97 protein-coding genes and 9 pseudogenes (1 of these 106 running past the window's edge) are annotated in these 115343 nt (G+C 69.5%); 62 read left to right on the top strand and 44 right to left on the bottom strand.

Annotation, left to right across the window (positions count from 1 at the left end):
• Positions 1 to 10037: the 3' portion of a type I polyketide synthase gene (locus tag JNO44_RS00515; protein ID WP_205360347.1), read on the top strand. 10378 nt of this gene lie to the left of the window's left edge; only the last 10037 of its 20415 coding nucleotides appear in the window; its start codon lies off the left edge, out of view; its stop codon occupies positions 10035 to 10037.
• Positions 10038 to 10152: 115 nt separating this feature from the next.
• Here JNO44_RS00515 and JNO44_RS00510 read toward each other — a convergent pair whose 3' ends face one another.
• The 7 genes from JNO44_RS00510 to JNO44_RS00480 all read right to left on the bottom strand — a co-directional run bounded on the left by JNO44_RS00510 (position 10153) and on the right by JNO44_RS00480 (position 22737).
• Positions 10153 to 11277, bottom strand: a complete 1125-nt coding sequence (locus JNO44_RS00510; protein WP_205360339.1) for a tyrosine-protein phosphatase — start codon at positions 11275 to 11277, stop codon at positions 10153 to 10155.
• A 160-nt stretch (positions 11278 to 11437) separates the two neighbouring features.
• Complete coding sequence (locus JNO44_RS00505; protein ID WP_205360337.1) at positions 11438 to 16663, bottom strand: type I polyketide synthase; 5226 nt, start codon at positions 16661 to 16663, stop codon at positions 11438 to 11440.
• An 80-nt stretch (positions 16664 to 16743) separates the two neighbouring features.
• Positions 16744 to 16935, bottom strand: a complete 192-nt coding sequence (locus JNO44_RS00500) for a ferredoxin (RefSeq protein ID WP_073447146.1) — start codon at positions 16933 to 16935, stop codon at positions 16744 to 16746.
• An 88-nt stretch (positions 16936 to 17023) separates the two neighbouring features.
• Positions 17024 to 18181: a cytochrome P450 gene (locus tag JNO44_RS00495; RefSeq protein ID WP_235095863.1), complete on the bottom strand. Its 1158-nt coding sequence runs from the start codon at positions 18179 to 18181 to the stop codon at positions 17024 to 17026.
• A 112-nt stretch (positions 18182 to 18293) separates the two neighbouring features.
• Complete coding sequence (locus tag JNO44_RS00490; RefSeq protein WP_205360333.1) at positions 18294 to 19352, bottom strand: DegT/DnrJ/EryC1/StrS family aminotransferase; 1059 nt, start codon at positions 19350 to 19352, stop codon at positions 18294 to 18296.
• A 56-nt stretch (positions 19353 to 19408) separates the two neighbouring features.
• Positions 19409 to 20797: a glycosyltransferase gene (locus tag JNO44_RS00485; RefSeq protein ID WP_205360332.1), complete on the bottom strand. Its 1389-nt coding sequence runs from the start codon at positions 20795 to 20797 to the stop codon at positions 19409 to 19411.
• Between the two features lie 278 nt (positions 20798 to 21075).
• Positions 21076 to 22737, bottom strand: a complete 1662-nt coding sequence (locus JNO44_RS00480; RefSeq protein ID WP_205360331.1) for a GMC oxidoreductase — start codon at positions 22735 to 22737, stop codon at positions 21076 to 21078.
• A gap of 580 nt (positions 22738 to 23317) precedes the next feature.
• On the opposite strand from JNO44_RS00480, the gene JNO44_RS00475 reads away from it, so the two are divergent.
• The 7 genes from JNO44_RS00475 to JNO44_RS00445 all read left to right on the top strand — a co-directional run bounded on the left by JNO44_RS00475 (position 23318) and on the right by JNO44_RS00445 (position 31147).
• Positions 23318 to 24736: a family 2B encapsulin nanocompartment shell protein gene (locus JNO44_RS00475; RefSeq protein WP_205360329.1), complete on the top strand. Its 1419-nt coding sequence runs from the start codon at positions 23318 to 23320 to the stop codon at positions 24734 to 24736.
• Between the two features lie 30 nt (positions 24737 to 24766).
• Positions 24767 to 25969: a family 2 encapsulin nanocompartment cargo protein terpene cyclase gene (locus JNO44_RS00470; protein WP_240167344.1), complete on the top strand. Its 1203-nt coding sequence runs from the start codon at positions 24767 to 24769 to the stop codon at positions 25967 to 25969.
• Between the two features lie 64 nt (positions 25970 to 26033).
• Positions 26034 to 26897, top strand: a complete 864-nt coding sequence (locus tag JNO44_RS00465) for a geranyl diphosphate 2-C-methyltransferase (protein ID WP_102922683.1) — start codon at positions 26034 to 26036, stop codon at positions 26895 to 26897.
• Positions 26898 to 27065: 168 nt separating this feature from the next.
• Entirely contained in the window at positions 27066 to 27746 is a 681-nt protein-coding gene (locus JNO44_RS00460) for an adenosylcobinamide amidohydrolase (protein ID WP_205360327.1), read from the top strand.
• A gap of 346 nt (positions 27747 to 28092) precedes the next feature.
• On the top strand, positions 28093 to 29112 hold the full coding sequence (locus tag JNO44_RS00455) for a bacteriocin fulvocin C-related protein (protein WP_205360325.1): 1020 nt from the start codon (positions 28093 to 28095) through the stop codon (positions 29110 to 29112).
• 291 nt (positions 29113 to 29403) lie between these two features.
• Positions 29404 to 29949, top strand: coding sequence for a DinB family protein (locus tag JNO44_RS00450; protein ID WP_205360323.1), 546 nt, complete (start codon positions 29404 to 29406; stop codon positions 29947 to 29949).
• Positions 29950 to 30241: 292 nt separating this feature from the next.
• Entirely contained in the window at positions 30242 to 31147 is a 906-nt protein-coding gene (locus JNO44_RS00445) for an NADP-dependent oxidoreductase (protein ID WP_205360321.1), read from the top strand.
• A gap of 178 nt (positions 31148 to 31325) precedes the next feature.
• On the opposite strand, the gene aac(6') is transcribed toward JNO44_RS00445, so the two are convergent.
• The gene (gene aac(6'), locus JNO44_RS00440; RefSeq protein ID WP_205360319.1) at positions 31326 to 31799 is read right to left on the bottom strand and encodes an aminoglycoside 6'-N-acetyltransferase; all 474 of its coding nucleotides are present in this window, start codon (positions 31797 to 31799) and stop codon (positions 31326 to 31328) included.
• A 52-nt stretch (positions 31800 to 31851) separates the two neighbouring features.
• Between aac(6') and JNO44_RS00435 the strand changes: the two are divergent.
• A pseudogene (locus JNO44_RS00435) lies at positions 31852 to 32208 on the top strand (response regulator transcription factor); the annotation flags it as partial.
• Between the two features lie 36 nt (positions 32209 to 32244).
• Here JNO44_RS00435 and JNO44_RS00430 read toward each other — a convergent pair.
• Positions 32245 to 32934: a nitroreductase gene (locus JNO44_RS00430; protein ID WP_205360318.1), complete on the bottom strand. Its 690-nt coding sequence runs from the start codon at positions 32932 to 32934 to the stop codon at positions 32245 to 32247.
• A 102-nt stretch (positions 32935 to 33036) separates the two neighbouring features.
• On the opposite strand from JNO44_RS00430, the gene JNO44_RS00425 reads away from it, so the two are divergent.
• Positions 33037 to 33630 (top strand): TetR/AcrR family transcriptional regulator, encoded by a 594-nt coding sequence (locus JNO44_RS00425; RefSeq protein WP_205360316.1) that lies wholly within the window; start codon positions 33037 to 33039, stop codon positions 33628 to 33630.
• Positions 33631 to 33822: 192 nt separating this feature from the next.
• A pseudogene (locus JNO44_RS00420) lies at positions 33823 to 33960 on the top strand (IS5 family transposase); the annotation flags it as partial.
• Here JNO44_RS00420 and JNO44_RS00415 read toward each other — a convergent pair.
• Positions 33944 to 34486: a GNAT family N-acetyltransferase gene (locus JNO44_RS00415; protein ID WP_205360314.1), complete on the bottom strand. Its 543-nt coding sequence runs from the start codon at positions 34484 to 34486 to the stop codon at positions 33944 to 33946. The pseudogene JNO44_RS00420 and the gene JNO44_RS00415 sit on opposite strands and share 17 nt — an antisense overlap.
• Before the next feature lie 379 nt (positions 34487 to 34865).
• On the opposite strand from JNO44_RS00415, the gene JNO44_RS00410 reads away from it, so the two are divergent.
• The 5 genes and pseudogenes from JNO44_RS00410 (at position 34866) to JNO44_RS00395 (ending at position 38648) form a co-directional block, all read left to right on the top strand.
• Positions 34866 to 35249: an AQJ64_40280 family protein gene (locus JNO44_RS00410; RefSeq protein ID WP_205360312.1), complete on the top strand. Its 384-nt coding sequence runs from the start codon at positions 34866 to 34868 to the stop codon at positions 35247 to 35249.
• A gap of 487 nt (positions 35250 to 35736) precedes the next feature.
• Positions 35737 to 36618, top strand: coding sequence for a trypsin-like peptidase domain-containing protein (locus JNO44_RS00405; RefSeq protein ID WP_205360310.1), 882 nt, complete (start codon positions 35737 to 35739; stop codon positions 36616 to 36618).
• A 73-nt stretch (positions 36619 to 36691) separates the two neighbouring features.
• A complete protein-coding gene (locus JNO44_RS44970; protein WP_420882601.1) occupies positions 36692 to 36919 on the top strand; it encodes a hypothetical protein in 228 nt (75 codons plus the stop codon).
• Positions 36919 to 37322: pseudogene (locus JNO44_RS00400) on the top strand (MmyB family transcriptional regulator); the annotation flags it as partial. The gene JNO44_RS44970 and the pseudogene JNO44_RS00400, both read left to right, overlap by 1 nt.
• Before the next feature lie 303 nt (positions 37323 to 37625).
• Positions 37626 to 38648 (top strand): PLP-dependent cysteine synthase family protein, encoded by a 1023-nt coding sequence (locus tag JNO44_RS00395; protein ID WP_205369304.1) that lies wholly within the window; start codon positions 37626 to 37628, stop codon positions 38646 to 38648.
• Positions 38649 to 38859: 211 nt separating this feature from the next.
• Here JNO44_RS00395 and JNO44_RS00390 read toward each other — a convergent pair whose 3' ends face one another.
• Positions 38860 to 39441, bottom strand: coding sequence for a TetR/AcrR family transcriptional regulator (locus JNO44_RS00390; RefSeq protein ID WP_205360308.1), 582 nt, complete (start codon positions 39439 to 39441; stop codon positions 38860 to 38862).
• Between the two features lie 85 nt (positions 39442 to 39526).
• Between JNO44_RS00390 and JNO44_RS00385 the strand changes: the two genes are divergently transcribed.
• The 4 genes from JNO44_RS00385 to JNO44_RS00370 all read left to right on the top strand — a co-directional run bounded on the left by JNO44_RS00385 (position 39527) and on the right by JNO44_RS00370 (position 42872).
• Complete coding sequence (locus JNO44_RS00385) at positions 39527 to 40285, top strand: class I SAM-dependent methyltransferase (RefSeq protein WP_205360306.1); 759 nt, start codon at positions 39527 to 39529, stop codon at positions 40283 to 40285.
• A 420-nt stretch (positions 40286 to 40705) separates the two neighbouring features.
• Positions 40706 to 41377, top strand: a complete 672-nt coding sequence (locus tag JNO44_RS00380) for an ArsR/SmtB family transcription factor (protein ID WP_205360304.1) — start codon at positions 40706 to 40708, stop codon at positions 41375 to 41377.
• Positions 41374 to 42114, top strand: coding sequence for an SRPBCC family protein (locus JNO44_RS00375; RefSeq protein WP_205360302.1), 741 nt, complete (start codon positions 41374 to 41376; stop codon positions 42112 to 42114). The genes JNO44_RS00380 and JNO44_RS00375 overlap by 4 nt, the downstream gene beginning before the upstream one ends.
• 185 nt (positions 42115 to 42299) lie before the next feature.
• Positions 42300 to 42872, top strand: a complete 573-nt coding sequence (locus JNO44_RS00370) for a dihydrofolate reductase family protein (protein ID WP_205360301.1) — start codon at positions 42300 to 42302, stop codon at positions 42870 to 42872.
• 101 nt (positions 42873 to 42973) lie between these two features.
• Here the strand turns inward: JNO44_RS00370 and JNO44_RS00365 are convergent, their stop codons facing one another.
• The 3 genes from JNO44_RS00365 to JNO44_RS00355 form a co-directional block, all read right to left on the bottom strand.
• The gene (locus JNO44_RS00365) at positions 42974 to 43933 is read right to left on the bottom strand and encodes an alcohol dehydrogenase catalytic domain-containing protein (RefSeq protein ID WP_205360297.1); all 960 of its coding nucleotides are present in this window, start codon (positions 43931 to 43933) and stop codon (positions 42974 to 42976) included.
• A 214-nt stretch (positions 43934 to 44147) separates the two neighbouring features.
• Complete coding sequence (locus tag JNO44_RS00360) at positions 44148 to 44918, bottom strand: META domain-containing protein (RefSeq protein WP_205360296.1); 771 nt, start codon at positions 44916 to 44918, stop codon at positions 44148 to 44150.
• 352 nt (positions 44919 to 45270) lie between these two features.
• A complete protein-coding gene (locus tag JNO44_RS00355; protein ID WP_205360295.1) occupies positions 45271 to 46134 on the bottom strand; it encodes an SDR family NAD(P)-dependent oxidoreductase in 864 nt (287 codons plus the stop codon).
• 58 nt (positions 46135 to 46192) lie between these two features.
• On the opposite strand from JNO44_RS00355, the gene JNO44_RS00350 reads away from it, so the two are divergent.
• Positions 46193 to 46942, top strand: coding sequence for a TetR/AcrR family transcriptional regulator (locus tag JNO44_RS00350; protein ID WP_205360294.1), 750 nt, complete (start codon positions 46193 to 46195; stop codon positions 46940 to 46942).
• 174 nt (positions 46943 to 47116) lie between these two features.
• The gene (locus tag JNO44_RS00345) at positions 47117 to 48070 is read left to right on the top strand and encodes a hypothetical protein (protein ID WP_240167343.1); all 954 of its coding nucleotides are present in this window, start codon (positions 47117 to 47119) and stop codon (positions 48068 to 48070) included.
• Between the two features lie 131 nt (positions 48071 to 48201).
• On the opposite strand, the gene JNO44_RS00340 is transcribed toward JNO44_RS00345, so the two are convergent.
• The 5 genes from JNO44_RS00340 to JNO44_RS00320 form a co-directional block, all read right to left on the bottom strand.
• Positions 48202 to 49587 carry a M14 family zinc carboxypeptidase gene (locus JNO44_RS00340; protein ID WP_240167342.1) on the bottom strand — a complete coding sequence of 462 codons (1386 nt, stop codon included), beginning with the start codon at positions 49585 to 49587 and terminating at the stop codon, positions 48202 to 48204.
• Positions 49588 to 50064: 477 nt separating this feature from the next.
• Entirely contained in the window at positions 50065 to 50826 is a 762-nt protein-coding gene (locus tag JNO44_RS00335; RefSeq protein WP_205360291.1) for a pirin family protein, read from the bottom strand.
• Between the two features lie 193 nt (positions 50827 to 51019).
• Positions 51020 to 51871, bottom strand: coding sequence for a maleylpyruvate isomerase family mycothiol-dependent enzyme (locus JNO44_RS00330; protein ID WP_205360290.1), 852 nt, complete (start codon positions 51869 to 51871; stop codon positions 51020 to 51022).
• A gap of 84 nt (positions 51872 to 51955) precedes the next feature.
• Positions 51956 to 53185: a sensor histidine kinase gene (locus JNO44_RS00325; RefSeq protein ID WP_240167341.1), complete on the bottom strand. Its 1230-nt coding sequence runs from the start codon at positions 53183 to 53185 to the stop codon at positions 51956 to 51958.
• Entirely contained in the window at positions 53182 to 53847 is a 666-nt protein-coding gene (locus tag JNO44_RS00320; protein ID WP_205360287.1) for a response regulator transcription factor, read from the bottom strand. The genes JNO44_RS00325 and JNO44_RS00320 overlap by 4 nt, the downstream gene beginning before the upstream one ends.
• Positions 53848 to 53972: 125 nt before the next feature.
• Here JNO44_RS00320 and JNO44_RS00315 point away from each other — a divergent pair, with 125 nt between their 5' ends.
• The 6 genes and pseudogenes from JNO44_RS00315 to JNO44_RS00295 all read left to right on the top strand — a co-directional run bounded on the left by JNO44_RS00315 (position 53973) and on the right by JNO44_RS00295 (position 58299).
• Positions 53973 to 54461, top strand: a complete 489-nt coding sequence (locus tag JNO44_RS00315; protein ID WP_205360286.1) for a hypothetical protein — start codon at positions 53973 to 53975, stop codon at positions 54459 to 54461.
• Positions 54462 to 54486: 25 nt separating this feature from the next.
• A complete protein-coding gene (locus JNO44_RS00310) occupies positions 54487 to 55548 on the top strand; it encodes a peptidoglycan-binding protein (RefSeq protein WP_205360284.1) in 1062 nt (353 codons plus the stop codon).
• Positions 55545 to 56267: an ABC transporter ATP-binding protein gene (locus JNO44_RS00305; protein WP_205360282.1), complete on the top strand. Its 723-nt coding sequence runs from the start codon at positions 55545 to 55547 to the stop codon at positions 56265 to 56267. The genes JNO44_RS00310 and JNO44_RS00305 overlap by 4 nt, the downstream gene beginning before the upstream one ends.
• Complete coding sequence (locus JNO44_RS00300) at positions 56249 to 57448, top strand: ABC transporter permease (RefSeq protein WP_205360280.1); 1200 nt, start codon at positions 56249 to 56251, stop codon at positions 57446 to 57448. The genes JNO44_RS00305 and JNO44_RS00300 overlap by 19 nt, the downstream gene beginning before the upstream one ends.
• A 76-nt stretch (positions 57449 to 57524) precedes the next feature.
• Positions 57525 to 57724, top strand: a pseudogene (locus JNO44_RS42865) (helix-turn-helix domain-containing protein); the annotation flags it as partial.
• A complete protein-coding gene (locus tag JNO44_RS00295; RefSeq protein WP_205360277.1) occupies positions 57721 to 58299 on the top strand; it encodes a flavoprotein in 579 nt (192 codons plus the stop codon). The pseudogene JNO44_RS42865 and the gene JNO44_RS00295, both read left to right, overlap by 4 nt.
• A 464-nt stretch (positions 58300 to 58763) precedes the next feature.
• Here JNO44_RS00295 and JNO44_RS00290 read toward each other — a convergent pair whose 3' ends face one another.
• Entirely contained in the window at positions 58764 to 59369 is a 606-nt protein-coding gene (locus JNO44_RS00290) for a polysaccharide deacetylase family protein (protein WP_205360276.1), read from the bottom strand.
• On the opposite strand from JNO44_RS00290, the gene JNO44_RS00285 reads away from it, so the two are divergent.
• From JNO44_RS00285 to JNO44_RS00275, 3 genes are all read left to right on the top strand, one after another.
• Positions 59362 to 59742, top strand: a complete 381-nt coding sequence (locus JNO44_RS00285) for a hypothetical protein (RefSeq protein ID WP_205360274.1) — start codon at positions 59362 to 59364, stop codon at positions 59740 to 59742. The genes JNO44_RS00290 and JNO44_RS00285 overlap by 8 nt on opposite strands.
• A 703-nt stretch (positions 59743 to 60445) precedes the next feature.
• On the top strand, positions 60446 to 60991 hold the full coding sequence (locus JNO44_RS00280) for a DUF6882 domain-containing protein (protein ID WP_205360272.1): 546 nt from the start codon (positions 60446 to 60448) through the stop codon (positions 60989 to 60991).
• A 369-nt stretch (positions 60992 to 61360) separates the two neighbouring features.
• Positions 61361 to 62547 (top strand): IS3 family transposase gene (locus JNO44_RS00275; RefSeq protein WP_420882600.1). Its coding sequence is split into 2 segments (ribosomal slippage): positions 61361 to 61634 and positions 61634 to 62547, totalling 1188 coding nucleotides; the frame shifts between segments, so codons are not numbered across the junction.
• A 120-nt stretch (positions 62548 to 62667) separates the two neighbouring features.
• Here JNO44_RS00275 and JNO44_RS00270 read toward each other — a convergent pair.
• Positions 62668 to 63852: an IS701 family transposase gene (locus tag JNO44_RS00270; RefSeq protein WP_205360270.1), complete on the bottom strand. Its 1185-nt coding sequence runs from the start codon at positions 63850 to 63852 to the stop codon at positions 62668 to 62670.
• 363 nt (positions 63853 to 64215) lie between these two features.
• On the opposite strand from JNO44_RS00270, the gene JNO44_RS00265 reads away from it, so the two are divergent.
• From JNO44_RS00265 to JNO44_RS00255, 3 genes are all read left to right on the top strand, one after another.
• The gene (locus JNO44_RS00265) at positions 64216 to 65157 is read left to right on the top strand and encodes a ricin-type beta-trefoil lectin domain protein (RefSeq protein WP_205360268.1); all 942 of its coding nucleotides are present in this window, start codon (positions 64216 to 64218) and stop codon (positions 65155 to 65157) included.
• A gap of 19 nt (positions 65158 to 65176) precedes the next feature.
• Complete coding sequence (locus JNO44_RS00260) at positions 65177 to 66055, top strand: ricin-type beta-trefoil lectin domain protein (RefSeq protein WP_205360267.1); 879 nt, start codon at positions 65177 to 65179, stop codon at positions 66053 to 66055.
• A gap of 373 nt (positions 66056 to 66428) precedes the next feature.
• The gene (locus tag JNO44_RS00255; RefSeq protein ID WP_205360265.1) at positions 66429 to 68393 is read left to right on the top strand and encodes a S9 family peptidase; all 1965 of its coding nucleotides are present in this window, start codon (positions 66429 to 66431) and stop codon (positions 68391 to 68393) included.
• A gap of 346 nt (positions 68394 to 68739) precedes the next feature.
• On the opposite strand, the gene JNO44_RS00250 is transcribed toward JNO44_RS00255, so the two are convergent.
• From JNO44_RS00250 to JNO44_RS00235, 4 genes are all read right to left on the bottom strand, one after another.
• Entirely contained in the window at positions 68740 to 69990 is a 1251-nt protein-coding gene (locus JNO44_RS00250; RefSeq protein WP_338058547.1) for an MFS transporter, read from the bottom strand.
• Between the two features lie 823 nt (positions 69991 to 70813).
• Complete coding sequence (locus JNO44_RS44315) at positions 70814 to 71596, bottom strand: transposase (RefSeq protein ID WP_420882732.1); 783 nt, start codon at positions 71594 to 71596, stop codon at positions 70814 to 70816.
• A 121-nt stretch (positions 71597 to 71717) separates the two neighbouring features.
• The gene (locus JNO44_RS00240; protein WP_205360259.1) at positions 71718 to 72410 is read right to left on the bottom strand and encodes a transposase family protein; all 693 of its coding nucleotides are present in this window, start codon (positions 72408 to 72410) and stop codon (positions 71718 to 71720) included.
• Between the two features lie 349 nt (positions 72411 to 72759).
• On the bottom strand, positions 72760 to 73137 hold the full coding sequence (locus tag JNO44_RS00235; protein ID WP_205360256.1) for a hypothetical protein: 378 nt from the start codon (positions 73135 to 73137) through the stop codon (positions 72760 to 72762).
• Between the two features lie 155 nt (positions 73138 to 73292).
• On the opposite strand from JNO44_RS00235, the gene JNO44_RS42855 reads away from it, so the two are divergent.
• From JNO44_RS42855 to JNO44_RS00225, 3 genes are all read left to right on the top strand, one after another.
• On the top strand, positions 73293 to 74225 hold the full coding sequence (locus JNO44_RS42855) for a WD40 repeat domain-containing protein (protein ID WP_240167339.1): 933 nt from the start codon (positions 73293 to 73295) through the stop codon (positions 74223 to 74225).
• Positions 74134 to 75393, top strand: coding sequence for a WD40 repeat domain-containing protein (locus tag JNO44_RS42850; RefSeq protein WP_338058606.1), 1260 nt, complete (start codon positions 74134 to 74136; stop codon positions 75391 to 75393). Before JNO44_RS42855 ends, JNO44_RS42850 begins: the two co-directional genes overlap by 92 nt.
• An 87-nt stretch (positions 75394 to 75480) precedes the next feature.
• Positions 75481 to 76110, top strand: coding sequence for a hypothetical protein (locus JNO44_RS00225; protein WP_205360254.1), 630 nt, complete (start codon positions 75481 to 75483; stop codon positions 76108 to 76110).
• A gap of 230 nt (positions 76111 to 76340) precedes the next feature.
• Here JNO44_RS00225 and JNO44_RS42845 read toward each other — a convergent pair whose 3' ends face one another.
• Positions 76341 to 76871, bottom strand: coding sequence for a DUF4232 domain-containing protein (locus JNO44_RS42845; protein WP_205360252.1), 531 nt, complete (start codon positions 76869 to 76871; stop codon positions 76341 to 76343).
• Between JNO44_RS42845 and JNO44_RS00215 the strand changes: the two are divergent.
• Positions 76827 to 77432 (top strand): annotated as a pseudogene (locus JNO44_RS00215) (hypothetical protein). The gene JNO44_RS42845 and the pseudogene JNO44_RS00215 sit on opposite strands and share 45 nt — an antisense overlap.
• On the opposite strand, the gene JNO44_RS00210 reads toward JNO44_RS00215, so the two are convergent.
• Together JNO44_RS00210 and JNO44_RS00205 are read right to left on the bottom strand one after the other, a co-directional pair.
• Positions 77367 to 77738 (bottom strand): hypothetical protein, encoded by a 372-nt coding sequence (locus tag JNO44_RS00210; RefSeq protein ID WP_205360250.1) that lies wholly within the window; start codon positions 77736 to 77738, stop codon positions 77367 to 77369. The pseudogene JNO44_RS00215 and the gene JNO44_RS00210 overlap by 66 nt on opposite strands.
• A gap of 192 nt (positions 77739 to 77930) precedes the next feature.
• On the bottom strand, positions 77931 to 78536 hold the full coding sequence (locus JNO44_RS00205) for a TetR/AcrR family transcriptional regulator (RefSeq protein ID WP_205360248.1): 606 nt from the start codon (positions 78534 to 78536) through the stop codon (positions 77931 to 77933).
• A gap of 110 nt (positions 78537 to 78646) precedes the next feature.
• On the opposite strand from JNO44_RS00205, the gene JNO44_RS00200 reads away from it, so the two are divergent.
• Positions 78647 to 79069: a DoxX family protein gene (locus JNO44_RS00200; RefSeq protein WP_205360246.1), complete on the top strand. Its 423-nt coding sequence runs from the start codon at positions 78647 to 78649 to the stop codon at positions 79067 to 79069.
• A 40-nt stretch (positions 79070 to 79109) separates the two neighbouring features.
• On the opposite strand, the gene JNO44_RS00195 is transcribed toward JNO44_RS00200, so the two are convergent.
• From JNO44_RS00195 to JNO44_RS00185, 3 genes are read right to left on the bottom strand one after another with little or no spacing between them, the layout of a single operon-like run.
• Positions 79110 to 79532, bottom strand: a complete 423-nt coding sequence (locus tag JNO44_RS00195; protein ID WP_240167336.1) for a hypothetical protein — start codon at positions 79530 to 79532, stop codon at positions 79110 to 79112.
• Positions 79462 to 80388 (bottom strand): IS3 family transposase, encoded by a 927-nt coding sequence (locus tag JNO44_RS00190; protein WP_205360244.1) that lies wholly within the window; start codon positions 80386 to 80388, stop codon positions 79462 to 79464. The genes JNO44_RS00195 and JNO44_RS00190 overlap by 71 nt, the downstream gene beginning before the upstream one ends.
• Positions 80385 to 80714, bottom strand: a complete 330-nt coding sequence (locus tag JNO44_RS00185) for a transposase (RefSeq protein ID WP_205360243.1) — start codon at positions 80712 to 80714, stop codon at positions 80385 to 80387. Before JNO44_RS00185 ends, JNO44_RS00190 begins: the two co-directional genes overlap by 4 nt.
• Positions 80715 to 81073: 359 nt before the next feature.
• Between JNO44_RS00185 and JNO44_RS00180 the strand changes: the two genes are divergently transcribed.
• Positions 81074 to 81721, top strand: coding sequence for a GNAT family N-acetyltransferase (locus JNO44_RS00180; protein ID WP_205360241.1), 648 nt, complete (start codon positions 81074 to 81076; stop codon positions 81719 to 81721).
• Positions 81722 to 81821: 100 nt separating this feature from the next.
• Positions 81822 to 82660: pseudogene (locus tag JNO44_RS44965) on the top strand (IS630 family transposase); the annotation flags it as partial.
• A 246-nt stretch (positions 82661 to 82906) separates the two neighbouring features.
• Here the strand turns inward: JNO44_RS44965 and JNO44_RS00170 are convergent.
• Positions 82907 to 83197: a hypothetical protein gene (locus JNO44_RS00170; RefSeq protein WP_205360237.1), complete on the bottom strand. Its 291-nt coding sequence runs from the start codon at positions 83195 to 83197 to the stop codon at positions 82907 to 82909.
• A 41-nt stretch (positions 83198 to 83238) separates the two neighbouring features.
• Here JNO44_RS00170 and ltrA point away from each other — a divergent pair, with 41 nt between their 5' ends.
• The 6 genes from ltrA to JNO44_RS00140 all read left to right on the top strand — a co-directional run bounded on the left by ltrA (position 83239) and on the right by JNO44_RS00140 (position 87970).
• Positions 83239 to 84669, top strand: a complete 1431-nt coding sequence (gene ltrA, locus JNO44_RS00165; protein WP_205360235.1) for a group II intron reverse transcriptase/maturase — start codon at positions 83239 to 83241, stop codon at positions 84667 to 84669.
• 258 nt (positions 84670 to 84927) lie between these two features.
• Positions 84928 to 85389, top strand: a complete 462-nt coding sequence (locus JNO44_RS00160; protein WP_240167333.1) for a TetR/AcrR family transcriptional regulator — start codon at positions 84928 to 84930, stop codon at positions 85387 to 85389.
• A 53-nt stretch (positions 85390 to 85442) separates the two neighbouring features.
• On the top strand, positions 85443 to 86132 hold the full coding sequence (locus JNO44_RS00155) for a VC0807 family protein (RefSeq protein WP_338058546.1): 690 nt from the start codon (positions 85443 to 85445) through the stop codon (positions 86130 to 86132).
• Positions 86132 to 86353, top strand: coding sequence for a hypothetical protein (locus tag JNO44_RS00150; RefSeq protein WP_205360231.1), 222 nt, complete (start codon positions 86132 to 86134; stop codon positions 86351 to 86353). Before JNO44_RS00155 ends, JNO44_RS00150 begins: the two co-directional genes overlap by 1 nt.
• 256 nt (positions 86354 to 86609) lie before the next feature.
• Positions 86610 to 87251 carry a carbonic anhydrase gene (locus JNO44_RS00145; protein WP_205360230.1) on the top strand — a complete coding sequence of 214 codons (642 nt, stop codon included), beginning with the start codon at positions 86610 to 86612 and terminating at the stop codon, positions 87249 to 87251.
• 326 nt (positions 87252 to 87577) lie between these two features.
• Entirely contained in the window at positions 87578 to 87970 is a 393-nt protein-coding gene (locus JNO44_RS00140) for a hypothetical protein (protein ID WP_205360229.1), read from the top strand.
• Between the two features lie 98 nt (positions 87971 to 88068).
• Here JNO44_RS00140 and JNO44_RS00135 read toward each other — a convergent pair whose 3' ends face one another.
• Positions 88069 to 89046 (bottom strand): L-threonylcarbamoyladenylate synthase, encoded by a 978-nt coding sequence (locus JNO44_RS00135; protein ID WP_205360228.1) that lies wholly within the window; start codon positions 89044 to 89046, stop codon positions 88069 to 88071.
• 199 nt (positions 89047 to 89245) lie between these two features.
• Here JNO44_RS00135 and JNO44_RS00130 point away from each other — a divergent pair, with 199 nt between their 5' ends.
• Together JNO44_RS00130 and JNO44_RS44310 are read left to right on the top strand one after the other, a co-directional pair.
• Positions 89246 to 90310: a tyrosine-type recombinase/integrase gene (locus JNO44_RS00130; protein ID WP_205360227.1), complete on the top strand. Its 1065-nt coding sequence runs from the start codon at positions 89246 to 89248 to the stop codon at positions 90308 to 90310.
• Between the two features lie 444 nt (positions 90311 to 90754).
• Positions 90755 to 90883 (top strand): hypothetical protein, encoded by a 129-nt coding sequence (locus tag JNO44_RS44310; protein ID WP_275695726.1) that lies wholly within the window; start codon positions 90755 to 90757, stop codon positions 90881 to 90883.
• A gap of 397 nt (positions 90884 to 91280) precedes the next feature.
• Here JNO44_RS44310 and JNO44_RS00125 read toward each other — a convergent pair whose 3' ends face one another.
• Positions 91281 to 92240: an alpha/beta hydrolase family protein gene (locus JNO44_RS00125; RefSeq protein WP_205360226.1), complete on the bottom strand. Its 960-nt coding sequence runs from the start codon at positions 92238 to 92240 to the stop codon at positions 91281 to 91283.
• Positions 92241 to 92392: 152 nt separating this feature from the next.
• Entirely contained in the window at positions 92393 to 93430 is a 1038-nt protein-coding gene (locus tag JNO44_RS00120; RefSeq protein ID WP_205360225.1) for an aldo/keto reductase, read from the bottom strand.
• A gap of 115 nt (positions 93431 to 93545) precedes the next feature.
• Between JNO44_RS00120 and JNO44_RS00115 the strand changes: the two genes are divergently transcribed.
• Positions 93546 to 94115 (top strand): TetR/AcrR family transcriptional regulator, encoded by a 570-nt coding sequence (locus tag JNO44_RS00115; RefSeq protein WP_205360223.1) that lies wholly within the window; start codon positions 93546 to 93548, stop codon positions 94113 to 94115.
• Between the two features lie 527 nt (positions 94116 to 94642).
• On the opposite strand, the gene JNO44_RS00110 is transcribed toward JNO44_RS00115, so the two are convergent.
• Complete coding sequence (locus tag JNO44_RS00110; protein ID WP_205360221.1) at positions 94643 to 95650, bottom strand: glycosyl hydrolase family 18 protein; 1008 nt, start codon at positions 95648 to 95650, stop codon at positions 94643 to 94645.
• Between the two features lie 876 nt (positions 95651 to 96526).
• On the opposite strand from JNO44_RS00110, the gene JNO44_RS00105 reads away from it, so the two are divergent.
• A complete protein-coding gene (locus tag JNO44_RS00105) occupies positions 96527 to 96997 on the top strand; it encodes an RICIN domain-containing protein (protein WP_205360219.1) in 471 nt (156 codons plus the stop codon).
• Between the two features lie 1016 nt (positions 96998 to 98013).
• Entirely contained in the window at positions 98014 to 98922 is a 909-nt protein-coding gene (locus JNO44_RS00100) for a trypsin-like serine peptidase (RefSeq protein ID WP_240167332.1), read from the top strand.
• 540 nt (positions 98923 to 99462) lie between these two features.
• On the opposite strand, the gene JNO44_RS00095 is transcribed toward JNO44_RS00100, so the two are convergent.
• The gene (locus JNO44_RS00095; protein ID WP_205360216.1) at positions 99463 to 100200 is read right to left on the bottom strand and encodes a hypothetical protein; all 738 of its coding nucleotides are present in this window, start codon (positions 100198 to 100200) and stop codon (positions 99463 to 99465) included.
• Between the two features lie 652 nt (positions 100201 to 100852).
• Here JNO44_RS00095 and JNO44_RS00090 point away from each other — a divergent pair.
• Positions 100853 to 101686 carry a hypothetical protein gene (locus tag JNO44_RS00090; RefSeq protein ID WP_205360214.1) on the top strand — a complete coding sequence of 278 codons (834 nt, stop codon included), beginning with the start codon at positions 100853 to 100855 and terminating at the stop codon, positions 101684 to 101686.
• Between the two features lie 653 nt (positions 101687 to 102339).
• Positions 102340 to 102873: a GNAT family N-acetyltransferase gene (locus JNO44_RS00085; RefSeq protein WP_338058545.1), complete on the top strand. Its 534-nt coding sequence runs from the start codon at positions 102340 to 102342 to the stop codon at positions 102871 to 102873.
• Between the two features lie 1088 nt (positions 102874 to 103961).
• On the opposite strand, the gene JNO44_RS00080 is transcribed toward JNO44_RS00085, so the two are convergent.
• Together JNO44_RS00080 and JNO44_RS00075 are read right to left on the bottom strand one after the other, a co-directional pair.
• Positions 103962 to 104447: a GNAT family N-acetyltransferase gene (locus JNO44_RS00080; protein ID WP_205369300.1), complete on the bottom strand. Its 486-nt coding sequence runs from the start codon at positions 104445 to 104447 to the stop codon at positions 103962 to 103964.
• 394 nt (positions 104448 to 104841) lie between these two features.
• Entirely contained in the window at positions 104842 to 105678 is an 837-nt protein-coding gene (locus tag JNO44_RS00075) for a helix-turn-helix domain-containing protein (RefSeq protein WP_205360210.1), read from the bottom strand.
• A 102-nt stretch (positions 105679 to 105780) separates the two neighbouring features.
• Here JNO44_RS00075 and JNO44_RS00070 point away from each other — a divergent pair, with 102 nt between their 5' ends.
• The 6 genes from JNO44_RS00070 (at position 105781) to JNO44_RS00045 (ending at position 109868) form a co-directional block, all read left to right on the top strand.
• Positions 105781 to 106377, top strand: a complete 597-nt coding sequence (locus JNO44_RS00070; RefSeq protein WP_205360208.1) for an NADPH-dependent FMN reductase — start codon at positions 105781 to 105783, stop codon at positions 106375 to 106377.
• An 11-nt stretch (positions 106378 to 106388) separates the two neighbouring features.
• Complete coding sequence (locus JNO44_RS00065; RefSeq protein ID WP_205369299.1) at positions 106389 to 107357, top strand: aldo/keto reductase; 969 nt, start codon at positions 106389 to 106391, stop codon at positions 107355 to 107357.
• 514 nt (positions 107358 to 107871) lie between these two features.
• The gene (locus JNO44_RS00060) at positions 107872 to 108309 is read left to right on the top strand and encodes a recombinase family protein (protein WP_240167331.1); all 438 of its coding nucleotides are present in this window, start codon (positions 107872 to 107874) and stop codon (positions 108307 to 108309) included.
• Between the two features lie 60 nt (positions 108310 to 108369).
• On the top strand, positions 108370 to 108888 hold the full coding sequence (locus JNO44_RS00055; protein ID WP_205360206.1) for a helix-turn-helix domain-containing protein: 519 nt from the start codon (positions 108370 to 108372) through the stop codon (positions 108886 to 108888).
• Positions 108852 to 109481: a transposase gene (locus JNO44_RS00050; RefSeq protein ID WP_205360203.1), complete on the top strand. Its 630-nt coding sequence runs from the start codon at positions 108852 to 108854 to the stop codon at positions 109479 to 109481. The genes JNO44_RS00055 and JNO44_RS00050 overlap by 37 nt, the downstream gene beginning before the upstream one ends.
• A 132-nt stretch (positions 109482 to 109613) precedes the next feature.
• Positions 109614 to 109868, top strand: a complete 255-nt coding sequence (locus JNO44_RS00045) for a hypothetical protein (RefSeq protein WP_240168045.1) — start codon at positions 109614 to 109616, stop codon at positions 109866 to 109868.
• Positions 109869 to 109876: 8 nt separating this feature from the next.
• Here the strand turns inward: JNO44_RS00045 and JNO44_RS00040 are convergent.
• Positions 109877 to 110022 (bottom strand): annotated as a pseudogene (locus JNO44_RS00040) (AraC family transcriptional regulator); the annotation flags it as partial.
• 74 nt (positions 110023 to 110096) lie between these two features.
• Between JNO44_RS00040 and JNO44_RS00035 the strand changes: the two are divergent.
• Both JNO44_RS00035 and JNO44_RS00030 read left to right on the top strand, forming a co-directional pair.
• Positions 110097 to 110684, top strand: coding sequence for a cysteine hydrolase family protein (locus tag JNO44_RS00035; RefSeq protein ID WP_205360200.1), 588 nt, complete (start codon positions 110097 to 110099; stop codon positions 110682 to 110684).
• A gap of 230 nt (positions 110685 to 110914) precedes the next feature.
• Positions 110915 to 111475: an isochorismatase family protein gene (locus JNO44_RS00030; RefSeq protein ID WP_205360198.1), complete on the top strand. Its 561-nt coding sequence runs from the start codon at positions 110915 to 110917 to the stop codon at positions 111473 to 111475.
• A 611-nt stretch (positions 111476 to 112086) separates the two neighbouring features.
• On the opposite strand, the gene JNO44_RS00025 is transcribed toward JNO44_RS00030, so the two are convergent.
• The 4 genes and pseudogenes from JNO44_RS00025 to JNO44_RS00005 all read right to left on the bottom strand — a co-directional run.
• Positions 112087 to 112881: an ATP-binding protein gene (locus tag JNO44_RS00025; protein ID WP_275695725.1), complete on the bottom strand. Its 795-nt coding sequence runs from the start codon at positions 112879 to 112881 to the stop codon at positions 112087 to 112089.
• 36 nt (positions 112882 to 112917) lie between these two features.
• Positions 112918 to 113205, bottom strand: a complete 288-nt coding sequence (locus tag JNO44_RS00020; protein WP_205369297.1) for a hypothetical protein — start codon at positions 113203 to 113205, stop codon at positions 112918 to 112920.
• A 1007-nt stretch (positions 113206 to 114212) separates the two neighbouring features.
• Positions 114213 to 114730, bottom strand: a pseudogene (locus JNO44_RS42830) (phosphotransferase); the annotation flags it as partial.
• A gap of 339 nt (positions 114731 to 115069) precedes the next feature.
• Positions 115070 to 115198, bottom strand: a pseudogene (locus JNO44_RS00005) (transposase); the annotation flags it as partial.
• Positions 115199 to 115343 lie beyond the last annotated feature (145 nt).

Genomic DNA, 115343 nt, shown 5'->3' with positions numbered 1-115343 from the left:
CGAGCATCGCCTCCGGCCGGGTGTCCTACACCTTCGGTTTCGAGGGTCCGGCGGTGACGGTGGACACCGCGTGCTCGTCGTCGCTGGTGGCGTTGCACCTGGCGGCCCAGGCGCTGCGGGCGGGGGAGTGCTCGCTGGCGCTCGCCGGTGGCGTGACGGTGATGTCCACCCCGACGACGTTCGTGGAGTTCTCGCGTCAGCGCGGACTGGCGGCGGACGGGCGCTGCAAGGCGTTCTCCGACGCGGCCGACGGTGTCGGCTGGGGCGAGGGCGTCGGCATGCTCGTGCTGGAGCGCCTGTCGGACGCGCGCCGTCTCGGGCACCGGGTGCTGGCGGTGGTGCGTGGTTCCGCGGTGAACCAGGACGGTGCGTCGAACGGGTTGACCGCGCCGAACGGCCCGTCCCAGCAGCGGGTGATCCGGCAGGCGTTGGCCAGCGCGGGTCTGTCGGCGGCGGACGTGGACGCGGTCGAGGCGCACGGTACGGGTACGACGTTGGGTGACCCGATCGAGGCGCAGGCGCTGTTGGCCACCTACGGTCGCGAGCGGCCGGAGGACCGGCCGTTGCTGGTGGGTACGGTCAAGTCCAACGTCGGTCATGCGCAGGCGGCTTCCGGCGTCGCCGGTGTCATCAAGATGGTGTTGGCGATGCGGCACGGTGTGCTGCCCCGGACGCTGCACGTCGACCAGCCGTCGACGCACGTGGACTGGAGCGCCGGCGCCGTGGAGTTGCTGACGTCCGAGACGCAGTGGCCACAGGGCGACGGGCCGCGTCGTGCGGGCGTCTCCTCCTTCGGCGTCAGCGGGACGAACGCGCACGTCATCCTGGAGCAGCCCGAGCCGATTGCGGACGACGCCGTACCGGATGCGGTCGGAGACGAGCCCGGCGCCCTGGCGTGGGTGCTCTCCGCCAGGAACGAGGTCGCGCTGCGCGGCCAGGCGGCACGCCTGCTGCCGCTCGTCGCCGGCCGTGATACGCGGTCCGCACGGGACATCGGCCACTCGCTGGTGACCGGACGGACGAGCTTCCCCCATCGCGCCGTGGTGTGGGGACAGGACTGCGAGGCGCTGGTGCTCGCCCTGTCCGCACTCGCGGTGGGCGAGGCCGACGCAGGTCTGGCGGAGGGCACCTCCGGCGGGGGGAAGACGGCCTTCTTGTTCTCGGGCCAGGGTTCGCAACGCCTGGGAATGGGCCGTGAGCTGCATGCTCGTCATCCGGTCTTCGCGGAGGCGTTCGATGCGGTGTGTGCCGCGTTGGACGAGCATCTGGAGCGCCCCCTGCGGGACGTGGTGTGGGGCGAGGATGCGGAGCTGCTGAACCAGACGGCCTACGCCCAGGCCGGGTTGTTCGCGATCGAGGTGGCGCTGTACCGGTTGGCGGAGTCGTGGGGCGCTCGCGCCGACTTCGTGACGGGGCATTCGATCGGTGAAGTCGCCGCGGCGCACGTGGCGGGGGTCTTCTCCCTGCCGGATGCGTGTGCGCTGGTGGCGGCCCGGGGCCGGCTGATGCAGGCGCTGCCGGCCGGTGGCGCGATGGTGGCCGTCCGGGCGACGGAGCAGGAGGTTCTGCCGCACCTGACGGAGACGGTGTCGATCGCGGCGATCAACGGCCCGACGTCGGTGGTGGTCTCCGGCGCCGAGGAGACGGTCCTGTCGATCGCGGCGCACTTCGAGGGGGAGGGCCGCAAGACCACCAGGCTGCGGGTCTCGCACGCCTTCCACTCACCGCTCATGGAACCGATGCTGGCCGACTTCCGCGCGGTGGTGGCACGGCTGTCCTTCGGCACGCCGACGATCCCCGTCGTCTCGAACCTGACGGGCCGGATCGCCCAGCCCGAACAGCTCGGCCAGGCCGACTACTGGGTCCGGCACGTCCGCGAAGCGGTGCGCTTCGCGGACGGGGTGGCGGCTCTGCACGCAGAGGGGGTGACGCGCTTCCTCGAACTCGGCCCGGACGGCGTGCTGTCGGCGATGGCGCAGGAGTCGCTACCGGACGACGCCGAGCTCGCTCCCGCACTGCGCAAGGGCCGGCCGGAGCAGACGGAACTGCTGGGTGCCCTGGCGCAGCTGTACGTCCGGGGCGCGAGCATGGACTGGGCGGCGCTGTACGCCGGTACGGGTGCGCGGTGGATGGATCTGCCGACGTATGCGTTCCAGCACGAACGGTTCTGGCCGTCGGGCCGGGTGGCGCGCTCGGGTGATGTGCGGTTCGCGGGCCTGGATTCCGCGGAGCATCCGCTGCTCGGTGCGGCGGTGCAACTGGCGGGCTCGGGTGGGCTGTTGTTCACCGGTCGGCTGTCGGTCTCCGCGCATCCGTGGCTGGCGGATCACGTGGTGCTGGGGTCCGTGCTGGTGCCCGGCACGGCACTGGTGGAACTGGTGCTGCGGGCAGCCGACGAGGTCGGCTGTGACCTGCTGGAGGAACTGACGTTGGCCGCGCCGCTGGTGCTGCCCGCATCGGGCAGCGGCGTACAGGTACAGGTGTGGCTGGGCGAACCGGATGGTTCGGGCCGCCGGTCGGCGTCGGTACATGCGCGTGAGGGCGAGGGCCCCTGGACACTGCACGCCAGCGGCGTGGTGACCTCGGGGGCCGAAGCGGTCGCCTTCGACCTCGCGGAATGGCCCCCCAAGGGCGCGGAGCCGGTGGACGTGGCGGACTGCTACGACACACTCGCCGATGCAGGGCTCACGTACGGCCCGGTGTTCCGGGGCCTGCGTGCGGCGTGGAAGCGCGGCGAGGAGGTCTACGCCGACGTGAGCCTTCCGGAAGGCACGGAGGGCCGTGCCTACGGCCTGCACCCCGCGCTCTTCGACGCCGCTCTGCACGCGGCGGCGTCGGGCGGCGTGGAAGCGGGCGGAGTCCCCTTCGCGTGGAGCGGAGTCTCCCTGCACGCCTCCGGGGCCTCCCACCTCCGTGTCCGGATCCGTGGCACGGCCAATGGGATGTCGGTCGCGATGGCGGACACCTCCGGCGCGCCGGTGGCCTCCGTGGAGTCGCTGGTGGTGCGTCCGCTCTCGGCCGGGCAGGTGCAGGCCGCCGGCCGTGACGCCCTCTTCAAGGTCGACTGGGCGCCCGTCCCGCTCAACGACGAACGCGTCGAGCTCGGCACCGCTCCGGACGGCGAGCCACTGTCGGACCTCGGGGAGCTGGAGACCCTGGCGGGAGCGACCGTGCCCGGGACGGTCCTGGTCGCACCGCCCGCCGGTGGCGGCGACGTGGTGGAGTCCGTGCATCGCACGGCCGCCTGGGCCTTGGACCTGGTCCAGTCCTGGCTGGCCGAGGAGCGGTTCGCCTCCTCGCGCCTGGTGTTCGTGACGCGTGGCGCGGTGTCCGGTGCGGATCTCGCGGCCGGCGCCGTCCAGGGCCTGGTGCGGTCGGCGCAGTCGGAGAACCCCGGCCGCTTCGGCCTGGTGGACCTGGACGACGCCGCCGATGTGACCGTGCTGGCGCAAGGGCTCGCGACCGACGAGCCCGAACTGCTGGTGCGTGGCGGCGAAGTGCTGGCACCGCGACTGGCCCGGACCCAGTCCGAGCACACGATGACCTGGGCCACCTCCGGCACGGTTCTGATCACTGGTGGCACCGGTGGCCTGGGGCGCGCTGTCGCACGGCATTTGGTGGCCGCGCATGGGGTGCGGAGTCTGCTGCTGGTCAGTCGGAGAGGCCAGGCTGCCGAGGGGGTTCCGGAGCTCGTGGCCGAGCTCCGCGGCGGCGACGCCGAAGTAGCCGTCGAGGCGTGCGATGTGTCGGACCCGGCGGCGGTGGCTGATCTGGTGGCGCGGTATCGGATCGGTGCGGTGGTGCATACCGCCGGTGTGTTGGATGACGGTGTGGTGGAGTCGTTGACCGCGGAGCGGTTGGCTGCGGTGCTGCGTCCGAAGGTGGACGCGGCGTGGCATCTGCACGAGGCGACCAGGCATCTGGACCTGGACGCGTTCGTGGTGTTCTCGTCCGTGGCGGGGGCGTTCGGCAGTTCCGGTCAGGGGAACTACGCGGCGGGCAACGCGTTCTTGGACGCGTTGGCGCGGCATCGTCGTGCGGCGGGTCTGCCCGCGGTGTCGTTGGCGTGGGGGCCGTGGTCCCAGGACAGCGGGATGACCGGTGCGCTGACCGATGCGGACGTGCAGCGGATCGCCCGTCAGGGCATGCCGCCGCTGTCCGTCGAGGAGGGACTGGCGCTCTTCGACGCCGCGCTCGGCACCACCGAGCCCGCGCCGTTGCCCGTCCGCCTGGACCTCGCGGCGCTCCGCGCGCAGGGCGAGCCCCAGGCACTGCTGCGTGGCCTGGTCCGTACGCGGACCCGCCGATCCGGTGCCGTCGAGGCATCCGGCATCGCGCAGCGCCTGACCGGGCTGTCCATGGCGGAGCGGCGCGCGGCGCTGCTGGATGTCGTACGTGTCCAGATCGCGACGGTCCTGGGCCACGCGAGCCCTGAGACGGTCGACCCGGACCGGGCCTTCCAGGACCTCGGCTTCGACTCCCTGACCGCCATCGAACTCCGCAACCTGCTGGGCAAGACCACCGGACTGCGGCTCCCGGCGACGGCCGTGTTCGACTATCCGACGGCCGACGCCCTGGCGGGTCACCTCCTGGACGAGTTGTTCGGCGCGGAGACCGAGACGCCGCTCCCGGTGTCCGCCCTCCCGTCCCTGGCGGACGACCCCGTGGTGATCGTCGGCATGAGCTGCCGCTTCCCGGGCGGCGTCGCCTCGCCCGAGGACCTGTGGCGGCTGGTGTCCGAGGGCGTGGACGCGGTGTCCGACTTCCCCACCGACCGCGGCTGGGAAATCGACGACACCTACGACCCCGACCGCGAAGGCGCCATCGCCACCCGCTCCGGTGGCTTCCTCCACCAGGCCGCGGAGTTCGACCCCGAGTTCTTCGGGATGAGCCCCCGAGAGGCACTGACCACCGACGCCCAGCAGCGGCTGCTGCTGGAGACGACCTGGGAGGCGCTGGAGCGCGCCGGTATGGACCCGGCCACGCTGCGCGGCAGCCGTACCGGCGTCTTCGCCGGCGTGATGTACCACGACTACTCGACGCTGCTGTCCGGCCGCGAGTTCGAGGGGTACCAGGGCAGCGGCAGCGCGGGCAGTGTCGCCTCCGGACGGGTGTCGTACACGTTCGGTTTCGAAGGTCCCGCCATCACGGTGGACACGGCGTGCTCGTCGTCTCTGGTGGCGCTGCACCTGGCCGCGCAGTCGCTGCGCCAGGGCGAGTGCTCGCTGGCGCTCGCGGGTGGCGTGACGGTGATGTCGACCCCGGCGACGTTCGTGGAGTTCTCCCGCCAGGGCGGGCTCTCCCAGGATGGTCGCTGCAAGGCGTTCGCCGATGGGGCCGACGGGGTCGGCTGGGGTGAGGGCGTCGGAATCCTGGTGCTGGAGCGCCTGTCCGACGCGCGCCGCAACGGACACCGGATTCTGGCGACGGTGCGGGGCAGCGCGGTGAATCAGGACGGCGCGTCGAACGGGTTGACGGCGCCGAATGGTCCGTCGCAGCAGCGCGTCATTCGACAGGCGTTGGCGAGTGCGGGTCTGTCTGCCGCGGATGTGGATGCGGTGGAGGCGCACGGTACGGGTACGACGTTGGGCGACCCGATCGAGGCGCAGGCGCTGTTGGCCACCTACGGTCAGGGGCGGTCGGCGGATCGGCCGCTGTTGTTGGGCTCGGTCAAGTCGAACATCGGTCATGCACAGGCGGCTTCGGGTGTCGCGGGTGTGATCAAGATGGTGTTGGCGATGCGTCATGGTGTGCTTCCGCGGACGCTGCATGTGGATGAACCGTCGTCGCATGTGGATTGGGACGCCGGTGCCGTTGAGCTGCTGACGTCCGCGGTGGAGTGGCGGCAGGGGGACGGGCCACGTCGTGCGGGCGTCTCCTCCTTCGGCATCAGTGGCACGAACGCGCATGTGATCCTGGAACAGCCCGAACCGGTCGCCGCCGTCCCCGAGCCGGAGGAGGCCGCCGACGCATCGACCGGCACGCCGGTGCCGGTGCTGCTGTCGGGTCGGAGCGAGCCGGCGTTGCGGGCCCAGGCGGCACGACTGCTGTCCCGGCTGGCCGACGGCGAACCGGAGCTGCGGGCCACGGATGTCGCCTACGCGCTGGCGACGGGCCGCTCGGCCTTCCAGGACCGCGCGGTGATACTGGCCGAGGACCGGAAGGGCCTGCTGCGCTCGTTGTCCGCCCTGGCCGAGGGCCGCAGCGAGGCGGCCGTGGTGGCGCAGGGCCGGGCCGGCACGGGCAAGCTGGCCTTCTTGTTCTCGGGTCAGGGGTCCCAACGCCTCGGCATGGGACGTGAGTTGTACGGCCGCTATCCGGTCTTCGCGGAGGCGTTCGACGCCGTCTGCGCCGCGCTGGACGAGCATCTGGAGCGCCCCCTGCGGGACGTGGTGTGGGGCGAGGACGCGGAAGCGCTGAACCAGACTGCTTACGCCCAGGCGGGCTTGTTCGCGATCGAGGTGGCGCTGTACCGCCTGCTGGAGTCGTGGGGCGTGCGCCCGGCCCAGTTGCTGGGACACTCCGTCGGGGAAATCGCCGTGGCGCACGTCGCGGGGGTCTTCTCCCTGCCGGATGCGTGTGCGCTGGTGGCGGCCCGGGGCCGGCTGATGCAGGCGCTGCCGGCCGGTGGCGCGATGGTGGCCGTCCGGGCGACGGAGCAGGAGGTCCTGCCGCACCTGACGGAGACGGTGTCGATCGCGGCGATCAACGGCCCGACGTCGGTGGTGGTCTCCGGCGCCGAGGACGCGGTGCTCGCCATCGCGACGCACTTCGAAGCCGACGGCCGCAAGACCACCAGGCTGCGGGTCTCGCACGCCTTCCACTCACCGCTCATGGAACCGATGCTGGCCGACTTCCGCGCCGTCGCCGACCGCATGACGTACCACGCGCCGCGCATCCCCGTGATCTCGAACGTCACCGGCGAGCCCGCCACGGAGGAACAGCTGTGTTCCGCCGGGTACTGGGTGGGTCATGTCCGTGAGGCAGTGCGGTTCGCCGACGGGGTCGGCGCGCTGGAAGCCCAGGGCGTCTCGGCGTACCTGGAGCTCGGCCCGGACGGCGCCCTCGCCGCCCTCGCAGCGGAGTCCGCCGCGGACGATTCGGTACTGACCCCGGTACTGCGCAAGGACCGGCAGGAGGCACCGGCACTCCTCACGGCTGTGGCGCGACTGCATGCCTGCGGCGTGCCTGTCGACTGGTCCGCGGTCTTCGCCGGTACGGGTGCGCGGTGGGTGGATCTGCCGACGTACGCGTTCCAGCACGAGCGGTACTGGCCGTCGGGCCGGGTGGCGCGCTCGGGTGATGTGCGGTTCGCGGGCCTGGATTCCGCGGAGCATCCACTGCTCGGTGCAGCTGTCGAACTGGCCGGCTCGGACGGGGTGTTGTTCACCGGTCGGCTGTCGGTCTCCGCGCATCCGTGGCTGGCGGATCACGTGGTGATGGGGTCCGTGCTGGTGCCCGGCACGGCGCTGGTGGAACTGGTGCTGCGGGCGGCCCACGAGGTGGACTGCGGTGCGGTGGAGGAGCTGACGCTCGCTGCCCCGCTGGTGCTGCCTGCGGCGGACGGCGCGGTCCAGGTGCAGGTGCGGGTGGGCGAGCCCGATGACAGGGGTCGCCGGCCGGTGTCGGTGCACGGACGTGCGGGAGCGGAGCCATGGACCCTGCATGCCGACGGTGTCCTGGCCCCGGCCACCGAGGCGCCGGCGTTCGATGCCCGGATGTGGCCCCCGCAGGGCTCCGAGCCGCTTGACCTGACGGGCTGCTACGAGCAGTTCGCCGACGCCGGGTTCGCCTACGGCCCGGTGTTCCAGGGGCTGCGGGCAGCCTGGAAGGCCGGCGACGACGTCTATGCGGAGGTCGGACTTCCGGAGGGCGCCGACGGTGGCTCCTACGGCCTGCACCCGGCGCTCTTCGACGCGGCGCTGCACGCGGCGCTGCTGGACGGCGCAGGAGCGGAGGAGCGGGGTGTCCCCTTCTCGTGGAGCGGGGTGTCCCTGCACGCGTCCGGTGCCTCCCGGGTGAGGGTCCGCATCCGCGCCACCGCGAACGGCACGTCGATCGCGATCGCGGACACGACGGGCGCTCCGGTGGCTTCGGTAGGAGCCCTGACCGCGCGTCCGATCACCGCCGGGCAGTTGCAGAGCGGCGGCGATTCCCTCTTCAAGGTCGACTGGACCGGGGTCCACCTCACGGCCGAGCCGACGGGTTCCCTCGCCATGCTCGGCAAGGACGCCGAAGGCATCCTCGACGCGCTCTCGCTCCAGACCCACACGGATCTCGACGAGATCGCCCAGGCCGGCGCCCCCGACCTGCTGCTCGTTCCGCCGATGACCGGGACCTGCTCCGACAGCACCGTGGAGTCCGTCCATGCCGCGGCGGCTGGGGCGCTGGAGGTGATCCAGTCGTGGCTGGCGGAGGAGCGGTTCGCCTCCTCGCGCCTGGTGTTCGTGACGCGTGGCGCGGTGTCCGGCGCGGATCTCGCGGGCGCGGCGGTGTGGGGTCTGGTGCGGTCGGCGCAGTCGGAGAACCCCGGGCGCTTCGGCCTCGTGGACGTGGCGGACAACGCCGAAGTGCCCCTCATTCCCATGGCGTTGGCCTCGGACGAGCCGCAGCTGCTGGTGCGCGGCGAACAGGTCCTCACCGCACGGCTGGCCCGGGTGGAACGGCCGGCCGAACCCACAGCCGGGGTCCAATGGGATCCGTCCGGGACGGTTCTGATCACGGGTGGTACCGGTGGCCTGGGGCGTATCGTTGCGCGGCATTTGGTGGCTGTGCACGGGGTGCGGAGTCTGTTGTTGGTCAGTCGCCGTGGGCCGGCCGCGGAAGGTGTCGGTGACTTCGTCGCCGAACTTGCGCAGCATGGCGCGGAGGCGGTTGTCGAGGCGTGCGATGTGTCGGACGCCGCGGCAGTGACTGACCTGGTGGCCCGTCATGCACCGTCAGCGGTGGTGCATACGGCCGGTGTCCTGGATGACGGTGTGGTGGAGTCGTTGACCCCGGAGCGGTTGGCTGCGGTGTTGCGTCCGAAGGTGGATGCGGCGTGGCATCTGCACGAGGCGACCAAGGACCGGGACCTGACCGCGTTCGTGGTGTTCTCGTCCGTGGCGGGCACTGTCGGTAGCCCCGGTCAGGGGAACTATGCGGCGGGCAACGCGTTCTTGGACGCGTTGGCGGTTCATCGTCGTGCGGTGGGGTTGCCTGCGGTGTCGTTGGCGTGGGGTCCTTGGTCCCAGGACAGCGGGATGACCGGTGCCCTCACCGACGTCGACGTGCAGCGTATGGCTCGTCAGGGGATGCCCCCGCTGTCGACGGAGGAGGGTCTGGCCCTCTTCGACACCGCGCTCGGGACGGCCGAGCCCACAACGCTCCCCGTCCGCCTGGACCGCGCCGCGCTCCGCGCACAGGGCGAGCCCCAGGCACTGCTGCGCGGCCTGATCCGTACCCCGGGCCGGCGCGCGGCCGTGACCACGGCCGCGACGGACGGCGACGCGGCAGCTGCCTTCGCGCGGCGGCTGACCGGCCTGTCCGCGGCAGAGGGGCGCGAGGTCGTACTGGACGCCGTGGGCGGCCAGGTCGCGACGGTCCTCGGGCACGCCAGGGGCACGGAGATCGACCCGGACCGCGCCTTCCTGGACATCGGCTTCGACTCCCTGACCGCGGTCGAACTCCGCAACGGCCTGAGCGCCCTCACCGGAATCCGCCTGCCGGCGACCCTGCTCTTCGACTACCCGACGCCGGCGGAGCTGGTCGACCACCTCCACGCCCGGATCGCCCCCGAGCCGGCCTCCGGCCCGGAGGAGCTCCTGGGTGAGCTCGAACGGCTGGAGAAGACCTTCGGCGGGCTCGACGTCACGGAGGAGGTCCACGAGCAGATAGCGGGTCGCCTGGAGGTTCTCCGGGCGAAGTGGGACGCCCTGCGGGAGACCCCCGCGGCAGCCGGGCAGGACGACTCCCGGTCCGATCAGGACTTCGACTTCGAGTCGGCCTCCGACGAGGAGGTCTTCGACCTCCTGGACAACGAGATCGGCCTGTCCTGAACCGCGGGAACCACACACGACGCCCCTCCCGGCGCACTGCCGGGAGGGGCGTCGTGTGTGCGGTCCGTGCGGGCCTCTGGGCTGCGGGCCGGACGGCCGGGCAACAGTCGACCGGTCAGTCGACGAGCAGTGTCTCCCGCAGCCGCTCCAGATCCTGCTTGTTCAGGCCCAGCCCGTCGCGCAGATACGCGTCGAAGGAGCCGAAGCGGGCCGTGACCTCGTCGAAGGCCGTGTTCAGATACGTGACCCTGGCGTCCAGGACCGGCTTGAGGCGGGCAGCCATCTCCGGGGTCTGCTCGGCGAGGGTGGCGGCGTTCCGAGCCGCGAGGTAGTCGTTGGTGGCCAGGTAGTCCCGCGTGACCGTGTCGCGGTCCACACCGAGGGCCGTGAGCAGGGCGGCGTTGCCCCAGCCCGTACGGTCCTTGCCGCCCTCGCAGTGGTAGACCAGCGGGGAGAAGCCGGAGGAGCCGGCGAGAAGGAACAGCGATCGGTAGGCGTCGAGCGCGGAGGGTTTGGAGACGAGCCACCGGTAGGTGTCGACCATCATCCGCTCGGATGCCGCGGCTGTCGCGGGCAGGTCACCCTTGATGTCCTCGCCCAGGACATCGGCGGCGATGTAGCGCGCGCCCGCGGGTACGCGGTCCGGGCCCTCGGCGCGCTCGCCCGGCATGCGCAGGTCGACGTCCGTACGGATGCCCAGACGCTGGAGCTTGGCCAGGTCGGCGTCGGAGAGGGTGTGCAGGCCGTTGGAGCGGTACAGCACGCCCATCTTCACCCACCGGCCGTCGGTGGTGCGGTAGCCGCCCGCGTCGCGGAAGTTGGGCGCGCTCGGAAGGTGCAGTGAGCGGTCGGCGAGGGTGAGCGGGTCTCCCTGGTCGGGAACGAGGCGGAACCACTGCCGGTCGGCGGCGGGCAGTCCGCGTACGGTGACGTTGGCCTCGGGCCCGCCATGGGCCACGACTCTGTCGCCGACGTAGACGGTGACCGAACCGACCGCGGGCGCCTTCCAGGTCACGGTGAACGAGCCGTCCGTCTGCTGGGTGACCTTGGCGTCGGTGAACGGAATGCCGTGCGCGGCAAGCGACGCCTGCGGCGCGTGCCGGGCCGGCGCTTCGGCGGGCGCGGTGCGGGGCTGGGCCGAGGCGAGAGGGGCGGTGAGTCCCACCGCCGACACTGCGGCCACGAACGATATGGCGATGTGGCGGGCGGCTTGCACCGCCGCCGAGGAATTGGAGTCCATGACGGGAACCTACGGCCCGAAACGATGCGGAATTTTCTAGTTTCAGCACAGTGCGCCGGCCCCTGTTGGCAAGGGGCCGGCGCACGCCATGGATGCCGGATTCAGCCGACGGGTGGGTGCGGGATCTCCGGAGCGGACCCGCACCCACCCGACCCGGCCGTCAACTCTCCGCGTCCATCAGCTGGAAGAGCTCCTCGTCGCTGGCCGATGTCAGGTCCAGTGCCCCGTCGCGACCGGCGCCCGTACCATCGCCGACCCCCGCCGTCGCGTCCGCCACCGCCTTCAACCGCGCCACCGTCTCCTCCGAGACCTCCGCGCCGGTGGTGAGCAGGGCCTCCAACTCGGCCACGACCGACTCCACATCGCGCAGGGGGGAGGCGGGCCGCGCCGTGCTGCGCTCACGTACGAGTCGGACCACCGCTTTCGGGGTGGGGAAGTCGTACACGAGCGTGGCGGGCAGCCGCAGGTCCGTGGCCGCGATGAGGCGGTTGCGCAGTTCGACCGCGTTCACCGAGTTGATTCCCATCTCCTTGAACGTACGGCTGCCCTCCTCGCCGCGCGTCTCCTGGCCGCCGAGCACGGCCGAGGTCTCGTCGAGGACCAGGGCCAGTACGAGTGCGTTCTGCTCGGCCTCGTCGAGGCCGGAAAGGCGGGCGTCCAGCCCCGGCGACTCCTCACCGGCGGCCGCCCCGTCCGCGCCGACCGGGGCACCCCCGAAGCCGGTGGCATCCGCGACCCCCCAGTCGGCGGCCGGTCCCGCCGCTTTCCCTGGAGTCGGCGCCAGCCAGAACCGCCGCCGCTGGAACGCGTACGTCGGCAGCGGCGCGGGCCGGGCCCCGGGCAGCACCGCGTCCCAGTCGACGGGGACGCCATGGGCGTGCACCCGGGCGACCGCGGTGAGCAGGGCATGCCGATCCGGCACGGCGGCCTGCAGACTCGGCATCACGGCGACTCCGGGCTGCGGGGCGGCCGACTCCATGCACTCGTCGATCATCGGCGTGAGCACCGGGTCGACACCCAGTTCCAGGAACCCGGTGACACGCTCGTCCCGGAGCCGGTCGATCGCGTCCTTGAAACGTACGGACTGCCGCACGTGCCGCACCCAGTGGTCCGGGTCGTGCGCCTCCTCGTCGGTCAAGGGGCGGCCGGTGAGGGTGGAGACGAGCGGTACGGTGGGCGCGGCATAGGACAGCGCACGGGCGACCGCGCGGAACTCCTCCAGCATCGGATCCATCAGCGGTGAATGGGCCGCGACGGGCACCCCGATCCGCCGGGTCTTGTGACCTGCGGCGCGGAGCCGGTCGGTGAGCGCCATGAGTGGGGCCTCGGCGCCCGAGAGCACCACGGAGTTCGGCCCGTTGACGGCGGCGATCGATACGCAGTCCCGCGACTCCGCCAGCCACGGCAGCACTTCGTCCTCCGTGATGCGTATCGCCACCGTCGCACCACCGGGCGGCAGCGTGCCCATGAGCCTGCCGCGGGCCGCCACCAGGGTGCACGCGTCCTGCAGGGAGAGCACACCGGCGACATGGGCGGCGGAGATCTCCCCGGCCGAGTGACCCACCAGGTGAGCGGGGACCACGCCCCAGGACTCGAACAGCCGGTACAGGGCCACCTGGATGGCGAAGAGCGCGGGCGTGGTGTAGGTGGTGTCGTCGAGAAGGGCCGCCTCGTCGGATTCGGGAGCCGCCCACATCACCGAGGTCAGCGGCCGCGGCAGCAGGGGATCCATGGTGGCGCACACCTCGCGCAGCGCCTGCCCGAAGGCGGGGAACGCCGCGGCCGCCGCCCGTCCCATGCCGGGGCGCTGGTTGCCCTGTCCGGGGAAGACGAAGGCCAGCCCGCCCGGTGCGGCATCGTGCGGGACGACGCCGGCGGCGCGCTCACCACGGCCGAATTCCGCTGTCGCGGCGAGGAGTTGTGCCCGGTCGGAGCCGGTGACGACGGCCCGGTGCCGGTGCAGGCTGCGGGTGGTGGTCAGGGCGTGGGCGACATCCTGGGCACGCAGCTCCGGGTGGGCCGCCATGTGCTCGGCCAGGAGCCGCGCCTGTGTACGCAGCGCCACCCGGCTCCGGGCGGAAAGCACCCAGGGCACGGCCGGGTCGTCGGCCGGCTCCGGGACCCGCGTCGGCCCCGACGCACCCCGTGCCTCCTCCGCGATCTCCCCCGGTGCCTCCTCCAGGATCACATGCGCATTGGTCCCGGTGAGCCCGAACGAGGACACCCCCGCCCGGCGCGTGCGTCCGCTCTCCCGCGGCCAGGGCCGGGCCTCGGTCAGCAGCCGCACCGAACCGGCGGACCAGTCCACCTTGGCCGAAGGGGTGTCCACGTGCAGCGTCCGTGGCAGGACGCCGTGGTCCAGCGCGAGCACGGTCTTGATGACCCCGACGACTCCGGCGGCGGCCTGCGTGTGCCCGATGTTCGACTTCACCGACCCCAGCCACAACGGCCGGTCCTCGGGCCGCTGTTGGCCGTACGTGGCCAGCAGGGCCTGGGCCTCGATGGGGTCGCCGAGGGGAGTGCCGGTGCCGTGCCCTTCCAGGGCGTCCACGTCCTGCGGGGTCAGTCCGGCGTCGGCCAGGGCCTGACGGATGACGCGCTGCTGCGCGGGCCCGCTCGGGGCGGTGAGCCCGTTGGAGGCGCCGTCCTGATTCACGGCCGAGCCCCGTACGAGCGCCAGGACACGGTGCCCGTTGCGCCGGGCGTCGCTCAGCCGCTCCAGCAGCAGCAACCCCGCGCCCTCCGACCACGCGGACCCGTTCGCGGCGTCGGCGTACGCCTTGGAGCGGGAGTCGGGGGAGAGCGCGCGCAGCCGGGCGAAGTGCGAGAAGGGCGTCGGGGTCGCCATGACGGTGACGCCGCCGGCCAGCGCCAGGTCGGTCTCGCCCGACCGCAGGGACCGACAGGCCAGGTGCAGGGCGACGAGGGAGGACGAGGAGGCGGTGTCGACCGTGATCGCGGGGCCTTCGAGCCCGTAGGTGTAGGCGATGCGCCCCGAGATCGCGCTACCGGCGGCCCCGGTGGTGAGCATGCTCTCCCAAGGGCTGGGAGTGGCGGACGCGATGGCACCGTAGCCGCGGTCCATCGCGCCCGCGAACACGCCCGTACGGGTTCCCCGCAGTGACTCCGGGGCGATGCCGGCACGCTCGACGGTCTCCCAGGCCGTCTCCAGGAGCAGCCGCTGCTGCGGATCGATCGCCGTCGCCTCCCGGTCGGACAGGCCGAAGAAGCCGGCGTCGAAGTCGCCCGCGTCGTGCAGGAATCCGCCTTCGCGGGCGTAGCAGGTACCCGGTCGGTCGGGATCGTCGTCGAAGAGCCGGTCCAGGTCCCAGCCGCGGTCCTCGGGGAAGGGGGACATGGCGTCGGTCCCCTCGGTGAGCAGCTCCCACAGGGCCTCGGGGGAGCCGGCCCCGCCCGGCAGCCGGCAGGCCATGCCGATGATGGCCACCGGGTCGGCATCGTCCGCCGGGGTACGGAACGGCTCCTCCGGGGATGTCTCCTCCTGCTCGGCCAGGAGGCGCGCGACGGCCCGCGGGGTGGGGAAGTCGAAAGCCAACGTGGTCGGAAGCGGCAGCCCGGTCTCCTCCCGCAGCAGATTGCGCAGCCGCACCGCGAGGATGGAATCGAGGCCGAGCTGACGGAAGTCGGCCTCCGGGGAGAAGGGGACGGACCCGCCGTCGCTCCCGAGCAACCGACCGACGCAGTCGCGTACGAGTTCCAGCGCCTCCTCGACCGTGTACGGCGGGAGCGCGCCGAGCCGGGCCGGGACGGACACCGTCCCGAGGCCGGTGAGCAGCCGGTCGAGTGCCCGGCGGTCGAGCTTCCCGGCGGGGGAGAGGGGAAGCTCGGGCAAGGAGACCAGTTCGAGGGGGATCTTGTGGTCGTCGAGACCCAGCCGGTGCAGGAACGCGGTCACTTCGCTCAGGCCGATCGTGCGGTCCGCGCGGTCGGTCACGACCAGGCACGGGTACTCCCCGAGCCGGTCGTCCGGTGCGCCGGCCACGGCCAGCGGACCCAGTCCCGCGAGACCCGCGAGCAGTCCCTCGACCTCGCCGGCGCTGAACTTCCGGCCGCCGCTGTTGATCAGGTCGGCAGCCCGGCCGCGGAGTACCACCACTCCGTCCGCGCCGACGGCCGCGAGATCGCCGGTGCGCAGCCAGCCGTCCTCGGTGAGGGCCGAGCGGGTCAGTTCCGGCTCACGGAAATAGCCGCGGAACAGTCCGGGCCCCCGGTAGTGGAGTTCACCCGTCTCGCCCGCCGCGCACACCTCGCCGTGCTCGTCGACGACCCGGAGGTCCACGCCGGGGACCGGCCGACCCACGCTGCCGTCGGGGTCCTGGGCCCGGGTACGGGAGCCGGTACCGATCTCGGACATGCCCCACACCACGACCAGTTCGCAGTCGAGGACGGCGCGCACCCGGGCGGCGAGCGCGGGCGCGAGGGCGGCCCCCGCCGTACGCACCTGGTGCGGCGCGAAGCCCGTCGGCCCGTCCGTCCTGGCGAGTCGCGCGAGGACATCCTGCAGTTGCGCGGGCACGGCGAAGACGACGCGGGGCGCGTGCTCCCGTGCCAGCTCCAGGAAGCGCTCCACGTCCCACCGGGTGAGCAGCACCTGTCCGCAGGCGGCGAGCAGCGCCGCGTGCATGGCCTGGAGGCCGAACAGATGGGTCATCGGGCAGGCCGTGAGGACCGTACCGGAAAAGGCGTCGGCGTCCTCGGCGACGACGGCTGCGGTGTTCGACAGCAGACCGTCGTGGCTGTGCACACAGAGCTTGGGCCGCGCGGAGACCGTGCCGGACGAGGGGATCAGGACGAGCGGCAGGTCGGGGGTGACGTCCACCGGCCGGGGCCGGTCGCCCGCCCAGGCCGCCAGCAGCCCGTCCAGCGACCCGGCACCCGCCGCCTGGCACTCCGCCTCCGGCGCGCCGGTCAACAGCACCCCACGCAGTGACGGGACGCCCTCCCTGAGCGAACGCGTCGTCGCACCCCCGCTCCCGGCGGCCGACAGGACGAGCAGGACGGGTTCCGCCCGGGCCAACAGCGCCTGGAGCTCCGGGACCGTCGTGCCCTGGTGGACGGGCAGCAGCACCGCACCGGCGGCCGCGACGGCCAGATGCAGCGTCTGCAGCTCCCAGCAGTTCGGGAGTTGTACCGCGACGACCTCGCCGGGCGAGACCCCGGACTCCTGTAGGCCGCGGGCCAGCGCGTCGACGTCCGCCCGCCACTGCGCCCACGTCCACGAGCGGTCCCCGTCGACGACGGCCGGGGAGTCGGGAGCGGATCCCACGGCGGCCTCGAAGACCTCGGGCAGCGTGTAGCCGCCCAGTGGCTCCGCCGTGTCGGTGGGCGGCTGGATCACGTAATCATCTGCGTGGACGGGCACCATCACTCCCGGATCTCAAGCACTCTCGTCAAAGTTGGGGACAACGCCGGGGGCCGGCCCCGGGCTGCTGCCCGGGGCCGGCCTCAACCCTCGTGCACGGTGATCGCGCGGGACGGGCACAGGCCACTCGCCACTCGGGCCGCGGACTCCTGGTCGGCGCCGGGATCGGCGAGGAGGGTGACGAGTCCGTCGTCGTCCTGGTCGAAGAGCGCGGGCGCGTTGAGCACGCACTGGCCCGCCCCCACACAGCGGTCGGGGGCAACGGTGATTCGCATGTCGATATCTCTCCTGGTCTCTCCTGCGGTGAACGTCGACCGCCCGGTGATCGGGTGGCACGCGCCGGCGGGCGGCGGGGCCCGGCGGCTACCAGCGGACCGGAAGCTCGTGCAGCCCGTAGAGCACGCTGTCGTACTTGATGCCCAACCCGTCCACCGGAACGTCGAGTTGGAGGTTGGGGATGCGTTCGAAGAGCTTCCGGTAGGCGACCTCCATCTCGACCCGCACCAGGTTCTGCCCCAGGCACTGGTGCACGCCGTAGCCGAAGGCCACGTGGCTGCGTGCGGACCGGGAGGGGTCGAACTCGTGGGGGCATTCGAAGACGCTCTCGTCGTGGTTGGCCGCAGCGACCAGCGGCACGATGCCCTCGCCCGCCTTGATGAGCTGACCGGCGATCTCCACGTCCTCGACGGCCACCCGCAGGGAGACCAAGTCGGCGACGGAGTGGAAGCGCAGTGTCTCCTCCACGGCCCGGTCGTCATGGATCCACTGGGGGTGTGTCAGCAGCGTGACCACGCCGAGCGCGATGTTGTTGGCGGTGGTCTCGTGGCCGGCGATGAGCAGCAGCATCAGCACACCCGACAGCTCGTGGGGGGCGATGGCGCCGTTGGCCAGCAGCCGGCTCACCAGGTCGTCGCCGGGCCACTTCTCCTTGATGGAGATCAGCCGGTTGATGTAGCGCAGCAGTTCCTTGCCGGCCGTCATGCGCTGCTCTTCGGTGGAGCCACGGAGGGAGACCAGCACGCGGGTCCTGGACTCGAAGAAGTCGCGGTCCGTGGGCGGTACTCCGAGCAGTGCGGAGATCACCAGGGAGGGGATGGGCAGCGCGTAGTCGGCAACGAGGTCCGCGGTGTTGCCCGCGGCCAGCATCTCGTCCAGACGCGCCTCCACCGTGCGTTCGATCGCCGGCCGCATCGCGCGTACCCGCCGTACGGTGAACTCCGGGATCAGGGCCTTGCGGAACCGGTCGTGCTCGGGGGAGTCCATCCCCACGAACCAACCCGGGATCTGATCCTGCTTGGGCACTCCCACGGTCTTCCCGACGTTGGGGAATCCCTCGTGCTCGGGGTTGGAGCTGATCTTGGGGTTGGTCAGTACGGCGCGGACGTCCTCGTGGCGGGTGACCAGCCACACCCGCTTGCCGTCGGGCAGGTGTGAGAGGACCAGCCCCTGCCGGTCGCGGTAGTCGGCGTAGTCGGGCGGTGGGAACGGCACGCCGGGCTGGCGCAGCGGAAAGTCGACCATCGCCGGATCCGTCACGTCGCTGGCCGGAGCTGTCTGGGCCGCGACCGGGCAGGTTCGCGGCACGGCCGGGCCTGTGTGCTTCATGGGTGGGTATCCCCTCTCGAACGGTCCGTCAGCTGGCGCCGTAGAACGCACGGATCCGGTCGATCACGAAGTCCTGTTCTGCGGGCGTGAGTTCGGTGTGCGTGGGCAGGTACAGCCCGTCCTCGGCGAAGGCGCTCGCCTTGAGCGAGGGCCAATCGGGATGGAAGTACATGGGCTGCCGGCTCATCGGCTTGAAGAACAGCCGGGTTTCGATCGACTCGTCGGCCAGGAACTCCCGCAGCTCCTCGCGGCGTTCGGCCCGCAGGTCGTACATCCACAGCACGTCCCGCGGTGGCATCAGCGTGATCCCGGGGACATCGGCCAGCCCCTCGTCGTAGCGCCGCTCGATGCCGCGCCGGGTTTCGAGGATCTCGTCGAGCCGCTCGGTCTGCGCCAGCGCGACGGCGGCCTGCATGGCCGTCATCCGGAAGTTGTAGGCCACCTTCTTGTGCAGGAAGCTGTGGTCCTTGGTGAAGGCCATGGCCCGCAAATGCGCCATCTGGTCCGCCAGTTTGGGGTCGTCGGTGAGGCAGATGCCCCCCTCGCCCGACGTGATGATCTTGTTGGCGAACAGCGAGTAGCAGGCGATGTCCCCGGTCGGCCGGACGCCGTGCGCCTCGGCACTGTCCTCCACGACCTTCAGGTTGTACTGGAACGCGAGGTCCGTGATGGCGTCCATGTCGCAGCGCCGCCCGTAGATGTGGACGGGCATGACGACCTTCGTCCGTGACGTGATCTTCTCTTCGATGCGGGAGACATCGATGTTGAGGTCGTCCCCGCAGTCGACGAAGACCGGCGTCGCACCGGTGTACGTCACCGCCCACGCGGAGGCCACCATCGTGAACTCCGGGACGATCACCTCATCGCCCGGTCCGACACCCAGGGCACGAAGCGCCAAGGTCAGTGCGGTCGTCCCGGACGAACAGGCCACGCCGTGCGCGGACGCGTTGTAATCGGCGAAGGCCCGCTCGAAACGCCGGACCATGGGCCCCTGCGACGATATCCACCCGTCCTCGACCGTGGCGGTCAGGTACTCCAGCTCCCGCCCGGTCAACGCGGGCCGGGACACAGGGTATTTGAACGACATCCGCTACCTCATCCTCCTCGTGCTTCCACACGTCCGATACGCGCCCACAGGCGCATTCACTGCGATGCCTTGGCCAGGGCCGGCAGCCCGAGGATCAGGTCGGCGGCGGCCGTCCGACCGCCCGCCGCCCGCTGCAGCGCACCGAGCCGCTCCGCCTTCCGGCGGAAGGAGGGGGTCTCCAGTACGCGGGTCAACTTGTCGACCACGTCGTTGACGTCCATGCCCCGCGGGCGATCGAGGGTCAGGCTGATCCCGAAGTCCTGGCCACGCACCGCCTGGTCGTAGCAATCGACCCACAAGGGCCGGACCACCAGCGGCTTCCCGAAGTACATGCCCTCGTTGTAGCCATTGCCGCCGGCATGGGTGAAGAACACCTTCACGTTGGGGTGCGCGAGCACGTCCAGTTGAGACGGCACCCAGCTTTCGATACGCAGATTCCCCGGCAGGGTCTCCTTCGGCGGCAGCAGGTGTTGCTGTGCCGACGGCAGCTTCCACAACACCTGATGCCGTCCGTCGAGGCGCCTGGCCACCTCCACCATCGCACTGACCTGATCCCGTGTCAGCCGGGTGATCGTTCCGAATCCCGCATAGACCACCGAGGACTGCGCGTCCAACCAGCCCGACAGCTCCTCGTCGTCCGGGGCCTCCGGCAGCGGCGGCACCATCGTCCCGACCAGCCGCATCTGCGGCGGCAACCGAACGGGATAGTCCAGCTCGGCGATCGAATTGCACAGCACCAGCTCGGCGCTCTCGATCCGCGCCATCGGGCTCATCGACGGCAGACCGTGTTCCTTGCGCCGCTGGGTGTCCTGCGCCAGCACCTTGCCCATCTGCGGCGAGAGGAACATCGCCAGGGTCTGCCACTTGAACAACTGGTTCCTGAGCTGCTGGGTCAGCGTCATGCGACGCGGCAGCCCGGTGTGCGGAACGGGGAAGCCCCACGGCGTGTACCCCTTTCCGAACGGCGTGAACGCCGTCAGCACGTTGCTGGGTGCGAACGGCACGCTCAGCACGTACGGAATCCGCCGGGCGATGGCCAACTCGATGCCGAACCCACTGATGCAGTCGATGACCATCAACGCCGGTTTGACCTCGTCGACGATCGCCGCGAGCTTCCGGAACTTCGCGTCCTGCGCCGCCGGCACGAACGACTGCCTGATCACCGCCCGATGCGCCTTGAACCGCGACGACTGCGTGACGTCCCGGTAGACCTCGTCGCTCCACGTCACCGCCGACAGCTCGCTGACGACCTCCCCCAGCGAGGCGAACTCCACCGGGGAGCCCACCGAAATCCCCTTCACGTCCTCGCGCCGCGGCTCGTCGGTGGCGAACCACAGGTCCGGCACGTTCCGGCGGGAGAGTTCCTCGGCGAGCACGAGCAGCGGGTTGGCCAGCCCACTCTCCGGAAGACTGACGAAGAGGATCGGCCGTCGGGCGGAGTCCATGGATTCCCTTTCACGATGACTGGCGGAGGTTCTGAGAGCGCACCCGCATGCGGATCGACTGGCCGCACCCCTCTGTGATCTCACGCCACCCACCGGAAAATCCGTAGACCGTCCCGTCCTTCGGGGCACGAGCGAACCGACGCGCAGCTGAAGCACCACGGACCGACCGCCGTTCCAACGGAACGGCTGCGTCGGGTCCGCAACGTCCCGCCTGCCGGACGGTGTGCCGGCCCGCCCTCCGGGCGGACGAGGAGACGTTGCGGACCCGACGGCAGGCCCTAGCGCGCGACCTTGACGTCCTCCGCGATGATCCGCTCGATGTTCCGCTCGGCCAGCGCCGTGATGGTCACGAACGGGTTGACCCCGATCGACCCCGGGATGAGCGCGCCGTCGGTGACGTAGAGGTTGCGGTAGCCCGCGACCCGGCCGTACCCGTCGGTGGCCTTGCCCAGGACGCAGCCACCGAGCGGGTGGTAGCAGAAGTCGTCGGAGAAGTTCTTCAGCTGCGGCCCGAACAGGTCGTAGCGGTACATCGTGGTGTTGGCCTTGTTGATCCGGTCGAACAGCGACTTCGCGGCCTCGACCGCGGGCGCGTTCTGCTCCCGGGTCCAGCGCAGCACCGCCCGGTCGGTGGCCTTGTCGTAGACGAAGGTGCCGCGCTCGGGGTTCTTGGTGATCGCCAGATAGAGGCTCACCCAGGTCTCCAGACCGGCCGGCATCGGCGCGATCTCCGCGAAGACCGGGGCGGCGGGGTTGTCCCAGTCGTCGATCCCCAGGGCGGGGATCGACGACTGGTGGGAACCTGTGGGATTCCACACGTGGTTGGCCCGTCCGGTCATGATGTTGCCGTTGGGGCCCCAACCCTCCCCGACCTCGGCGTTGAGGTGGGGCAGCGCGCCGGTGTCCCGGGCCCGCACCAGCAGCTCGGTCGAACCGAGGCTGCCGGCGCCGAGGAACAGGTGACGGCAGGCGATCTCCTTGTGGGTGATCACCGTGCCGTTGGCGTCGCTCTGGTCCACGGACAGCACGTAACTGCCGTCCGCCTGCTGCCGGATCGCGGTGACCCGGTGCAGGGTCTCGATGGTGACCTTTCCGGTGCCGAGCGCGGCGGCCAGATAGGTCTTGTCCAGGCTCTGCTTGCCGTGGTTGTTGCCGTAGATGACCTCGCCCGCCAGCGCGGACTTGGGCGCCTCACCGGTGGCCTCGCGCCGCATGTGGTCGAAGTCGTAGACGTTGGGGACGAAGGTGGTGTTCAGACCCGCCTTGCCGGCCTGTTCGCGCGAGACCCGCGCGAACTTGTACCACTCCGTCTCCTCGAACCAGCCCGGATCGATGTGGTTCACCTTCAGCGCGGCGTTGGCGCGCGGGAAGTACCGCTCGTACATCTGCGCGGCGTCCACCTGCGGCAGCACTTCCTCGAAGTACGCGCGCTTCGGGACGACGGCCATGCCGCCGTTGACCAGCGAGCCGCCGCCGACGCCCCGCCCCACGTACACCGACATCTGGTCGAAGTGGACCTTGTCCAGCACACCCGCGTACGGGTCGATGTTCCGGTTGATCACGTCCAGCCACAGGAACGAGCCCAGCGGGGCCTCGGTGCGCGACTTGAACCAGCTGGAGCGGCGGTCGGGCTTGAGCATTCCGCAGAAGACGTTGCCGTCGTCCGCGGGCGTGTTCCACAGCTGGCCCATTTCGAGCATGAGCGTCGGAATCCCGGCCTCGCCGAGCCGCAGTGCGGACACCGCGGCGCCGTACCCCGTACCGATCACCACGGCCGGGACGAACGAGCCGCTGTCGGCGTGCGGACCCCGCTTGTCGGCGGCCGCGGCACGCGGGGCGGCGGAAATCGTGGTCATGCCGGCGACGGCGGCGCCACTGAGGGCCGCCAGTCCGAGCAGACGGCGCCGTGACAGATGCTGGTTCTGCTGGTTCTCGAACACGTTGAGGGTACCTGGCCTTCGCCGACAGGAATTTTCCCCGCAGGGCTGATCCGCGGGGCTGTCCCGAGGGGAATCGCGGGCCGTCCAGCAGCCCGAGCCGCCGCGCGCCACCATCCTGAGCACCAAAGACTGCGGGAAATGGCAGAGATGCGACGGCCGTTGGCCGACTAGAATGCGCCGCCCTGCCAGAGCGCCGCCAGGTCACAGGCACCCCCCCGCGCCGGCTCCGGGAGCTGAGAACCAGGCACGATCGACGAGCGCTCGACCGCGCACTATCGGCCACCTCGCCGGCGGGCTTCGTGGCGCCGGACCACTCGCCTCGCGTGTGTGTCGACTTGATCAAAGGGTGAGTTAGCGCAGCATAGCGGACACTTTGAGCTGCGGATTTCCACGTGCTGCACTGCGACGGACCGCACGGCGCGCGGCAGGCGGGTGGCGCAAAAAGATCTCTGTGCCGCCAGTGGTTTCGACCAACATCACTACCCGCTGGTTCACTTGCGGAACAGGAGCTTCTCGTCGCCCGATCAGGTGATTCCGAGGGCTCCTTCTTGATGCGTGCGCCCCCATGGAAGGGACCAGGATGTCGATCGCAGTGGACCCGCAGCAGCCCGAGCAGCCGACCGGCCGGACACAGCTCAGCCTCGGGATCGCCGCTGCGCGGAACCTGGCGACCACCACCAAGACCGTCCCGCAGATGCAGGGCACCAGCTCGCGCTGGCTGCTGCGCACGCTGCCGTGGGTGGAGGTCAAGGGCGGCGCGTACCGGGTCAACCGACGCCTGGTGTACGAGGTCGGCGACGGCCGGGTCACCTTCGTCCAGGAGGGGAGCGCGGTCCGGGTCGTCCCGGCAGAGCTCGGGGAACTTCCGCTGCTGCGCGGGTTCGAGGACGACAGGACGCTGCGGGCGCTCGCCGACCGGTGCCGCCGGCAGCAGTACGGCCCCGGCCAGGTGATCGCCGAACAGGGCGGGGCCGTCGACCACGTCTATCTGATCGTGCACGGAAAGGTGGAGAAGGTCGGCACCGGAAACTACGGCGAGCAGACCCGCCGCGGTGTGCTGTCCGACGGCGGCTTCTTCGGCGCACAGGCGGTGGCCGAGGAGCCGGGGGAGTGGGAGTTCACGGCGCGTGCGATGACGGCGTGCACGGTGCTGGCCCTGCCCCGGGCCGCGTACGAGGAAGTGGCCGACCGCGACGACCAGTTGCGGGCCCACGTCCGGCAGCGCGAGGCGGAGAAGCGGCGCCCGCAGAACAAGAAGGGCGAGGCGAACATCGCCCTGGCCGCCGGCCACACCGGTGAGCCGGTGATCCCGGGGACCTTCGTCGACTACGAACTCCAGCCCCGCGAGTACGAGCTGAGCGTGGCCCAGACGATTCTGCGGGTGCACACCCGGGTCGCCGACCTCTACAACGACCCGATGGACCAGGTCGAGCAGCAGCTGCGACTGACCATCGAGGCCCTGCGCGAACGCCAGGAGTCCGAGCTGGTCAACAACCCCGAGTTCGGACTGCTGCACAACGCCGACTACAGCCAGCGCATCTCCACCCACTCCGGCCCGCCCACGCCGGACGACATGGACGAACTGCTGAGCATGCGGCGCGGGACCAAGGCGTTCTTCGCGCACCCGCGTGCCATCGCCGCCCTCGGCCGCGAATGCAACAAGCGGGGCCTGGCGTTCGACAGCGCCGATGTCGCCGGCCACCCGGTGCCCGCCTGGCGCGGCGTGCCGATCCTTCCCTGCGGCAAGATCCCCGTCTCGGACGCGGGCACCTCCGCCATCCTCGCGATGCGCCTGGGGGAGGCGGAGGAAGGGGTGGTCGGCCTGCGCCAGACAGGCATCCCCGACGAGTACGAGCCGGGCCTCAACGTGCGGTTCATGGGCATCAACGACCAGGCCCTGATCTCCTACCTGGTCAGCACCTACTACTCGGCGGCCGTTCTCGTGCCCGACGCGCTGGGCGTCCTGGAGAACGTCGAGGTCTTCCACACCCCGTCCTGACGTGGACGGCGCGAACGGAGAGCAGAACCGGTGTCACAGCTGTCCCGGATGGCCGCGCCCCTGGCCCGCCACCATGTGGCGCGACTCGCGGCCACCCTCCTCACCCACAGTCAGGGAATCCGCCCGCCCGCTCCGAAGACGCTGCCGGGAACCGTCCGCCACCAGGCGCGCACCGCCGTACCCACCGGACCGACCGGGATCGGCACCTCCGCGGCCCGCATCACGGCCAGGAGGGCGACCAGCAAGGCACCGGACACGACGGGCGGAGCGGGCACCGGCGTCCCCGAGCTGTACTGCCCGCCCGCGATACGGGACGACCAGGCGCTCGGCCAGGAGGTCAACGACCGGCTGGTCGACTGGGCGGAGGAGGTCGGCCTCTACGCCGGGCGCCTCGCACGCGTACGCGCGGCCGACTTCGGGCGCCTGATGATGCTGGCGCACCCCGACAGCGACGACCCGGACCGCCTGCTGGCCGCGGCCAAATGTGCGCTGGCGGAGTGGGCCACGGACGACTACTACTGCGACGACGAGACCATGGGCTCGCGGACCGAACTCCTCGGCTCGCACCTCGGCCCCGCCTACACGGCCCTCGACCCCGCCCACCTCCCGGCCGGCTACGCACCCGCATGGGAACGGGACCTGGCCGACGACCCCGTCCGGGTCGCCCTGCGCTCCGGGCTGCGCGACCTGGCCAGGTACGCGGACCCCTCCCAGGTGGCCCGGCTCCGCCATGAGGTCGCGGTCCTCTTCGTGGGGTACGGACAGGAGGGTTCCTGGCGCTCCCGCGGCCATATGCCCACCGTCCAGGAATATCTGGCGCACCGTCAGATCAACAGCTTCCTGCCCTGCATCGCACTGGTCGACGTGGTCGGCGGCTACTCGGTGGCGGCCTCCGAGTATGCCGACCCGCGAGTCCGCCGCGCCGTGACGATGGCCGCCACGGCCAGCACGCTCGTCAACGACCTGTACTCGATGGCGAAGGAAGACCACTCCTCGGGCGTGGAGTTCAACCTGCCCAGCGTGATCGCCGCCGAGGAGCGGTGCTCACCGCGCGAGGCGGTCGAACGCAGCGTGGAGATCCACGACGAGCTGGTCCGCACCTTCGAGGCGGAGGCCGCGGCCCTTGTCCTCACCGGATCGCCGCAGCTGCGCCACTTCCTCGCGGGCGTATGGGCCTGGCTCGGCGGCAACCGTGAATGGCACAGCGGAAGCCTCCGCTACCACGACGCCTGAGCCCGACCTTCCCCCTTTGTTGCCACCCACGCGATCCTTCCGCATGCAGTCAAGGAGCCTCCCCATGACCACCGCCCCTCTCTCTCCCGCGGCCCCCGTGCTGCGCACGGCCTACCAGCAGTCCGTTGCGGACTACTGGAACAACGAGAAGGACCCGGTCAACCTGAGCCTGGGCGACGTCGACGGCCTGTACCACCACCACTACGGGCTCGGCGACTACGACCCCTCCGTCCTGGAAGGCCCCGAGGACACCCGCGACGCACGCATCATCGAGGAACTGCACCGACTGGAATCGGCACAGGCCGACACCCTCCTCGACCACCTCGGCCCGATCGCCCCCGAGCACCGCCTCCTCGACGCCGGATGCGGCCGGGGCGGCAGCAGCATCATGGCCAACGCGCGCTTCGGCTGCCAGGTCGACGGTGTGTCCATCTCCCAGGCCCAGGTCGACTTCGCCAACGGCCAGGCCCACAAGCGGGGCGTGGACGACAAGGTGCGCTACCACTTCCGCAACATGCTGGACACCGGCTTCCCGACCGGAGCCTTCCAGGGCATCTGGAACAACGAGTCCACCATGTACGTGGACCTGTTCCAGCTCTTCTCCGAGCACGCGCGCCAACTGGCCTTCGGCGGTCGCTACGTCGTCATCACGGGCTGCTACAACGATGTGACCGGCGGCCGCTCCAAGGCGGTCAGCCGGATCGACGAGCACTACACCTGCAACATCCATCCCCGCAGCGCCTACTTCAAGGCGATGGCCGCCAACGGCCTCGTCCCCATCAACGTCGTCGACCTCACGTCGGCCACGATCCCGTACTGGGAGCTGCGCGCCCAGTCCTCCCTCGCCACCGGCGTCGAAGACCCGTTCCTGACCGCATACCGCGAGGGCAGCTTCCACTACCTCCTCATCGCCGCCGACCGCGTCTGACGGCTTCCGACGGCGTCCGACCGGGTCTGCCTGTGTCTGGCTGTGTGTCCGGGGTCTGACCCGCGGAGACCGCCTGTCATAGGACACTCGACCAGCCATCCGGTGCCGGGGCGGGCGGTGCGGACCGCCTCGACGCCGTCCCCCGGCCACACAAGGAGTGTCTGTTCGGTGAGCGCCGTCATCCCACCACCCCGCACCACCACCGGACTGCTGCCACCGCAACAACTCACCCGCACCGAGGACGGCGAACAGCTGCACGCCCTGCTGTGGAGGGCGGGTACGGGCTGGCGGATGATCAGCAGCGCCGTACTCGGCGGCGGACTGGGGGAGCGCGCCTGGGTCCTCAACGCCCAGGTGTCCCACGGTTACCGACGCACCGACCCCGACCGGCACCTCGCCGACCTCGCTGCCGAGGCCCGCATGGAGGGGCCGGGGGTCGGGCTCATGACGGCCGCCGACGTCCGGGCCTACGGCCACGCACACGACACAGGCGTCGAGGCCACCGCCACCGCGGGGCTGGGCGTACGGGGCTGGGCCGCCTCCCCGGCCCAGGGCGCGATCACGCCCGCCCGCCCCGGCACGATCAACATCGTCGTCGCGCTCCCCGTCGCGCTGACCGACGCCGCGCTGGTCAACGCGGTCGCCACCGCCACCGAAGCCAAGGTCCAGGCCCTGCTGAACACGGGCCACGACTGCTCCGGAACGCCCACCGACGCCGTGTGCATCGCGGCCCGCACGCCGTGCCCGGGCGAAGCACCCCACGCCTTCGCAGGCCCCCGCTCACTGTGGGGCGCCCGCCTGGCCCGAGCCGTCCACCGCGCCGTACAGACCGCTGCGAACGCGCCGTGACGCCCGGCCGGCACTGAAATCGCCGGGCGCTCGCCGCCGCGCACCCGCGCAGCGAGCACGCATGACGCCCCGAAGCGATCAATCACCCCATACGTCACTCCCGCATGGATACCCGCATGGATAGGGGAGAATGTCCGAACTTCCCCTGTCCTCGGCCGCCGATACGCACCACAGTCACTGCTGTCCGAAAGCGGCTGCCGCCTTCCTCTGTCAGCGACCTCGTGCTGTTGTGGCCCTTTCCCAGGAAGGGCTGCGCCCTGTCGGCGCAGGGCGACACCCGCGAGGCGCCTTCCAGTTCGGCGAGCCCGGCAGCTGCTCCCCACACTCACCGACGAGAGGGCAGCACATGTCGACCACGACACGATGGATCCTGACGTTCGACTCCTCCTGCGGCACCTGTTCGGCGGTCTCGTCCGCCGTCGCCGGGGCCAGCAGGGGCAAGCTGGAGGTGATGCCGCTGACCGACGCAGAGGTACGACGGTGGCGCGCGCAAGCCATGGGCCCCGACCCCGTGTGGGCGCCGACCCTGCTGCGGGTGACCGGCGGCTCGGCCCGCGCCTGGACCGGCCCCCGGATGACCCCGCCACTGGTGCGTCGGCTGGGGGTGCGGGCGACCGGTCGCGTGCTGATGGCGCTGGGGGAACTGCGCCACGCGGCCCGCACCGGCCGGAACGTTCCGGCCGCGGACTCCGCCGTACCGCAGGCTCGTGCCGGCGTGAGCCGCAAGCGGTTCCTGCTGCTCGCGGGCGGCGTCAGCACAGCGGTCGGCATCACCGTCGCCGGACAGACACCGGCATTCGCGCGCTCGGCAGACACCGAAGCCCGAGCCTGGGTCGCCGCGCACCGCGACGCATTGCCGCGCACCTACGCCGACATCGCCCCACTTCCCTCGGCGGTGCGGCAGGCGGTGCTGGTGGAGTTGTCCCCGACGGAGCGCAGCCGGGTGTGGACCGAGCACCTGACGACGTTCCGGGCCGCCCATCCGTCCCTGACCACGCAGCAGAGCCGCGTCCTTCAGGACGCACTCGCCCTGGCAGGCTCCGAGGCCACGTTCGCGGTCGGTGAGCCGACGAAGGGCTCGGCACTCCAGCGCCGCATCTCGGCGGTGGAGGCAGCGGCGAAGGAGACGTTCGGCGTAGCGGACAGCGCGGCGCTGCTGGTCACGCTCGGCCCCGCCAGCGCCACCCAGGCACACAGTGGCCGGAGCCGGACGGCCGCCGGCATCCAGGACACCTGCAACTGCAGCACCACGTCGGTGTGGTGCACCGTGTGGGAAGGCCCGCACTGCAACTGCTGCTTCTGCGGCGTGACCTCGGGCTGCGGCTTCCTCGGCCTGTACCAGTGCAACGGAACCTGCACCAAGTGACCGACCCGGACCGGCACGAGCGCCCAGCACCCCTGTCCCACGGCGGAAGGGCGTCAACGCCGGTCTGCGCACCACGGACGCCGGCAGCTCCCGGACACGGCAGCCAGGCGTGTTGTCCCGGGACGTTGTCGACACATGCGCCGGGCAGTTGAAAGGGCAGCGAGGGCCCTCCGGACGCGGTGCGGATCACCACACGCGCACCACACCCGTACTCAGCAGGCCCTCCTGCCCCACCGAAACACCGCGCCCACGGGGTTCCGAGGACGGCCACTCGGAGCACACCATACGAGCATGAAGATTCCCGACCGCCGGATCGAACTGTTCACCGGCACCGGCAGCGAGCACCGATTCAGCGGCCCCGCGACCGGCGACGAGCGAAGAATGCTGGTGGCCATGCTGGACGCCCAGCGCGCCACCCTGAAGCTGAAGTGCTCCGGACTGGGACCGGAGTTGGCCGTGCGCTCCGTGCCCCCCTCCTCGCTCTCCCTCCTCGGCCTCGTCCGGCACCTCGCCGACGTGGAACGCCGCTGGTTCCGAGCCGTGCTCGCCGGCCACGACGTCGATCTGCGCTTCTCCTCCACGGACGTCCCCGAGGGCGACTTCGACGGCGCGGGCCCCGACGCCGTCGAGGAGTCCTGGGCGGCCTGGCACGCCGAGGTCGCGTTCGCGGAGGCACACGTCGCCGAGGCCCCGCATCTCGACATCGAGGGTCAGGATCCCTGGCGGGGCACGGTCTCCCTGCGCTGGGTACTCATCCACATGATCGAGGAGTACGCCCGCCACAACGGACACGCCGACCTGATCCGCGAACGGATCGACGGAGCGGTCGGGGTGTGACCCCGAGCGGCCGGCCAGCCGGCCAGCCGGCCAGCCGCTCGTCCCGGCCGTCCGTCCCGTCCGCTCCACAGCGCAATCATCTGCGGCGGCACCCTCCACCCCACTGATCGGCCAGATCGTGCTGAGCAGGACATGACGGATCCATGGCCGTGCACCCCACCGCCGGCCCGGCACGGCCCGGCACGTCGACGAGATCGAGCACGCTCGGCCGCCGGCGCGACAGAGGCGGGAATCCCCACATCATCACGAGGGTTGTACGACACATCAGCAACAGTCGTGTGAAGGGCTCTCCGTGCGCGCCATACAGATCGATCGATTCGGCACCCCCGACGTTCTCAACCTCGTCGAGGCTCCCCGACCTGAGCCGGGTCCTGGAGAGGTACTGATCCGGACCATCGCGACCAGTATCAATCCTGTCGACGACAAGACCCGGGAGGGAGCCATCGGCGAAGGGACGCCCCCGCTGCCGATGACGCTCGGCTGGGATCTGGCCGGCGTCGTGGTCGACGGGGGAGACAGCGAGCTGCGCGCAGGGGAACGCGTCATCGCCATGTCGCATCAGCTCAGCTCCGGACGGGGCACCTGGGCCGACCTGGTCGCACTCCCCACAAAGGCAGTGGCCGTCGCTCCGCAGGCGGTCAGTCTGGTCGAGGCCGCGACTCTGCCGCTCCCCGGACTGACGGCCTGGCAGACCCTGAACTGGCTTGCGGTGTCTGCCGGAGAACGGCTGCTGATTGCCGGTGCTGCTGGTGCGGTAGGCGGGTTGGCACTCCAGATGGCCCGCGCACGAGGCGTCGAGGTCGATGCTCTGGTCTCCCGTGACACGCAGGTGGCCTTCGCCCGCGACCACGGCGCGGGCGTTGTCGCCACCGACCCCGACGCGTTTCAGGACCGCAGTTACGACGCGGTCTTCGACACCTTCGGGGCTTTCCTGACCGAGGCCGTGAAGGACGGCGGCCGGTACGCCTCGATCGCCACCCAAGCCGGTCCGGTCCCTGACCTGTCCTCACGAGGAGTGCGCACCACCGTCAACCAAGTGCACGAGGACGGCGCCGGGTTGAGCGCACTGACCAAGCTCGTCGACGACGGCTCACTGCGGTTGCGTGTGCATTCCACCTACGGCCTGCAGGACATCCGAGCTGCGCACCAACGCTTCCTCCAGGGCAACTTGTCCGGCAAGATCGCCATGACCTTCTGACCACGCCCACGCCCATGGCCCTCCGGCAAGCGCCCCGGGCCTGACGCTCCCCGAACCCTCGCCGAGCCCGGATGAGGATGGCAGCGAGGGGGAGGGGGGAGAGACATACCGGCGACGGCGGGAGCGGACAACGCCTCACGCGAGGTGTTCGGAAGCCGACCGGTCAGGTCACGTCACGTCAGGTCAACTCCTCGGCAAGCAGGTCCATCAACAGTGCGTCCTGCCAGAGTCCCGTCTGGTGGTCGCGCCCATACGCTCGCATGATCCCCACCGGCTTGAACCCGACCTTGCCGTAACTGCGGATCGCTGCGGCGTTGGCCGCAGCAGGATCGATGGTCAGCCGGTGATGGCCGCACTCCCGCACCAGCCACCTGGCCAGTGTGCGCACCGCGTCGGTACCCAGCCCCTTCCCGTGATGTCGTGCGGTCAGGAAGATGTCGATGCCGGCACGGCGGAACTCGGGATCGGCCTCTTCCTCGAACTGCACCGCTCCAATGACCTCGCCCTCGAAGACAATGGCGAGCATGCCCTCGTAGTCTTCCGGGGGCGACCACCACGCCGCGACTTCCGGTTCTCGCACGATCCTGTCGAGAACCTCACCCTCGCCGTCTCCCACCGGCCGCAGTACGACGTCATCCCCGCGCAGCTCCATACCTCCATTATCCCTGAGAATTGTCGGCTCCCCTCGCTGCTCCCTCTTCCGGGAGGACGTACGGCGGGACGACCTCGTGCACGCGGTCCGCGTGGTCGCGGCGGGCGACTCGCTGCTCGCCCCCTCCGTCACCCGCTCCCTGATCGCCGCCTTCACCTGCGGCGCCGCGGTGCCGCCGCCGCGAGGCGAACGCCTGGACGTCCTCACCACCCGCGAGCGCGAGACGATGCGACTGCTCGGTGCCGGCCTGCCCAACGCGGAGATCGCCACAACGCTGGTGGTGAGCGAGCACACCGTGAAGACGCACGTCAGCAACGTGCTCACCAAGCTGGGGCTCCGCGACCGCGTCCAGGGCGTGATCGCCGCCTACGAGACCGGACTGGTCGTTCCCGGGCGCCCCGCGAACTGAACCGCGGCTCCCACACACCTCACAGGCCGAAACGGCCTAGTCATGGAATGCCGTGGTTGCCGCGAGCGCGGCCCGCCCGGTCGTGACCCGGTTCACCGGCGCGGCCTCGTCGGCATAGCCGAAGGAGATTCCCACGAGCAACTTTCCTTCGGTGACGCCGAGTTCGGCGCGCACGGTGTCGGCATAGAAGCTCAGCAGCCCCTGCGGGCAGCTGTCCACGCCATACGCGGTCATTGCCAGGAGCAGGGTCTGCATGTAGGCGCCGACATCCGCGGCCAGCCGTGCCCCGCCGTCACCGTTGACAAACAGGAATGCGGCGTGTGGCGCGCCGTAGAAACGCAGGCTCTCCGCGTCGTAGGCCGCGCGTGCCGTGTGGCCGTCACGGCCGATGCCCAGCGCTCCGTACAGCTCTGCGGCGAACGCCGCCCGGCGTGCCTGATGCACCGGCGAGTACATCTCTTCGGAATAGGGGAAGTCCACCGAGGTGCGCTTTGCTGCGTGGGCCGCCTGCAAGGCATCCGCCAGACGCTCACGTGCCGCGCCGCTCACCACCTCCACCCGCCAGGGCTGTGCGTTGGAATTGGAGGGCGCGGCGCCGGCCAGTGAGAACAGCGCACGCATCGTGTCCTCAGGCACGGCTTCCGGCCGGAACGCGCGGGTCGCGTGACGGCCGCGTATCAACTTCTCCGCACAGCCGCTCAGTTCGTTGGAGATCGACTCACTCATGGGGCCCTCCTCGACAACAGCCGATGTAAACGATGCCGTTTACCTTCCGGTAACCGTAACAGGCCGCCTCCCCGTAAGTAAACGCGAACGTATACTTCGCCCATGGATACGGTGACGACGACTCCTCGCGGGCGGGGACGTGGCGGGCGGGAGCGCATTCTGGCCGCCGCCGCCCGGCTGTTCGCGACTCAGGGCATCAATGCGACCGGCATGGAACAGGTCGCGGAGGAAGCGCCGGTCTCCAAGCGCACGCTCTACACGCACTTCCGCACCAAGAGCGACCTGGTCGTCGCCCACCTCCAGGACCTCGCGTCCTCGGGGGCCACCCTGGAGAGCGTGCTGACCCGCGAGGACATCCCCCCGCGGGAACGCATCCTCCGGTTGTTCGACCAGCCCGCGCCGGAGCAGGCTCCGGTGCGCGGATGCCCGTTCATCGACGCCGCCGCGGAGTTCCCCGACCCGGACAGCGCGGTCCACTCCTACGCCCGCGAACAGAAACTGCGGATGGTGCGGCTGGTCGCTGCCCTCGTGACGGATATGGGCTGCCGCCAACCCGTCGCACTCGCCGAACAACTGGTCACCCTCGCCGACGGGGCGGCCAGCCGAGCCATGGTGCTGGGCGATGCGGACTACGGCCGGCACGCACGGGCGGCAGCAGAGGTCCTCCTCAAACACGCTCTGCCGGAACCGAACTGACGAAGAAACCGATGAAGAAACAGCCGTCACTGAAAGTCCGCTGACACGGTTCGACTCGACGGCCTCGCACATCCCGCCGTCCCCGTCGCCCCCTCTACCGATTACCCGTCATCGCACCCGGTGGCCATGTGGTCGGCATACGACGTCCGCTCGTCGTCGTCCGCCGCCGCCCATACGAGAGCCCCACATGAGGACTACAAGGCCCGGCACGCGGTCGAGTGCGGCATCAATCGCCTCAAGAGACAACGAGCCGTCGTCACCAGCTATGACGAACTCGCGGTCCGCTACGAGGCTGCCGTCCTCGTTGCCGCCGTCAACGAGTGGTTGTGACGTACTGGTCCGACGACAACTCGAACACCCGGACCCGCCGGCCGCCGGTGGGATTGACAGTCTCGCGGACCGGATGCATCCCCAGTTTGGTCATGATCCGTTCGGAGGCGTCGTTGCCCACTTGAGTGATGCTGACGATCCGCTCCAACCCTCGTTCTGCGAACCCGAACCGTACGGCGGCCGCAGCGGCCTCGGTGGCCAAGCCCTGCCCCCAGTGGGAACGTCCCAGTCGCCAGCCGACCTCAACCGCCGGCAGAACCTCCGGCAAGAAGTCGGGCACCGAAAGGCCGGTGAACCCGGCCAGCTCGCCAGTGGACCGGATCTCCACGGCGAACAGGCCGAAGCCCTGTGACTCCCACTCGCGCTCCCATGCCTGGATCCCTTCGCGAGTCTGCTGTTCGTCACGGACGCTGCCGTCACGGATCCACCGCATGACCTCGGGGTCGGCATTGATGGCAGCCATGGGCGCAACGTCTTCCTCGCACCAACGACGCAGGATCAAACGGGGAGTCTCAAGCGTGACCATCCGATCATTCTGGATCAGAAAGCGGGCTCTCCGCCATCCTCACCAGGCACGTTCGATACACGCCCTTGCACCCCCTCACCTGCCGGGACGCATCAGCATCCGTCACGACGTCTCCCTGCCCCGGCTGATTCCGCTGGTCGAGTGCCCGTGGAACGCCCCGGCCGCCACCGGAAGCAGCAGCCGCAGCCGTGCCTCGGGCTGGGGATCAGTCGACATGGAGCGCTCCATGCACCGTGGGGTGTGCTCGTTCCGCCCCGAGCAACCTTTGTGAGTGCCGGGCGGTCTTGCCGGATGCCGAGGGCGGGGCGGCGAGTGCCCTATGCCGACGTGCGGGCATAGGGCAGAAGCAGATTTCCCGAGTGCCTGAGTGAGGGTGGAGATGACGAACCTGAACAACGTCGTCACGTGGGTGGACGCACGCGAGAGGCTGCCTCGGAGCGGAACACCGGTGGCAGCCGCGATCACGGGCCGCTATCCAGCGGACAGTACGGCTGATTCCGATGCGGCGTTGGGCGAGGAATTCTGGTTGGTGATGCCGATGTACTTCACGACTCTGCACTGGAGCGAGGACGGGGCGGAGCACAGGGACTGCTTCGTCGACTCCGACGGGGTTGTCCGTCTGCCCTACGGCCTTGCCAGCGCTGAGACCGTGACGCACTGGGCTGAGCTGCCCACCCTGCCAGGCGGGATGACACGCCTTGTGCTTGGGGAGGGCGTGCAGCCAGCTCTCCAGAACGCTTGGGGCACCCGTCCCGCAACCTGATCCAGAGTCTGATCGGAAGCGTCGCGCGAAGGCGGATAAGGGCACTTGATCTCGCGTCGGCCCAGCCTCTTGCGGCAGCACACGGCGAGGACGAACCCTCAGTGGCGGCGGTGATTGCCGGATTGGCCATCAGGGCGAGGCTCGTCGTCCACCACCGCCGCCACCTCCTCGCCGAACCCATCGGCACAACTACGGACAAGAGGGCTGTGAGACACCGCAGTTGTGGACAAGAAGCAAGCCGTCGAGCGGGCGCAGGTCAGCGGCGGTGAAGGCAGTACGCACACCGGAAGTCTCACGGGTGTTCCGTGCGCACCGCTGAACTCCGTTGGGGCAGCGTACCTTTGTGATCTCCGGTCATTTTTCCACTGTTCTCGGAAGCCCATTGCCCTGGAGCGCACTCCAGCACAGAATGCGCGTGACATATCCGGAGTGGCGGAGGGGAACCGACGCCGTGGACCTCCGGACACAGAACTGAGAGGACCCCCACATGTATCGACCTCTCGTCGGCACCCTGGCCACCGCCGTGCTGGGCGCGGCCGCGTTGGTGACCGCCGCCGCCCCGGCGGGCGCGGCCCCGGTCGGCGCCGCCGCGCACCACAAGCCCGGGCCGCCGCGGACCCAGGCCGTCGACTTCGCGGGCACGGTGGCGCTGGACGACTGTTCCGGATCGATCGTCAAGATGCCCACCTCGCAGCCGAACGACCCGGCGCTGGTGATGACCAACGGCCACTGCCTGGAGAGCGGGATGCCCTCTCCGGGCCAGGTGATAGTCGACCAGCCCTCCAGCCGCAGCTTCACCGTCCTGGACAAGTCGGCCGGCGACCTGGGCTCGATCCAGGCCACCAAGGTCTCCTACGCGACCATGACCGACACCGACGTGACGCTGTACGAGACCGGCTCGACCTACGCGCAGATCGAGCAGAAGTACGGGATCAAGCCGCTGGAGCTGTCCACCGACCACCCCGCCAAGGGGGCCGGGATCAGCGTCGTCTCCGGCTACTGGAAGAAGACGTACACCTGCAGCATCGACGGGTTCGCGCCCACGCTGAAGGAGGGCGACTGGGCCTGGAAGGATTCGGTCCGCTACACCCGGGAGTGCAACGTGATCGGTGGCACCTCCGGGTCGCCGGTGATCGACAACTCCACCGGCAAGGTCACCGCCATCAACAACACCATCAACGAGAACGGTGAGCGCTGCACCGTCAACAACCCGTGCGAGGTGGACGAGAACGGCAACGTCACCGTCCATAACGGCATCGGCTACGCCGAGGAGACCTACGGCATCCCCAAGTGCTTCGGCACCGGCAACAAGCTCGACCTGAACGCCGCGGGCTGCACCCTGCCCAAGCCGTCGGGCCTCCGTCACTGACGGACAGCCGCTGACGGACAGCCACTGACGGAACCCGCTGTCGACGGACGCGGGCAGTGAGGAACCAGGTCCCGTGCATGCATCGCGTGCACGGGACCTGGCCTTGGGGACGGGGGAGGGGCGGGCCTGGTCAGCGCTCCAGAAGCTGCATGCCGACGGTGTTGTCCCTCTCGACGCCCTCGGTCACACCCTCTGCCTCGACGGCGACGCCCGCGCCCACCTCCACCGACTGGCCGGCATCATCCCGCACGACCCGCCGCCCCGACAGCGGGCAGTGGCCAGCCCGGCCCTCGCCAGCTGATGGACGGCTACACCAACACTCCGGCTTTCGTCCTCAACCACACCCTGGATATCCTGGCCACCAACTCCCTTGCCGATGCGCGGTACGCACCCTTCACCCCCGCGGACAGCCACGCCCGCATGACGTTCCTCGATCCCGCCGGCCGGAACTTCTACGCCCGTTGGGAACGGAACGCGCAGGCCGTCGTGGCCAACCTGCGTCAGGCGACCGGCCTCGATCCCGACAACCCCCGACTGCACGCACTCATCGGCACCTGACCGGGCGCAGCGAGGACTTCTCCGCCTTGTGGCAGGCTCACACCGTGCGCGGCAAGACCAAGGACGCCAAGCAGTTCACCCCCCCCGGCGTCGGCCCGCTCACTCTCACCTACCAGGCGTTCGGCGTCCGCGACAGCCCCGGTCAGCAGCTCGTGATCTACCATGCCGAACCGGGCAGCCACAGCGCCCAAGCGCTGTCCCTGCTCGGCGTCCCTGGACGCCACCCGAGGGCGGACCGCGAAAGATCTGCACCCATAGACGACGCAACACCGCAACGGACATGCGGACAAGCCCAACGGACATGCGGACACGCCCGAAGAGCAGCCGGCACCCTGCGGCGCACCACACACCGCCGGCTACGCACGCCGCCGCCGTCCACCCGCCGCACGAACCAGGGCGACGAATGGGAGGATGCTCCCGATCTTCGGCCTTTACGGCAGACTGCTGCGATGGACGTCTACGAATCCCTTGTCGACGTGGTCGGCAACACCCCGCTGGTACGTCTCAACCGGATCACCGCGGGCCTTTCCACGCCGATCTACGCGAAGTTGGAGTACGTCAACCCGGGTGGAAGCGTCAAGGACCGCATCGCGCTGTCCATGGTGCGGGCGGCCGAGGACGCCGGACTGCTGCGACCGGGCGGCACCATCGTCGAGACCACCTCGGGCAACACCGGGGTCGGTCTGGCCATGGTGGCAGCCCAGCGCGGCTACCGCTGTGTGTTCACCCTGCCGGGGAAGAGCAGCGCCGAGAAAGTGGCGGTGCTGCGTGCCTACGGTGCCGAGGTGGTGGTCTGCCCCGGTGACGTGCCCCGCGAGCACCCCGACCACCCCAGGTCGGCGGCGGAGCGGATCGCCCGGACCACGGCCGGCGCATGGCTGGTCGACCAGTACAACAACCCCGCCAACCCCCGTGCGCACCACGGCAGTACCGGCCCGGAGCTGTGGCGACAGACCGAGGGCCGCATCACACATCTGGTGGCGGGCGTCGGCACCGGCGGCACGATCAGCGGCACGGGCGGCTACCTCAAGGAGGTGAGCGGCGGCCGGGTCCAGGTGATCGGCGCAGACCCGGAAGCATCCGTCTACTCGGGCGGGCCCGGCACCGCGTACGCCGTGGAGAGCATCGGCCTGTTCCGTCACCCCGAGACGGTGGACGACTCCTGGCCGGAGTCGTTCCACACCGATGTGGTGGATCGCTTCGAGCGGATCAACGACCGCGACTCACTGCTGACCGCCCGCCGACTGGCCCGCGAGGAGTGGCTGTTGGTGGGCGCATCCGCAGGGACGGCGGTGGCCGCCGCGCTCCGGGTCGCCGTCGGGCTCGGCCCCGACGACCTGATGGTCGTGGTGATCCCGGACTCCGGCCGCAACTACCTGAGCAAGGTGTACGACGACCAGTGGCTGCGCGAGCAGATCGGCGACGACCTCCCGGCCGGCGGCGCGCGGGAGGCCGACCGAATCGACCCCTGAGCCGAGGTCAGAGGTCACCAGACACTTGAGCCGAAGTCGCCAGAGACTGACATACCGTCATCTGAGCGTGGCCGCACCGTACTTCACTTTCGGTGTGACTGGGCCGGTTGGTGACCGCCTCGGTGAGGCTCTCGTCGCCCGCGGCGCGGCGTTCGGCGCCCGCCGAGCCCTCGACAACCAGCTCGACTCCCTCGGCGAGGCCGCCACCCCGTCACATGGCCGTCCGGCGGATCACGGTGTCGATGATGAGGTCGATCTCCCGGGGGCTCGGCGGCTCACCGGTGAGCAGAAAGCTCTGCAGTATCAGCGCGGGACCGGTACGGGCGGCCAGCGGGTGGACGATCTCGGGGCCGAACTCGCCGCTGCGCACGCCCGCACGCAGGATGGCTTCGATGCGTTCCAGGCGTGGCGTGATGATCCTTTCGGCGAACATGGCACGTAGTTCCGGCTCGTGCAGCATGTCGACGATGAACTCGATGCCCGGGATGAGGGTTCTGCCCGACAGCACGTCGTTGAAGGCGCCCAGGGCGCCGGCGAGGTTGTCCCGGGTGGAGTGTTCCGGGTTCGGTTCGGGCAGCGGGGGCAGGGCGTAGTGCAGGGCGTCCAGAACCAGGGGCTGCTTGCCGGGCCAGCGCCGGTAGAGCGCGGCCTTGCCCGTGCCGGCACGGGCGGCGATGCCGTCCATGGTGAGTCGGCCGTAGCCGTTCGCGGCCAGCTCGTCGAGCGTTGCGACGTATATCGCGTGCTCCAGTTCCGTACCCCGGCGGCGGCCGGGCGTCGCACTCTCTGCCATGGGTTCAACAGTAGACGCTGGCGTTCCCTCCCGCCTACACTCGCTTTAGTGAACAACCTCGTCTACTAGAAGAGGTGAGGGTTGAATGACCGATCTGCACACCGCGCATGACCACCAAGGCGGGCAGGAGTCGGCATTGGACTTCGAGGCGATGTACCAGGGGCGCGAGGTCGCCTTCGGGGTGGACGGCGATCGCCGGACGGACCTGATCCCATGGCAACTGGACGCCCCCCAGCCGCTGGTCGTCGAGCTGGAGGCGGCGGGCGAAATCACCGGGCCGGTTCTGGAATGCGGCTGCGGTCTCGGGGACAACGCCTTGTTCCTGGCCGGCCGCGGCCATCAGGTGACCGCCTTCGACGCCGCCCCCTCCGCGATCGAGCACAGTCGGGCCAAGGCCGTCGCCGCCGGCAGCCCGGTGACCTTCATGGTCGCCGACGCAACGGAACTGCACGCCAGCGGCGTCCCTGGTGGCTTCCGCACGGTCGTCGACAGCGCCATGCTGCACTGCCTGGACGCCGAGCAGCGGCGGGCGTACCTGGCTGGACTGCGTCAGGTGTGTGCCCCCGGTGCAACGCTTCATGTCCTCTGCTTCAGTGGCGAGTTGGCCGCTCATCTGCGGATGCCGGCCGCCACGGACGAGCGCAGCCTGCGCGAGGCCCTCCGCGCCGACTGGACGATCCGACGCATGGAGCCCCGCCACTACACCACCGGTTTGACCCACCAGGAGTGGCGGAAGTTGGCGCCTGTCGCCTCTGGCGGCTCGGAGCAGGACGACCTCGTGGCCGTCGACGAGAACGACAGGGTCCTCCTGCCCTTCTGGCAGATCACCGCCGAACTGACGTGATCGACCGCAGCCAGGCTCAGGGGGCTTCCTCGGCGCGCCCGAGGAGGCCCCTGGGGGGCATTGCTCTCCGTGGTCATGGCCGGGTCGGGCGTCCGCAGTCGGATGCTCCCCCTGGCCTTGATCTGCCCGGGATCGGTATCGCCTCCCTGGCTCGTGGCTTCGGATGCCGCGCGGTCGACGTGGAGACCGTCGAGGAGTTGGAGCGCGAGTTCACGGCGGCTCTGTCCGCAGGCACCACCACTGTCGTCGTGGTGCCCACGCAACCTCAGGTGGCCATGTTGTAGGGCCTGCCTGCCTGCCCGTCCGATCGGAGCGGGGGGCATCGGTCGGCCCGGCGCGGCCCGTGGCCGCCGTGCCAGCCTCGCCACCGACAATTCTTCTGTCCTTGACAAAAATATTTGTCGGATGCAGCCTGGAGCAGTGCTGGAAGTCGCTGTGATCGAAGAACCCGCGGCGGCCGAGGCGTCCCTGGACCCGATACGGTCCCGCATCCTCGCCGCCCTCGCCGAGCCGGGCTCGGCCGCCATGCTGGCCGGCCGCCTCGGACTGCCCCGGCAGAAGGTCAATTACCACGTGAAGGAGCTGGAGCGGCACGGGCTGGTCGAACTGGCCGAGGAACGCCGCAAGGGCAATGTCACCGAGCGGATCTACCGCGCCACCGCCGCCTCCTATGTGATTTCCCCCAGCGCCCTGGCCGCCGTCAGCCCAGATCCGGCGCGGTCGCCCGACCAGCTTTCCGCTCGCTGGCTGCTGGCACTGGGATCCCGGCTGGTGCAGGAGGTCGGAGCGCTGCTGACCGGTGCCGCCCGGGCCCGCAAGCGGGTCGCCACCTTCGCCGTCGACGCCGAGGTGCGGTTCGCCTCCGCGGCCGACCGGACGGCCTTCGCGGACGAGCTGACCCGGGCCGTGACGGCCCTCGTCGGCCGCTACCACGACGAGTCCGCCCCAGGGGGCCGCAGCCACCGGGTCGTCGTCGGCCTCCACCAGGTCCCCGCACCACAGCTCACCGACAAGGACGAGCAGACCGATCCGCAACAGCCCCGGGGGACCGACGCAACGGAATCCGGAGCAGGACAGGACCACCGACCATGACGCACCCATTCGAGATCGAGCTGGAGTCGACCCTGCCGGCGAGCCCGCAGCAGGTCTGGGACGCCATCGCCACCGGACCCGGGATCGACTCCTGGTTCATGGGCCGCAACGAGGTGGAGCCGCGCGAGGGCGGCACCGCAGCCATGGACACCGGCGGCCACCGGGAGGAGTCGGTGGTCACCGCCTACGAACCCGGTAGGCGGTTCGCCACCCGCACGGGCACCGGCGAGGACGGCCGGTTCATGGCCTTCGAGTACCTCATCGAGGGTCGGGACCAGGGCAGCACCGTGCTGCGCGTGGTCCACAGCGGCCTGCTGGGCGACGACTGGGAGGACGAGTACGACGCGCTGCGCCGCGGCTGGCCCTTCCACCTCCACACCCTGCGCGAGTACCTGACGCACTTCCCCGGCCGCACCGCCGTCCCCGTCTTCGCCCTGGCGATGCCGCCGGAGCGGTCGCCACGAGAGGTAGCGGCGGCACTCACCCGTGCCCTGTCGCTGCCGGCCTCGATGTCCGCGGGCACGCCGGTGCACGCGCAGCCGGCGGGCCTGCCGCCGCTGAACGGCGAGGTGGTCTGGGCGGACGACGAACGCTTCGCGATCCGGACCGACGACGGGCTCTACGCCTTCCACCATGGCACCGGCGGGCCGGTGTTGATGTTCCATCACCTGTTCGGCGCCGACACGGACGGCGCCGAGTCCGCCTGGCAGAAGTGGCTGACCGGGCTTCTCGCCTGACCCTCGCAGCACACGAGGCGTCCGCCCGGACAAGCTTCCGGCGAACCTCGTCACGCCAGCCGCCGCCGGGGAGCCGCCGCCCCGGCGGCGGCTCCCCGGCCCCTTACCGCCGGACGCTTCGGCCCGTCGTGCCCGAGCGCATGCCCCGCACCGGACACCGCACACGAGAGAACACGGAGTCACCCATGCGCACCCTGATCAGTACCGCCTTCATCTCGCTCGACGGCGTCGTCGAGGCCCCGGGCGGCGAGCCCGGCTACCGCAACTCCGGCTGGACCTTCAAGGACATCGAATTCGTCCCCGAAGCGTTCGAGATCAAGGGGCGGGAGCAGCAGGAAGCCACCGCGATGCTGTTGGGTCGAACCAGCTACGAGGCGTTCAGCCCCGTCTGGCCGGGCATGGAGGAGTTCGCGCACTACAGGACGATGCCGAAGTACGTCGTCTCCACCACCCTCACCGACCAGGACCTGGTGGCGAACTGGGGCCGGACCACCATCCTCCGCTCGCTCGACGAGGTCGCAGCCCTGAAGGAGACCGAGGGCGGCCCGATCATCGTCCACGGCAGCGCCACCCTGAACCACGGCCTCTCCGACGCGGGCCTGATCGACCGCTACCACCTGCTCGTCTACCCCCTCCTGCTCGGCGCCGGAAAGCGCCTGTTCAGCACCACGGACAAGGACACCCAGAAGCTGAAGCTCGTCGAGCACGAGGTCTACAGCAACGGCCTGCAGAAGCAGGTCCTCGGCGTCGTCCGCTGACCGGCGCCGGCGGACGAGCTGCACTGCGGCGGCGCGATCGAAGTCGGCAGGTCAGGGCCCCGCGGTATGACGGCCGCGGGGCCCGGAGGCCGGCGGGGGAGTCACCCGGGCAGCATGACGACCTTGCCGAACTTCCCCGGACCGGCCAACCGGGCGTAGGCGTCGGAGCAACGGTCCAACGGGAAGGCCGCGTCGACAGGTACCCGCAGTCGGCCCTCGGCCAGCAGCGGGACGACGTGGGTGCGCACCGTGGCCGCCAGGAGCGCCTTCTCCGCGGGGGAGCGGCCTCGGATGGTGGTGCCGATCAGCTGGGCGCGCGCAAGCATCAGGTCGAACATCCGCAAGGGCGCCACCGCCCCGCCCTGGACCCCCACAACGAGGACCTTCCCCCGAGTGCGCAACAGTTCGACCCGCCGCAAGCAGTCCTCCCCGCCGACCAGTTCGACGACGACGTCATACGGCGCCCGGCCGCCCTCCTGACCGGGAAGCACCACCTCCACGGTGCTGCCGGCGGGGGCAAGTTCCTTCAGCCGGCCGTGTAGTTCGGCCCGGCGCGCACTTGCCACGACATGGGCGCCGGAAGCGGCGGCCACCTGCACCATGGCGGTGCCGACGCCGCCCGCGGCCCCGGTGACCAGAACCCGATCCCCTGCCCGCACCCCGGCCTGGACCACCAGTGCGTCCCACGCGGTGCTGAACGCCTCCGGGAATCCTGCCGCCTCCTGCCAGGACAACCCGGCAGGTACCGGTAGCAGCACGTCGGCGGGCACCGCGATCCGCTCGGCGTGGCCACCGCCACCCACGAGGGCCATGACCCGGTCGCCGACGCTCACTCCGGTGACCCCCGCACCGACCTGCTCGACCTCACCGGCGATTTCCAGCCCGGGGATGTCGGCCGGCCAGCCTGGTGGTGCCGGATAGTCACCCCGGGCCTGCTGAAGGTCGGCCGCGTTGAGCCCCGCGGCGTGGACCCGCACGGTCACCAGGCCGGGCCCGACCACCGGATCCGCGCGCTGTTCGAGCCGGAACGCACCCTTACCGTCGATCACCACTGCTCGCATGCCGGCGAATCTACTCTCCCGGTCCGGCGCGCCAGCAGGAGGCATGCCCCGGGCCGCACCACCGGAGAATCGGCGCGATGCAGCTCCCCGTGGATCCGTTGCCGGCGACGTGGTTCGAGACGCCGACGCATGCGTATCCACCGCTGCCGTCAGCGGAGTTGAAGCCCATGTGTCGGATCCCGCCTGGGGCCTGCCCGCCGGTGCGCGCGCTCGCCTACCGACGCGGTATCCCGCGCAAGCTGAGCCCGTGTTCTCTCGCGGGAAACGCCAAGTCCTCGTTGAGGGACATGCTGAGAGTTTCCGGCTCCGCCCAGTACGAGTAGTTCAGTGACTTCTTCAGGGTCGCGAGGACACTCGCCTCTTCTTTCATGACCTTGTCGCTGCAGGTGTGCTGCGTCGTCAGTTCCGCGTCGTCGAAGTAGAGGTGGGTGCCGGTGAACGTGGCTTCGGCGGTGAAGTCGTTGCAGCCGAGCTTGCCGCTCACCTGGCCGTTGTCGTGGAAGTCGAAGAACATCTGGTCGCCGGCGGTGAATTCCGGGCCGTGCTCGTCGTAGAAGGTGGTGTCGACGAGCTGCCACCTGATCTGGAAGAAGTCCGCGCGCCTTGCCTGTGCGAGCCGGACGTCGTAGCCCTGTTGGTTCTTCACGTGCAGTTCGCGGGAGTATCCGGGGGTGTGCTTCGTGGAAAGCGACAGCTCGCCGCTGAAGGCGGCTTTCACCTTCTTCTCGAAGCCTGCCAGTGTCGGATTGGCGGCGACGTCCTCCGGGTGGCACGGGCCCGGACCGTCCGACGGCGGGGCGGGGGAGCGGGAGGGGGCCGGCAGGGGAGTCACCTCCTTGCCCAACGTGAGGTGTGTCGCCGTCACTTCGGCCTGCGCGTGGAAGGGCGTGCACCCGTAACTGCCCGACGCCGTGCCGTCGTCGTGAAGGACGATCCACCCCCTGGCCTGGTTCGGCGAGGTCTCCTCATGGCCGTTGATCGACAAAGCCTGGATCGCCCAGACGCCTCCCGACAGCAGCCCCCCGGTACCCGCCGGCCGCGGCTTCGCCGGCGAGGGGGTGGCCGAGGCGCCGGCCGACGCGCCGCCGTCCCGCCGGCTGGGAGCGGACGGCGCGCCCTCGCACGCGGAAAGCGCGAGGAGTGCCGCTGTGCCGGCTGCGACGGTTGCGAGGGAGGCTCTTCGAGGCAAAGACATGGGAGGGGAGACGCAAGATCGTCCTGCCTGGTTCCGGATCAGTCGCGCATGCAGCCCACGCGACGGGCTCCGACCGAGCTCATTGCTCGTTGGTCGGGCTCATGCCTGGCCGCCCCCTCTGCCGGTTCGGTCGATCGCCGACCTACTTGGCGTCCGCCGGGAGTTCGACCGGGTACTTCGCGTCGAAGTCGGCGGAGAGGGAGACGGCCTGCCAGGCTTCGGCCTCGGCGATCTGCTGCCGCGAGTAGTCGAGCGCCATCCCGGCCGCGTTGGCGCCCAGGAGCAGGTGACTGGGGAGGTGCTCGCGCTTGACCACGCGCACCAGGATGCCGGCCGCGCGGTCCGGATCGCCGGCGATCCGGCTGCCGCGGGCCCGGTCGGTGAAGGCGCCGACGGTCGCCTGGTAGTCCGGCGGGACGTCCTGGACGTCCATGGAGGAGCCGGCCCAGTCCGTGGCGAAGCCGCTGGGTTCGACGACCAGATAGCGGATGCCGAACGGCGCGGTCTCGGTGGCGAGTACGCGGGTGAGGCCGTCGATGGCGAACTTGGCCGCCTGGTAGGAACCCAGGCCGGAGCTGCCGCCCACCCGGCCACCGATGGAGGAGAACTGGACGACGATGCCGCCGCCCTGTGCCTTGAGCAGGGGAAGTGCCGCCTTGGAGACGTTGTACACGCCCCAGAAGTTCGTTTCGAACTGGCGGCGGAAGTCGTCCTCCGGAGCGGTCTCGACCGGGGCGACGTTCGCATAGCCGGCGTTGTTGACGATCACGTCGATGTGGCCGAAGCGGTCGCGGGCGGTGTCGAGCGCGGCCGCGGCCGCGGCGGCGTCGGTCACGTCGAGTGCGACCGGGAGGACCTTGTCGCCGAACCGTTCGACCAGGTCGGCGAGGTGTTCCGGCCTGCGTGCCGTGGCGACGACCTGGTCGCCCGCTGCCAGGGCGGCGACCGTGAGGGAGCGGCCGAAGCCGCGGGACGAACCGGTGATGAACCACGTCTGGGTTGCCATGGAGATAGTGAAACACTGTTGCGTTAATAGCGCAACCTGGTTGCGTTAGGATGTCCGTATGGTCAGCCGCAGTCAGCCCACACGCGCCCGGAGCCCCGAAGCCAAGCGCGCCCGCGAGGCCGCGATCCTCGACGCGGCGGCCCGACTGGCCACGGCGAACGGCATCCGATCGGTGACGTTGACCGACATCGCCGCGGAGGTCGGCATGCACAAATCGGCGATGCTCCGCTACTTCGAGACCCGGGAGGAGATCTACCTCCGCCTGGCCGCCGCCGGGTGGGAGGAGTGGTCGCGGGCGGTGCGCGAGCAGCTCGCCGACGCAGCGCCCGACGCGGACGACAACCACCCCGCGGACGTTCTGAGCGGCCCGGATCAGGCGCCCGGACGGCACGCGATCGCCGGCCTGCTGGCCGAGACGCTGGTGGCGCGGCCACTGTTCTGCGACCTGCTCGCCCACACGCCCATGAATCTGGAACGCAACGTCTCCCTGGACAACGTCCGATCCTTCAAACTGACCGCCCTCGCCGAGTTCGCGGCCGTGAGTGAGGCACTGCGCCGGGTGGCCGCGCTGAGCCCGGCGCAGGCCGGCAATGTCGTCGCCACGGCCACGGCGATGGCCGGAGCGCTGTGGCAGATGGCCGCCCCGGGAACCGAACTGCGCCGCCTCTACGAGTCCGACCCGGATCTCGCCCACGCCGTCGTCGACGTCGCCCCCCGGCTGACCGGCATCCTGAGCGCACTGATCCTCGGCTACCGCGCCGGCGGCGATGCCGAGGTCGCCGTCCATGAGCCATCACCGACGACCTAGGCGCGAACAGGGAGGCCGTCAGCCCATGCGCACCACCGGAGGCGCGTCGCCGGTCAGTTGGGGCCGGGCCCCGGCTCGCTGGTCGCACCGGTCGGGAAGCCGGTGGCGGAGGCGGGTAAGGTGGTTCACTTCGGGCGGCGTCGGCTCCCGGAGTCTCCGAGGTGACTGCGCCTGATGAACTCCCGACCCATGACGTCTGGTCCGGACAGTGCGATCCGCAAGGTGTGGCGGCTGCCGATTGCGGACGCCGTGCGCGGGCGCCGAGCTCTGTGGTGGAGCGTCGGACCCGACGGGGAACTCGTGGTCCTGCTGGTTCACCGGCGGCATCTGAACCCCAGACGCCACGTCAAAGGCTGGCCCGGCTGGGGCGTGGACGCGCCGTTCACCGGCGAGCTGGTCGTCATCAGAGGGCGGGAGGAGCAGCGCACACCGGTGGAGGACATCCGGTACCGGCCCAGGCATCTGGCCCTGCTGCCCGATTCCCGCTTCCTGTTGGTGAGTGGGCGCACGTTCCGGACCGCGGAGGGAGGCGCCTGGGATCCCAATGCGGTGATCTACTCCGCCTCGGGGACGCCCGAAAGCGAGTTCTGCATCGGCGACGACATCCCCGCTCTGGTCACCGACCGCGAGGGTGGGATCTGGACCGCTTACGGAGACGAGGGGATCTACGGCGGCCACCCCGAGTCGGGCGGCGGCTTGGCGGGCTGGAGCGCACAGGGCCGCGCGATGTGGCTTCCCCAGGGGCGGCTGCCGGATGCTCCGCTGGAGGGCCTCACCGCTGCGACCGAGGGGGAGCGGGTATGGCTGGCCTGGTATTCCGGTAGCAGTAAGGGCGGTACCTTTCTGAGCCGGATCACACCGTCCAACGGTGAAGTGACCAGCTACCACAGCCCAGTTCGGCAACCGGACGGGTTCGCGGCCCGCGACGGCCGCGCCGTGTTCACGGTCCGCGACCACAACCGGCGCTCCACCGAACTCATCCGTGCCAGGCTGGACGGCGACGCCTGGACGGTGACCGATCGACGCAGGCTTCGGGTACCGGGACGAGTCGTCATGCACTGCGGCCAAGGCCGCGACGGCTCGCTCTGGCTGCGCGCAGCCGACACCTGGCTGCGCATCCAGGCATGAACGGCCAAGACACTGGTCGCGTGCTGCGCGCGGGAGTGCGGCGGGATCCTCGCCTGCGTCGACGCCGGGCGGGAGCGCGGGCACGGCACACGGTGCCGGTGACGTCGCGCTCCCGAACCGGTATGCGCTTGTCAGTGGTTCTTGGCCGTTGTCCGGTACGGCGCCGCGGCCTGCTTCGCCGCGTAGAGGAGAGCGGGCTTCATCTTTGGCCAGAAGTAGCTGTCCTGGCACGAGAACGCCGGGGTGAACCCGGAGCAGTTGCGGCCGTCACTGTCACCTATCTCGATGGTGAGACTGGCCAGTCCCAGCTTGTCGTACGTCCAGTCGTCGGTGCCCCCGGACGCGTCATAGAGGATCTCGCCGGCCTGCCCTGACTGGTATCCGGTGAGCGAACCGAGCCGTCCGGCGAGCGCGCGCAGCGCGGCGTCGTTGCCGGTGTGGATGGTGTGGTCGGCCTCCCAGGGGAGCAGGACCATGCTCGCGTCGCTGTGCAGGCTGATCATCAGGCCCTTGGCGGTGACCGGCGCCGGGTCACTGTCGCCGGTGCCCGTGCGCACGGCCGGGTACAGCTGGCGGAACAGGCCCTCCAACGCGGTGTTCTCCGGTTCGGAGTCGGCGGCGGGGCCGAGGTAGATCTCGCTGCACGGCTCGGAGGAGGTGCCCTCGCCGCCCCAGTGGGTGCCCGCATTGCGGTTGAGGTCCACGCCGACCTGGCCGTTCACGCCGCAACTGCCGCCTTTGGAGTCATCGGCGTTCTTGCGCTGGAGGATGGGGTTGTCCCCGCCCTGGGCGACGATGTCGACGCCGTCCGGGTTGGTGATCGGGACCACCCACATCTCGGTGGAGTCCATCAGCGCGGTGATGTCGGGGTCCTTGCCGTAGTCGTTGGTCAGGGTGTCGATCCAGCGCCAGGACACCTCGCCCGTGGTGAGTTCCCGCGCATGGATCTGGCTCATCAGGAAGAAACGCGGCTTGGGGGCCTGGGGGTCGAGTTGGCAGTCGCCCTGCTTCATCTTGGTGATGCAGATGGCCTTGAGATCGCGACCGCCACGCCCGTTCTGTTTGAGCCAGGACTTCCCGTAGGTGACGACCTTGGCCATGTCCGGGTGCTGCGCGGCGACTTGGTCGAGGTGGGCGTAGTGCGCGTCAACGGTGTGGTAGCCGCCGTCGTAAGTGTCGTCGACGCCGCCGCCCGCTCGGGCCGCGCGCGGCTGGTGGGCAAGGGGCTTGTGCATCGTCTCGACGGCCGTCGGGGAGAAGCCGAGCCGGCGCAGCCCACTCGCCGTCGACGGGTCGCCCATCACGAACAGGTCGTCGCCCTGACGACGCTCGATCAGGTCGTATCCGGCGGAGATCAGCTTCTGCGCGTCCCGCCGGTCGTGGGTGGGGACACGGTAGACGACCACGGTGCGTTCGCCGGACGCGTGGGTCTTCTGCGGCGCCCGGGCGAGGGCTGACGGGGACATCGGGGTCAGGGCCGTGAGAGCCAGGACCATCGCTGCCGCAGCCGTGGTCACGAGGCTTTTCCGGGGCATGACATGGCCTTCCGTGGGGGGTGAGGGGCATCGGCATGCGGACGGGACGCGGCCTTCGCACACGCCTCGCCCGCGCCGGCTCCCGGAAAGCCGGACCATGGGGCACTCCGGTCGCCTTGGCTGATGCCATTGGGCCAATCGGAGGCATGATGCCCTGCGCTTGCCCTGTGGAGAAGGGGAATTCCCGGACATCCTTGAGGCCGAAGTCATCGAACCTGTCCGGGAGTTCGGCAGCGGCCGCCCGCGATGCGGGGATGCGCGCGAACTCGGCATCCCGCGGCGCCTTCCCTCGCGAACGCCCCTCAGAACCCGCGGCAGACCCGCGGCACACCCCGCGGCGGGGAGTTCCTGGAGCCGTGTGGAGGCATGGTGGACGGCCGGGCCCGGCCCGGCCGTCGCGCGCGTCGTCACTCACCTCGACGGCTCACTCATCTCGCAGCTCTCACCGCGACCGCTCACTCATCGCATCGAGACGGCGGCGTTCATCTCCCACATCAGGACCTCCGCGCCCTCCGGGCCGGCGGTGATGCGCTGGCCCTCGGCGCGTGTGATGCGTCCCGCGTCTCCCGTGGCCAGCGGCCCGGCACCTTCCAGCTCGACGCCGCCCCGGGCGACGAAGAGGTGCGCGAACGGGGCGGTGACGAGCTGGAGCGTCTCACCGGGACGCATCCGGCTGACGTGCAGTGCAGCGTGCTTCTGACGGATGCCGATCGCCCGCTGGTCGGCGTGCTGGGACATGCCGGAGGCCAGGGTGGTCCAACCTCCGCGAGCGAGTTCGTCGTTGATGTCGAGCTGCTCGTAGCCCGGGCGGATACCGGCCTGGTCGGGGATCACCCACATCTGGACGAAGTGGACCGGGTCCTGGTGCTCGGGCTGGCCGGTCAGGGTCCACGAGTCGTTCTTCTCGCTGTGCAGGATGCCGGTACCGGCGCTCATCCGCTGAGCGAGGCCCGGGTAGATCACGCCGTTGTGGCCCTCGGAATCCTGGTGGACGAGATTGCCGTCGAGCACCCAGGTGACGATTTCCATGTCCCGGTGCGGATGGGTGTCGAAGCCGGTACCCGGCGCGACGATGTCGTCATTGGAGACCAGCAGCAGCCCGAAGTGGGTGTTGTCGGGGTTCCAGTGGTGGGAGAACGAGAAGGAGTGGTGGGACTCCAGCCACCCGGCCCGGGTGTGGAAGCGCTCGTCGGCGCGACGGACGTCGAGGGTCGAAGCCATCGTGCGGTCCTTTCTGGCTGGTGCAGGCGGTCTCGGGCCTGCGGTTCTGGGGCTGGGGTCGGGTGTCGGTGGCCCGAGGGGGAGATCCTCTCTCGCTTGGTTGAATCATAAACAAAATGCCGGGGTGGGGGTATTCCACGACGTCGGACCGGGGCGTCCGACCAGGACGTGGGGCCGGGATCCCGGGCTGCGGTCAGTAGACGATCGACACGATCCGGCAGGCGGCTTCGGCCAGGTCACGCTCGCCGTCGACGCGGGCACGGGCGAGGGCCGTGGCCGGCTGGATGCCGCGGGTGCACAGACGCCAGGCGGTCTCCGCATCCAGACGGACCAGGGCGGTGGGGTGGGCGGTGCGCGGCTCGGCCAGTGACCAGCGGGGCCCGGTGGCCGTGACGGTCCAGGTGCCACCGGCCGGCCCGTCGACCCGCACCTGGATCTGCGTGCCGACCGGCGCTTCGGCCTCGTGCAGGGTGTGGGGCAGGGCCCGCATGAAGGTGTCCAGGACCACGGACAAGAACCGCGGGTCGGGGTCGGTGCCCTGGCCGACGGCATGGCGGATCTGCTGGCGGTGGGTCCAGAACTCGGTGAAGTCCCGGGCGCTGTCCAGCCACATCGGCGCCGGGGCGACGCCGGCCCAGGACACGCCCAGCGACGGCGCATCGAGGTCGGTGCGCTCGAAGGACCGGGACACCTGCCCGCCCATCAGGCCGACGGTATCGACGAGCGCGGCCGGGCTCACCCGCGCGCAGGCATCCACCCATTCCTGGTTGATGCGGTGGATGAACGCCTCCAGCGTCTCGCCGGCTGCGGGGCCCTCCTGGTGGCCGTCGCGGTCGCGGGCGAGACGGCCGTAGAAGTCGCCCAGGAGGTGCGCCGTGAGGTCGCGGACGGTCCAGCCGGGCACTGCTTCCCTGGTCCAGTCGGCGGGTGCCAGGCCGCGGAGCGTGGCCATCAGCGCGGCGTGTTCCGGAGCGAACAGCGAGCGGGCGTCGATCGGGGGGCCGAGCCAGGAACGGCTCTCCAGGTGAGGGGGTGGGGAATGCATGACCAGAGCCTGCCGGTCGAATGACCTGGTGGCTACCGAAAATCCCTTTCGGGCACTGCCCGGCCGGTAACGGTGCTGCGGCGTTCACGAACCCCCGTCGGGGGTGGGGAAGACGACCCGGACGGTCAGTCCGCCGTCCGCATTGGCCTCGGCGTCGATGTGGGCCCGGTGGGCACGGGAGATCGAGGCGACGATGGACAGGCCCAGGCCGGCGCCCTCGCCGCGGGCGTGCCGGCGTTCTTCCAGTCGGCGGAAGGGCTCGAAGAGGTACGGGACGGTCTCCGGCGGCACTTGGGGGCCGGTGTTGGTGACCTCCAAGGTCCGGCCGCGCGCGGTGACGGTGACGTGCCCGCCGTCGTGGTTGTGGCGGAGGGCGTTGCCGACGAGGTTGTGCACGAGGTGCGTCAGCAGTACCGGGTCGCCCTGCACCGTCACGGGTGCGGTCTCGGTCCGGACGGTGATGCCGCGGTCGCGGACCTGCTGCGATGCGGTGTGCTCGGCGGTCACGGAACGGACGAGTGCGTCGAGGGCGACCGGTTCGTGGTGATCCAGACCCTGGTCGGAGACGGAGAGCAGCAGCAGGCCCTCGACGAGCCGTTCGCTGCTGTCGGCGACCTCGATGAGCTTGCGGCGGATGCGTGCGACGGCCTCCGGGTCGGAGGTGGCCAGTCCGATCTCCGCCGCCGCCCGCTGCACCGCCAGTGAGGTGCGCAGCTCGTGCGCGGCGTTGGCGGCGAACCGCTTCTGCGCGCCGACGAGGTGTTCCAGGCGGTCGAGCATGGCGTCGAAGGTGTCGGCGAGCCGTTTCAACTCGCCGTCGGGGGCGTCCAGTGCGATGCGCTCGTGGAGGTTCTCCCCGGACAGCCGCTGTGCGGTGCGGGTGATCACTCCGACAGGGCGCAGTACCCGCCCGGCCATCCACCAGGCCAGCGCCACCGAGATCACGGCGAAGACGGCCAGGGTGATCAGGGAAATGGTCAACAACTCGTTCTGGGTGGCCTGTTGGGCGGCCCGGGTGAACGTCCTGATGGACTCGGCGGCCTCCGCGTCGCCTTGGGCGGGAACGGGGCCTGGAGAGGCGAGTTCGGCGGACGCGTAGGGGGAAGGGGCGGCGCCCCCAGGAATCTCGTCGGGACGCCGCGCCACCGCCGTACTGATCGTGGTGTACAGCCCTTGGGCCACGAGGAAGTTGATCAGGCCGATGAGCATGGCTCCGGCCAGTACCAGCAGTCCGCCGTAGAGCGCCGTCAGCCGCGCCCGCTCGCCGCCGGGCAGCCGCATCCGTCGGGTACGCGGCACGGAAAGCCCGGTCATGTGGCTCCGCCGATGCGGTAGCCGTGGCCGGGCACGGTGTCGATGACCGAGGGCTCGCCCAGTTTGGCGCGCAGCTTGCTCAAGGTGACCCGGACGGCGTTGGTGCGGTAGCTGGTGTTCTCCTCCCAGACCCGATCAATCAGGTCGTCGCCGCTGACGACGGCCCCCTCGGAGCGCATCAGTACCTCCAGCACCCCGAACTCCTTGCGGGACAGCGCGAGGTAGCGGCCGTCGCGGAATGCCTGCCGGCGGGCCGTGTCCAAGGTGATGCCCGACCGTTCGATGATCGGCGGCAGGCCGGGCCGGGCGCGGCGGCCCAGGGCCAGGACGCGGGCGAGCAGCTCCTCGTAGGCGAAGGGCTTGGCGAGGTAGTCGTCCGCGCCCAGGCCGAGCCCTTTGACCCGCTCGCGGACGGAACCGGCGGCCGTGAGCATCAGGACGCGTGTCAGCAGGCGCGCCTCGACGACCTTGCGGCATACCTCGTCGCCGTGCAGGCCGGGCAGGTCACGGTCGAGAACGAGCACGTCGTAGTCGCCCAGGAGCAGCCGATCCAGCGCCGTGCGACCGTCGTGCGCGACGTCGACGGCCAGGGCATCGCGCCGCAGCCCCTCGGCGACCATCTCCGCGAGGAATTCCTCGTCCTCCGCGACAAGTACACGCATGACATCCACGTATACCCGAAACCGGCATTTCGTCGGCATAAACCCCATCGCTGAGAGAAACGAAATGCGGGCGCGTGCCAGCCTCCGTGCCGTCGATCACTCGATCTCGGACACGGAGGAATTCCATGGTGAACGTCAGGCACGGTATAGCGGCTGCGCTCGTCACCGGAGTGACATTGCTCGCGGTCAGCTGCACGGGAGGCGGCGCGGGCTCCGGCAAGGACAACGGTGTGCAGCACTCGGACGTATCCGGTAAGGGCGCGAAGGCGGACGACGCCTACGCATACCGTCAGTGCCTGCGCGAACACGGCGCGAAGGTGGACGAGCCCAAAGACGGCCAGGCGATGGGCATCCAGGGGGACGACAAGAGCATCAAGAAGGCCATGGATGCGTGCAAGGACCTGCCCGGTGCCGGAAAGGAAATGACTCAGGAAGAGCAGGAGAAGGCCCTCGACCAGGCCGTCAGGTTCGCGAAGTGCATGCGTGAGCACGGTGTCGACATGCCGGACCCACAGCTCAAGGACGGCAAGCTGACCGCGATGCGCGGGGACACCGACGTGAGCAAGGACAAGCTCGAAAAGGCCCAGAAGGCGTGCAATGACAACGGGCAGTGAGCGTAAGCGTCCGGCCAGAAGGTACGTGATCGCCTCGCTGGTCGTGGCGAGTGCGCTGGTGGGCGGGGCGGCCGTCGCCTCGGTGAGCGGTGACGACGGCAAGGGCCAGGAGCGGCGCACGGACGGCCTGCCGCAGAAGACCGACACGATCAAGCGGCAGGACCTGAGCAGCCGCACCCAGGTGGACGGGACCCTCGGCTACTCCAAGGAGCGCAAGCTGAACGGCGGAGCGCAGGGCACGGTGACATGGCTCCCCGACACCGGCGCCGTGATCCAGCGGAACGAGGCGCTCTACGAGGTCGACGGCAGCAAGATCTGGCTGCTGTACGGCGAGCGGCCCATGTACCGGAAGCTGAAGGCCGGGGACAAGGGGCCGGACGTCCGGCAGCTGAAGCAGAACCTCCGTGACCTCGGCTTCGGAGCCGCCCTGACCATGGACGACGAGTTCACCTCCGGTACCGCGGAGGCACTCAAGCGCTGGCAGAAGTCCCACGGCCTGAAGCAGACAGGCCAGACGGGTCCGGAGCAGATCGCCTTCACGTCGAGCTCGCTACGGGTCAAGCAGAAGGAGGCGGCCGCCGGCGACCAGACCGGTCCCGGCCGCCCGGTGCTGACCGTCACCGGGGCCGAGCGCGAGGTACAGATCAGGCTCGACGTCGCCGATGCCGCGCTCGCCGAGCCCGGCACCCCTGTGGAGATCACCCTCCCCGGGGGCGACAAGGCCAAGGGGAAGGTCGCCTCCGTCGGCCGCAGCGCCAGTTCGGACCAGAAGGACCAAGGCGGCGGCGGGCAGGACCAGTCCGCCAAGGTCACCGCACGGGTGACCTTCGCCGACCCGTCGCAGGTCAAGGGCATCGACCAGGCCCCGGTCACCGTCGAGCTCAAGGGCGAGACGCACCGGAAGGTGCTGACCGTCCCGGTCAACGCGCTGCTCGCGCTGCCCGCCGGCGGCTTCGGCGTCCAGGTCGTGGAAGGCGGAAAGGCCCGCGAGATTCCCGTCAAGCTCGGCCTGTTCGGACAGGGAAGGGTCGAGATCAGCGGATCGGGCCTGAAGGAAGGCATGAAGGTCGGGGTGCCCCACACATGACCACCGTCGTCGAACTGAACCAGGTCACCAAGGAGTACCCCGGCGGGGTCGCGGCGCTGCGCGGGGTGGATCTGCACATCGAACGCGGGGAACTGCTCGCGATCGTCGGGCCGTCCGGGTCGGGCAAGTCCACCCTCCTGCACATCGTCGGCACCCTGGACCGTCCGACCGCCGGCACCGTCGCCCTCGCCGGCCACGACGTCGCGGCCCTTTCCGACCGTCGGCTGTCCGCACTGCGCGCCCGGCACATCGGCTTCGTCTTCCAGTCCTTCCACCTCGTGGCCGGGGTGAGCGCACGGGACAACGTCGCCGAGGGCCTGCTCTACTCCGGCCTGGCGCGGGCCGAGCGCCGCAGGCGCGCGGCCACGGCCCTGGAACGCGTCGGCCTCGGGGACCGGATGCACCACCGTCCGCACGAACTGTCCGGCGGACAGCGACAGCGGGTGGCCATCGCCAGGGCGGTGGTGGGGGAGCCGGACCTGCTGCTGGCGGACGAGCCCACCGGCGCCCTGGACTCCGCCTCCGGCGAGGCCGTCATGCAGCTGCTGCACGACCTCAACGGCGACGGCGCCACCATCGCGGTGATCACCCACGACGGCGGGATCGCCGGCGCCCTTCCCCGCCAGGTGCGCATCCGCGACGGCCAGGTCGTCGAGGACACGTGCACGAGGGCACCGCTGCCGGCAGGAGGCGAGGTACCGTGCCACGCGACCGACTGACCCCCGCCCGCCTCGGCCCCCGCGATGTGGTGCACGTCGGCTCGGCGGGGCTGCGCTCCCGGCCGATGCGGGTCGTGCTGTCCGCACTGGGTATCGCCATCGGCATCGCCACGATGATCGCGGTGGTCGGCATCTCCGCCTCCAGCAAGGCCCAACTGCTCCAGCAGCTCGACACGTTGGGAACCAACATGCTGAAGGTGGCCCCCGGCCAGGACATGTTCAGCGGTGAAAAGGCCAAACTGCCCAAGGAAGCGCCAGGCATGATCGGCCGGATCCCCGGCGTGGAAGATGTGGGTGCGGTCGGTGACGTGAAACCGACGGTCCGGCGCAGCGAGAAGATCCCCAAGAGCGACACCAGCGGCCTGTCCGTGAAGGCTGCCAGCGAGAGCCTGCTGAAGGCTCTGCGCGGCACGGTCCGTGCCGGCACCTGGCTCAACGACGCGAACGGACGCTACCCCTCGGTGGTACTCGGCAGCGTCGCCGCCGAACGCCTGGGCATCACCGTGCCCGGCCAGCAAGTCCTCATCGGCAAGCAGTACTTCACGGTCATCGGCATCCTCGACCCGCTTCCCCTGGCACCCGAGATCGAACGGGCGGCACTGGTGGGCTGGCAGGCCGCCGGCACCCACCTGGACTTCGACGGCCACCCCACCCAGATCTACGAACGCTCCACCGACACCTCCGTCGAGTCGGTCCACAAGCTGCTCGCACGCACCACCGACCCGCAGAACCCGCAGAACGTCGAGATCTCCAACCCGTCCGCAACCCTTCAGGCCAAGGCCGCCACCGAGGGCGCGTTCGACAGCCTGCTGCTCGGACTGGGCGGTGTGGCACTGCTGGTCGGCGGCGTCGGCGTGGCCAACACCATGATCATCTCGGTGTTGGAACGCCGCCACGAGATCGGCCTGCGCCGCTCTCTGGGCGCCACCCGCGGCCAGATCCGCATCCAGTTCGTCACCGAGTCACTGCTGCTGTCCGGACTCGGCGGCCTGGCCGGCGTGGTGCTGGGCGCCGCGGCCACGTACGTGTTCGCCGCATCGGGCGGCATGCCCTGGGCGATCCCGCCATGGGCGGTGGGCGGTGGCTTCGCCGCCACCCTGCTCATCGGCTCGGTGGCCGGACTGTACCCGGCAGTCCGTGCCGCCCGGCTCCCACCTACCCTCGCCCTCCAGGCAGGGTAGGTGTCCCGACCGCCGCGCGCCCGGGGCTGTCTGCGCGTACACCGCCGCAGACAGCCCCGAGCACGGCTTCCTGCCTGTGCCCGTCGTCCGTGCCTACAGCCGGCAAGGCCGCCTCGGCGACGGCTACCAGCCCCGCGCATCGCCGAGAGCCGCGCGGCCCAGGACATCCGCCGCCCCGTCGTCCGCGAGCCGGTCGCGGATATGGTCGCCCGTGACCGCCGCCGTACCCTGCCGGAACTGCACCACTTCAGCGGACAGTTGGGAGTCCCCACATGAGCGAACAGCACCCCGACCAGCAACTCCACCAACTCCAGCAGCCCGAGAAGCCCTTCCTGTACGTCGTCGTGTGCGCGGCCGGCATCGCCGGCGACGTCGGCGAGCTCATCACGGCCGCCCAGGAGGCGAACTGGGACGTCGGCGTCATCGCCACCCCGCAGGGGCTGCGCTTCATCGACGCACCCGCCATCGAAGCCCAGACCCGCTATCCGATCCGCTCGGCCTGGCGCACACCCGGCGAGCCGCGCCCGCTGCCGCCCGCCGACGCCATCGCGGTCGCCCCGGCCACCTTCAACACGATCAACAAATGGGCCGCCGGCATCTCCGACACCCTGGCCGTCGGCATCCTGTGCGAGGCATACGGCCTCGGCATCCCCACCGCCGTCCTGCCCTACCTGAACTCCGCCCAGGCCGCCCACCCCGCCTACCACCAGAGCCTGGAGCGCTTGCGCGAGATGGGCGTCCTGATCGGCTCATACGCACCGCACCCGCCGAAGGCCGGCGACGGCGCGGATCGCTTCCGGTGGGAGGAGGCACTGGAACTGCTCGCCATGGAGATGCCGGTACGGGCGTGACTCCCGCCGTCGGGGCCGGGCCGGTTCGGGTCCGATCGGGAGCCAGTTCGGGGCGTCTTGGCCGCCCGCCCGCCTGGCGCCGTGTCCCTCGGCCGATCGATCCCCGACGCCGTGGGGCGCGATAGCGGGGAGAGAGAAGGAGATCGCGGCGGCTTACCGTCAACGGGCCCCGCTATCTGCACGTGCCGCTCGCAGACGCTCGCCCGCCATGCCGCCAAACGATCGCGAGCGAGGCCAGCGAGGAGGCGTTGCGGAACTCCGGAACTGGTACCGGGAGCCCGATCCGCTGCCCAACGCCTCGACACCGCTGTCGGCCCCGACAGCACCCCTGCTCGTGGTCGTCGCTGGGCATCGCCCTGGGGCGGTGAGGACCACCCCTGCACGATCGGCTGCCTGTGCTGCCGGTTCGATGCGCCTTTGTGGTGCGGGCGGGCTCGCGGTACGCGTTCTGCTGGTGCTGGGGTTCAGCGGGCCGGGAAGGTGTAGGTGTAGCCCTGGGCGTCCAGTTGGTCGAGCAGCTTGGCGAGTGCTGCGACAGTCTGTGAGCGGTTGCCGCCGCCGTCGTGCATCAGGACGATCGAGCCCGGGTGCAGGTTGCGGTTGATGTTGTCCAGGATGTTCGCGACGCCCGGTCGTTTCCAGTCGTTGGAGTCGTCGCTCCAGCCGATGGGGCGGAGGCCGTGTTGCGCGGCGATGTTGCGGATGACGGGTTTGAAGTCGCCGCCGGGTGCGCGGTAGTACCAGAGTTTGGCGTCAGGGCCGGCCGCGTCGGCTATTTCCTGTTGGGCGTCGGCGATCTCGTGGATGTTGTAGTCCAACGGCATGCTGCTCTGCTGCTCGTTGTGGTGGACGGAGTGGTCGCACAGTCGGTGACCTGCGGCGACTACCGACTTGGTGAGGTAGGGGTAGCGCTGTGCGTGCGGGCCTATCTGGCAGAACGTGGCCTTGGCGTGGTGCTGGGCCAGCAGCGCCAGTACCTGCGGTGTCCAGCGGGGGTCCGGGCCGTCGTCGAAGGTCAGCGCGACAGACTTGCCGCCGTCCTGGGTGTTGAACTGGAGCGCGTTGCTCACGGTGAACCCGCTCGATGAGCCGGGGAGAGCGCTGGCCGGGCCACTGGGCGAGGCGGTGGCCGGGGAGGAGGGGGTGGCGGGAGACGAGGATGACGGCGTGGTGGCGTTCGGTGCCGAGGGTGAGGCGCTGTGCGACGAGGGCGGGGTGGCCGAGCCGGCGGCGACGAGGGACCGGGGTGCCGAGGTGGACGTCGGCCCGGCTGTCGACGATGTCGGTGCCGCATGTGTTGCCTGTGCCGTATGCGTTCCGTATGCGGCCAGGGTGGCCCCGGTGAGCGCTACCGCAACGGCGGCTGCCGCCTTCTTTGTGCTGGTCAATGCCACAGCAGGTCCCTCCAACGGCATCCCGGCGGGTATGCCTGTTCAGCGGTGACGGGTAGTGGTGTGTCGCACACGGCAGGCAGTGGGGGAGCGGGCCGTGTGGTGGCCCTCGTGGGCTCGGACCGCGGTGATGGATCCGGCGGCCGACGCACCTACTCCTGATTCCCTAGATCCCTCACTTTGCGTGACGAATCGGATGCTATTGGTCCGTTTTGTGCGTTATGTCGATAACGTTAGAGGAATTCCGAGCCGCAACCCAGGGGCTCGCTGTGTGATCTGCATCCCCTTCGGGTCCTCGGTGACGCGAGGCACGGCATCCCCCCGAGACCTCGTATGGGAGGGCGCGCGCGGGGCGGGGGAGGAGGCGTCGGCGCTGACTCCGGCGCGCCCTCCCCGCGCCAGCTCTCCCGACTCGGCGACGCCACCGGCCAACCCCGGCGCCACCGGATAGGCCAGGCACCGCTGGCCGGCGACGCGGCCCCTGTCCACCCACCGGCCGGCAGTCAACGGCCCACCCCGACCGGCGGGCAATGGCTGACCCTTGACCGGTGGGCACTGGGTGAACGTTGGCTGTGGTGGGTGATGGCTCAACCTCGGCGTGCGGGACCCGCCCTCGGTCTCGTCGTGCCGGACGTCTTGGGCCTCGGTGTGCCGGACGCCTTGGACTTCGGTGCGTCGGGCGGCTTCGGCGTCGGCCTGCGCCCGATCCGGGGCCGGTGCGGTCGGCAGGGCCGTGCCGTGACAGAATCCGCTAAATGGGATTTTTCAAGCGAAACGCCAAGCCGGACAGTGCCCCGACGCAAGGTTGCGATGCGGAGGGGTTGAGCACGTTGCTTTTGCAGGGCGAAGACATGATCGACCAGTTGGCCCGCGCGCACATGTCCTGGGGGCTGGGCTCGGCGGACCGGTGGGGACTCGATCAGCGAACCGGGACCATCACCTGGACCTTCCCCGACAAAACCGCTACCGCGCAAGCGCAGATCCTCGGCAGCTGGAGCCCTACCGCGTCCTCTTGGCAGTGGGCATGGGCCAACGACAGCATCCTGCCCGAGCTGAGCCAAGACGCCTGCGCCGTTCGTGACTGGGGCGCCGCTCACGGCCACGATGCCCTTGCAGCTCAACAGGTCGAGGCCGACGAGCAGATGGCAGGCACGCTCGCGGCTCTGGCTGTCCGGATCACCAAGGCGACGGGCTTCTACCGCGGCGTCGGCGCCACGTCGATCGTGATGATCACGTTCGGGCCGGTCACCCTGGTCGCCCAGGACGGCAGCACGTCAACCTTCACGATCGATATCGAGTAGCAACTGCCGCCTGGGGCAACGAACCCGGTGCGGTTGTCACCGTTGGGGTCTTCGACGGCTGCCCTGTACCGCAGACGCACTGTCGCCCTGTGCCGGCCGCGCGGCAGTAGTCCGTTCGCCGACCTGCTGCCGCACCGCCGCGCGGCCGGCCGCCGAACCGGCTCGCCCGGCATCGTCGTCGACCGGTGCCCAACCTCGCTGGGGATGCTAGTACTGCAACGGTGTTTGTTCTGATGGTTGGGCGGTTTATGGGTTGTGGCCGCGTCGTTTGTAGTGGCTGGTGCGGGCTTGGTGTTGAACTGAACCGGATTTTGTAGCGGCCCTGAAGCCAGGCATGATCGCCTCGGCAGATGGGAGAACGCAGGTCCGATGCCCGCACCACGGAAGTACCCCGACGAGCTGCGCGAGCGAGCCGTCCGCGAAGTCCAGACCTCAGGCCGTCCGGTCGCTCACGTGGCCCGTGACCTCGGTATCCACAAGGAAGCCCTGCGTGGCTGGGTCCGCCAGGCCGAGGCCGACCAGGGCAGCCGGTCCGACCTGCTGACCACGGCCGAGCGGACTGAGCTGGCCCAACTCCGCAAAGAGATAGCCGAGTTGCGACGGGCGAACGAGATCCTGAAGGCCGCCAGCGTGTTTTTCGCGAAGGAGCTCGACCAGCCCCGCACGAGGCCGACGCGGTGATCAACCACCTCCGCGACGACTTCGGGGTCGAGCCCGTATGCCGGGAACTGGACCTGTCGGTCTCGGCATACAACGCCCGCCGCAAGCGCCCGATGTCCGCCCGGCGCCAGCGCGACGCACACCTCACCGAACGCATCCGCCGTATCCACGCTGCTTCCGGCGAGACTTACGGAGCCAGACGCATCCACCGCCAGCTGGGGCGCGAGGGCATCGCCGCGGCCCGCTGCACCATCGAGCGGCTGATGCGCGAGGACGGCCTGGAAGGCGTGATCCGCGGGCAGCGGCGCCGCACCACCATCCCCGAGCCGTCCGCTCCCAGACCGCCGGACCTGGTCAACCGGCACTTCACCGCCCACCGCCCCAACCAGCTCTGGGTCGCCGACCTCACCTACATCCGCACCTGGTCGGGCTGGGTCTACGTCGCCTTCGTCCTGGACGTGTACTCGCGGATGATCGTCGGATGGCAGCTTGCCACCCACATGCGCACCGATCTTCCACTGGACGCCCTGGAGATGGCCCTGTGGCGGCGCGGGATCAAGAAGGGCTCGGGTCTCATTCATCACAGCGACCGCGGTTCGCAATACGTGTCCATCCGCTACGGCGAACGGCTCATCGAGGCCGGCGCGACCGCGTCCGTCGGCTCCGTCGCCGACAGCTATGACAACGCCATGGCCGAGGCCCTCAACGGCACCTTCAAGGCCGAACTGATCGAACACCAAGGGCCCTGGCACGACGCTGGCCAGGTCGAACGCGCTGTCGTCCAGTGGGTCGGCTGGTACAACACCGAGCGCCTTCACTCCGCCCTCGATTACCTTCCACCCGAGGAATTCGAGGCCCACTACTACCGATCCCAGGCGAACCCCAACGCCGCCTGAAAACACGCAAACCGGCCGCTACGAAACTCGGGGCAGCTCAGTGTTGGTGTTTGCGGCGCCAGTGGGACCAGTGCAGGACGTGGCTGATGGGTGGGGGTTGGCGGTGGGTGAGGTGGGTGATCAGGCGTTGGATTTCGGCGAGGCTGAGGTGGATGAGGGGGGAGGATCCGTTTCTGCTTTCCCAGCGTCGGGTGCGCGGGCCCGCAGGATGGTCAGGCGGGCGTGGACGGCCATGGCCAGGGTCATGTGGCGGTGCCAGCCGGGGTAGCGGCGGACCTGGTAGTCGTCCAGGCCGCACTGGCCCTTGGCGGTCTGGAAGCACTCCTCGATGGCCCAGCGGCTGCCGGCGATGTGGATCAGTTCATCCAAGGTCGTTTCGGCGGGGCAGTAGGCGATGTAGTAGGAGATCTCCTGCGGGCGGCTCACGCTGCGGCGGGCAAGGGCCCAGTGCCGCCGGTCTGGACGGTGCCAGGGCCGCACCTCGATGCGTGCCCAGTCGAACACCCGCAGACCATGGGCGGCCCTCCCGCAGGACCGGCGCTTCCACTTCTGCCGGGGCAGGCCGGTGAACAGGTCGTGGACGGGGTGATCGAGACTCCAGCGGGTGACGACGGTGTCGTGGCGGGTGGTGGCCATCACGTGGAAGACATCGGCCTGCTCGAGTTCGAAGCGCCAGCCTTTGCTGTAGCCGTAGGCAGCGTCCGCGGTTACCCACCGGAACGGGATCTTGTCCGTGATCGCCTGGCGGACCATCTTCTTGGCCATCGCCACCTTGGTCTCGAAGGCGACGGTGTCGTCGATGCCGGCCTGGCGGCAGCGTTCGCGGTCGTCCGTCCAGGACGTGGGCAGATAGAGGCGACGGTCGATCAGCGTTCTGCCGCGGTCGGTGGCGTAGGCGAGGAAGACCCCGATCTGGCAATTTTCCGTCCGTCCGGCCGTGCCGGAGTGCTGCCGTTGCACTCCCGCCGACCGCACTCCCTTCTTGAGGAATCCGGTGTCGTCGACGATGAGGACTGCGTCCCGGTCACCGAGGTTGTCGACGACGTAGTCCCGTACGTCGGCCAGGACTTCGTCGGCGTCCCACTCGATCCGGTTCATGAACCGGTGGAGGCGGTCCGGGCCCGCATGGCCGGCTTCCTCGGCCAGCGTCCACCCGTTTTTCCGCTCCAACGGAGCGATCAACCCCCGCATGTACGCAAGTGCCGACTCCCGCGGCTCCGACCTGGAAAATCGATGCACAAACCGTCCATGCACCGCCTCCAACTCACCAGCCCACAACCTCACTTCGGCAAGTTCCCCACCCACAACCACACCAACGACCAACCTGCCCAACCGTCACACCAAAGACCGTTGCAGTACTAGGTATCCGGTAAGGGCGGAATCGAGCCGCTCCGTCGGAGGGCCCGAGGGTGGCCGGTCGGCGGAGGCCGAGACGGAGTGGGTTCGGCGTTCGCCGTTGCGGGTGTCGCGGTAGGGCGGGCGGCCGGTGGACCGGCCCATACCGCGTGAACGCCGCTCACCGCCGAGAACGCCGTCTACCCATCGATTCCGTATTTATCGAATGTTGACCGGACACACCTACGGTCACGTGACGAACGAATCCCGTCCCACACCCCCCAGGAGACGCTCATGTTACGAAGATCGCGAATCGGACTCATCGCCGCCCTCATGGCCACCGTACTGCTGGCCGGCGGGATGGAGACGTCCGCCCGCGCCGCGCCGGCCGTCGCGAAACCGGCCCCGCCGGCGGGCGTACGCATGGGTACCGACGGCCAGGACGCGCCCCTGCGGCCAATCTCCGAACGTACGGCCGAGGCGCTGCGGGAGCGCGGGCCGAGCCCGCGCGCCGCGGCCGCGGCAGGGCCGGTCGACGCCCTTCAGGCGCTCGTCGACATCATCACCTATCTGGTCCAGATCTTCGACAACCACAAGGCCAAGGACCAGGGGGCCTTCGTCCAAGGCGTGATCAACGACTCGTGCGCCATGGTCCAGGGTCATTACAACGTGTTGATGGTCAAGGAGGAAAACGCCTCCTACGACACCAACTTCAACGGCGTGCGCTGGGAGGGCCGGCTCCACTACAGCTGGGACGGCTCCGCCACGTACCACTACTGGATCTTCGAATCCGGCAGCTTCCGTCTGAGGAGCGACGGCGGGTGGCGCAACTGGGGCTTCTGCGGGCGCTTCACCGGGAACGGTCCCGAGGTCGTCTTCCACCAGGCCGACGGGAACAGCCTGAAGAAGCAGGACCAGCAGAACAAGTGCGTGGACGTGCAGTCGAGTTCCACCAACAGGGGCACCCCGATCCAGATGTACGACTGCAACGCAACCAACGCCCAGTGGTGGTACCGGGACGGACTCGCGCTCAGGTCCGGCCTGCCCGGCAACAAGTGCCTCGACGCGGGCGGAGGCGGCTGGACCGACAAGGTACAGCTGTGGGACTGCAACGGGAGCCCGCCCCAGCAGTGGGACTACGTCGGCAACGGCTCCCTGCGCAACCGCAAATGGAACTACTGCCTGGACATCCCCAACGGGGACACCGGCAACGGCAACCGGCTCCAGATGATGCCGTGCAACGACGGTCCCGCCCAGCGGTTCACCCTTCCCTAGCCCCGGAGACGAGACGAAGATGACGACCACAGCAGTCCGGCGGGGCGCGTGCATCACGCTGCTCGCCTGCACGGCACTCGCGCTCGGAGCCGGCGGTGTCCTCCCGGCTCAAGCCGCGCCCGCCCGTCCGGCGGCCGCGCGCGCCACCACCGACGACGAGGTGAACATCACTCAGGGGCAGCCCGACTGGGGGCTCGACCAACGGCTGCGCGACCTCCACCAGCAGAACAAGTCCAAGAGCCGGGGCGACTACGTCCAGAGCCTGGTCAACGGCCTGGGCCCGTCTCTGAACGGCCACTACAACCTGCTCGTGACGGTCTCCGACGCCCGCTTCACCCACAACCTCACCGGGTTCAGATTCCGGGCTCTGGTACGGAAGTCGAGTGGCGTCTACTACAATATTTGGGTCTTCGAATCGGGCGACTTCCAGCTCCAGAGCGACGGAGGCTGGTCCAACTGGGGTTTCTACGGGCACGGGAACCGGTCGGGCGGGAACGTCTCCTTCCAGCGGGTGCCTGGCGGCGAGATCCGGGGCAAGGACGGAAAGTGCCTGGATGTCGCCGGTTCCCGGGCCGAGAACGGCCGGGCCGTGCAGACGTACGACTGCAACAACACCAACGCCCAGTGGTGGCGCCGCGAAGGCTCGGCGCTGCGCGCCGGTGACCTGGGCAGCTGGTGCCTGGACGCGGCGGGCGCGTCCACGGGTGCACAGGCCCAGCTCTGGGTGTGCAACGGCACGCCGCCTCAGCAGTGGTCCTACGAGTCGGGGCAGTTGCGGAACGCCCAGTGGGGGTACTGCCTGGACGTGCCCAACGGCAATACGTCCAATGGCAGTCGGCTCCAGATGTCCGCGTGCGACGGGTCCGACCGGCAGCGGTTCACGATCCCCGGGGACTGATCACCCCGACGCGTGCCGGACGCGGGCCCGTGGCGATCCGCGTCCGGCACGCGTCGGCGGGCGTCGGCGCACGGCGGGCGTCGAGAGCGGGAGAGACCTTTCCCCCGGGGGCGCCTCGTCCCCGTACAGCCCGCCGCCTAGTTAGAGCGTGTATCGAGTCGTGATCAATCTGCGGATTCGCCTTCGGGGCGACGCGTGGCCCGGTGGATCGTTTGGCATGGCACGGGTAAACGGCTTATGGAGTATAGGAGTTCGCGGCAGGGCATTCGGGGCAGGGTCGCGTGCGGCTCGATTCTCCGAAACCCGACTGACACAGACTCGTCAACGCGACAGGATGTCCGTTTGTCGTACTGGCGAGTGAAAGGCAGCCCGCATGCCGCACCCTGCACCGCGACCGATTCACGAGTCGACCGGCCTGCTCACCGCGGAACTGGTGGTGGACATGGCCGCCCCCGTGGCACCAGCCATCTCGCCGGACGGTCGCCTGGTCGCCTACGGCGTGGTCGCGAACAGCGGAAGGCACGGACGTCCGCACAGCCCTATCTGGGTCACCGCCGCCGATGGCAGCGCGGCCCCACGCAGGCTGACCGACGGTACGGCCCGCGACGCCGCCCCGAAGTGGGCGCCAGGCTCGGCTTTTCTGTTTTTCACCTCCGACCGCGAGGAGCGGGGCACCGCTCAGCTCCAGCGGATCCTTCTGGACGGCAGCGAGGACATCGCCAAGGCAGAGTCCCTGACCAGGTGGCGCGGGGGCATCTGCGACCACTACCCGCTCGCCGACGGCCGCACCGTCGCGCTGCTCGCCGAGGACGAGCCCACTGCGGAGGACGAACGCCGGGAGGCCGAGGGGGACGACGCGAAGGTCTGGGGCCGGCACCTCCCGGTCACCCGGCTGCGCCTGCTTGACCTGGCGACCGGCGTGGTCCGCACCGTGGACGGCCTCGGGGACCGCCATGTCGTGGAGGTGACCCAGCGTCCGGACGGCGGCCCGCTGGCCGTGCTGAGCTGGGCCACCCCCGAGCTCGACCCGGGCGTCACGACGGCAGGACTGCATCTGGTCGCCCCGGAGACGGGAGCCGTGCAGGACCTGGGCCCAGTCGGAGTCGAGGCCCAGTCCCCGGTCTGGTGGAATCACGACGGTGAATGGCATCTGGCCCACCTGGCCGTGATCCCTGGGCACTTGGTAGGCGCGCTCGCCGTGATCGACACGGTCCCGCCAGCGAGCGGCCCGACCGTCGAACAGCGCAATCTCACAGTCGGCATGTCCGCCTGCCCCACCGAGATGGTGCAGGTCGCCGACGGGCCGCCACTGGCGCTGTTCGCCGACGGGCTGGATACCGCGCTGTACCGGCTCGATCCGCAGTCGCTACGGTTCCACCGATTGTCCTGCGCGCCCGGCACGCTCGCCGGGCCCACTGCGAGTCACTCCGGAGAGACCCTCGCTGTGCTGATGAGCACCGCGCACGAGCCCAAGAACGTCCACGCGGGACCCACGGGCGGGCCACTGCTCCAACTCAGCGACACCAGTCCCGAACTGCGCAGGATCCGCTGGGGTGTCCAGGAACGGCTCAGCTACCAGGCGTCGGACGGACTCCAGCTGGACGGCCTGCTGATCCTGCCTGCCGGCCGGACTCGCAACGAGGGTCCGTTCCCGCTCGTCACCATGGTCCACGGCGGCCCGTACTTCCGCCATACCGACGAGTTCGCGCTCACTGTGGTCGACTGCGGCCAGTGGCTGGCGACCGCCGGATACGCGGTCTTCCTGCCCAATCCCCGGGGCGGGTCGGGCCACGGCCATGAATTCGCCGCCGTGGTGGCGGGCGCGGTGGGCGGCGACGAGTGGACCGACATCCTCGCCGGGATCGACCTGCTGGTCGCCCAGGGAGTCGCCGATCCCGAACGCCTGGGCATCTCCGGCTGGAGCCACGGCGGTTTCATGGCGGCCTGGGCGATCGGCCAAACCGAGCGGTTCAAGGCCGCCGTGATGGGTGCCGGCATCAGCGACTGGGGCATGCAGGCCGGGACCGGCGAGTGGGGAATCATGGACGCGGCGCTCGGCGGCAGCACCGGCTGGAACGGGCCGGGACCGCACATCCACGACCGGAACAGCCCGATCTCCTACGTGTCCCGGATCCGCACCCCGGTCCTGATCCTGCACGGCGAGCAGGACACCAACGTCCCACTCGGCCAGGCGGTCCACTTCCATCGCGCACTGCGCCACTTCGGCGTCGAGCACGAGTTCGTCGTCTACCCCCGAGAGGGCCACGGGCTTCACGAGCGCGCCCATCAACTCGACGCCCTCCGGCGCATCCGCGCCTGGTACGACCGCTGGCTGTAGCCCTGCGGTCAGGATGAACGCTGGCGGTCGGCACGTGCAGTCGGCGACGAGATGGACCTCGCTGGCCTGGCCGCCGCCTCTGGAATGTCCGAGGAGGGCGGCCTTCAGTCGGAGCTTTCGCCGACGGTGGATGCGTCGTCGCTCCTCGCGCCCGGGATACGGGCCGTAGGCGCCGACCGGCAAGCAGCACTCGATGAACTCCCCCTCTACATCCGACAGTTGCACTCGCGTCACGCGAAACGCTCTACCGGATCAAACCCCGTCTACTAGGGCGAATCCGCAGATTGATCACGAATCGATACGCGCCCTATAGTTTCCGGTACCAGTGATCACGGGGTGTCGATGATCAGGTCGGCTCTGGTGCGGTAGCCACCGGTTCGGGTTGGGTCAGTGCTGGATCTCCTGCGGCGTCCGTCGCGTGACGCCGAAGTGTGAGCGGCGCGCAGATTAGCGTGCAGACACCGAGCAGCCCAGCGGTGACGGCGAAGGCCGCTGGTGAACCGGAGCGGTCGACGAGGACACCGCCGACGGCCGTCCCCATTGATGCCCCCAGGTTGTAGGCGGTGTTGATCCACGCGCCAGCTTCGGTGCGTGAGCCTTCGGGGACGAGCCTGTCGACGCGTTGGTAGGCCGTGATCAGGAGGACGTCGGTGCACGCTCCGGCAAGCAGCAGGGCGACGCCTGCGGCTGGTGCGGAGTACACCAATGCGGGGAGGGCGTAGCAGACTGTGGAGGCGGCGGCCAGTACCAGCGGTCTGCGTGCGAGGGCGCCGCGCCAGTGGCGGCGGCCGTACACCAGGCCGCCGAGGACACCACCGACTGAGAACAGGGTGGTGAGCACCCCGGCCACCAGCGTTCCCCAGGCGGCGATAACCGCCACCTCGAAGAGGCTTAGAGCATCTGCGACAGCCAGTGTGAGCAACAGCAGCGGTGTGAACCCTCCGGCTCGCAGGGGGCTTCGAGGACGAGCGGCCTGTGAGCCCACGCGCACGCTCGCAGGGGTCCGACGCAAGCCCGCCGCCAGCAGGCCGAAGCCGGTGATGACCAGTGCCGCGCACACCGTGAGCACGGCCGGTGCGGAGGAGGCGGCGACCAGGAGTCCACCGAGGACGGGGCCGAGCGCGAAGACGGTGGACTCCGCTGCGGTATCCAGGCTCAACGCACACTGATGCTGCGCCTCGTCCGCTGTCAGCTTGCCCCACAGTGTCCGCATCAGCGGGCCGACCGGGGGCGAGCACGCCCCCGCCAGTATGGCGAGGGGAACAGTGAGTAGGGCTGGCACGGGGGCCGTACAGGCGGCGGCCAGTGCGGACAGAAGTAGCGCATAGCAGACGGCCAGGAGCATCAGCGCAGCGTGATGACGCTCGACCAGTCGGGCCCTGACGGGTCCCAGTACGGCGGCGACCAGTCCGAACAGACCCGTGGCGGCGCCGGCGACGGCGTAGGAGCCGGTCCCCTCCCGCAGCGCGAGCAACAGTGGGAGGCCGAGCAGTCCGTAGCAGAGCCGCGCGAGCATAGCGGCGGCGAACAGGCTGCGGGCATGGGGCAGCGTGAGGACAGCGCGATAGGACGCACCGCCCCTGTCGGGGCTTGGCATAGGGTTCTCCGAAGTGGGCGTGCCGGCGCCTGGCCATGGCCGCGTCCGGTCACGCGCGGGCATGACGGACCAGCGTTCCGCCCCACCGGCCATCACTCGTCACGAGGAATCGGCGCGGGAGCGGACAGTCGATCTGTCAGTCCGGATCGGAGATATACACAACCGGCAGGGTAACTGTTTTCGACATGCGTGCACCGGCCATTTCACTCCTGGCCTCGACCCAGGTCGACGTCAGCTTCCTTCTGGAGCAAGCAATTACTTCGCCCCGACCACAGCGGCCGTGACGCTCCGTAAGCTCATCTCCTTTGAGCCCGTTCGCTCGCTGCCACAACCTCGCCGCCATCCGCCGCATCGTGAATCGCCTACTGCCGGTCGGTCTAAGCTACCGACTAGTACGAGTGCCGGAAAACCCCAGGTGGCACCACACAAGACCACCTCGGCTCGAACACTTCAACCAACTCCGCAACAGCCGCCCGCCCCCGATGCCACACCCCGCCGCGCCCCGTCAACAGGGGGTGAACGCATCGATGGCCACTGTGCCGTCACTGTTCATCCGCACCCGGTCGGCGAGTTGCGCCAAAAGCTGCTCCGGAGTCAAACCAGTCTGATCGGCGATGGCCGGCAGGCGCCGACTCGTAGCTGCGGGCAGCCACACCTGCGCCCGCAGCTCCTTGTTCGCCTCCCGACGTTCCCTCCTCCACGCGGCATGCCGGTCCAACGCGTAGGCCGGTGCAGTAAGGGCGGGAATCTCGGCGAGCAGGTCTGTCCCATGCCTGAGCAGGGGGTGGGGAAATTCAGGGCTCTGGCCGCAGTTTCGTGAAGGTCATGGCTGGGTGAGGATGCGGGTCCGGAGGAGTTCGAACGAGGCCCGGCCGTACATGGCTCGCTTGAGTGTTTTCACCCGGTTTACGTGGCCTTCGGCGGCGCCGGAACTCCAGGGCAGGGTGAGGCCGGCGGTGACGGCGTCGAGGTCCTGGCGGAGGGATCCGGCGAAGCTCTGCATCGGTTTGGGAGCGTCCTGTTCGGCCTGCCGGATCCACTGCAACAGCAAGAATCCACGCTGGTGGCGGACAAGGTCGCCGAAGGCGCGGGCGAGATCGCAGGCGCGGGTGATGTCCGGGCAGGCGAGCCGGACTTGGAGCAATCGCTCCTCCTGACTGTCGGTGAGGGTTTCGCGGGGCCACATGATCCAGGAGGTGATCTTGCGGGGGCTGGGGATGTCGGCCCGGACCGGTGCGGCGGTGCCTGCCCTGAGGGCGGCGAGGTGCTTGCGGACGACCTGGCGGCTGCCGCGGTAGCCGCGTTCGTGGATTTCATGGAAGAGACGGGTGCCGCTGACCTGGCCCTGTGTCTCGGTGAAGCGAGCGTTGAGGTATGCCTTGAACGGTTCCAGCACGCCGTTGGGCCGGCGGTCGCGGGCGGAGGCCAGCAACTGGTCGAGGTCGGTGTCGCGGAAGCGGCGCACGGTCTTGCGGTCGAGGTTCAGCCTCCGGGCGATGGCGCTGATCGTCCAGCCTTTCTCCACCAGGCGGTGGATGTCCTCGTAGCGGTGACGGGTCCGTTCGATGATCTGGGTGCCTGGCAGCTCGGCGGGCGGCAACAGCATCGGTGGCGGCTCCGGCACGTTCGTCACCGTCTCCTGCTCTGCGTGTTTGCGCAGGCAGTCGCGGTGCTGGTGGCAGGTCTTCTCCACCGCCGCAGACAGATTCTGCAGCAAATGCCACCGATCAGCCACTTCCGGGGCGTCCGGGGCGGCCTCCTTCACCGCCTTCGTGTAGGCGGAAGCCCCTGTCACGACAGATGATCTCCGCACCCGGATGGTCTTTGAGCCAGGCCGAGAACGTCTCCGACGTGCGGTCGGGCAGCACATCCACGACCCAACTGGCCTCGACATCGACCAACACAGTGCCGTACGTGCAGCCTTTGCGGAAGGCGAACTCGTCCACCCCCAGCACCCGCGGGGCATGGTCCGGCACCGGCGGCGATGTCAGCAACCTGAGCAGCCGGGTCCGGCCCGCGGCCATCCGCAGTTTGCGGCACAGCCGCGCGGCCGGGCGGCCGCCCAACTCCACCGCGATCGACCAGAGCCAGCCCGTCATACCGACGCTTGACCGACGGTACCGCTCGGTCAGCCCGCCGACTTGCTCGACGAACGTCCGGCGTGAACAGCTTGACCGGTCACAGAAGAACCGTCGCACCCGGAGCCGCACTGTGACCCGACGCGGACCCAACGGCCTCTCATCCAGGGAGCGTTGGTACGTACTGTGCACGCGTTCCGCCCGCTTCCGGCAGTCCGGGCACCGGCCCGGACGCCCCGTAGACTCCGCCTCCAGCACCAGGCCGCCGGAGACATCGTTGACGCGCTCCACTCGCACATCGACCCTGGCAAACAGCACATCCTCGATCGTCTTGCTCGCCACGGCAGAGAACACCGTGCTGAAACGATCCCTCGTTCCCACCCCTGACCTGGGGATTCACGAAACTGCGGCCAGAGCCAAATTCAGGGGCCCTGTCAGCTCGGGCCGCGCGCCGACTCGCTGTCGCCGGGCGGTCGGCTGGCTTGCGTCGGGTCGCTCCGGAACGGTTCTGGACCTTCGGAGGGTGCGCAGTTCTTTGCGGCTGGAGGGATCTGCTCCCGAAATCACGGTGCGTCGGGGTCTTCCCGGGCGGCGGCCACCGGTCGCACCACAGCTGGCCATGGACGAAGTCGACATGCTTGTGGAAGGGGGGTGCGCGGGCGCCGCCACGGCCCAGCACCACCGGTGCGTCTCATGGGCGGAAGGTGCGGGAGGGGTAGGCGGTGGCGGGCCGCTCGTAGTCGGGGTCGTAGGCGTCCGAGTCGATCGGCAGTACAGCGTTGCGCTGCGCGCGCCGATCGAGGACGTGCCGCAGCGCGGCCGCGGCCACCCAGGCAGGGAGGGTGTCGAGGTCGTCAGGACCCCGCCCCGTCGCGGCCTCCAGCCTGCGGTCCGGGCCGTTCGCCTCATCGAAGGCTTCGCGGATGACCGCCATCCTCACGTAGGTGCGGACCTCGTCGATGACGCTGCGGACCGAGACGAATCCGCGGCCCGTGGGGGACGACTGCGCCTCGTAGAGGCCGGGAATGAGGGCGCGGCGTGCGCCGATCAGCAAGACCGGCTCCACCATGTCCACGTACCTGTGCCAGGCCCGGCGGCGGCGCCACTCGCGGTATGCCCGTCCCAAAGGTCCCAACACAGCCTGCCCTCCGGGACGTTGATGCCAACCAGGGTCGAATTCGGTCAGGGTAGCCTCGCCCGTGCGAGATCGTGAAGGGAGCATTGATGTCGTACCGGAAGCTCTGGGAGGCGGGCCCGCGCCGCGACGAGGTGGCCGTGCTCGACAGCGGGGCGGAGGCGGTGGAGGCGGTGTGCGCGCTGCCGTCGGCCGAGGGGATGCGGGTGGCCGCCGCGTCGAGCGACGGCCGGATCCAGGTCTGGGATCCGCTCACAGGCGAGCAGCGTCTCGTCCTCGGAGAGGAGCGCTGCGCGGCCTTCGCGCTGTGTGCCGTGTCCATCGGCGGCGAGACGTTTCTCGCGAGCGGCGGCTCGGACGCGACCGTGCATCTGCGGGACCCCCGCACCGGCGCGCCGGTGCGCACCCTGCCCGGACATGAAGGGCGACTGGTCCACGGGCTGTGCGCGGTGCCGTTCGGCGGCCGCGAGCTGGTGGCCAGCGGCGGGGACGACGGCACGGTCCGACTGTGGGATCCCGCCACGGGCCGGCCGCACCTGGTCCTCGACGCCGGCACCGAACCATACGACGGCACCCACCCGCGGCGCGGGCTGTGCGCGTTCGAGCTCGACGGCCGGGGTGTCCTCGCCACCGGCGGGGACGACGGGACGGTACGTCTGTGGGACGTGGCCACCGGCGGGCTGATCCGGCAGTTCAGCGGCGAGCCCGATCGCAACCGGGGGACGACCTGCGTGCTGTACCGATCCGACTACGTCTACGTCGAACCGGTGGGCCACACGGGGCCGGTGTACTCCCTGTGCGCGTTCCGGTCGGCGGAACGCACCGTGGTGGCCAGTGGTGCGTGGTGCAGCGGACCGCAAGGTCCGGCTGTGGGATGCCGCCACCGGCGAGCTGCTGCACAAGCTGGACTGCACCGGTCAGAGCTTCGGGGTGTGCGCCGTGCAGGTGGCCGGACGGGCGCTGGTGGCCACTGTCGGCGGCGGCAACGACGACCTGCGGCTGTGGGACGCACAGAGCGGTGAGCTCCTGCAGACCTTGCAGGGGCACAGCGGTCCGGTCTGGGGCGGAGTATGCGCACTGCCCCGGCCCGAGGGGTCGCTGCTCGCCAGCGGGGGCGGCAAGTTCGACGGGACGGTGCGCCTGTGGGACCCGGCCGCGCGGCCGGGCGCGGCCCCGGGACTGCGCGAGCTGAGCGACACGCTGTGCACTGTTCCGGCGGGTGACCGGATGCTGGTGGCGAGCGGGAGTCACAACGGGGCGGTGCGGCTGTGGGACGCCGAGGACGGTACTCGGACGGACGTGGTCGACTGCAAGGACGGGGAGTTCAACGGCAATTGGGTGGGCGACGTATGTGCGCTGCCCGTCGCGGGCCGCACCTTCCTCGCGGCCGCGAGCCACAACCGCACGATCCGCCTTCACGACCCCGCCGCGGGCGAGGAGGTCCGCCTCATCGGCTCCTACTGGGATCCCGCCGACCCCGATCGGCCCGGGGTGGGCACCAACCCCCTCACCGCCGAAGGGAGGCTGGCCGCCGGTGAGTTCACCGCGGCGTGCACCGTGCCCGAGGACGGGCGGTACCTGCTGGCGACCTGCGGGCGGCAGTCCAGCGGGGCGACCACGTGGGAGCTGCTGGCATCACGCCCGGTCACGTACGTACGGCTCTGGGACCCGGACAGCGGTGAGCACGTGCGGACCGTCGGCGAGTACGAGGGACGCCTCGACACGATGTGTGCGCTCCCGCTGCCGGACCGCACCCTGCTGGCCTGCGCCGGCCAGAATTCCACGATCCGTCTGTGGGACGTCGCGACCCACTCCCGCCCCCGTGAACTGCGCACCACCCACGGCCGGGTCAACGCGCTGTGTGCCGTGCCAGTCGAAGGGCGGACCTTGCTGGCGAGCGCCGGGCACGACGGCACGGTGGGGCTCCTGGACCCCGAGAGTGACGTGCTCGTGCGGACGCTGCGAGGCCACCGGGAGTGGGTCGAGGCCCTGTGCGTGCTGCCGGTCGGCGATCGCACCCTGCTGGCCAGCGGCAGCAAGGACCGTACGGTGCGGTTGTGGGACGTGGACTCGTTCGCGTGCGTGACGGAGATTCCCGTGCATGCGCCGGTGACCGCGCTCGCCGCATCGCGGGAGCGGCTCTACGTCGCCACGTACGGCGGGATGCTCGGCCTGGCCGTCGAAGGCTGACCGCTGAGCGGCAAACCCCCTCGCTCCGGGCTCAGTTGTGTGGTGCCATGGAGGATGCGACGAGGTGAGCGAAGGAGGTGCGGGCCGATGGCGACACCTGAGAGGGAGGACACGGGCAGCGAGTGGCCAGGCGCGTCGGACGTCCTGGCCGTCCTGGAGTCGATGTCCGGTGGCCCCGCCCTGCCCGGGAGGATCCTCCAACGACTGGCCGCCGAGCATTTCGAAGAGCCGCCTTCCCAGAAGGAGATGACATGTCTCGCGGCACACATTCTCGACAGGCTGCGGGACTTGGCACGCGGCGAGCGTGTCATGGGGCTCCACCGGCACCACTGGCGGCGCATGAACGTGTGGACTGAGCGGGCCGACTACCTGGTCCTCGACCGGCTCAAGGACGAGCAGCGCACACGCAAGGCCCGCAGGCACAGCAAGCGCTGGGCCGTTCTGGGCCTCGACGCGACGCTACCGGCCGACGTGACCAAGTTGTGGTGGCCGATCGACAAGTGGCGCGCAGCGCAGGCTGCCGTGGAGGAGCAGCAGGTCTCCGCGGAGCGGGATCGCCGGGAGCAGGCATTCAGGGCCCGATACCTATCGCCGCAGAAAGAGTCCGCTCGGGACGAGCCCGTGGGCAACCCGACACGCGAGGCAGTGGACCGGGTCCTGGAGGAGCGGGAGCGGTACTACAAGGACCGCGTTCGTCGGGGCGAGTTCTGGTGGTGACGCAGAGCAGCGCACCGGGTTCTGGCCGGCCACCGAGTGCTGTGAAGTCACGACATCGGCAGATCGGTGACCTGGAGTGTCGTGGATAAGTGGAGGGGCAGCTCTCCGTCGTCTACGGGATCAACCGCCTCACCCAGCACCTGCCCGTCTTGGACATCATCTGGATCGGGTAGCCCCGCACCCTCGCCTCGCCCCGGCAGCGCCGCTGCGGGGAGTCTGGCCGCGGCCTGTCAGTGCTCTTCAAAGACCGGGGTGACTTCCAGATGCCCCTCGTCTGTGTTGCTCACCGGCAGGCTGACCGCGACCGGGACGGTGACGCGGTGCGTCTCATTCGGAGGGGTTACCACGAGGGCGGTGCCGCGGACGCCCGAGCCACCGGTGTTGTTGATCGGATAGACGACGTTGGCGGTGGCCCTCTTCCCTGCTTTGGGGGTGAACGGGATCCCCACTTCCTGCTTGTTGCGGTCCACCGACTGTGTGCCGTAGCTGGTCTTCAGGCCGACGCCTGGGAACCCGTACATCCGGCAGTTGCTGCCGGTGTTCGTGAACGTGATGAGGATCGAGTCCACACCCTGACGGGCCTCGCCCTGGTTCTTCGCCGTGATGCGCAGATTTGAGGTGCGGCACGTCGACGCCTTCGAGGAGGCGTGCGACGACCGGGCCCGTTCCAGAGCACGGACGCCGGGCTGTGGCCAGACTCGTTGACCGACCGTGGCATGGCCAAGACCTTCGCCCACCTGTACGCAGGCGACTACCGGCATGTCAACGGCCTGGGCTGGTACAAGTGGGCCGACTGCCGCTGGGAACCCGACGAACACGACACCGTCTGAGCCGCCGGCGACATGGCCGAGAACATCGCCACCACCGACCCCACCGGCACCTACACCGACAGCGAACTGAGCCGCGAACGCCGCTGCGCGATGTCCACCTCCGGCATCAAGTCGATGCTGACGCAGGCCAAGTCAGCCCACGACATGTTCCTGGACGCCTCCCGCCTGACGCCGACCCTTTACGCGCTGTGCACGCCCGGCGGCATCGTCGACCTGCGCACCGGCCACCTGCATGCCCCCGACCCCCATCGTGATTTCCACTCCCGTGCCATTTCCACCGCCCCGCAGAACATGCCCACCCCGCGCTGGGACCGGTTCCTGACCAACACCTTCGGCAACGACGCCGAAGGACGCGAGATGGTTGTCACAGGGCCGCGTAGCGCTGCGGTGCTTGTCCGCCGCGCAGTGCGTCGAGCACCTTGCGGTTCAGGTCCAGGGCGTGTTGCCACTCGCCTTGCCAGGTCGCGTCCATGCGGCCACTTCGTCGCGTAGCGAGCGCTGGAGTTCGGCTGGGCCGGGTGTGTCGATCCGTTCGTACCGTTCCCGGGTGTCGACGATGTTCTGGTCAACGTCCCGCCACTCCTGACCGTGTGCGAGGAAGACCCGCAGGTTGTCGAGCATCTCGCCGGAGGTCGCTCCGATGCTGTTGTGGTACCCGAAGTCGAGTTCGGCGTGGATCTCCGGGTGCATCGCCTCCTGGACGTCGCGTCGGGTCAGGTAGGAGACGAGGTCGTCGTCGAGCAGCAGCACGGCGGCGAAGTCACGCGCGTTGCGGGTGGCACGGCCAGCGCCCTGCATGATGCGGGCCCGGATTTGCTCCTGGAGGACCTCGACCGCGCCCAGGGACCCGTGTTCGGCCTTGAGGATCTGAGTGGGTGTTCTGCGAGGTTTCGCCGGGTTTCAGGTTGAGTTGGCGTCTGGGCTGGTCGGTGCCGGCCGGGTGAGGGCGCGCGGGCCCGAGTGACGCCCGAGCGGCCGTCCCGGGACCGCTCAGTCGTCGTTTGCAGCCAGGCTCCCTTCGCTGCGGCCGTCGAGGAAGGCGCGGATGGCCTGGCGGGCCCGCTGTTCCGGTGGGGTGTCCTGTTCGGCGGGGAGGGCGTTGCTCAGCCAGAGGGTGGCGAATCCGTGTACGAGCGACCAGGCGGCGATGCCCGCGTCACGGGTTCCGGTGCCGGGCAGAGTGGGGGCGCCGTAGAGGAGTTCGCCGGCGCGCTGCTGAGCGGCGCGCAGTGCCGGGTCGTCGCCCTGGTGGAGGTGGGGCTGGAACATGACCTCGAAATGTGCGGGGTGGCTGAGTGCGAACTGTACGTAGGCCACGCCCATCTCCGCGAAGTCGGCGGTCTGTTCGTGTGCGTTGTGCATCAGGTCGGCCAGTGCGTGGAAGCCCTGGGCCGCCAGCGCCGTCAGCAAGCCCTCACGGCTGCCGAAGTGGTGCGTCGGTGCGGCGTGCGAGACACCTGCGCGCCGAGCGATTTCGCGGAGGCTGACCTTTGCCACGCCGGATTCGGAGATGGCGGCGGCCGCGTGGTCGAGCAGTGCGCGCCGTAGATCTCCGTGGTGGTACTGCTGTGTCCGTCCGTTGAGGGGGGCGTTCATCGCGGCAGTCTAGCCGAATCTTGACATTGGCAAGATGCCGTACATAGATTTCGATCTTGTCATTGGAAAGATTAAAGATGGAATGATTGAGGGTGCGTATGGCGCCGTTGGTGACCCTGCTCGTCGGATCCGCTCTGGCGTGGCTGCTGGGGCTGGCAGGTGTGGATGTGCTGGAAGGGTGGCAGGCGGCGCTGCGAGTCGGTCTGGCCGCGATGTTCGCGCTGACCGGCACGGCGCACTTCACCCGACGCCGCGCGGCTTTGACCCGCATCGTTCCCGCGCGCCTGCCCAGGCCCGAACTGCTCGTCACGATCACCGGTGTGCTGGAGCTCGCCGGGGCGGTCGGGCTGCTCGTTCCTCTCACCAGCCGTCTGGCGGCGGGGTGTCTGGGGGTGCTGATGGTGGTGATGTTCCCGGCCAACGTTCGCGCGGCCCGCAGTGGCGTCCTGCTCAGCCCCCTCAGCCGGCTCGCTCCGCGCACCGCACTGCAGATCGTCTTCTTGGCGGCCTGCTTCGCGGTCGCGCTCTCCTGAGCGACCTCTGAATTGGTGTTCTGTGATGGTTCGCCGAATTTCAGGTTGAGTTGAGGTCCAAAGTGGCCGGTACGGGCTGGGCGAGGGTGAACAGGCCGGGTTCGGGCTCGGTGAGGATGTCGCGGTCGACCAGGCGTTTCAGCTTGGCGCGGACGCTTTCGGTGTGCCGCGGCTCGGTGCCAATGCCCAGAACCTCGCAGACCTCTTTCGCACGGAGCCCACGCCCGGCCCGCTCGATGGCGGCGCGGACCTCGCGGTAGCCGGGCGGCAGCGGCTCCGGTGGCTCGATGCCGTCCTCGGCGGCCGGTTCCAGCACCGTCTCGCGGGTAATGTCCAGGCGTTCCAGAGTGCGTTCGGCGGCGGCGAGTTGTTCGGTGAGGAGCCCGATCTGCTCACGCAACTGTCCGGCCGTCTCGCGTACCAGCTGCTGCCGGGCCTCGATCTTGTCCAGGAGATGCTTCACCAGGGCTCCTGCGCGTCGGGGGTGCGGGGTGCTGGGCGTGCGGGGCGCGCCAGGTCGCAGCGGTGGAGCGGGTGAGGCGGCGGAGCATGAGGTCGGTCATGGACCAGTGGATCCAGGCCGCCGAGCTGGACGGTCTGGTCTCGAAGTCACGCACGAGACGTCTGTGCGGCATGAGCGTGCCGAGAGTCTGCTCGATCGCCCACCACTTCGGTTGTGGGGTGAACCCTTTCGTACCCGGCTCGCGGTGCACGATCTCCACGTCGAGCACGCCCTTCACGTCGCCGCCGCGGGTGGCGGCGGCCATGTTCAAGGAGGCCAGGACCAGTTCGGCGTCGTGGTGGGAGCCCATTGCGTAGCCGAGCAGGCGCCGGGAGAACAGGTCGATGACCGTGGCCAGGTAGAGCTTGCCCTCGCCGGTGGTGATCTCGGTCATGTCGCCGCACCACACCTGGTCCGGAGCGTCGGCGGTGAAGTCCCGCCGCACGAGGTCCGGGAACGCGGGCCGTTTGCCGGGCCGGGCCAGCCCGCGCCGCCGGCGGATCTTCCGTCCGGCCAGGCCGATTTCGGCCATCAGCCGGGCCACAGTGTTCACCGAGACGCGCCAGCCCGCGCGGACCAGGAGGAGCCAGACCTTCGGGGATCCGTAGGTGCCGCCGGAGCTCTCGAAGATCCGCCGTATCGCGTCGGCCAGCTGTCCGCGCCGCGCCTCACGCGCGGTGGTGGGCCTCTCACGCCACTTGTAGAACCAGGACTCCGACACCCCCAGGACCTGGCAGGCCAGACGGTGCGGGACGCGGTGCTCGGTCCTCTGGCTACCGATGAACACGACCAGGGCGGCCGGGTTAGTCTCGGTCACTTCACCCAGAGGACCATGCATCGCTTGAGGACATCACGCTCCATCTCCAGCTCCCGTATTCGCTTGTTCTTCTCGCTCATCTCCCGCCGCAGCCGCTCCAGCTCGGCGCGCTCGGCCTCGCGCATCCGTCCACCCGGCGCGGGCTCGGCCGGCAGGTCGGACGACGTCGACTCGTTGCGCCGCCACCGAGACACCCAGCTATGCAGCGTGCCGGAGTGCACGCCGAGCTTCTCGGCGACCTCCGGGATCGGCCTGCCCGTCTCGATCACGATACGTCCAGCACCCTCACGAAACTCAGGCGTATACGTCCGTTGCTTGGACCCCATGAACCTCAACTTCCCCTGCAATCGCGGACTCCACGCTACGAGGGGAGGGACAGGAGAGGCATCACAGCCGACGGAGCCCGCGGACGCTGTGAAGGCCCGGTGGTGGGATCCACCGGGCCTTCACCGGAGCTCGCGGTCGACGGACCCACTGCGCTGACACCGGTGGACAGCACGCCGGCCCACCTGGTGAACATCGCGCAGAACGCCCCGCACCGGCTGCAGCTGTCCCGCACCCGCGCCCACGGCGCCCTGACCGAATAGGTCCACCTGGTTGGGGGCGTAGGAAACGGCCTCCGCAACACGCCTACCCTCGAAAATCTAGTGGTCACGATGGCTGGGAGTGAGGAGAATCCCTGGTCATGACTCTGCTAACCCACTGGCCGCTTGCGGGCCTACGGTTGACCACACCGCGGTTGGAGCTTCGGTTGCCCAACCTGGATGATCTCGCCGAGTTGGCTTCGTTGGCAGCCGATGGTGTGCATGATCCGGCGGTGCAGCCGTTCACCGTGGCATGGACCGATGCCGGGCCCGAGCAGCGTGCTCAGAGTGTCCTGCAGTACCACTGGCGCTCCTGGGGTGAGTGGCAGCCGGAGAACTGGGAGTTGAACCTGGCGGTCGTGCGCGACGGCATTGTCGTGGGCACGCAGGGCATCGGTGCCCGGGATTTTTCGGTCCGTCGTGAAGTAGGCACTGGCTCCTGGCTGGGCAGGGCCTATCACCGCCAGGGCCTGGGGACTGAGATGCGCGCGGCTGTCCTCCACCTGGCCTTCGCCGGACTCGGTGCACAGCACGCTATCTCTGGAGCATATGTGGACAACGCAGGCTCGATGGAAGTTTCGCGCAAGCTCGGCTATCACGAGGACGGCATTGAACGTCATGCCGTACGCGGTGAGCCCGCCGTGCTACGCAGGCTCCGCCTCACTGCTGAACTATGGCGACAACACCAGCTGGTCTTGGTGAAGATGGAGGGGTTGTCGGAGTGCCTGCCATGGTTCGGCTTGGCATGACCGTGTAGCGGCTTGGAGATCATCCCGGGTGGTCTACTGAGCATGTAGTTGTGTTGTCGTAGCTGCTGACAGGTTGTGATCATCGCGGTATGTCTCGGCTATGAGGCATCCGCAGGGCGGTGGTCTGACTGACGAACAGCGTGCGTTTCGTGAGCGCATCCGCATGGAAGCCTCGGAGATGTTCGCCGGCGGGCAGGACAACGCGGTGATCGCGCGGCGATTACGGGTCAGCGTGCGGTCGGTGCAGCGGTGGCGTGGTGCATGGGAGGAAGGCGGACCGCCGGCCTTGCGGTCCCAAGGATCGCCGGGTCGACCGAAGCTGAGCCAGACCCTGTTCACCGTGCTGGAAAAGGAGTTGGCCAAGGGACCTGTCGCCCATGGCTGGCCGGGCCAGACCTGGACCCTGCAGCGCATCAAGATCCTCATCGGCCGACGGTTCCACAAGAGCATCACACTCTCCGGCATCGCTCAGATGCTGCGGCGGCACGGGTGGAGCCATCAGGTCCCGGCCCGTCGCGCGACCGAACGCGACGAGCAGGCGGTCGCCGGCTGGGTGAAAGAGACCTGGCCGGCCGTGGAAAGGCCGCGGCGGCGCTCGGGGCCTGGCTGGTCTTCGAAGACGAAGCCGGATTCTCCGTGACGCCGCCGACCTCCCGGACCTGGTCGCCGTGTGGCCGCACTCCCGTGGTCCGGGTGCGGGGCCGCTCCCAGCGCCGCATCTCGATCGCCGCACTCACCTGCTACAAGCACGGTGAGCCCTCCCGTCTGATCTACCGGCCCAAACGGCACTCGGATCACACACGTGGGGGTCGACGTAGTTTCGCCTGGACCGATTACCGCGACCTTCTGATCGCCGCCCACCAGCAGCTCAACGGCCCGATCGTCCTCATCTGGGACAACTTGAAGTGCGCCACGAGGCGCGACGGAATCGAGTGGAGGTGAAGGGACTCCACCGCTGGGCGGTCGCAGCCGTCCGGTGAAGCTGAGGGCAGTCGCTGCCTGGGAACGCAGGTGGCGGCGGGAAGCAGCCCTGACAAAGTACGGGACGGGTCGGCACTGTCAGACGGCCTGGGTCCGGCAAGCAGTGAGGAGAAGGTGTACGAGAGGAACCGCTGTCTGACGCCCCGTAAGTGTCCCGCTCGGCTCAAATCTGACGGATACGGGCCGGGTTGCAGCGCGTGACCGTCACTCGTCTGGGTGGCGTTCAACTCCGAAGCCGGTTTTTAGGTCCGGTGGGGAGGCCATGCCGAAGGTCTGCGGCGTAGGCATGGCGAGGCTGTCGGGGTAGAGGCGGGCACCTCCCTCCTCGATCGATTCTGTGGTGAACGTGGGAACCGCCTGCGGTCGCCCTTTCCGCCGTGCATCCGGTGCGGCGGCGGGCAGGTCCGTTGCCGACTGATGGCCGTCGGGCGGGGCGGAGGTCTCGTAGTAGTCCGAACGCGCGAGAGGCGCGTACATGGCGAAGGAGACCAGCAAGTCAGCAGTGGACGTACTGGAAGGTCAGGAGGCCGTCGCCGGTGAATACCGACGAGCTTGACTCCGTCCTGTTTGGGGCGGAGCGCAGGGTACTGAAGATCCAGACCAAGCTGCACTGTTGGGCCCGTGATGATCCTCATCGCAGGTTCGATGATCTACACAACCTCGTTGCCGACCCCGCGTTCCTTCTGGTCGCGTGGGACCGGGTGCGGGGCAACAAGGGAGCACGCACGGCCGGAGTGGACGGACATACGGCCCGTTCCATCGAGGCTGGGCAAGGTGTCGGGGAGTTCCTCGACGGGCTGCGGTCGCAGGTCAAGGACCGCAGTTTCCGCCCGCTGCCGGTGCGGGAGCGGATGATCCCGAAGTCGGGTGGCAAGTTGCGCCGCCTGGGGATCGCCACCATCGCCGACAGGGTGGTCCAGGCTTCCTTGAAGCTGGTGCTGGAGCCGATTTTCGAGGCGGATTTCTACCCGTGTTCCTACGGGTTCCGTCCGAACCGTCGCGCTCATGACGCAGTGGCTGAGGTGCGCTACTTCGCATCCCGCTCCTATGAGTGGGTCGTTGAAGGCGACATCACGGCCTGTTTCGATGAGATCTCACACTCGGCCCTGATAGACCGGGTGCGGGCACGAGTCGGGGACAAGCGCGTCCTGGCACTGGTGAAGGCGTTTCTCAAGGCAGGCATCCTCGGAGAGGATCGCATGCTGAGGGAGAACCGCGCCGGAACCCCGCAGGGTTCGATCCTTTCGCCGCTGCTGAGCAACGTGGCCCTGACGGTCCTGGACGAGCACATCGCCCAAGGACCCGGCGGGCCCGCTTCCAGTCAGACGGAACGGGCCAAGCGCCGCCGTCACCGACTGCCCAACTACCGGCTCGTCCGCTACGCGGACGACTGGTGCTTGATGGTTACGGGCACGAAGGCCGACGCCGAAGCCCTCCGGGAGGAGATCGCAGGAGTCCTGTCCACGATGGGCCTGCGCCTGTCACCGGAGAAGACCCTGATTACCCACATTGACGAGGGCCTTGACTTTCTCGGCTGGCGCATCCAGCGCCACCGGAAACGGGGCAGCAACCGGCACTACATCTACACCTACCCGTCCCGCAAAGCCGTCAAGGCAGTGACGGGCAAGGTCAGAACACTGTGCCGGACGATGGACACGAGCCAGCCGCTCGATGCCCTGTTGCGTCACCTCAATCCGACGCTGAAGGGCTGGTGCGTCTACTTCCGGGCCGGCGTGTCCAGCGCAACCTTCGCCTACCTGAGCTACTACACGTGGCGCCAGGTCGGGAGCTGGTTGCGTCGCAAGCACCGCCGGTCCACATGGAAGGATCTCCGTCGACGCTACTGCGACGTCGGATGGTGGCCGGCCTCGGAGGAGAGACCGCTGTTCAACCCGGCAAAGGTGACCACCACGCGTTACCGCTACCGGGGAACAGTCATCCCGACTCCATGGCCCGGCCTGGAATGAGGACAACACACAAGCCCTGAACAGGGCTTGTGGAGCGCCCGGTGCTCGGAAACGGGCACGCCGGGTGCGGGAAGCGGTCCGGGGAAACGGGCCGGTCGACGAGACCGGAACCGCGCCCCGGATCGACTTCACCGTCCACCGCGATACCGGAATGCGCACCTTCATCGACAAGCACGACTGGATCACCTCCTTCCACTCGGCTACACCAGGGCGTCGTTCGCCAAGATCACTGAGCGGGCTGGGTTGAGCAGCCCGCGGATGATTTCGTACCACTTCGCTGACAAGGGCGATCTGATGCACCAGATCGTGCGGGAGGTGTTCACGGCCGGGGCGGAGTTCATCGGCGCCCGGATGGCGGCGGAGGAGACGGTGGCCGGCAAGCTGCGGGCGTATCTGGAGGCCAACCTGCAATTCCTGCGCGAGCACCCGCGGGAGATGGTGGCGCTCACTGAGATCGGGCCGCATGCACGCGATGCGGGCGGAGCGCCGTACACGTCGCAGGGCGCGCAGGAGCCGAGCGTGCGCGGGCTGGAGGAGCTGCTGTCGGCAGGGCGGCGCAGCGGTGAGTTCCGCGACTTCGACGTCCGTTCGATGGCGGTGATGATCCGCGGTGCCGTCGACGCTGCGGCCCAGCGGCTGCGCGGCGAGCCGGGGCTGGACTTCGACGCGTACACCCGCGAGCTGGTCACCGCGTTCGCGCTGGCCACCCGCTCCGGCTGACCCCGGCGCCTGGGCGCCCGCCCTTGGGAATCCACTTTCAGGAAGGTTGTGTTGTGGCACAGAGTCCAATCGCGCAGCGCCCCGCACGGTCCGGCGGAGGCTTAAGTCGTGTCCTGCTGGTCCATGTGATCGTCCCGCTCGCCCTCTTCTACGGCCTGCGCTGGCTGGGGGTGAACCAGTTCCTCGCACTGCTGACCGGTGCCGTCATCCCGGCAGCCGGGATGGTCCGTGGCCTGGTCACCGAGCGCCGGATCGGCGGCTTGCAGCTCTTCATGCTCGCCGCGATGGGCCTGACCGTTGCGATGTCGTTGGTCACCGGCAGCCCGCGGCTGCTGCTGATCCGCAACGGGTGGGGCATGGCCGCGATCGGCGTGTGGATGCTGTGCACCCTGCTGTCCCGGCGGCCATTCCTCTACGAGGCGACCCGGATCGTCGTGGACGAGGACAAGCAGCAGACACTGAAGGACAACTGGGACCGGTATCCGGCGTTCCGCCGGATGCTGTGGATCTGCAGCGCGTTCTGGGGCGTCGCCTGCCTGATCGACAGCACAGTGCGGGTCGTCTTGGCGATGACCCTGCCAGTCGACCTGGTGCCGGTCCTCGATGACGTGCTGCTGGGGGTGACCCTGCTGGCGATCCTGGCCTTCCAGCGGTTCTTCGGGCGTGCCTACCTGCGCCGCAACGGGCTGCGCAGCCGCGGCCTGACGATCACCCCCATCGCCGCCACCGGGCAGGCGGCGTGATGGCCGGCCAGCCGGAGATCATCGCCCCGCGCCGGCCGACCCGGGTGGACCTCACCGGACCCGGCAGCAGCACCGACCCCGAGCTGATGGAACGGTTCACCCGGCAGGTGTTCGACGGCACGAGCGACGAGGTGACAGACGCGCTCGCTGAGCAGGACGGGGCGAAGGACGTGGTGGCTCAACTGCTGGCGCAGGCCCGCAACGGAGGGGACGGCGAGTGATCGCGGGCGGTCCGCTCGTTGGGCCGACAGCGCGAGCGGCGCCTGGCTCGTTGTGCGGATGTGGACGACGAACGGAGGGTTGTGGTCCGGTGGCCGTACGGGGCGGGAAAACAGCGCCGCGCGCTGAGATTCGACGCCGAGGCCGTCCTCGCCCGGCGCCTGGGAGTGATGACAAGGCCGTCAGCGTGGCCCGATCCGGCGAACTCCGGCGGCACCAGGCCGTGCGACGGCTGGTGCCCGCTCGTAGGCTGCCGCCATGACCGAGATCCAGAACCCGACGCCCCGCGACGCATTCAAGCTGCTGCTGGCCGGTAACCAGCGCTTCGTCTCAGGCACCCCCGAGCACCCGAACCAGGACGCCATACGCCGCACCGAGATCGCACCGTCCCAGCAGCCCTTCGCCGTGCTGTTCGGGTGCTCCGACTCCCGGCTGGCCGCCGAGATCATCTTCGACCGCGGCCTGGGCGACCTGTTCGTGGTGCGCACCGCGGGGCATGTCGCCGGTGCAGAAGTCCTCGGTTCCATCGAATACGGCGTGAGCGTGCTCGACGCCCCGCTGGTCGTCGTGCTCGGCCACGACTCGTGCGGGGCCATCGCAGCCGCCCGGGCCGCAGCCGACGGCGGCAGAGTGCCCGGCGGCTTCGTCCGTGACGTTGTCGAACGGGTGACCCCGAGCGTGCTGGCAGCCCGCGCCGCCGGACGCGACCAGGCCGAAGAAATCCTGGCCGAGCACATCGAGAACACCGTGGACCTGCTGCTCGAACGCTCCCGCGCCCTGGCCGAGCGGGTGGCCACCGGCCGGCTCGGCGTGGTGGGGCTGTCCTACCGGCTGGCCGACGGCAGTGCACAGCTCGTCGCCTCTCGCGGCCTCGATGCGGCGGTCCCCGCCGCATCCTGACCGCTCCCCGCCTGGCTGATCGGCATGATGTGCCCCGGTCGGAGGAACAATGTCGGGGCACCTGCCGGAGGGCCCCGGCATGACGGCCACCTCCCACGGCAGCGGGACGCGCTCGCGGTTGACGGCGGCGGGTCCCACCCGTGGTGGTGACGTTGGAGGAGGCGACACGGCGCTCGCATGTCAGCGGCCCCTGATTGTGCACCGACGTCGGGTCAGGGGCCGCGAGAAGGCGGAAACCCCCGTTTCGCGGCGAAGATGATCACTCAACGTGCACTGCCATCGCGTCGCGGCCGCGGATGAACGTCACTTCTTGGCAGAATGCACAGGTGCAGCCGCTGCCGGTTCCCTGCCCCGCTCCCCTCATCCCGTACGTCACCGGTACCAACGCCTTCCACGACGCCTACCGCAACGCAATGGCGCACAACGTTGTATTCGTCGCCATCGAACCCGAAGGCCAGCAGTGGACCGTGAAGGCGGACACCCTCACCGCCGGCTCCGGCCACACGGTCGCCGATGCCGTCAACGATGCCATCCGGGCCGCGATCCGCCGCCTGGTCGACAACCGCGAGGTCGATTTCGGCGCCTACACGGGACCCGTCTACTTCATGATGCACGGCGTGCGCAGCGAAGAACGAGCCCGCGAACTCGCCGCCGCACTCCACGCCGCCCTCTACGGAGACCTGGAACCCCTGGCCCGCGCCTTCCCTCCCGCACCCTGACACTCACGCGGCTACCCCGGCCCGCATCTCCTGCGCCATCCGGCCGTACGCAGCCGCGGTCGGGAAACAGCTCCTCGGAGGAACGGCGTCCGTGCGGGTCACACGGTGGGCCGTGGCCCCGCGGCGCGGCGGAGCCGGTTGGCGATCGCCAGTCCCAGCCCCTCCTCCGCCGGCAGCGAGGCGACGATGAGGTCGCACCCTTGCTGGTCGAGTTCGCGCAGGAACCCGTACAGCCCGCGCGCGTAGGCTGCCATCGAACCGGGGACCGCCACCACTGCGTGCGCCTTCACCGCAGCGCCGACGAAGGAGGGCGGAAGAAAGACGCCCACCTGGTGCCCCAACTCCTGCGCCAGCTCCGCTTCGACGACGACCTTCTCGGGCTCGACGAGGACGACCCGCGCCCGCGGCGCGTAGTGGGACGCATGCTGGCCCGGCACCCGGACCCGGCTGGTCGAGGGCACTGCGATCGGGTGCCCCAGCACCGCTTCGAGGTCCTCGCGCGTCACCCCGCCCGGCCGAAGGATGCACGGGACATCGCCCGTGACGTCGACGATGGTCGACTCGACGCCGACCTCGCAGGGACCGCCGTCCAACACGAAGTCGACAGCATCGCCGAGCTCGGCACGGACATGGCCCGCCGTGACGGGGCTGACCGCGCCGAAGCGGTTGGCGGACGGGGCCGTGACACCACCGCCGAAGGCCGACAGCAGCGCCAGGGCGACCGGGTGGTCCGGGACGCGCACGGCCACCGTCTCCAAGCCACCGGTCGCTTCGAGGGGCACGCGGGAACCGCGCCGCATGACCAGCGTGAGCGGCCCTGGCCAGAAGTGTTCGGCCAGCAGGCGCGCCGCCTGGGGCACGTCCTGGACCCAGCCGTCCAGCTGCTCCGCGCCGCCGATGTGGACGATCAGCGGGTGGGCGGGCGGACGTCCCTTGACCTGGAAGATACGCGCGACGGCGGCGGGGTCCTCGGCGTTGGCGCCCAGACCGTAGACAGTCTCGGTCGGGAGGGCCACCAGCCCGCCGGCACGCAGCACACCGGCCGCCTTCTCGATGTCACTGGTTCTTGCTGTCACTCTCGCAATCCTAGGTGCGTCAAGGACCAGCGGCGGCCATGATCAATCTCAGCGCCAACCGCCACCGCAACGCTCCGCCCACAGTCCCTTGATCCCTGGAGCCGCACAAGCGAGCCGTCCCGACTCCAAGATCATCCCGTGGCGCCTTTTGGACTCACCTCGGCGATACCCCCTAAACACTTTCCTGCGCACGATCCGAGTGCACCGCTGGGACGAGACCCTGCCCAGCAACGCAACCTTCGTCCCCGAGGACTACCCCACGCCGCAGCCCCTGCTGCCCCGGTCCGTGGCCGAGCACGTCATGGCCCAGCTGGAAGACCCCGCCAACCTCGCCCGCGGGCAAGACCCCGCACGACGGCTGATCACCCTCGTCCTCATCCGCTGCGGCCTACGCGTTAGCGACGCCATCAACCTGCCGCTCGACCCCGTCGTCCACGATGCCGAAGGGGCACCCTACCTGCGCTACTTCCATCACAAGATGAAGCGCGAGGCGTTGGTCCCCATCGACGAGCAACTCGAACAACAGCTCCGTGACCAGCAACGTCGAATCTTGGAAGAGCGGCCAGAGAGGGTGCCGGTCCTCTTCCCCCGCGCCGACGCGAACCTCCGCGGCGACAGGCCGATCAGCACCTCCGGCTACCGGATCTCGCTGTCCGCATGGCTCCAACAATGCGACACCCGTGGCGAGTTGGGCCGCCTGGTGCATATCACACCCCATCAGTTCCGGCACACCCTCGGCACCCGGCTGATCAACAAGGACGTCCCGCAGGAGGTCGTACGTCAGATCCTTGATCACACCTCGGCCCAGATGACCGCCCACTACGCCCGGCTGTCGGACACGACCGTCCGCCGGCACTGGGAGAAGGCACGCAGGGTCAATGCCCAAGGTGAGACCGTTGCTCTGGACCCGGCCGGCCCTCTCGCGGAGGCGGCGTGGGCCAAACAGGGGCTCTCCCGAGCGACCCAGGCCCTCCCCAACGGCTACTGCGGCCTTCCGGTGGTGCAGTCCTGTCCGCACGCCAACTCATGTCTGACCTGCCTGATGTTCATCACGACCGCCGAGTTCCTGCCCTGGCACCGTGAACAGCGTCAGCAGACCCTGCAGATCATCTCCGTGGCCGAGGCCCGTGGACAGAAACGGCTCGTCGAGATGAACCAGCAGGTGTACCCCAACGACGGCGCGGTTTGCGTCACCGCCGAAAATGAAGACTTCGCGCCGGGCACGAGTGCCGTTGTGGCCACCCAGCACGGAACCCCCTGTTGAGTCAGCTCCCACACGCTGACCCAACAGGGAACGTCTGTCACTTCGCTCACCACCCCGACCCCACCGGAACCCGCGGATCTGCGAGCGCCGGGCCCGCGACGCCTCCAGCGCCGACCACGTCTTCCTCAAAGCCGCAGCTGCCACCTGGCTCGCCGGCCGCGCCCAGAAGGCCGCTTTCACCTTCCCGCAACCCAACGGCGTGCCCATCGGCTCCGTGCTCGACATGGCCTGGGATAGGGGAAGCGGCGCTCTACGCGTCCACCTCGACGCGACGGTGCCTCCGGCCTGGGACAACCACAATGCCGACGTCGTCCTTGGTATGACGGCTCCCGTGGATGACGAGACGCTGGTGCGGCGCTGGAACGAGTCGAGCACGACACCGGCGAGGCCACGCGGCAGCTGCGACCGTTGCGCTGGGGCCTGGGGCCTGGGGCCTGGTGCCTGGTGCCGTCCATCTATCACCGCCGCAACGACGGCCGCGCCGTCGCCGCACTCACCGGGCACCTCACCACCCTCGGCCCCAGCGGACAGATCATCACCGGCACAGGGCAGTATCCGCAGGTCCCCGGCTGAAGAGGCCCGTCGCACTCCCGCCGCCCGCCCTGCCGGACCACTCGGCCTACCAGCGATCCTCATGTCGTCGCCGACGCCGTCGGGCCGATGTGCACCCGCGAGCTGTGTGAACGCCTCGACCTGGCCGTCACCCCGAAGAGCGTCGAGAGCGCTCGGCACGAGCTCAAGCGCCCGGTCGGCCTGGGCGTCCTCGTTGATGCCGAGCCCGGCTTGTTATCCCAGCGCTGCCCGAGCCACTCTCCCGCTCCGCGCCAGCAGCCCACCTGGCCCGAGCAACAGCCGAAGCGGGCAACGCGGTTCACTGGGATGGACGCCCGCGGCGGCGCAGGTCGGGTCGTCGGCCGGAAGGCCGCTCTCCTCGGAGGTGGCGCGTGCGAGGGCGGCCCAGTCATGCGGCTCACTTGGATTCGACCCGTCCGAGCGAGCTGGGGCCGACCGTCAGCGCGTCACACGCCTGCTGCCAGGCGGAATCCCCGGGGTAGAGCTCGGTGCGGAGGTAGGCCCAGGTGAGCCGCTGGACCGCGGTGACTCGCTCGGGGTTCTCGTCCGTGGTCTCGGCGGCGTCGTATCCGGAGACCCCGCCGAGACCGTGCTCTGCGCCGAACAGGGTGATCAGGGACTTGGGGCCGGGGGAGAGGACGTACGGATCGGTGTGCCAGCCGGGGCCGCGAACCGTCAGGTGGGGAGAGGGGTCCTTGTCGCCGGCGACCACGAGCGCGGGCGTCGTCATCGCGGAGAAGTCCGTGGTCAGGAAGAACGAGTAGCTCTCGGCCACGAACTCGGTGAGGGCATCGCCGCCTCTGCCGGGCGCGGCGAGCAGGACACCCGCCTTGATGCGGGGCTCGGCCAGGTTCACTTCCGTTCCGTCGCGGGGATCGGTGAGCCGGGCGCCCAGCAGCAGGCTGGCGGTGTGCCCGCCCATCGAGTGCCCGGCTACAGCGACCCTGCTCGGGTCCAGGCGCCCCAGGAGTTCTGGGACGGCGGCTTCGATCACGTTGAGCTGGTCGAGGATGCGCTTCATGTCCTCCGCCCGCGATCGCCAGTACAGCGGTGCCTCAGGGGCGTCGGGATCCAGGCTCAGTGTCCTGGAGCTGAGATGGGTGGGCTGGATCACGACGAAGCCGTGCGCCGCCCAGTAGTTGGCGAGCGGGGCGTAGCCGTTCAGGGAGGAGAGGTTGTTCGAGGGACCGTGGCCGTGCGAGAGGAGGATGACCGGCAGCCGGCTTCCGGTCATGGGCGCGGAGACTCGCACGTGCAGAGCCACGGCGCGGCCAGGAGCCGGCACCACCACCGGAGCGACCGAGAGGACGGGGACGGGCGTGCTGACGCTGTCGGCGGCGTGAGTCGATTCACTCATGATGTGTACTTCCCTTCCTATTGGCTTTGCCGTGGGCCTCATTCGGCCGGCGGCGGGGGACGAGGCGCCCTCACGGCTCCATGGCGTTCCGAGCCGCGGGGATGTATGCGGTCTGCCGGGCCGGCTCTTCGCTGGCCCGGCCCCTGGATGCTCTAGCGGCGGCGGGATGCGGGCTGCAGCGTTGTCGTCGAGGTCGCCCACTGGTTGTCGGCGATGTTGATGGTGTCGCCGGGCGGCACGATCTCGTCGATGCGGTCGAGCAGGTCGGGGGCGAGCTCGACGCCGTCGGCGGTCAGGTAGGACTCGAGGTGGTCCATGGTGCGCGGGCCGACGATCGCGGAGGTGACCGCCGGGTGGCGGGTGACGAACGCGATGGCCATCTGGACCAGCGTCAGCCCGGCCTCGTCGGCGAGCGCGCCGAGGGCGTCGGCGGCGTCGAGCTTGGCGGCGTTGGCGGGGTCGGTCCCGTCGTAGACGCCGGCGAAGCGTTGTGCGCGGACGACCGAGCCCGGCCCACTGACCGCCCGGCCCTTGCGGTACCTGCCCGAGAGCCAGCCACCAGCCAGCGGGCTGTAGGTGAGCACGCCCATGCCGTAGCGCAGGCAGGTCGGCAGTACGTCGTACTCGATGGCGCGGGTCAGCATCGAGTAGGGCGGCTGTTCGGTGCGGAAGCGCTCGCGGCCGCGGCGCTCGGCGGTCCACTGCGCCTCGACGATCCCGGACGCGGGGACCGTAGAAGCGCCGAAGGCGCGGATCTTGCCCGCGCGGACCAGGTCGGACAGTGCACCCAGGGTCTCGTCGACGTCGACGGCCGAATCGAGGCGGTGAACCTGGTACAGGTCGATCCAGTCGGTTCCCAACCGGCGCAGCGAGCCCTCGACCGCTTCGGTGATCCAGCGGCGCGAGGTTCCGCGGTGGTTGAGGTCCTCGCCGAGCGGCAGGCCGACCTTCGTGGCGAGTACCACGTTCTCGCGCCGCCCGCCGGCGAGCGCTTTGCCCACGATCTGCTCCGACTCCCCGCCGGAGTAGACGTCGGCGGTGTCTACGAAGTTGATCCCGGCGTCGAGGGCGCGATGGATGATCTTGGTCGCGTCGTCGTGATCAGGATTGCCGAACGAGCCGAGCATCATCGCGCCCAGGCACAGCTGGCTGACGGAGACGCTGGTGCGTCCCAGAGGTCGGTGGTCCATGGTGAGCTCCTCAAGTCTCCGCGAGTGGCCGCGGTCGGCGGAGTAGGATGAGTCCGAAACGGACAACCTGTCCGTTCACCGTACTGGATAGCCTATCCACTTAGGAAGTCGTGACATGGACCAGATGCGACCGGCCTCGAAACGCGCCGACGCCGAGCGCAATCGCGACACGATCCTCAAGGTTGCCCGCACCGCGTTCGCCGAACCCGGCGCTCACATCTCGATGGCCGAGATCGCGCGGCGCGCAGGTGTCGGCATGGCGACCCTCTACCGGAACTTCCCCGGGCGCCGAGAGCTTCTCGAGGCCCTCTACGCCGACGAGGTCGACACCATCTGCGCGGCCGCCGAGAGCGCGGAAGGCGACACGCCCGGCGCCGTGCTCACCGACTGGCTGTACCGGTTCTCCGCGTTCATCACCGCCAAGCACCACATCGCCTCCGAGCTGCTGGCGGACACGGACGCCAGCGATCCGATCTTCAGCCAGAACCGCACCCGCGTCATCGCCGCCGGCCGACCGCTTCTCGCCGCGGCACAGCGCGCCCTTGAAGTCCGCGACGACCTGACCCTTGAGCAGATCCTCGACATGATCATCGCCATCGCGTCCATCAACGGTGGCCTCGGCTACTCCGGGCCGATCCTGCAGACAGCGCTGGACGGCTTGCGACTCAACCGGCCAGAGCGGTAGTGGTGGTTGCCAGCGCAGGCTGGTTGATGTGCTCCGGATGCCGACTGGTCTTCCTGGCGAAATCGCAGCCGAGATCATCCCCGCTCGGTGGATTCAGACCCAGGAGTGCTCCAGGTGCTGTGCTCGCTGAGGTCAGCGGTGTGGCCTGCACGGTGCGGTAGTCCGCGTCGTTTGGAGAACGGTGAGTCCGTGACGCGCTGCTGTCGCTGCGATCATGAGGTCGGTTGCGGAGGAGCTTCGGTGCATGCCTGCGAGGGCCATGGGGCGCTGCACGGTGTCGATCCAGCGTCCCGCGCTCTTCGGCACCGAGACGTCCGGCTGGAGGTCCGTGAACATCTCGGGGATCGCGTCGTACTCCTGGCCGTCGCGCGCTGTAGAGGAACTCGGCGCGCTGCGGGTAGCGCGACGCGGTCGACCTCGCGTCGATCGCGTCGCGCCAGGCGGCCTGCAGGTCCGGGTCGCGCAGCAGTCGGAACAGGGCGGAGGTGTCGCGCAGCACTCGCGGCCTGAACCAGTGGCGATGCCGGTCAGGGCTGGATCGTGTCCGACAGGCCCAGGTCCCAAACGGCAAGTCCGTGGATGCCCTTGGCGGCGGCGAGGGTGCGACGTGCGGTGAGGGATCGGGCGTCGGACCACCACAGAACAGTTCCGTCCGAGAGGGTGGCGTTCCATTCGCCGGCCGTGCTGTCGAATGTGGTGGTGGCGCCGTCGGAACTGGCGAGGTCTCGGGCGCCTTGGTCGCTGAGCTGGGTGACCGCGCCAGTGGGTTTCCAGGAGTAGCCGTAACCGGCCACGCCGAGGTCGACTTTGCCAGGGGCGACCTGACTCGTGAGGGCATCCAGGCCCGCAGACTGCCAGGACAGTTCGCCGACAGGGCCGGGATCGCTGCTGTTGCTGTGCTCGTCATAGGCCATGAGCACGACGCGGTCGACGAGTTGGCCGAGCGCTGGCAGATCCCAGCCGTTGGCGGCGTAGTCGGCGGTGTCGGTGTAGGTGGTCACGGCGATGCTGATGGTCTTGCGCGCGGGCAGGGCCCGGCGCAGGGCGGTGACGAAGCGGGTCAGGCCGTCGGTGTCGCGGGCGGCGAGGGATTCCATGTCGATGGAGACGCCGTCCCATCCCTGGGAGGAGACGGCGTTGCCGAGAGCAGTGACCACGTTGTCGATGTTGGCGGCGCTGGACAGGAGCCTGTTGGCGGCGGACTCGTCGAAGTCGTCGGTCGTCGCGTTGAAGTTGCCGACGAGGAGTTCGGCGGGCAGGCCGTGGGCGTGCGCGGCGGCGAGTTGGCCGTGCGCGGTGGCACCGGGAGCGTCGACGCCGCTCCCGGCGGGGCTGATGTTGACTCCGTCGACGCCGACGGAGCCGAGCGCGGGGGCACTGGCATCTATCAGGGCGGTCGCGTCGCCCTGGACCTGGTAGCCGAGCACGGGCAGCCGCTGGGTGGCCTGGGTGGGTGCGGTGCAGGCGACCGCGATCACGGCGGCGGAGGCGGCTGTACCGACGAGGCGGCAACGGCGGGACAGTAGGTTGCGCATGGGTTCTCCTTGGCTCTCTGGGCGGGCGGCCGAGCCGCCCGGGCTGACGGACGTGCGGTCGAGCGGGCTGTGCGGGGCGTGCGACCGCGTGAACGCGGGCGCGTCTGGCTTCATAAGGCTGTCTCGCCGGGAAGCCCGGGGAACCCGAGCAGGTACGCCTCTCATGACAGGACCTCCGCCCGAAGGCTGATCACGGGCCGCGCGGGCGCCTGTACGCGGCGACGGCCGCCAGTCGCAGCCGAGCCGACGATCCCGGTGGCTCTCCGGGGGATGTGCCACCCACAGCAGTCTGCCCTTGAGTTGAGTAACCTGCGCCCGGTGACGCGGTTCGGGTCGTTGGTGCGCGCGCTCGTCCGTCGAGGGAGCGCCGGCGCGAGTCGGCCCCGGGGCTGCAGCCAGCAACTCCCGTGCTGGTCCCGGCGATGGCGACCAAGGTGGGGAGGTCGGGCCGCGGCCCGCCGACCGGCTGTCGGCCGCCGAGCTGGCCCGGGCTGTCGGCGCAGCTGCCTGGCCAACGCCTCCTTCCAGGTCGGGCGCACCCTCACCGGAGACCAGATTGGCCTGAACACGGCGGACATCGTGTCCGTTATATGAATAACGAGGCGATTGGGTCCTGTGTGGCTGGCGGTCGAATGACTGGATGTCACGGTTTCGGATTTCACTCGTGAAACGGTGCCGGAGATTCTGCCCTGCGGGTGGCGAATGCCCAGCTCGTCGGCTCTTCGTAGCAGGTGCAGGTGTGCCTGCAGCGGACTGGGAGAGGCCCGTCGGGGCGACGGTCATGCGCTACAACTGGCGCTGCAGTTGACCGAGCCTTGGGGGTGCCCAGTCATCCCCATACTGCGGTGTCACGGAGCCGAACGAGGAGTTGTGTTCATGCGCAAGAAGTTCCTGGCGGTACTGCCCGCGGTTGCCGCATTGGGTGTGCTCACCGCATCCCCGGCCAGCGCTGACGAGATCGAGACGTTCAAGAATGTTGCCACAGGCAAGTGTCTGGACGCTCAGGTCATGGATGGCGGGGCCTGGCGCGTATACGTGAACGACTGCAATTCCGGCGACAATCAGAAGTGGATCGTTCACGTCTGGAACGACGGAACCCGGCAGCTCGGCAACAAGGCCGTGCAGGGCCTGTGCCTCGGAGTAGATCCCCAAAGCGGCTCTGTCGGGGCTTGGGGATGCAACTCCGAGCCGAACAACAGCTGGTTCGTGGACAACAACGGCAGGGGCGTCCGCTTCTGGAATCAGCATGCGAAGATCTACAACTGGGCTGAGCAGTGCTTCGACACCAACGGGACGGACATCTATATGCATGGTTGCAACGACGGTGACAACCAGCGCTGGGTCTGAGTTCAACTCGCCATCCCGCGATACGAATTGATCGTTCGCCTTGATCGCTCACAGTGACGACTGCTGCACAGATTGCCGTGGTCTTCGGCTGATCTCGTACTCGGCTATCGGAGTTACGGGATCGGTCGAGGCCGTAGGAAGCACAGACGTCATCCAAGGCTCCTGAACCGCGCCGGTAGGGTCGACGGCATCGTGGTACCGCTCGCGTCCTGGCTGCGGGTGTGGGATTGTCCCAGGTGTTGCCGAGACGTTGCTGGCCGGCTTTGCCTTGCTGCTGGCTGCGGTGCGCCGACTCCAGCTGGCCGGGTCGCTCCTGCGCCCCGACCTTCGGGTGCCCCTCAAGCGCACCGCCGTGCTCGGCGATGAGGGCCTCCTGGAGTTGACCGCCGCTGCCGCTGCCGCTGCCGCTGCCGCTGCCGCTGCCAGCCCGCTTGCGGCGGCCGCCGCGTTGGCGGCGGCCGAGGACGAGGGCGCCGGTGCCCACGCCACTGTGCTGCACCGCTTCGGCGCGGTCGCCCCGGCCTGGACCGCCGGCGTCTCCCAGGTCTTCGCTGCTCTCGTCTGGCCGGAGTTCGGCGCGTTCTACCTCGCCGCCCGCGACCGCCGCTCGCTGCCCGGCGCGCTCTCGGCCGGCCCGCCCCTGGCGGCGCTGGTTGCCCTCGCGCTGCGCAGTACGGCTGCGGGCTGGGGCGCCCGGAGCTTGCCGTCGCCGGGTGGTCCGCAGTCGCTGCGACGGTCGGCACCGGCCGCCCGCCGGCCGTCGGTTGTGGACGTGCCGCCTGGTTGCCGGGTGGTCGTGCGCCGAATGCTGTCGCTGTTCGGTTGTCTGGGTGCCGGCGGCCGGTCTGCGGCCGTGGACCGTTGTCGTATGTGCTTGGCTCGCCGCGGCCTCACGGCGGCCGTAGCATTGCCGAGGCCCGGCGCGCGCTTACGCCGGCCACGTCGATTACATCGGTCTTTCATGCCGGTCGTTCAGGATGGCGGCGGGCCATCCACCAGCAAGAAGGGAACGACACGTGACCAGCAAGACCAGCAAGACCAGCAAGACCAGCAAGGCCAGGGCATTACCGGGCCTCGTAGCGGCCCTGGCGCTCACCGGCTCCCTGGGCGCCACCGCAGCCACCGCACACGCCGCCGCGCCTTCCGGCCATGCTCAGCAGACCAAACGCATCTACAACGGCATGCAGATCGCGTTCCCCCCGAACTCGACCGATCTCTTCTGCACCATCGGGGCCGTGGGAACCGACGACCACCAGCGCAAGATAGCCATCTCGGCCGGCCACTGCATCCGCGACAAGTCGGGGAAGTACGCCGACCACGAGATCCCGGACAACATCATCCCCGTCGTCGACCGCAACGACACGAAGTACGGCCCGATCGGCTATGTCCGCTACTTCAAGGACCCCGAGGGTTCGCAGACCGGCCACGCCACCAAGGACTACATGGTCATCGAGCTGCTGCCGCAGGTGACGCTCTCCTCCCAGGGGCCGCACCTCAAGCAGACCGGAGTGCTGAAGTACCCCCAAGGGCCGGTCAGTCCGAACGCGATGAAGCCAGCGCTCGACACCGAGCGCCTGCTGACGACCGGCAACAACGAGATCATCACGTCGGGGCAGACCGGGACGTGGTACGGCACCGTCATGAACAACGACAACGGCATCTACCGGGCACCGGCCGTGAACAAGGCGGGTGACTCGGGCGGCCCGGTCATCTGGCACGTTCCGGGAACCGATCTCCCCTCCCAGGCCAACAAGTTCCAGGCGGCCGGCCCCTGGGCCGGAATCACCAAGGCGATCACCCTCCAGTTGCCGCCCTTCAACTACACCAGCTCGGCGAACATCCTCGCCGACCTGCGCACCCGCGAGGCCGCCGACCCCGAGCACGACATCTATGGCGCGGGCTTCGAGGTGACCCCCAACCCGTAACGGCCGTAACGTCCGAAGGAGCCCCCACGAGCCCTACGGGAGGGGGCTCCTCGACGCCGGCGACGAAGGCCCCCGGCCGCCGCCTCGAAGCTACTGTTCGAGGACTACGACGTTCTCGGCCGGTGGCCCTTTCGCCCCTTGCACCAGGTCGTATTCAACTCTGTCGTTGTCCACGTCTGCTGTTGTCCATGAGTCGGTATCCGCCCCGGCTGACCTCGCCGAGATGGATGCCGGCACTGATGAGGCGGAGCGTTCGCGTTCGGCGGGTGTCACCGTGTGGTGTGGCGCTATCGGGGTGCGGGGGCTGATCCTTCACGGTGGGGCGCGATGGTGTCCAGTAGTTGCCGCATGGGGGGCAGCTCCTCGGCGGAGGGCGCGGTCGTGGTTGTTTCCCTCATGACGGTCATCTGTGCCAGGACGGCGGTGAGGCGGCCGAGGCGGGCTTTGGCGCAGTTCGGCCTGGAGGCTGGGAACTGGCCGGACCGGTGCTGATCAGCCCGGGTAGTTGACCGAGGCATGGCTGGAGCGGCCGGGTTGGGTTCAGCAGTCGAAGCGGTGGGTGTAGGGGGTGTGGGGGCAGGTGCGGCAGGTGAAGAAGTACAGTCCGCCGAGGTCGCCCAGGTCCATGCCGTGTCCGAACGTATCGAGGACGGTAGGGTCCGCTTCGGCTTGCCAGGAGGGGACCGGGGCCTCGTCCTGGCGGGGGTCCCGGTCGTCCAGGGGGAGCCAACGGCCTGTGCTTGGTTCGGTTGCGGTGATGCTGAGCAGGTGTTCCATGCGGGTGCCGCATCCTGTGCAGTCGGGCCAGTTGGGCGACTGGGTCCATCCGGGATAGCCGCCGACTTTGCTCTGCTGCGTGGTGGCCACGTCGAAGTAGTCGTAGCCCTGTTTCTCCTTCAGGTCCTCGAACCGCTGGCCGAGCAGCTCGCCGAGTCCCTCCGGCAGGTCCCAGTTCGGGTATTCCACTGCCGGTGTGGGGGAGACCGTGCACGGGCGGGGCAGGAACTCCTCGTCCGCGGTGTGCGGGCGAGGGGGTTCCCCGACGGCGGCGCGGGCAGCAGTCAGCGCTGTGCTGCGCCAGGTCAGCCGGGGGTTGGCCGCAGACGCGTCGTCCTCGTGAATGAGCGGGCACCACAGGATCTGCAACAGGTCGGTGCCGGCGGGGAAGACGAGGCCGGGCACGTCCCGCGCGTAGAGCTGGACCACCGGGACCATCGCGACCGGCTCGGCCCCGACGGGCGCGCTGAGCGGCTTGTAGTGGTCCGGTTCGGTGCACATCGGCCAAGGCTCGTCCGCCGGCCACAGCAGTGGCCCGCCCAGGGAGCTGTCCCCTGGGCCCGGCTGCCCGGCCCTGGGGTAGAGGAGGGTGGCCTCGCGGGCCGTACCCGTCAACTCCGGAAAGACTGCCTCGACGTCGAAGGGGATCGGCGCCAGCGGCCGAGGCCGGGTGGGCTGGCCCTGAACGGTGCGGTGTTGAGGTTGTCTTGACGGCACGGGACCTCCTGCTGCTTACGACGGTGCGTCACCGACTCTAGGCCCTGCTCTGACAGTCGACGCCCCAGGCCCGGTGCCTCTCCCTGGCCCCAGGCATGCACCTGCACCTGCACCAGTTTGAGTGCTGCCTCACTGAGGGGGCTCACACGGGCTGATCCGGAAGGACGACAGGTACAGACGCATCCGCGGACGCCAACGGGTCGGCCGGAGCGCTGCCGCGCTCGGGAGCAGCTGCCCCGGGCGGGTCGCGGCGGTTGCCAGGCGCCTGAATCGGCTACCCGGGACGGGAGGGTCGCCCTCCGGCTCCGCGGCGGTACGGTGTCTGTCCGCCGTGGGAGTGACGACCGAGGCCGAGAATGGTGAACTGTCGGTGGACGCAGCACAGTTGGGTGGGATCTCGCGATGGGGGTGAGGTCCGGTCACGGCAGGGGGATGGATGAGCGACGGACAGGCCGGGAACATCGAGAACCAGGTGAACGGAGGGGGGCAGGGAGCCGTCGTACAAGCGGGGGCGATCAGCGGCGGGGTGCACCTCCACCTGTCGGGTGAGGGCCTCGCGGACACCGAGAGCCCGCTCATCGTCACCGTGGACCGCTCGGGCCAGCGCGACCCCTACGACGAGCAGACGGTCCTGGTGGATGCGGACCCGCCCGAGGTGATGGTCCGTGAGGGCTCCTTCCGGGTCACCGTGGAGAGCAGCCTGACCGGGCGGGCGGTGATTCTGCGAGGGATGCGCCCGGTGGTCCTGTCCCGTCGTCCCGCCCGCCGAGCATGCCATGGCCTCATCACCATCCCCACCTTCCGCAGGATGACGCCGCGGCATTTCAGCACCGACCTCAACGAGGCCACGCCCCAGTTGCGGGCCGAGGAGGCGGATTTCCCCTTCTCGGTGAGTGCCACCGATGTCGAGGAGTTCATCCTCGCGCCCGCTGCCGGCGGCGACGAGATCCTGTGGCACCTCGAGATCGACTGGCTGTGCGCCGGACGCCACGGCACCACGATCGTCGACGACCACGGGCAGCCCTTCACGCTCTACCCACGCTCCGGCCCCGCCTCGGCTGCAACTACGACCACGCTTACGACTGCCCGGCCCCGCAGCTTGCCCTGGAGTCCACTCGGGGCACCGTGCTCGTCGGCTGTTCCAAGGGATCGCCCCACGGGTGGATCAAGCCCGACAACGGCGGCGCGCTCCTGGACTTCACCTGCCCCAACGACAGCAGGGCGGGGGAGTATTACCGGGTCCGGGTCGTCAACTACACGGTGGAGTTGATCCACGGTGACCCTCAGCACCTTTCGGGAGCGTTTCTGGCAGTCACCAACGTCCAACCCGCCCCTTAAGCTCCCAAGGTGCTTTGAGGACGCGTACCTGCCCCCACTGATCTCGTACCTCAACGCGTTCCTCGCCGGCGCCACCGCTGGGTCGGGGCCTTCCCGGCGCCAGGTCCCGGGCCCGGGCGCAGGGTGTTTGCCGGCGCGGACGTCCATCCCGCCGTTGGCAAGCCAAGTGGTCGGTTCCGTAAGTCCTTCGGGGATTGACGCCTGAGGCTGTCTCGTGTGCGGTGCCGGGTTCAGACGTTGGGGTCGGCTGGGTTGAGGCTGCTGGCGCAGTCCAGGGTGCCTGCGGGGCTGCCGGTGGGTAGGGCGGTGGGGTCCTCGTAATGGCTGCTGGCTGGCGGCGGTTCTGCTGTGTGTGATCTTTCGCGACTGCCCTTCAGGAGCCGCATCCCGGTAAAACGGATGCCGCGGACTTCATGGCGACGTAATGTGTGATCCCGACTGCTGCCTATTACCTGGCCGTTGGTGCGGCCATAGCTTCGGGAGGGCTTGATGGTTGCGGACATAGTCAGGACTTGGGCGGCGGGCTGGGCCGTGTCCAGGCGGACGCCCCCGCCTGTCGAGAAGCCCTGGGGGTTCTATATCGAGGTGGCCGGCAACCCCGACGAAGTGGGGCGCCATGTCCTGCCCAAGGCCGAGGAGCCGTTGGTTCGCAGCGCCGCGGCCTCGGTGTCCGTGCCGCGGACTTGGATGAAGACGCCCGCGGAGCCGGAGGAGATCGAGTCCTGGCTGTCCCAGGGGTGGGTGATGGAGGAGATCGGCCATCTGATGGCCGTTGACCTGATGGCCACGGACCCGGTCGCGCCCCAGGGGTACACCGCGACCGTGGAGACCATTGGGGCCGTCACCTACGTTCGGGTGCTGGATGCGGCGGGCGAGCAGGCGGCCCAGGGGCAGATGGCATCCCTCGGGGAGGCCGTGGTTGTGGATCGGGTGGTGACCGAGGAGGCCCATCGGCGGCGCGGGCTGGGCAACTTCGTGATGCGTACGCTCGCCGACCGAGCCCTGGAGACGGGCGCTGTCCTCGGCGTTCTCGGCGCGACCGACGCCGGGCGCGCGCTGTACGAGACGCTGGGCTGGAAGAAGCACACGACGCTGGCGGAGTGCGTCTACCGGCCCTGAAGCAGGAGCATCGGCCGTACGCGGGGGCCGAATCCCAAAACGTCGACGATCACGTCCTGATGGACCTGGTGGCCGAGCGCATCAAGGACCGCAAGGTCCTGCGGCTGGTCAAGGTGTTTGTGCGGGTGGAGTTGTCGAGCTGCACGGTGGATGCGCGGAGACCCTCGCGGGCACTCCACAAGGAGGAGTCGCCTCCCCTCTGTTGGCCAACATCTATCTCTCCGTTCTGGACCGGCATTTCTCGCGGATCCGGAGCACCGAGATGAACCCCGGAGCACGTCGGCAAGCCCGACGCCGCAAGGGGCTGCCGAACCACCGTCTGGTGCGATACGCCGACGACTGTGCGCCACGAACACAACGGGAGGTTTCGATGTGGAAGAAATCTTCCGACATGATGCTGCACTGGTGATGGAGGTAGGCCCTCCGGGACCGCCCATGCAGGGGGAGGTCTCAAACCGCCGTAGGTTGCTCCGGTGAATGAGCCGGGGTGATGAGCACTGCGGAAAAGGCGCACGAGATGCGTCAGGTGTGTGCCGAGAAGGCGAACGCGAGTGAACCACTGCTGAAGTGTCGTAAGCGTATGAGTGGTTGCCGAAACTGGGGTCCAGTTGTTGCCCCGGGACGAGTCTGGCGGGTTCCTGTATTCCTGGCCAGGTGGCGGCCCGGCATGAAGGTGGCGCGAGCTCGGTGACAGGCACCAGTGCGGAACGTGGGAACCCCTCGCCGCGATGCAGTCAGCTGGCCTTTGTTGAGGGCCAGTTGGTGATAAGGGAGAACCCCAAACAGCTGAAACCGTGAGGGGCAGAGTACCGATGCGTGGCAGGGGGACGGACCGCCTCGTGGTAGTGACGAAGCTCCTGTAATGGAGGTGGAGCGAAGGGGGCGGGTTGCTCGGATCTTGTTTGGTGGTCAACCGGAGTTCCCGGGAGGAGCCAGGTGAACGGATCAAGGCCGCAGGCCGAGACTAAGTCGTTCTACCTTCCCAAGTCGATGGTGTGGGTCGGTCTGGCCTGCTTGGACTCCCAGTGGGCGGGCAGCTGTCCCCGCCTGCTCAGCCCTGCAGGCGAGTTATGCCGTGAACCTTCGCATCAAGCGGGTGGAACCCGGCGGGCAGGAACTTCGAAGACGAGTTCGCGACCGTCCTCCTCGTCCCACTGCTCTCCGACTTCAACGAAGCCGAAGCCCGAGATCGTGGCCAGGGATGCCACGTTGTCGGGGCTGATCGTCGCCCGCACAGTCGTGACTGCGGGTTCGGCCGCTGCCCGGCGGAGCAACTCGATCAGCGCGGCTCGGGCATATCCCTGGCGACGGAAGTCGGGAGCAATGGAGTAGCCGATCTCGACCATGCCGACCTCATCAGGCGGTCCGTGGAACCCGGCATGTCCGGCGACAAGACCCTTGTCGCCGACGACCGCTTGTCGCACCATCCACCGCGCCTGGCCGGGATCGGCGGCCATCTGGTCGAGCCGGAACTGCCATAGCCACCGTGCTCTGTCGGTCACGAAGTACTCGGTCAGCGAAACCCCAGCCGCCCTGCTGGCTTCGGACAGGTCACTATCGAGCAAAGCGGACATCGCCCCGCCGGACAGCTCGACAAAACGTACACACTTCGGGCTCCGCGTGAACGGTCCCCAGTAATCGGCTTCATCTGTCACCTGCGGATGCTCGCCGACTCACGCAATGGGCGTCCAACGATTTCGAAGCAGCCGGACAGCCACCCCGCGACATCGCCGAGGTCGACCAACAGCTGGTAACCGGCTCGTGGCGGCGCCTGGTGTTCGCCACCCGGACGTCGAACCGACTGGTCGATGGAGAGCGTGGATTCGACCTCCTGCTGGGCCCGGCATCGCGCAGGGGAATCAGCCGATCGAGTCGTGGGTCCCGATGTCGCTCGATGTGCCCTGCCTGGTCGTGGAGACCACACAGGGCTGGAAGCCGTCCGTGGACCGGTGGTCGAATTCGCCACGTTCAGGAGATCGCTCGTAGGTGGGCCGGGCCCGGCTGGGTGAGCCGGTCGAGGTGGGTTGCGGTGTCCTCGTCGGCGGGGAGCAGGACGAGGAGCTGCTGGGCGTCGGCGGTGAGGTCCAAGGTCTCGCGCAGCAGGCGGAGTTCGGGCCCGGATGGGTGCTGGAGGCGGAGCGGGCCGCGGCGGGGGACGCGGTGGTTGCCCAGGCGGCGGGTGAACTCGGGGCCGGCCACGGGGGCGAGTTCGGTGCTGAGCCACTCGGAGTTCTCGGCCGAGGGGCCGAGCCAGAGGTCGAAGGCTTGCTCGTCGGCGACCTCGTCCCAGTCGGGGAAGAGGGTGCGGGACCGGGGGTCGGTGAAGACGTAGCGGGTGAGGTTCGGAGCCGGGGCGTCGAGCAGGCCGGCCGCGCCGAGGACGGCGGCGTAGCCGCTGGTGTGGGCGAGGATGTCGCCGAGGCGGTTGGTGACGGCGGCGACGCCCGGTTCGAGCAGGCGCAGGGTCTGGCGGACGGCCGGGCGGACGTCGCGGGGCGGCGGGGCGGGCCGGGTGCGGCCGGCGCAGGCGCCGCCGGTGATCTTCACGAGGTAGTGCAGGTGGCCGCGCTCGGCGGGGTCGAGGCTGAGGGCGTCTGCGAGCGCGTGGACCACGGCGGGTGAGGGGTTGCGGTCGCGGCCCTGCTCCAGCCGGGTCAGGTACTCGACGCTGATGCCGGCGCGGACGGCCAGGTCGGAGCGGCGCAGTCCAGGTGAGCGGCGGCGGCCGTGGTCGGGCAGGCCGAGCGTCTCGGGCTGGATGCTGTCGCGCTTGGCGCGGATGAAGTCCCCCAGTGGTGTGCCCATGCGACGAGCGTAACGGCCGGTGGCAGCGCGGAGGGTGGCCCTGCGGGGGCCAGTCTGGGCACGGTCTGGTTGCGGCCGGTGGGCGGGCCGAGGGTGGTGGCCATGGAGAAGAACACGCACAAGCTGGTGATCCTCGTCGGCAGCGTCAGGGAGGGCCGGTTCGGCCCGGTGGTGTCCTCGTGGGTGGCCGAACAGGCCGTCGCACACGGCGGGTTCGAGGTGGAGGTGGTCGACCTGGCCGAGGTGGACCTCCCGCTGGCCCTGCCCGCCGCCTCGCCGAAGTTCGCGGGCGCCGACTACCCCCGCCCGGCCGGGATGGCCGGGCTGACCGAGGCCCTGGAGGGCGCGGACGCCGTCCTGATCGTCACGCCGGAGTACAACCACAGCTACCCCGCCTCGCTGAAGTCCGCCATCGACTGGCACTTCACCCAGTGGACGGCCAAGCCGGTCGCCTTCGTGAGCTACGGCGGCGCGGCCGGCGGCCGGCATGCCGTGCTGCACCTGGAGAACGTGCTGACCGAGCTGCACGCGGTGACCATTCGGGACGGCCTGGCCTTCCCGAACTACTTCACCGCCTGGACGGACGGCCGCCCGGACGACCCGCAGGCGGCCGGCTACGCCAAGTCCATGCTCGACCAACTGTCCTGGTGGGCAGGCGCGTTGAAGAACGCGCGGGCCGCCGAACCGTACCCGGCGTGAGTGGGGGAGCGATGGAATACGTCAAGCTCGGCGGCACCGGCCTGACGGTCAGCCGGATCGCGCTCGGCTGCATGGGCTTCGGCGGCAGTGGCCGCGGGCACAACCCGTGGGCGCTGGACGAGGCGGCCGCGGCGCCGGTCTTCCGGCGGGCGGTCGAGCTCGGTATCACCTTCTGGGACACCGCCAACGTGTACGGCGGGGGTGCCTCGGAGGAGCTGGTCGGCCGCGCGGTGCGACGGTACACCCGGCGCGACGACGTCGTCCTCGCGACGAAGGTGGGCCTGCCGATGCACGACGGCCCGGGCGGCTCGGGGCTGTCCCGCGAGGCGATCCTGGCGCAGGTGGACGGCTCGCTGACCCGCCTCGGCACCGACTACCTGGACCTCTACCAGCTGCACCGCTTCGACCCGGCGACCCCCGTCGAGGAGACCGCGGCGGCCCTGCGGGAGGTGGTGGCGGCCGGGAAGGTCCGCTACGTCGGCGCCTCCTCGATGTGGGCCTGGCAGTTCGCCAAGCTCCAGCACGCCGCGGCGCGGGACGGCGGCCCGGCCTTCGTGTCGATGCAGCACCAGTACAGCCTGGTGCAGCGCGAGGAGGAGCGGGAGATGTTCCCGCTGCTCGCCGACCAGGGGGTGGGCAGCCTGGTGTGGTGCCCGCTCGCCTCCGGGCGGCTGGCCCGCCCGTACGGGCAGGCGACGGACCGCTCGGCCGGGGATCCGGTCGCCGGACGGTTCTTCGCGGACGTCGACCGGCCGATCGTGGACGCCGTGCAGTCCGTCGCGGAGGCCCGGGGCCTGCCGATGGCGCAGGTCGCGCTCGGCTGGGTGCTGGGCAACCCGGTGGTCACCGCCCCGGTCGTCGGCGCGACCCGCCCGGGCCACCTGGACGACGCGGCGGCCGCACTGGACGTGCGGCTGACCGGCGAGGAACTCGCGGCGCTGGAGCGCCCGTACACGCCCCGGCTGCCCACCGGGTTCTGAGCACGAGGTCCGGGAAGATCGGGGCGTCGGCGGTGGCCGGCTCCGCCGACAGGACACGGATCCATGAGTAGGGGCGACGATGTCGCAGCGGCCACGGCGGCCATGGCGGCCACGGCGGTCGCGAGGCTGCGGGCCAAGGCGGGGCGCGAGGCGGAGATGCGGCGGCAGGCGCGGTCGATGGCATCGCCACCGAGCCGTCGCCCGTGATCCGCCGGACAGGCCCCAAAGAGTGTCCGGCTGGGACTGGCGTCCCGACATGGAACGGCGCCTCCCTTCACGCCTCCGGCAAACGGTCCTTTGCGCGAGCAAGATCAATCATGGGCCGCCGGCCCCCCGCCGATCCCGGATTCGTTCTCGGAACCCGTTCTCATTCAAAAGCGGGACGGACCCCCTTCTGAGACTTGCATTGTGCGAGAACCCGGGCTCATGACGGGCCCTCAGCAGCCTTCCCCAACTGACCGGTCAGACGCGGAGGACGTCGAACCGTGGTCCCCGGCTGAAGAAGGCGCTGCGGGTGCCCACCCCGGCCGGCCGCGGCCCGGGCCGGCCGTGGCGGCCGGGCATCCTACCGCCGGCGCCGATCGCCCCGGACCTGTCGAGCGCGGACATCCGCATCGGCTACGCCCGCTGCTCGACCCTCGGCCAGGAACTCGAGTGCCAGCTCGACGCGCTCAGCAAGCACGGCATCCTGAGGGACGAGATCTTCAGCGAGAAGATCAGCACCCGGGTATGGGTCCGCCCCCGGTTCGAGGAGGTGCTGAGGATGGCGCGGGAGGTCAAGGCGCGCGCCCTGCACTGCTGGGTCATTTTCGCGGTGTACGAGAGGGAGCGGCTCGGCCGCGACGCCGCCGAACTCACCGCGCTCGCCGACCACCTCACCGCCCACGGCCTGGTCCTGGAGATGCTCGCCGGCCCCTTGTCCGGCATCTACGACCCGACCGGCCCGGGCTAAGCGGTCTTGGTGAAGTGTGGTGCTGTTTGGGTATGTGCCATACCAGGAGGGGGGTTTGGAATGGCAGGACCGTTGTGGGTGGAGCTCTCGTCGGAGGATGAGGCGGAGTTGGGGCGGCGGTTGAGGGCTCGGGACTTGCCGGTGAATGAGCGGGTGCGGTTGGAATGCGTGCGGCTGTCGGCCCAGGGCCGCAACGCTCCCGAGATCGCGTCCATTGTCGACCGGCATGTGGTCACCGTGCGCAAAGCTCTGCGCCGGTTCCTTGACGGAAGTTTCGAGGCCCTGGCCGACGCGCCCCGGTCGGGTCGGCCGCCACGGTGGACGCGCGAGGACCTGGACGCGCTGGAGGCGATGCTGGATACCGCGGCGGCTGAGGGGACCACGTGGACGCTGCCCGCTTTGGCGGAGTGGCTGCGCCGAGAGCGTGGGGTAAATGTCGATTCTTCCTGGCTGTCGGTGCTGCTGCACCGGGACGGTTTCCGCTGGAAACGTACCCGCGACAGTCTGCGGCACAAGGCCGGCCCGGCCCTCCAGGCCGCCGCGTGGGAGCGGCTGGAGGGCCTACGGCTGTACGGCTGAGGGCCGAAGCCGGTACCGAGGATCTGTACTACCTGGACGAGTCCGGGTTCTCTCCGACCCTGCCCACCGGTTTCACCTGGGCCCGCACCGGTGTCCGCGCTGTCGTCAAGCGGGAGGACACCAAGAACCGGCGGGTCAACGTCCTGGGAGCACTGAGCGAGAGCGGGCCAGGCCCCGAACTGGTGTGGAGGGCCGTCGACCACAAAATTGACGCTTCGATGGTTCTCGACTTCGTCTGCACGCACATCGCACGCCTGCCCAAAGGAACGGACAGTCTCACTGACCCGCCGCCTGGTTGGCGGCGGGTCAGACCGTGCACGATCGTCATGGACAACGCCCAGATCCACCACGCCAGACTCTTCAAGGGACGGCGTGAAGAACTGGAGGCCATCGGCGTCCACCTGTTCTACCTCCCACCGCGATCGCCGGAGCTGAACCTCATCGAGCGCATATGGCGCTCAGTGAAGTACCAGGACATGCCCGTCCGTGCCTACACCAGCACCACCGCACTACACACCGCCGTCGACCAGGCAATGACCCGACGGGCAACAGCACTGACACCAACCACAGAAGACTTGCTCAAGACCGCTTAGCCGCTGTTCGCGTGCTTCGCGGCGATGGCGGAGACTGAGCGGGAGAACATCCGTGAGTCCACACTCGAAGGGCTCGACACCGTGGCCCGCAAGGGCAAGCACGGCGGCTGACCGCCCGTCATCACCGACGACATGCTCCACAGCGTGCTGCGTCGCCTCGCGGGCGGCGAATCCGCCGAGAAGGTCCAGCACGACTTGATCGTCCCCGCCGGCAAGCGCAAGGGACACCCCTCCTCGGTCGCCAGCATCTACCGGGCGCTCGCCGAACACGCCAAGCGCGAGGCGTACCCCGAAGCCGTCGAACAGGCCCCCGCCGACTTCGCCGCCCTCCAGGTCGGCGAAGTCCCTGGCCCCCGCCCCGCTCGCCCTGACCGAGCGTCACTCTGATTACAGAGAGCTACTTGTCGCTTCGCCGTAGCTTCGGGCACTCCGCGGTCGGTGCGGTCCGCCCCCGCACCTCGGTGATCACCGAAACGTCGAAGGCCCGGATGCCGGGAAAGGCGAGCAGGGCGATGCGATGGGCCGGCGTCGGTCGGGTCATCCTGGCAGTAAAGCATCGATCGCTGTCTTTCCGCCTTCTGTGAGCGGGCCTGGCGGGACGGCAGGGTCGTGGACATGGAGATCACACAGAACGCGGCGCTGGTAGTGGTGGACGTGCAGAAGGGCTTCGATGAGTCGGAGTTCTGGGGGCCGCGCAACAACCCGGCCGCCGACGAGCGCATCGCCTCGCTGATCGCGGCCTGGCAGGGCACGGACCGGCCGGTCGTCTTTGTGCGGCACGACTCGAACGAACCCGGCTCGCCGCTGCGGACCGGGCAGGAGGGAAACGACTTCAAGGAGTACGTCGAGGAGCGGCGCGGCAAGGGCGGCGGGCCGGAGCTGCTCGTCACCAAGTCCGTGAATTCGGCGTTCTACGGTACCCCCGACCTCGACGACTGGTTCAAGGCGGCGGGCATCACCCAGGTCGTACTGGCCGGCATCCAGACCAACATGTGCGTGGAGACCACCGCCCGCATGGGCGGCAACCTCGGCTACGACGTGCTGGTCGCCCTCGATGCCACCCACACCTTCGACCTGACCGGCCCGAACGGCTGGCATCTGACGGCCGACGAGTTGGCCCGGGCGAGTGCTCTCTCGCTGCACGGCGGACGCTTCGCCCGGGTGGTGACGACCGACCAGCTCCTGGCCGCCGTCCGCCCCTGACACCCCGGGGCGGGGGCTACTCCCTTGGCTCTTGTGCGTACGACGGGGACACTCGAGAAAGCCGTTTCCTACCTGCGGGCCAACCGTGACGCTCAGGTGGCAGAGGTCGCTTTGCTCACTTGCGCGGTTTGCGCAAGACCTGGGCGGCGGCACTGATCGACGTCCGGTCCGTTGTCGGTGGGTGGGGCTGCCGGGCGCGGTCACGAGGCCAGCGCGAAGAAAGGAAGATCATGACCACATTGGCGAATCGGCCGAACACCGCGCTCCTTGTCGTCGATGTACAGAAGGGCGTCGTCGAAGGGGTCCATCAGCGCGACGTGGTGGTCGCGAACGTCGCCAGTCTCGTCGAGCGGGCTAGGCGGGAAGGGGTACCGGTCGTCTGGGTCCAGCACTCCGACGAGGAGCTCACGAGGGGGAGCGACAGGTGGCGGATCGTCCCCGAGCTCACTCCAGAGGACGCCGAGCCGCTCGTCGAGAAGAGGTACGGCGACTCCTTCGAAGACACCACTTTGGAGATCGTGCTGTCGGGACTCGGTGTTGGGCGGCTCGTCGTCGTCGGCGCGGAGACCGACGCGTGCATCCGCTCGACGCTCCATGGTGCGTTCGCCAGGGGGTACGACGCGACCCTGGTCAGCGACGCCCACACGACGGGCGACAAGACAGCATGGGGTGCGCCGCCGCCGGACCAGGTCATCGCGCACACGAACCTGTACTGGACCTACCAGACGGCGCCGGGGCGGACGGCTGGGTCGGTTGAGACCAAGGACGTCGTCTTCGGCGGCGCATCCTGACGGCTTGAGTTGCTCCCTGCGGGCCAACCACGACGCTCACCCGGGCCAACTCAAGCGCTCACGGGCCGCGGGATCGGCAACGGTCAGCCGGGAACGTCACCGGTCCGCTCACGGTGTTCTGTGGAGAGGACGACTTTGGGACCGGTGGGCATGGCGGGTCGGGTCACCTCCGGGGTGGCCAGCAAGGCGACGATGGTGACCGGCTGCTGGCAGTGTGGGCAGTTCCGGGTCGCGGTCGGCTCCAGTGGATCTCGCTGGGCGGCGGTCGATCGTGAGCCGCCGCGGGTGGCGGCCTCGGGCGGGGGCGGGAGTTCGGGCAGGGGGGCAGGGCCTCTCCGAGGCGGCGGGCCCGTTGCTCGTCGCGTTCGCACTGCCGTTCCGCTTCCCGCCGGCAGGTGGCTGAGCAGTAGACCTGGCAGAGCCGGGGATTGGCCATGAACGTGCCCTCGCAGACGGGACACGTGTGCGGCTGGGGCTCGGTCGGGGCCGGCCGCTGGCCGAGGACTTTGCAGCGGGGAGAGCAGTAGATCTGCCGTGGATGCGGGATGCACTCGCATTCGCAGACTGGGCAGTTGACGAGGCCAGGCCCCTTGGGGGTGTGGTGTCCGGGTTCAGGAGACACGGGCGTTCACTCCCTTGCGGAGTACGTCGGCCTGGTGCTGGTGTCCGCGCAGGCGGTAGGAAGGACCGTCGATGCCGACGTTTGTGGTCAGGATGGTGGCCGACTTCGGATACCGGTGGCTGATCACCTGGAACAGGGCGGATGCCCCGTCGTCGGGCAGCGGCAGATAGCCGAGCTCGTCGATGATCAAAAGTCGGGGGCCGGAGAAGAACCGCATGCAGGTCTTCCAACGGCCTTCGAGCGCGGCCTTGTGGTACTTGGCCGCGAGTTCGGTGGCGGTGGTGAAGTAGACGCGGTGGCCGGCGTCGACCGCGGCCCGGCCGAGTGCGACCGACAGCATGGTCTTGCCGCCGCCGGGCGGGCCGACGAGCAGCACGTTGGAGGCATCGTCGAGGAATCGCAAGGTGGCTAGGTCCCGAATGAGCTTCTCGTCGACACCGGGCGGGGCGGTGAAGTCGAAGTTGCCCAGGGTCCAGGGCTCGGGCAAGCAGGCGAACTGTTCACGGGAGGCCAGGCGGCGGTCCTCGGGGGCATCGACTTTGGCGATCAGCGCGGTGCACGCCCTCTCCCAGGTGCCGTCAACGGCCCAGATCCGCAGCCGGTTGTAGAGGCCCTGCCAGTTGCCGTACTTCATTGGCAGGTGGACCCACTGGGTTGCCGTCTGGAACGTGAAGGCGATGGCGTCGATCGTCTCGTGGTGGTCCCGCCATCGGCCGCCCTGCTTCGGTGTCCGGTCCGGGAGCAAGGGCTCAGTCCGCGCCCTCTGCGTTTCATTCAACGACATACACAGGTCAAGGTGCAGACGTTCCGAAGGGGACGGCTACCGACTGTCCGCGTCGTCGGCAGGGTCGGTGGCTGTCCACCAGGCGATCAAGCGAGTGGCTACCGCTTCGGGGGGTTGGCTCGAAGGAAGCCCGAAATGGGCCTCCAGCTCATGCCGCAGGAACTCACCGATCTCCGCCTGGTCGGCGCCACCATGGAGCCTGCGGAACAACGGGCCGATCATGCAGTCGTACTCGTCCTGGACAGCATCAGCGACACCGATCGGATCCCACTCGTTGAGCAGACGCCGCAGGTTCTTCTGGGCGGAGGTGTTCCAAGGGCGCATCTCTCCAGAGTGCCATCCGAGAATGCTGGCGATCACTCATGGTGTCTTGATTCAACCGAAACGGTCTAACTGTTACCAAACTCTGTCATTAATCGCCATCGGGTCCGAGTGGATCGGTGTCGTCGCGAGGCCCGGAATGTCCGTGTTCGTTGGGTGCCTGCTCCTCTTGTCGTCATTCGATGGTTTGCCGACGGGAGGGGGGTGGTGGTCGGGATGGCGAAGGTGGTGGGGCCTGCTCGATTGCCTCTGGCTTGGTGTGCTCGGCCAGTGCCCGGTCTGGCGTGCGGTCAGGGCTGGTCCAGGGCCCGTTCGATCGCGCGGCGGCCCGGTCCGCGGCCGACTGGTCGTGCTGGAGCTGCATGGCCGCGTTCAGTGCCGGTGTGGGTTTTCGTTTGGGTGAAGGAGTGCTGTGAGGGGGTGGTCTGTTGTTGTGTTTGTTTTTCTTGGTAGGGGGTTGGTCTTGAGTTTTGTGGTTGGTTTGTCTAGCTGCTCATCTGACGTGGTGTGAATGTTCGGCCTTGGGTCTCTGTGGTGCTCGCCTGTGGTGCTTGTGGGTGGTTGAGTTTTCCGGAATTGTTTGAGAATTTCTGTGGTTTTTGGGGTCGTAACGCGTCTGGTCAGGTTGCTGGTTGAGGGGTTGTGTTCTCACCTGGCAGGGCGGATCAGGCTCCGGGGGGCGGTTGCCCGTCGCTCTACCGTTTCGGCTCTCGTTGTGGCTCGGTTTTTCGTGGTGTTCCGGGTTGGGTTGCTGTGTGGGTATGGGGTGTCTGCTGGGCTGTACTTTGGGTGAGGTGGGCGATGTCGTGATCGTCGGGGGCTGGTGCGTGGTCAGGGCCACGGTATCGAGGGCCGTCGGTTTGCTTGGCCAAGTGTGTGTCGGTGTTCTGGCGGGAGTGCTGTCTTGGTAGCTGTTGTCTTTGCTTCTGTCTTGGGCGCGGTGGTGTGGGGATGCAGTGGTTGGCGCCAGGTCCAGGCCGTCGCTGGCTTGGGCTTGGCGCTGGAGGGGGTTATCGGCGGGTGATCTTGATGCCGAAGTGGTTGGCGATGCTGAGGGTCATGCTGATGGCGGCGTGTATGTGGGCGTACATCTCCATGCCGCGGGCGGTGACGAGGTCGCCGAGGTCGAGGATGTCGGTCCAGCCGTAGGATTCCAGCAGGGCGGTGGTGGTCTTCTTCGCGTCGGAGTCGTTGCCGGCGAGGAACATGGTGTGGTTGCCGCCGCTGATGGCCTTGGGGTTGGTGGCGGTGTCCTGTTCCTGGGTGACGAAGGACTTGACGACCTTCACGTCCGGCAGCGTGAGATGGGTGGAGCAGTGCGCCACGTCGAGATCGGGTGGGTCCGAGGAGGTCGCGGCCCAGTTGACGACGCCGGTGATCCGGGCATCTGCCGGCCTTGCGGGCGGCACGTCGAACAACACGTTGCCGGGTTGGAAGTCCCGGTGCAGGCCCGCCCCTCATAAGGCGGCGCGGGCCTGCGGATCATGTCGATTGCCGCGGCGTATGCCGCCGCGTCGGCGATGCGAGGACTGGAAGCCCTCGGGCTGGAACGGCCGGATGGGGCGTGAGCCTATCGCGCGATGTGGAACATGATGCTCGGGTACCTGCTTAACGCTCACCCAGTGTGGGGCATACGGTCGACCATGGTAAGGCCAGCCTGCCGGGGGGAGAAGAGCTCCACGGTCGAGGAGTGGACCGTGGAGCAGACTTCGCCTGGGCGCTGGAACGCCTGCTGCACGGAATGCTCCGCTGACGGTTTGCGAGTGCTGTTCGCCCTTGAAATCGTCCCGCGTTGGTCACGGGCGAACCGGGTGAGGCAGTCCGCGTCTCATGAGCTGCATCACCGCATGGTCTGACGGCGCAGCGGCAGTTGCTTGGTCGGCTGCTGTAGCAACCCGCCCTCGCCTGTCAGTTGTAGTCCCTTGGCCTGTGCCCGGCCCACCAGTTCGTCGATGAGTTGGTCGTCCACCGTCTTCGACGGCTGCGACTCAGGCATCTCGATGGACCCGGCCTCGGTCGCGTCCTCAGTGGTCATCAGTGCATCTTCCTTGACTGGGAGTTGCATCGAACGGTTTACCGTCCCGGACTGTCACGTCGCACCCACCAGGGGGCGTAAGGGATTCACTAAGGGTGCGACAAGG

Source organism: Streptomyces noursei, assembly GCF_016917755.1.
Classification (GTDB): domain Bacteria; phylum Actinomycetota; class Actinomycetes; order Streptomycetales; family Streptomycetaceae; genus Streptomyces; species Streptomyces yunnanensis.
This window is presented reverse-complemented; position numbering and strand designations above follow the sequence as displayed.

Bases quoted from the DNA above. Each gene is read 5' to 3' on its own strand.
- JNO44_RS00395 (WP_205369304.1), top strand. From the start codon at position 37,626: ATGGACGTCTACGAATCCCTTGTCGACGTGGTCGGCAACACCCCGCTG.
- JNO44_RS00335 (WP_205360291.1), bottom strand. From the start codon at position 50,826: ATGGCTTCGACCCTCGACGTCCGTCGCGCCGACGAGCGCTTCCACACC.
- JNO44_RS00355 (WP_205360295.1), bottom strand. From the start codon at position 46,134: ATGGCAACCCAGACGTGGTTCATCACCGGTTCGTCCCGCGGCTTCGGC.
- JNO44_RS42855 (WP_240167339.1), top strand. From the start codon at position 73,293: ATGTCGTACCGGAAGCTCTGGGAGGCGGGCCCGCGCCGCGACGAGGTG.
- JNO44_RS00500 (WP_073447146.1), bottom strand. From the start codon at position 16,935: ATGCGAATCACCGTTGCCCCCGACCGCTGTGTGGGGGCGGGCCAGTGC.
- JNO44_RS00405 (WP_205360310.1), top strand. From the start codon at position 35,737: ATGTATCGACCTCTCGTCGGCACCCTGGCCACCGCCGTGCTGGGCGCG.
- JNO44_RS00235 (WP_205360256.1), bottom strand. From the start codon at position 73,137: ATGGTGGAGCCGGTCTTGCTGATCGGCGCACGCCGCGCCCTCATTCCC.
- JNO44_RS00415 (WP_205360314.1), bottom strand. From the start codon at position 34,486: ATGGTCACGCTTGAGACTCCCCGTTTGATCCTGCGTCGTTGGTGCGAG.
- JNO44_RS44315 (WP_420882732.1), bottom strand. From the start codon at position 71,596: ATGCTGTTGCCGCCCGCCGAGCTGCCAGGCACCCAGATCATCGAACGG.
- JNO44_RS00260 (WP_205360267.1), top strand. From the start codon at position 65,177: ATGACGACCACAGCAGTCCGGCGGGGCGCGTGCATCACGCTGCTCGCC.
- JNO44_RS00280 (WP_205360272.1), top strand. From the start codon at position 60,446: ATGGGATTTTTCAAGCGAAACGCCAAGCCGGACAGTGCCCCGACGCAA.
- JNO44_RS00315 (WP_205360286.1), top strand. From the start codon at position 53,973: ATGGTGAACGTCAGGCACGGTATAGCGGCTGCGCTCGTCACCGGAGTG.
- JNO44_RS00465 (WP_102922683.1), top strand. From the start codon at position 26,034: ATGACCACCGCCCCTCTCTCTCCCGCGGCCCCCGTGCTGCGCACGGCC.
- JNO44_RS00125 (WP_205360226.1), bottom strand. From the start codon at position 92,240: ATGAGTGAATCGACTCACGCCGCCGACAGCGTCAGCACGCCCGTCCCC.
- JNO44_RS00210 (WP_205360250.1), bottom strand. From the start codon at position 77,738: ATGCAGGGCGCTGGCCGTGCCACCCGCAACGCGCGTGACTTCGCCGCC.
- JNO44_RS00430 (WP_205360318.1), bottom strand. From the start codon at position 32,934: ATGAGTGAGTCGATCTCCAACGAACTGAGCGGCTGTGCGGAGAAGTTG.
- JNO44_RS00345 (WP_240167343.1), top strand. From the start codon at position 47,117: ATGAACTCCCGACCCATGACGTCTGGTCCGGACAGTGCGATCCGCAAG.
- JNO44_RS00475 (WP_205360329.1), top strand. From the start codon at position 23,318: ATGTCGATCGCAGTGGACCCGCAGCAGCCCGAGCAGCCGACCGGCCGG.
- JNO44_RS00490 (WP_205360333.1), bottom strand. From the start codon at position 19,352: ATGTCGTTCAAATACCCTGTGTCCCGGCCCGCGTTGACCGGGCGGGAG.
- JNO44_RS00305 (WP_205360282.1), top strand. From the start codon at position 55,545: ATGACCACCGTCGTCGAACTGAACCAGGTCACCAAGGAGTACCCCGGC.
- JNO44_RS00150 (WP_205360231.1), top strand. From the start codon at position 86,132: ATGGCCGGCCAGCCGGAGATCATCGCCCCGCGCCGGCCGACCCGGGTG.
- JNO44_RS00250 (WP_338058547.1), bottom strand. From the start codon at position 69,990: ATGCCAAGCCCCGACAGGGGCGGTGCGTCCTATCGCGCTGTCCTCACG.
- JNO44_RS00425 (WP_205360316.1), top strand. From the start codon at position 33,037: ATGGATACGGTGACGACGACTCCTCGCGGGCGGGGACGTGGCGGGCGG.
- JNO44_RS00080 (WP_205369300.1), bottom strand. From the start codon at position 104,447: ATGTCCGCTTTGCTCGATAGTGACCTGTCCGAAGCCAGCAGGGCGGCT.
- JNO44_RS00020 (WP_205369297.1), bottom strand. From the start codon at position 113,205: ATGCGCCCTTGGAACACCTCCGCCCAGAAGAACCTGCGGCGTCTGCTC.
- JNO44_RS00455 (WP_205360325.1), top strand. From the start codon at position 28,093: ATGTCGACCACGACACGATGGATCCTGACGTTCGACTCCTCCTGCGGC.
- JNO44_RS00365 (WP_205360297.1), bottom strand. From the start codon at position 43,933: ATGCGAGCAGTGGTGATCGACGGTAAGGGTGCGTTCCGGCTCGAACAG.
- JNO44_RS00485 (WP_205360332.1), bottom strand. From the start codon at position 20,797: ATGGACTCCGCCCGACGGCCGATCCTCTTCGTCAGTCTTCCGGAGAGT.
- JNO44_RS00330 (WP_205360290.1), bottom strand. From the start codon at position 51,871: ATGCATTCCCCACCCCCTCACCTGGAGAGCCGTTCCTGGCTCGGCCCC.
- JNO44_RS00495 (WP_235095863.1), bottom strand. From the start codon at position 18,181: ATGGTCGACTTTCCGCTGCGCCAGCCCGGCGTGCCGTTCCCACCGCCC.
- JNO44_RS00045 (WP_240168045.1), top strand. From the start codon at position 109,614: ATGCTCCACAGCGTGCTGCGTCGCCTCGCGGGCGGCGAATCCGCCGAG.
- JNO44_RS00030 (WP_205360198.1), top strand. From the start codon at position 110,915: ATGACCACATTGGCGAATCGGCCGAACACCGCGCTCCTTGTCGTCGAT.
- JNO44_RS00295 (WP_205360277.1), top strand. From the start codon at position 57,721: ATGAGCGAACAGCACCCCGACCAGCAACTCCACCAACTCCAGCAGCCC.
- JNO44_RS00070 (WP_205360208.1), top strand. From the start codon at position 105,781: ATGGAGAAGAACACGCACAAGCTGGTGATCCTCGTCGGCAGCGTCAGG.
- JNO44_RS00370 (WP_205360301.1), top strand. From the start codon at position 42,300: ATGCGCACCCTGATCAGTACCGCCTTCATCTCGCTCGACGGCGTCGTC.
- JNO44_RS00385 (WP_205360306.1), top strand. From the start codon at position 39,527: ATGACCGATCTGCACACCGCGCATGACCACCAAGGCGGGCAGGAGTCG.
- JNO44_RS00115 (WP_205360223.1), top strand. From the start codon at position 93,546: ATGGACCAGATGCGACCGGCCTCGAAACGCGCCGACGCCGAGCGCAAT.
- JNO44_RS00035 (WP_205360200.1), top strand. From the start codon at position 110,097: ATGGAGATCACACAGAACGCGGCGCTGGTAGTGGTGGACGTGCAGAAG.
- JNO44_RS42845 (WP_205360252.1), bottom strand. From the start codon at position 76,871: ATGCCGGTAGTCGCCTGCGTACAGGTGGGCGAAGGTCTTGGCCATGCC.
- JNO44_RS00325 (WP_240167341.1), bottom strand. From the start codon at position 53,185: ATGACCGGGCTTTCCGTGCCGCGTACCCGACGGATGCGGCTGCCCGGC.
- JNO44_RS00255 (WP_205360265.1), top strand. From the start codon at position 66,429: ATGCCGCACCCTGCACCGCGACCGATTCACGAGTCGACCGGCCTGCTC.
- JNO44_RS00265 (WP_205360268.1), top strand. From the start codon at position 64,216: ATGGCCACCGTACTGCTGGCCGGCGGGATGGAGACGTCCGCCCGCGCC.
- JNO44_RS00320 (WP_205360287.1), bottom strand. From the start codon at position 53,847: ATGCGTGTACTTGTCGCGGAGGACGAGGAATTCCTCGCGGAGATGGTC.
- JNO44_RS00225 (WP_205360254.1), top strand. From the start codon at position 75,481: ATGGCGACACCTGAGAGGGAGGACACGGGCAGCGAGTGGCCAGGCGCG.
- JNO44_RS00110 (WP_205360221.1), bottom strand. From the start codon at position 95,650: ATGCGCAACCTACTGTCCCGCCGTTGCCGCCTCGTCGGTACAGCCGCC.
- JNO44_RS00185 (WP_205360243.1), bottom strand. From the start codon at position 80,714: ATGGGGTCCAAGCAACGGACGTATACGCCTGAGTTTCGTGAGGGTGCT.
- JNO44_RS00410 (WP_205360312.1), top strand. From the start codon at position 34,866: ATGACGAACCTGAACAACGTCGTCACGTGGGTGGACGCACGCGAGAGG.
- JNO44_RS00055 (WP_205360206.1), top strand. From the start codon at position 108,370: ATGGCAGGACCGTTGTGGGTGGAGCTCTCGTCGGAGGATGAGGCGGAG.
- JNO44_RS00180 (WP_205360241.1), top strand. From the start codon at position 81,074: ATGACTCTGCTAACCCACTGGCCGCTTGCGGGCCTACGGTTGACCACA.
- JNO44_RS00105 (WP_205360219.1), top strand. From the start codon at position 96,527: ATGCGCAAGAAGTTCCTGGCGGTACTGCCCGCGGTTGCCGCATTGGGT.
- JNO44_RS00065 (WP_205369299.1), top strand. From the start codon at position 106,389: ATGGAATACGTCAAGCTCGGCGGCACCGGCCTGACGGTCAGCCGGATC.
- JNO44_RS00390 (WP_205360308.1), bottom strand. From the start codon at position 39,441: ATGGCAGAGAGTGCGACGCCCGGCCGCCGCCGGGGTACGGAACTGGAG.
- JNO44_RS00505 (WP_205360337.1), bottom strand. From the start codon at position 16,663: ATGGTGCCCGTCCACGCAGATGATTACGTGATCCAGCCGCCCACCGAC.
- JNO44_RS00095 (WP_205360216.1), bottom strand. From the start codon at position 100,200: ATGTGCACCGAACCGGACCACTACAAGCCGCTCAGCGCGCCCGTCGGG.
- JNO44_RS00090 (WP_205360214.1), top strand. From the start codon at position 100,853: ATGAGCGACGGACAGGCCGGGAACATCGAGAACCAGGTGAACGGAGGG.
- JNO44_RS00350 (WP_205360294.1), top strand. From the start codon at position 46,193: ATGGTCAGCCGCAGTCAGCCCACACGCGCCCGGAGCCCCGAAGCCAAG.
- JNO44_RS00450 (WP_205360323.1), top strand. From the start codon at position 29,404: ATGAAGATTCCCGACCGCCGGATCGAACTGTTCACCGGCACCGGCAGC.
- JNO44_RS00075 (WP_205360210.1), bottom strand. From the start codon at position 105,678: ATGGGCACACCACTGGGGGACTTCATCCGCGCCAAGCGCGACAGCATC.
- JNO44_RS00205 (WP_205360248.1), bottom strand. From the start codon at position 78,536: ATGAACGCCCCCCTCAACGGACGGACACAGCAGTACCACCACGGAGAT.
- JNO44_RS00025 (WP_275695725.1), bottom strand. From the start codon at position 112,881: ATGTCGTTGAATGAAACGCAGAGGGCGCGGACTGAGCCCTTGCTCCCG.
- JNO44_RS00145 (WP_205360230.1), top strand. From the start codon at position 86,610: ATGACCGAGATCCAGAACCCGACGCCCCGCGACGCATTCAAGCTGCTG.
- JNO44_RS00375 (WP_205360302.1), top strand. From the start codon at position 41,374: ATGACGCACCCATTCGAGATCGAGCTGGAGTCGACCCTGCCGGCGAGC.
- JNO44_RS00510 (WP_205360339.1), bottom strand. From the start codon at position 11,277: ATGGACTCCAATTCCTCGGCGGCGGTGCAAGCCGCCCGCCACATCGCC.
- JNO44_RS00120 (WP_205360225.1), bottom strand. From the start codon at position 93,430: ATGGACCACCGACCTCTGGGACGCACCAGCGTCTCCGTCAGCCAGCTG.
- JNO44_RS00160 (WP_240167333.1), top strand. From the start codon at position 84,928: ATGATTTCGTACCACTTCGCTGACAAGGGCGATCTGATGCACCAGATC.